The following is a 111,119-nucleotide window of genomic DNA, read 5'->3' as shown; positions in this document are numbered from 1 at the left end:
CACACCAATATCGAGGTGCGGCTGAAGGCGCTGATCGGCGATGCCGCCGGAAGGCTGCACACCGCCCGCTCCCGCAACGACCAGGTGGCGACCGACTTCCGCCTCTGGGTGCGGCGCGCCTGCGACGAGGTGACCCTCGATCTGAAGGATCTGCTCGGCGCCCTGATCGACCGCGCCGAGGAGCACGCGGCGACCCTGATGCCGGGCTTCACCCACCTGCAGCCGGCGCAGCCCACCACCTTCGGCCATCACCTCCTCGCCTATGTCGAGATGTTCGGCCGCGACGTCTCGCGCCTGGCCGATGCGAGGGCGCGCTTGAATGAATCGCCGCTCGGCGCCGCGGCGCTCTGCGGCACCTCCTTTCCGATCGACCGGCACCAGACCGCGAAGGCCTTGGGCTTCGACCGTCCGACCGCGAACTCGCTCGATTCCGTCTCCGACCGCGACTTCGCGCTGGAATATTTGTCGGCGCTGTCGCTGATCGCCATCCATCTCTCCCGCTTCGCCGAGGAGATGGTGCTCTGGACCAGCGACGGCTTCCGTTTCGTCTCGCTCTCGGATGCCTTCACCACCGGCTCCTCGATCATGCCGCAGAAGCGCAACCCGGATGCGGCCGAGCTGGTGCGTGCGAAAGCCGGCCATGTGATCGGCATGCTGACGCAACTGCTGATCGTGATGAAGGGCCTGCCCTTGACCTACGGCAAGGACATGCAGGACGACAAGGCGCCGACCTTCGCCGCGACCGACACCGTGCGCCTGGGGCTGGCCGCGACGGCCGGAATGGTGCGCGACATGAAGGCCAACCCGGAGCGGATGAAGGCCGCGACCGCCGGTGGCTTCATCACCGCGACCGATCTCGCCGACTGGCTGGTCCGGAAGCTCGGCGTGCCGTTCCGCAGCGCCCATCACACCACCGGCGAGCTGGTGCGCTTGGCCGAGAGCAAGAACCTGCCGCTGGAGCAGCTCACGTTGGCCGAGATGCGGGCCATCGAGCCGAAGATCACCGAGGACCTCTTCACCGTCCTCACCCCCGAACACTCCGCGGCCAGCCGCACCAGCTTCGGCGGCACCGCGCCCGACAACGTGCGCAAGGCCGCCGCCCAGGCGCGGGAGCGCTTTCTATGAACATAAGGGAGCGCTTCCTATGAGACTGCACAGCTTCGTGGCACTCCTGCTGGCACTGGCCGTGGCCACAACCTTGGCGGCCTGCGGCAAGAAGGGCGATCCGACCCTGCCCCAGGGCAAGAAGGACGACTACCCGCACACCTATCCGCAATCCTCCGACCCCCAGACCGGCGTCTTCAGCGGTTGAGATCCCAAAAATCAGAGAATCAATGAATCCGTTTCATCACAAGGACGGCGAGCTCTATGCCGAGGACGTTCCGCTGCGCCGGATCGCCGAGGAAGTGGGCACGCCCTGCTACGTCTATTCCTCCGCCGCGATCACCGAGCGCTATCAGCGTTACGCGAAGAGCCTCTCCGGCTTGAATGCCCGCATCTACTATTCGGTGAAGGCCAATTCCAACCAGGGCGTGATCGCGACCTTGGGGAAACTCGGCGCCGGCGCCGACGTGGTCTCCGTCGGCGAGATGTACCGTGCGCTCAAGGCCGGCATCGCCGCGCACGACATCGTCTTCGCCGGCGTCGGCAAGACCCGGGACGAGATGGTGGCGGCGCTTCAGGCCGGCATCCACCAGTTCAACGTCGAATCCCGCGGCGAATTGCTGACGCTCAACGAAACCGCGATCAGCCTGGGCAAGAAGGCGCCGACCGTCCTGCGCATCAATCCCGACGTCGACGCCAAGACCCATGCCAAGATCTCGACCGGCAAGGCGGAGAACAAATTCGGCATCGACATCGCCCATGCCGCCGAGATCTACGCCGAGGCGGCGAAGCTGCCGGGGATCGAGATCATCGGCCTGGCCTGCCATATCGGCTCGCAGCTCCTCGACATCGCGCCCTATCGCTCGGCCTTCGGCAAGCTCGCCGAGCTCACGCGCCAGCTGCGCGGCGCGGGCCTCAAGGTCAGCCGCATCGATCTCGGCGGCGGCATCGGCGTCTCCTATCGCGGCGAGCAGACAATCGCGGTCGACGACTACACCACGGCGGTCATGGAGACGGTCGGCAATCTCGGGGTCCAGCTCGAGATGGAGCCGGGGCGCAGCATCGTCGGCGATGCCGGGCTGCTGCTGGCGAAGGTGATCAACGTGAAGGCGGGGGTCAGTCGCAAATTCGTGATCGTCGATGGGGCGATGAACGACCTCATCCGCCCGGCGCTCTACGACGCCTATCACGAGATCCTGCCGGTCAGGGCGCCGGACAGAGACGCGCCGGTGGAGCGGGTCGATGTGGTCGGGCCGATCTGCGAAAGCGGCGATCTTTTCGCCGAACAGCGGCCGATGGCGCCGGTTTCCCCGGGCGACTTGGTCGCCTTCATGACCGCGGGAGCCTATGGCGCGGTCATGGCTTCTACCTACAACACCCGCCCGCTGGCCCCGGAAGTGATGGTTAAAGGCGGAGATTTCGCGGTGGTCCGGCCGCGCCTCAGTTATGACACTTTGATCGGCCAGGATGTTGTTCCGGCATGGGTTTAGGGTAAAGTCACCCCATATGAACGCGTAGGCGAACCGGGCAGGAGGATCGCCCCTTGGCTGAAGGGCAGCGGCGCTCAGTTCTCGAGCAGAATCGCAAGGCGGCCGCGGCGCCGCGCGGCGGCGATGGGTTGCCGCTGCGGATCCGCGCCTATGTCTCGGCCGCTTGGCTCTGGCTGTTCCTGGAGCGGCTGCTGCCGGCCCTGCTGCCGGCCTTCCTGGTGGCCGGCACTTGCGTTGCCCTCGCCCTGTTCGGGGTCCCGCGCCTGCTCCCGGCCTGGCCGCAGCTCATTCTCCTGATCCTCTGCGGCCTGGGGTTCCTGGCTTCGCTCTGGTACGGCTTTCGCGGCTTCCGGCTGCCGCAGGGCGGCGAAGCGGTCCGCCGGGTCGAGACCGACAGCGGCTTCACCCATCGCCCGATCACCCATCTGACCGATGCCCAGGCCTCGAACCTGATCGATGCCGATTCGATCAGCCTCTGGAAGAGCTATCGCCGCCGGCTGATCGCCTCGATCGGGGTCCCCTTCCTCGGGTTACCGCGTGGGACCGTCGCCGCCAAGGACCCCTACGGCCTGCGCGCGGTGGTGCTGCTGGCGCTGGTGATCAGCATCTTCGTCGCCGGCGACAGCTGGCAGAAGCGCCTCATTCAGGCCGTGCATCCGAACTTCTCCGCCTTCACCCAGTCCGAGACCAGCAAGGTCGAGGCTTGGCTGACGCCGCCCGAATTCACCCGGTTGGCGCCGATCAGCCTGTCCAGCGCCGTGCAGCTCGAAAGCGGCGAAGCGACACCGCTCACCGTGCCGGCGGGCAGCAAGCTGCTCGCGCAAGCCGAAGGCATCGGCGCCAAGGCGACCCTGCTCGCCAACGGCGAGAGCAAGGACTTCGAGATGCTGGACGCGATCACCCAGCGGATCGAAGGCAAGATCCAGTCCGGCGACGAGATCGCGATCGAGGCCGACGGCGACACCCTCGCCCGCTGGCCGATCAAGGTGGTGCCCGACCAGGCACCGAGCATCGCCTTCGCCACCGATCCCAGCGCCACGGATCGCGGCGTGCTCCGGCTCGACTACACCGCCAAGGATGATTACGGCATCAAGAGCGTGAAGGCCGTCGTCCAACTCGCCAAGGAAGGCACGAATAAGGAGAGCCTCGAGCTCAACCTGCCGATCCCGCAGCTCGATGCCAAGGAGCTGAAGGCCTATTCCTACCAGGACCTGACCGCGCATCCCTGGTCCGGCCTCGAGGTCGAGATCCGCCTGGTGGCGCGCGACGCCCAGGGCCAGATCGGCGCCTCGGCCCCGGTCGTCATCACCCTGCCCGAGCGCAAGTTCTATCACCCGGTCGCCCGCGCCATCATCGAACAGCGCAAGAAGCTGGCCCGCGATCCGGATTCAAAGGACGCGGTCGCCGAGGCGCTGCGCGGCTTGAACGCCCAGCCCGAGGCCTATGACGGCAATGTCGCGGTGTTCCTGTCGCTGAACCTGGCCTGGCGGCGGCTCTCCGGCGACGCGCTCTCCAAGGACGAGCTCGCCAACCTCGAGGAGCAGCTCTGGGATACCGCGCTGGCGCTGGAAGACGGCGGCGTCTCGCTGGCGATGCGCGAGCTCCGGGAGATGCAGCGCCGGCTCGAGGAGGCGCTCAACAACGGCGCCAGCCAGGAAGAGATCGAGCGCCTGATGAACCAGGTGCAGGAGGCGATGAACAAATACCTGGAGAACATGCGCCAGCAGCTCCAGGAGGCGATGAAGAACGGCATGCAGATGCAGCGCCTCTCGCCCAACGGCCTGAAGCTCTCGCAGCAGGACCTGAACAAGATGCTGAACGACGCGCGCCGCATGGCCCAGAGCGGCTCGCGCGAATCCGCCAAGCAGATGCTCGATCGCCTCCAACAAATGCTGGAGAACCTGCAGGCCGGCATCCCGATGCCGATGGACCAGCAGGGCAGCCAGGCCCAGAAGATGATGAACGACCTGATGCGCATGCAGCAGCAGCAGGACAAGCTGCTGCAGGACAGCTTCCGCATGCAGCGCGGCCAGCAGCAGGGCGAAGGTCAGCAGATGAACGGCCAGCCCCAGGCCGGCGAGCAGGAAGGCCTGCGCCAGGACTTCGGCAAGCTGATGCGCGACTTCGGCAACATGATGGGCGACATGCCGCAATCAATGGGCCAGGCCGAGCAGTCGATGCGCCGCGCGGTCGATGCCTTGAAGAAAGGCGACTTCGAGGGCGCCGGCGAAGCGCAGAACCAGGCCTTGAGCCAGATGCAGCAGTCGATGCAGCAGATGCAGCAGCAGATGCAGGCCGGCATGAACCGCGGCCCGGGCCAGCGCGACCCGATGGACCCGTTCGGCCGCACCACGCCCAAGGAGGATTCCGCCGGCGGCAACTCGGTCAACACCACCGGCGTCAAGGTCCCCGACCAGTCGGAGATGGAACGCGCCCGCCAAATCTTCGAAGAGCTGCGCCTGCGCCGCAACGACCCGCAACGCCCCCGCGACGAGCGCGACTATTTGGACCGGCTGCTGAAGCAGTTCTAGGTTTTTGCGCTGGCTCTTAGTGATGCGCACAAAGAAAAACGCCGCGGACTGATCCAGTCCGCGGCGTCTTTGTGTCTAGGATCGACCTTTCAGTGCACTTTGCCGCGACGCGCAGCGAGCGCTTCTTCCACCGCCGCGCAGATTTCCTTCAGCGAGAACGGCTTCGAGATGACGCGCTCGACCGGGCCGGCGGCGGTCTGGGCGCGCTGGCCTTCGCTGGCGAAGCCGGTCATCATCAGGACCGGCATCGCCGGGTCCTGCTTGGTGGCCTGGGCGGCCAGGGCGACGCCGTCGAGACCCGGCATCACGATATCGGTCAGCATGAGATCGAAGCGGCGCTCCGACAAAGCGGCGAGCGCCGCGCTGCCATCCGGCACCGAGGTCACGCTGTGGCCGTAGTAAGCCAGGGCCCGCGACACGAAATCGCGCACCGCCTGATCATCCTCGGCCACCAGGATAGAAGCCATCACGGACCGTCCACCGGTCAGGGTCTGACCACCACCGAATTTCATCACTGTGTCTTCACTCTCGTTGTCATTCCCGGGCATCGCCGCCTTCACTCCGAGTCGTTAAGGTAAACAAAGCCGTAACCACTTGAATTTGGCTTCGTTTGGCGCGACTCGCGTCGACTCCGATACACCCCGGAAGAGTAGTCTTCAGCCGTTAAAATTTGGTGAGCGCGACCGTAAACGCGCACAACCTCGTGTGGTTCCACGCTGAAGGTAATTGAAGCCTGCGTTCGCTTTGCGGGCCGCTCTACTTGGCGGCGTTCAGGCGACCAAATGTCACGCTGAAGCCTTTCATGCCCTTGGGCGGGTTCTCGAAAGGCATGCGAAAGGTAATCGTCTCACCCGGTGCGATGTCGGATTCCTGTGTGCGAAACATGAAGGCGGTGCCGAGCGGCGCGCCTTGCGCGTCCTGGGCCGTGAGCATGAGCGGCGGGACCTTGAGCGGATAGTCCGAGGGATTGAAGACGTCGCCACGCACCGAGAGGAATCCCGAGCGCTGCTCGGACTTCAGGTTGCCGATCTGCAGCACCCGCGCCGCATCGCTTTCGCCGGCGCCGAACAGGTCGAAGACCGACTGCGCGGCCGGGAACATGCGCGCGATCGGCGCCTGGTAGATATAGGCCGCGACCCCAAGGCCGCAGAGGATGCCGAGCAGCAGGATCCAGGGCCAGATCCCGACCTTGCGCTTGGGCTGCGCCGGCTTGAGCTTGGGCGGGACCACCACGGCCGCGGCCGACTTCTGCTGCTGCTCGCGTCCGCTCAAGAGGGCGGCGAGGCCGGGGGCCATCCCCGGCGGCGGCTCCTCGGCCGGCGCTTCCAGCTCAACCGGCGGCAGGGGCTCGATCGGCGCCGGTGCTTCCTGGCGCCAGCGATGCCCGCACTTCGCGCAGCGCACGTTGCGCCCGTTCGGTCCCAGCAGCGAGGCATCCAACGAGAAGCGGGTCGCGCAGGCGGGACAACTGACGATCACGACTCGACTCGCATGATTTTACGATGACAGGCCGTTATAGGACCTCGATCTGGCTCCTGCAAGGCAAGGACCGCCCTTAAAGCCGTCTGACTCGGCGCTCCGGTAGGCAAGACTGGACGAGCCGAAACGGCCTGTGTCATTTTGCCGGGGCACCTTAGGGTGGCTTCGTTTTCCACAGCCCCGCACGGGACGGACGACCGTGATTCTGTTCGATGGGGTCGCGGTGCAATACAGCGCCGGCCCGCCGATTCTACGCGACGTGACCTTCACGCTGGCGCCCGGCTCCTTCCACTTCCTGGTGGGTCGCAGCGGCGCGGGCAAGTCCTCCATGCTGAAGGTGATGTATCTGGGGCTGCGGCCGACCCGCGGCACGGTCAGCCTGTTCGGCCGCGACGTGGCGTCTCTCAACCGCGCCGAGATGCCGGCCTTGCGCCGGCGGATCGGCGTCGTGTTCCAGGACTTCCGGCTGATCGAGCATCTCTCCACCTTCGACAACGTGGCGCTGCCGTTGCGCATCGCCGGCGTGCGCGAGGCCGAGATCAAGAAGCATGTGACCGAACTCCTCTCCTGGGTCGGCCTCAAGGATCATCTCGAGGCTCTGCCCGCGACGCTCTCGGGCGGCCAGCAGCAGCGGGTCTCGATCGCGCGCGCGGTGATCGCGCGCCCCAGCCTGCTGCTCGCCGACGAGCCCACAGGCAACGTCGATGATGTGATCGGCCTCAGGCTCATGTATCTGTTCGAGGAATTGAACCGCCTCGGCACGACGGTCGTGATCGCCACCCATAACGATACCCTGGTCAGCCGCTTCAGCCACCGCCAGCTCCGGATCGAGGAGGGCTCGATCCGCGTCTTCGATCCACGGCCCATGACCGCCTTCCCGTCCGCGGGATCCGCCGCGGCCATTCCCGGCGCCGCGGCGAAGAGCCCGGCGCAACGTCCGGGTGCCGCCTGATGTTCGGCCGCAGCGACCTGCCGCTCAACCGTGACGCCTCGGCGCGCTTCCTGCCCTGGATCATCGGCTTCATGACCTATCTCTGCGTGATCGCGGTCGCGGCGGCGCTGACGGTCGACCGCGTCGCCGAACGCTGGCGCCAGGGTCTGGCCGGGAATCTCACCGTCGAGCTCCCCTTCCCGGCCGAGCTCGAGACCGAGAAACGCGCCGAGCAGCTCGACCAGGCCATGGAGCTGGTGACCGGCACGCCCGGCGTCACCGGCGCCACGGTGCTGGAGGACAGCCAGATCGCCGCGCTGCTCGAGCCCTGGCTCGGCCCCGACGCCGGCCAGCTCGACGTGCCCTTGCCGACGATGATCGCGGTGACCCGGCGCACCGATGCCACCATCGACCTCGCCGCCTTGCGCGAGCAGCTGCAGCAGATCGTGCCGGCGGCGCAGGTCGACGACCACGGTGACTGGGTCGCCGACGCGCTCGGTTTCCTGCGCTCGCTGCAGGCCCTGGCGGCGGCATTGAGCGCGCTCGCCCTCGCCGCCGCGGCGCTGACCGTGATCTTCGTGACCCGCACCGGTCTTGCGACCCATCGCGGCGTGATCGAGGTGGTGCATTTGATCGGCGCGCCCGACCAGTACATCGCGCGCCAGTTCCAGGCCCAGGCGCTGAAGCTCGGGATCCTCGGCGGCATCGTCGGCTTGGGCTTTGGCGCCGCGACCCTGCTCGGCATCGGCCGCGTGGTCGCCTACAGCCTCGATGCGGCCAACCCGGGCCTGAGCTTCGATTTCCGACTGCTGCCCTGGCAATGGGTCGTGCTCGGCGCATTGCCCGTCGTGGTGGCGCTGCTCGCCATGTTCACCGCGCGCCGCACCGTGATGCGGTCGCTGGCGAGAATGCCCTAAGCCATGGCGATGGCCCGCAGTTCCTCCCGCATCAATTTCCGCGACGCGCCCAACCAGCGCCGCCGCGGCTGGGGGTCGCGCCTCCTGCATCTGCTGCTGGGGGTGCTAACGCTCTGGCTGATCGGCCTGCTGGCCTTCATCGCGGTCATTCCGGGCCAGGCCTCGAAGATCGACGGCGAGAGCAAGACCGATGCGATCATCGTGCTGACCGGTGGTGGCGACCGGCTGGCCGAAGGCTTCCGCCTCATCGACCGCGGCCTCTCCAAGCGTCTGCTGATCTCCGGCGTCGCTCCCGGTGTTGCGCTGCCGCAGCTGATCGACCGGCTGGGCGACCAGCGGGATACGGTGCCGAGCGCCGAGGAGCTCGCCTGCTGCGTGACCCTCGGCTACGAGGCCGGCAACACGGTCGGCAACGCCGATGAGAGCGCCGAATGGCTGCGCAGCAACGGCGCCAAGTCGGTGCGCCTGGTGACCGCGAACTATCACATGCTCCGGAGCCTGCTCGAGTTCCGGCGCAAGGTGCCGGATATCGCCGTGGTGCCGAACCCGGTCTTCCCCTCGGAGGTGCGCGACCCGCACTGGTTCGTGAAGCCGCGCACCCTGCTGCTGCTGATCAACGAGTATCACAAATACCTGGTCGCCCTGGGCCGCTCCCTGCCGGAGATGGTGCAACGCGGGACTTCGGGATGGTCGCTCGCATGGCCCGGCAAGGGATGAACGACGCCGCCCCGGCCGGCGCGGGCCTGGTCCTGCGCTCCATCCTGTTCAACCTGCTCTACGGGCTCTGGAGCGCGGCGATGCATGTCGTCTGCCTGCCGCTGCTCTTCGCCTCACGCCGCGCGGTGCAGGCGGCGGGCGGGATCTGGATCGACGGCACGCTCTGGCTGCTGAAGCACGTCGTCGGCATCGACCACCGCGTCATCGGCGCGGAGCACCTGCCCCAGGCCGCGGCGATCTACGCTTCGAAGCACCAGTCGGCCTGGGAGACCCTGTTCCTCTCCCGTTACCTCGGCTTCCCGGCCTTCGTTCTGAAGAAGGAACTGCTCTCGATCCCGCTGTTCGGCTGGTTTATGAAGAAGTCCGGGATGATCGCGGTCGACCGCAAGGCCGGGGCCAGCGCGCTCCGCAGCATGGCCCGCCAGGCGACCGAGACCCTGGAAGGGGGTCGCTCGATCCTGATTTTCCCGGAAGGCACTCGGGTTGCCCCCGGTCAGTCCAAGCCCTACCAGCCCGGCGTCGCCGCGCTTTACACCCAGCAGAAGGTGCCGGTGGTGCCGGTCGCCCTGAACTCCGGCCTCTTCTGGGGCCGCCGCGCCTTCGTCAAACGTCCCGGCACGATCGTGGTCCAGATCCTGCCGCCGATCCCGCCCGGGCTTGACCGCAAGCTGTTCATGAAGGAGCTCGAGAACCGGATCGAGCCTGCCGTCACGGCCCTCCTGCAGGGCGACCGGCGATAGCCTCGGGACAACTCCGCCCACAGCCTGTGGACAGCAGTTGCTTTCATCAAAAGATAGCTTAGATTCAAAAGGCTATGCCGCTGAACTCTGTGGATGGTTCGCTATTATCCCCTTGAAACAAGTACGCTGACGCCCTATATCCCCTAGCATCTGCTAAGGGGTTGATCCGATGAAATATACCTTCAAAGAGTTCCAGGCCGAGTACCCGGACGACGGCGCTTGCCTGGATCGGATCTTCACCATCCAGTTCGGATCACATGAGATAATCTGCCCAACCTGCGGAGTTCATGGGAAATTTAACCGGATTGCCAAGCGCCGCGCCTATGCCTGCTCGCACTGTGGACATCATGTGTATCCTTGCGTCGGAACCATCTTCGAAAAGAGCCGGACCCCGTTAACGAACTGGTTCTTTGCCATGTACTTGATGACCAGCACGCGGCATGGCGTGGCGGCCAAGGAGCTGGAGCGTCAGATCGGCTGCACCTACAAGACGGCTTGGCGGATGGCGCACGAGCTGCGGAAGCTGATGGCCGCAGCCAGCGATCAGACCCTTCTCTCAGGCCACATCGAAGTGGACGAAACCTACGTTGGCGGAAAGCAGACCCAGGACGACCGCCGCATCGAGGGCAGCAATAAGACAATCGTGTTCGGCATGTACGAGCGGGACCGGGACATCATGCGCACCGGCACCGTCTACAGTGCCTCACAGGCCGATCTTGTGCCGATCATCCAGAACCATGTGAAGGTTGGCAGCACGATCAGCAGCGACGAGAACCAAGCCTACGCGAAGCTAGACACGTCCTATCGGCATGAGACCGTGACGCACTCCGCTGGCGAGTACGCGCGCGGCAAGCATCACGTCAACAATCTGGAGAGCCATTGGGGCCAGTTGAAGCGGTCGATCCGTGGGACCCATATCCACGTCTCCAGTCAGCACCTTTGGAAGTATGCCGCCGAGTTTGCCTATCGCTGGAACATGCGCAAGTCGCACGAAGCGATGTTTAACCGTCTGATCGCTTCGTTTTCGCTGCCGCGCCCAGCAGATTATTGAAGGCCTCTCGGTGTGCAGGGTTTGAGTCAGAGGGCTGTTCGGCGGCTGATTCTGCGACAGGTGACATATCGGGGCCGTGTTCGCGAGCGATCTCCGCGAGCCGCTTCTTTCTCCGCTCCTGAAACTTCGGCATCTCAAGCATCTCCCTTATCGCCCAAGCGGGGATAACCATAGTCATCCCGCTCATGCCCTTGATGTACCTAGCATCATCTGACGCGCTTACCACCTCGGGGAGGGGATTGCCTCCGGACTTGATTTCCCATTGCTCTGGAAACTGGCCCCAATGGATGCCCAGTAGGGCTATAAAGTTTATGTTCGACGTGCGGGCGAGGTACGGCGGGCGCATATCGTGGTCAAGCGTTCGATAAACATATACTGGAGAGCCGGAGTACCCCGTACGAGAGTGCATATCTAGAATGAAGCTGCCTAGGTCGCTCGCTCCGGTGACCTGTCTAATGGGCTGCGGCATCGTGCTGATGTTGCCAAATCGAACCGCCGGAACATTCGCGGTTGCTCCGTCATGATCTACAAATCTGCCAATCATAAACACGTCTTCGCCAGCCTTCATAAATCTGGCGCGAACTTCTTCCTCGGTCAGAAGCATGTCCAAGCGTACTACGGTAAATTCGTGAATGCCGCTCAATGAAACTTCAGCAACTGCGATGTCGTGCCACTGAGGGCGGAACTCCCATTCAGCGCAATCCAAGGGCAAAACATCTATGCCACCACCGTGCTTGTTAACTCGTATGACCGGGAATCCATCGCGCACCGCGACGTGCCAATTTGTGACGGCATAGATGAAATACTGAGGGGCGGGAGAAGCTAATCCGGTCGGATAACCGACGAAGAATCCGGTGCCGCCAAACGGCCTTCCGGCCAGCGCCGAAGCCTCATCCTCGTAAAGGTAAAAAACCGACTCCGCGAGACCGCTAGGAAGCTGTGGCATGCCAGCCGGAACCCACCTTGTGTACGGAGAACCCGCAAGGGAGTAAGCCTGGACGGCAACCTTCTCAAAGTCAAAATCCCACTTATTTATGGCTGTGATTTGTTCCACTTTTTCCATCCCGATTACTTGCTCTGATGGGATAGGCTCGGGATGGTTTAGCGCGGAACAGCGGGAACAGTTTGAGAACTTTAGCCTTAGCGTTGAGGCCGGCTCTGCGCTAAAATCCGCCCCCTTTTGAACACCGGAACTCGAGCATCCCATGCCGCAAGTGGCCGCCATCTCCCAGCAGATCTGGGACATGAAATACCGCCTGAAAGGGCCCGACGGCGCCCCGGTCGATAAGACGATCGAGGACACCTGGCGGCGCGTGGCGGAAGCGCTGGCGGAGGCCGAGCCGGAGTCGCGGCGCGCTGAGCTGGCCGACCGTTTCACCGCCGCGATGGCGGATTTCAAATTCCTCCCCGCCGGCCGGATCATCGCCGGCGCCGGGGCGAAGCGCAGCGTCACCCTGTTCAACTGCTTCGTCATGGGCACGGTCCCGGACGACATGAGCGGGATCTTCGAGCACCTGCGCGAGGCCGCCCTCACCATGCAGCAGGGCGGCGGCATCGGTTACGACTTCTCCACCCTCCGGCCCAAGGGCGCGCCGGTGAAAGGCGTCGGCGCGGATGCTTCCGGCCCGCTCTCCTTCATGGACGTCTGGGACGCGATGTGCCGGACCATCATGTCGGCCGGCCACCGGCGCGGCGCCATGATGGCGACGCTCCGCTGCGACCATCCGGACATCGAGGCCTTCATCGAGGCCAAGCACCAGCCCGGCCGCCTCAGGATGTTCAATCTCTCGGTCCTCGCGACCGACGACTTTATGCAGGCGATCAAGGAAGACCGCCCCTGGGAGCTGAAGTTCAAGGGCGTCACCTACAAGGTGGTCCAGGCCCGCGATCTCTGGGACAAGATCATGCGCTCGACCTACGCCTCGGCCGAGCCCGGCGTGATCTTCATCGACCGCATCAACAAGCGGAACAACCTCTATTACTGCGAATCCATCCAGGCCACGAACCCCTGCGGCGAACAACCCCTCCCCCCCTACGGCGCCTGCCTGCTCGGCTCGGTCAATCTGGCCGCCCTGGTGGCGCGGCCGTTCGAGGATGATGCCGAAGTCGACCTCGCCGCGCTGGACGAGCTGGTGCGCACCGCGATCCGCATGCTGGACGATGCGATCGATGTCTCCAACTTCCCGCTGGAGCAGCAGCTGGCCGAGGCCAAGGCGAAGCGACGCATCGGCCTCGGCGTCACCGGCCTCGCCGATGCGCTGATCATGTGCAACGCGCGCTATGGCAGCAAGGCGGCGGTGCAGTTGACCGGCCAATGGATGAAGGCGATCGAGCGCGCGGCCTATCTCGCTTCCACTGAGCTCGCCGCCGAGAAGGGCCCCTTCCCGCTCTTCGACCGGGAGAAGTTCCTGGCCGGCGAGAACGTGCTGGGCCTGGACGAGGATGTGCGCGCGGAGATCGCCCGGCACGGCATGCGCAACGGCTTGCTGACCTCGATCGCGCCCACCGGCACGATCTCGATCTTTGCCGACAACGTCTCCTCCGGCCTGGAGCCGGTGTTCAGCTTCTCCTACACGCGCAACATCCTGCTGCCCGACGGCACGCGCCAGGCCGAGGAGGTCAGCGACCATGCCTATCGCCTGTTCCGACGCCTGAAGGGCGAGACCACGCCGCTCCCCGAAGCCTTCGTCGATGCGCAATCGCTCACCCCCGCCGATCATGTGATCATGCAGGCAGCGGTGCAGAAGTTCGTCGACAGCGCCATCTCCAAGACCATCAACGTCCCGGTCGAGCTGCCGTTCGAGGATTTCAAGGACATCTACACGCTCGCCTACGAGAGCGGCTGCAAGGGCTGCACCACCTACCGCCCGAACGAGATCACCGGCGCGGTGCTGGAGACCAAGCCGAAGACCGAGCTTGTTCCCGCACAGGCCGAGCTGCCACTCCCCAAACGCGTCGAGCACAAGCCCGAGGACGTGTTCGAGGCGGGCGGCGTGGTCTACATGACCCAGCCGCTCGACCGGCCGGAAGCCTTGCCGGGCAGCACTTACAAGATCCGCTGGCCGGAAAGCGAGCACGCGATCTATGTGACCATCAACGACATCATCCAGGACGGTCGCCGTCGGCCCTTCGAGGTCTTCATCAACTCGAAGAACATGGATCATTTCGCCTGGACCGTCGGTCTCACGCGCATGATCAGCGCCGTGTTCCGCCGCGGCGGCGACGTCTCCTTCGTCGCCGAGGAATTAAAGGCCGTGTTCGACCCGCGCGGCGGATCGTGGATGGAAGGCCGCTACGTACCGTCCTTGCTGGCCGCGATCGGCAACGTGATCGAGCGCCACATGATCAACATCGGCTTCCTGCCGGATCCGGCGAAAGACCGCGCCGAGCTTGATCGCATGGTGGCACGCAAGGTCGCCAACCTGGCCGACGGCCAGGGCAACGGCGATGCCGGCGGCCGGAAGCTGCCGCACTGCCCGAAATGCGGCTCACCCTCGCTGATCCGCCAGGAAGGCTGCGATCTCTGCACCAGCTGCGGCTTCTCGAAGTGCGGGTAATGGGGACTGTCGAATGTTTGGATCGGCTCGGAGAAAGGCGACTAAGGCGGCGACTGAGGCGGTTCGACCTCTGATTAAACTCCTTGAGATAACCGACGGACTGCCCGCCGGATTCTGGGAAGATCCATACGTCCTTGGTTACATAAACGGCTGCATTGGCCTCTTTGCCAAGCTGGTCACCAGAGGCGCGGTCAAGGGCGCTGATATGGGCTACGTTATGATGGATGTGCTCTCTGACGTTTCGGGCAGAAACGGCCAGGAGATTGTTCGCAATGTGATCCGCCTTCAGCAGAGCAAAGATGCGGAATACATGCGAGGTATCGCTAACGCTGACAAATGTATCAGCGTTACCTATGGTCTAACTGATTACGATCAAGATCCAGACGTAGTTGAAGCACGTCGGCGCGCCCCCGTTATTCGTAAAGAGCTTTCCTCTATCACTGGGGAATCGTCAGAGAATGCAAACGCTGGAGCGGCGCTTCAGGAGATGCTGTTTTACGATGTAGTGCGCGCTCGTTTCGGACTCCAAGAATAACCACTAGACCCAGAAATCCTTCACCGCCGAATAATTGAAGTGTAATCCATCTTGGTATATACTATGGGTATATATCGGGAGAATGTCGACTATGGCTAAGGACAGCACGGCTAAACTCTTCACCAACGGTCGCAGCCAAGCGGTGCGCCTGCCGAAAGAGTTTCGCTTTTCGGGTGATCGGGTCCGAATCAAGCGGCACGGCAATGGCGTTCTGCTCGAGCCGTTGGTCACCAACACGGCCGAGTGGTTTGCAAGATTGGATAGCTTTGCGGACGAACCTTTCATGCCGGAAGGGCGGAACCAGCCGAAGATGCCTAAGCGGAAGATCTTCTGACGGCGATGCCGTTTCTCCTCGACACCAACGCCTGCATTGACTTGATCAACGGCAGAAACCATGTCGTTCGTGATCATCTCGATGGGGAGCTGGCAGCGGGCCACGCGATCCATGTTTCGTCGATCGCGGCGTTTGAACTTTGGTATGGCGTCGGGAAGAGCACCCATCGCGAACGCAATTCTGAACGGCTGCGGGCATTTTTCAAAGGTCCACTCACGGTCTTGGATTTCGACAGCGAAGACGCTGAAACCGCCGGCCTCATCCGCGCTGCCCTGGAATCAAAGGGCCGTCCGATCGGACCGTTTGATCTCCTGATTGCCGCCCAGGCGCTGCGCCGGCAGGCAACGCTCGTGACGGCAAATCACGCAGAGTTTTCTCGCATAAAGGAACTCGACTGGGTTGATTGGACGAAGGCGCGGCGGTAGCCGTCGCTACTCGATCCCGAGATCCTTCACCGCCTCGCCGAAGAAGGCCTGGGGCAGAGAGGGCGTGATGTGCATCTTCGCCTCCTTCCTCGCCACGCAAGTCCGCGTGCGGTCGAAGATCGCGGCCCAGGTCCCGGCATCCTCCAGCGCCTCCAGCAGGCATTCGTCGAAATAGGTGAAGAGATAGTCGGAGGAACAGCCGAATGAGGTGCGGTCGTGCCGGGCCGCGGTCAGGATGATGCGGTTCTCACGCTGCATCTGCGGCGACAGGAAGGTGCCGGTATGGCAGCCGGAGAGGATCGCGACGGTCGGCCGGTCGCCGCAATGGCGGGTCAGGATTCCGGCCAGGCGTTCGGGCCGGAGATAGGCGTATTCCTCCTCGTCCGCCTTCATCACCAGCCCATACTCGTTGCCGTGCGAAGTGACGAAGACCAGGCAGCCTTCGCCGGGCTTCATGTCCACCTGGTTGAGCAGCACGTCGATCCGATAGGCGGTGGCGAGGCCGCGCCAGTCGGCGACTTTCTTCTGGTCCGAGGTGAGCACCGTGGTGTCGGCGCCGCTCCGCTTCAGCCGGGTCGCAAGGGTCACCGCCGCGCGGTCGAAGTTGCCGATCGAGGCATCGCCCGCGGCCAGGATGGCGTGATAGCGCACCGTCCGCAGCGGTGCGGCTTGCGAAGCCCAGGTCAGTCCATCGAGATAGCCGTGGCGGTCGGCGACAGCGCCGGCGAGGAATGCCAACAATCCGACGACGAGTGCGACGGAGGTGATCCTTCTCATTCCCGCACTGTCGCAGAGGACGATTGCGAGTTCAACCGCGACAGGTTTCCAGGATCAGCCCGCGCAACCAGCGATGGCCGGGATCCGCCTCCATCCGCGGGTGCCACATCTGTGAAATGGTGATCGGCGTGGTCTCCACGGGGAGAGCAAAGGCGCGGAGATCGTCGCGGAACTCGGCGACCGCCTTGAGATAGGTTTCCGGCACCACCGAGAGCAGGTCCGAGCGGCAGACGATGGCGAGCGCGGCCGGGAAGCTCTGCACCACCGCCGCGACGCGCCGCGTGACACCCTGCGCCGCCAGTGCCGCATCGACCGGGCCGTCGCGATGGCCGCGCCGCGAGCTCACCACATGGCCGCAATCGGCGAAGCGCGCCGCGGTGATCTTGCCCGCGAGCAGGGGATGGCCCTTCCGCGCGACGCCGACGAAGCGGTCGCGGAACAGCGCCTGCACCCGCACCTCCGGTCCGGCCTCGTGGCCCATGACGCCGATGTCGAGGTCGATCACCCCTTCGCGCAACGGTGTCACGCTCTTGTCGGGCTTTGGCGTGAAGTTGAGGCGCACCCCGGGCGCGGCCGCCGCGGCCGCGGCGACCAGCCGCGCGCCGAAAGTCTCGGCGAAGCTCTCATTGGCCCGCAGGGTGAAGATGCGATCCAGCCCTTTGGGATCGAAGGCGGCGCCGTCCGGCTGCAGCACCGACCGCACCGCCTGGGCGAGCGTGCCGACCTCGCGGCGCATCGCCTCGGCGCGCGGCGTCGGGACCATGTCGCGGCCGGCCCGCACCAGGATCGGGTCGCCGGTTGCCGCCCGCAGCCGCGCCAGGGTCCGGCTCATCGCGGATTCGCTCAGGCCCAGCCGCCGCGCGGCGCCGGCCACCGAACCCTCCGCCAGCAAGGCTTCCAGGGCGGTCAGGAGGTTGAAATCGATTTCGGTCATGCCCGACGGTAACATGCGTCCGGCGCCGGGTGCCATGGGGGATACCTGGCGTCCCATGCAGGGATGAACTGCAGCCTGCGCGCCTTCCGGACCTGCCGGCGCTGGCTATTTTGCCAGGGAGAACAACGAAAGACGCCACCATGTCCCCCTCCGCCGACCAAGCCACCCTGCCCCGCATCCCCGCCGCTCAAGCCCCCGCCTCGCCCGCAGCCGAGGCCGATGGCCTGCCGACCCCGCGCCGCTATTGGGCGATGGTGGCGGTGCTGACCGCCTTCGTGCTGGTGGTGCTCGACATCGCCATCGCCAACCTGGCGCTGCCCACCATCGCCGAGACGCTCGGCATCGCGCCCAGCGCCTCGGTCTGGGTGGTGACCAGCTACCAGGCGGCGATCGTCATGTTCCTGCTGCCGGCCGGTGCCGCGGGCGAGAGCTTCGGCTATCGCCGCGTCTTTGTCGCCGGCGTCGCCCTCTTCGCCGCCGCCTCGGCCTTGTGCGCGCTGGCGCCTTCGCTCGCCTGGCTGGTCGCCGCCCGCTTCCTGCAGGGCGTCGGCAGCGCCGGCGTGATGGCGATCGGCGTCGCCTTGCTGCGCTTCATCTATCCGAAGCAGTTGCTGGGGGCGGCGATCGGCTGGAACGCGCTGACCATCGCCTTGACCGCCGCGGCCGGTCCTTCGATCGGCGCCGCCATCCTGGCGGTCGCAAGCTGGCAGTGGCTCTTCGCCATCAATATCCCGTTGGGCGCGGTGATCCTGCTGGCCGCCGGCGCGCTGCCTTCGACGTCGGGCTCGGGTCGGCGCGTCGACCGCATCAGCATCGCGCTGAATGCCATCGTGTTCGGCGCACTGATCCTCGGCATCGACCAGGTCGTGGCCGACATCGGGCGCGGCATCGCGCTGCTGGCGGTGGCCGCGATCGGCGCCGTCGTCCTGATCCGCCGCGAGCTGCCCCGCGCCCATCCGATGATCCCCTTCGACCTGCTGCGCGTGTCGTCGTTCCGGATCTCGGTCCTGGCCTCGGTCTGCTGCTTCACCGGGCAGATGGCGAGCCTGGTCGCCCTGCCCTTCTACCTGCAGCATGAATTGGGGCAGAGCGCGGTCATGGCGGGCCTGTACCTCACGCCCTGGCCGCTGACCGTCGCGATCGCCGGGCCGCTCTCGGGGCGGCTCTCCGATCGCTTCTCGACCGGTGCGCTCTGTGCCTTCGGCGGCACTTGCCTCGCCGCCGGCCTGGTGCTGACCGCATTCTGGCCGCTGGGTGACAGCCTGCTGCCGCTGATCCCCTTCATGATGCTGGGCGGTCTCGGCTTCGGTTTCTTCCAGACGCCGAACAACCGCAACATGCTGCTCTCGGCGCCGAAGGAACGCAGCGGTGCCGCCGGCGGCATGCAGGGCATGGCGCGCTTGAGCGGCCAGACCGCCGGCGGCGTGCTGATGCTGGTGCTGTTCAGCCTGCTGCCGATCGCGGACGCGCCGCGCATCGGCCTCGCGCTGGCAGCTGCGTTTGCGCTGGCCGGCGGCCTCATCAGCATCCTGCGCGCCGGCCGCTGACAGCGCAGCGCGCCGGGGAACTTCGCTTCCGTTGCCGCTTTGACATCAGGAGCGAAACGGCAGCAGGAGCGCCTCATGGCCCGCGGCAGCAAGGCGAAATACACGAATAAGCAGAAGCGCAAGGCCGAGCATATCGAGGAGGGCTACGAGAAACGCGGCAAGAGTCACAAGGAAGCCGAGCGGCGGGCCTGGGCCACCGTCAACGCGATGGATGGGGGCGGCAAGAAGGAAGGCGGCTCGGGCCGCGGGAAGAAGACCAACAAGAAGCCGGCCAAGAAGGGCGGCAAGCGCGGCGGCAAGGCCTCGGCCGCGCGCCCCAAGGCGGCCCGCAAGGCTTCGGCCAAGAAGGCCGCCAAGACCCGCAAGAAGCGCGGGCACTGAACCGGCGGGATCAGGCGCCGAGCACCGCCGCCATGCGCTGCAACGCCGGCTCCATCAACGCGTCCGGCACCGCGGCGTAACCGAGCAGCAGGCCGGATTGGCGTCGGCCGCCCGAGTAGTAGCTGCTCAAAGCGGGCGCGACGATGCCCGCCGCGTTGAGGCGCAGCGAGAGTTCCGTGTCCGGAATCCGCGCCAGCGCACGCAAGGGTCGCGCCACCAGATGCAAGCCGGCGGGATCAGCGGCGAGTTCCAGCTTCCCGGCAAGATGGCGCTCGGCCAGCGCCAGCAGCCGCGCCTGGCGTTCCGCATAGCGCTTGCGCTGGCGCCGCACATGAGCGGCGAGATGGCCTTCGGCGAAGAAGGCGGCCAGGGCCGGCTGCGGCGTCATCGGCGGCGTCTCGTCGATCGCCGCGCGAGCCTGGCGGAAGGCATCCACCAAAGCCGGCGGCGCCACCAGATAGGCGATCCGCAGCGACGGGAACAGCACCTTGGAAAGCGAGCCCACATAGATGACCCGGCCTTCGCTGTCGAGGCTCTGCAGGGTCGCCAGCGGCCGGCCTTCGTAGCGGAACTCGCTGTCGTAGTCGTCCTCCAGGATCCAGGCCTGGGCCTCGCGCGCCCAGGCCAGCAACTGCAAGCGGCGCTGCAGGCTGAGCACCACGCCGAGCGGATATTGATGCGACGGCGCCACGCAGGCGAGCCGGGCCTTCGGCGCCTTGGCGATGCCGCGCTCCACCATGATGCCGTCGTCGTCGACCGGCACGTCGGCGATCTTGACCGCCGCCGCGGCGATCGCCGCGCGCACGCCGGCATGGCAGGGATTCTCCATCCAGACCGCGTCGCCGGGATCGAGCAGCAGCCGGCACGTGAGATCGACCGCCTGGCGGATGCCGGAGAGGATCAGCACATGCTCGGCTTCGCAGCGCACGCCGCGCGCCTGCCGCAGATAATCGGCCACCGCCTTGCGCAAGTCCGGATGGCCGGCGGGATCGCCGCCTTGCACCAGGTCGCTCGCCGGATGCCGCCAGCTCCGCGCCAGCAGCCGCGCCCAGAGCGTGAAGGGGAAATCGCTGTTGTCCGGCACGCCCGGCGCGAAACAGGGATACCAGCGGCCGCGCACCGCCGAGGCCGAGCGCGGCGTCGCAGCCAGACCGCGCCCGCGCCGCGACAGCCGGAGGCCGGCGCCGGCCGCCGGCGCATGGCGGGTCGGCACCGGCGTCGGCCGTGCATCGGGCAGGTCGCGCGCGACATAGCTGCCGGAGCCGCGCCGGGTCTCGAGATAGCCTTCGCTCACCAGCTGGTCGACAGCGGCCAGCGCGGTGTTGCGCGAGACGCCGAGATCGGCGGCCAGCACCCGGCTCGCCGGCAGGCGGTCGCCGGCGCCGAGCCGCCCTTCGAGGATCGCCGCGCGCATCGCCAGGTAGAGCTGGCGCGAGAGCGAGCCTTCGCCGGCGCCTAAGCGGATCGCCAGGCTGACCAGGCTTCCCTTGCCGCGGCGGCGCGCCATGGTCTCTCCCAAGTGGTTCCATGATAGTGTCCATAGTGGCGCTTTCCATGGAACCACTCAAGGGCGATACTGGCCGCCGGAATCAAGGAGCCTGCCAACATGGATACCGGCGTCAACGCCTACAGCCCGACCGCGCGTTCGAAAGTGAAGCGCCTGCACGAGCGCGGCCATTACGACCGCGACACCGTGCATGCGATCCTCGACGCCGCGATGATGGCCCACATCGCCTATGTCATAGACGGCCAGCCCTATGTGACGCCGACCGCCTTCTGGCGCGACGGCGACGTGCTCTACTGGCACGGCTCCTCGGCCAGCCGCATGCTGAGGACGCAGTCGGCCGGCATTCCGGTCTGCGTCACCGTTACCCACTTGGACGGCCTGGTGCTGGCGCGCTCCGGCTTCCACCATTCGATCAACTACCGCTCGGTCATGGCCTTCGGCAAGGCGCGCAAGGTCGAGGACCTGGTCGAGAAGGAGCGCGAGCTCAACCGCTTCGTGGACCGCATCTATCCCGGCCGCAACGCCACCATGCGCGGCATCGAGGCGCAGGAGCTGAAAGCCACCACGCTCCTCGCCATGGAGATCGAGGAAGCCTCGGCCAAGATCCGCACCGGCCCGCCGAAGGACGACGAGCCGGACTATGCGCTCGATGTCTGGGCCGGGGTGATCCCGATCGCCCAGGTGATCGGCGAAGCGGTGCCGGACCCGCTGCTGAAGGCCGGCGTCCAATGGCCGGAGCATCTCAAGGTCTTCAGCGACGGCCGCCGCTTCGACGCGGTGATGACCGAGCACGCGGAGCGGTATTGATCCACCCTTCCACGGCCGACCGCTTGATTTTGCTCAAGATTGCCGATCACAGCGGCGTGATCGAGCGGTCGCCCCGATTGTGCGAATAATTCGCATTTGCTATCTCTGAGGGACTGACCCTCGGGAGCCTTTGCGTTGTTCTTCGCCGACCATCTCGGCCGTTTCGGCGATGCGCCGGCCTTGCTGTCCGACGCCGACGGCATGGTCACCTATGGCGAGCTCGCCGCGCGGGTGGATCGCGCGGCACACCAGATCGGCGGCCGGCAGCTCATCCTCGCCAGCGCGCGTCTCGACATTCCCTATATCGTCGCCTATCTCGCTGCGCTGAAGGCGCGCTGCCCGATCATCGCCGCCGGCCCCACCCCTTCCGACATCGAGGCGATCTTCCGCCCGAGCCTGCGCCTCACCGACCAGGGCTTCGCGGCGACCGAAGCGGTCGCACCCGATCTCCATCCCGACCTCGCGCTGCTGCTCTCGACCTCGGGCAGCATGGGCAGCCCGAAGCTGGTGCGCCTGAGCCGCGCCAACCTGCAGGCCAACGCGGAATCGATCGCGCAATTCCTGGAGTTTCGCGCCGATGACCGTGGCCTGCTCTCGCTGCCGCTGCATTACTCTTATGGTCTCTCGGTGCTGCATTCCCATCTCGCGGTCGGCGCCAGCCTCTACGTGGCCGCACAGCCGATCGTCGCACCCGGCTTCCTCGACGCCGTGGCCGAGGCCGGCTGCACCAACATCGCCGGCGTGCCGCATTCCTTCGCGCTGTTCGAGGAGATCGGCCTGCGTCGCCACGCCCTGCCGGCGCTGCGCTTCATGACGGTCGCGGGCGGCGCGCTGGCACCCGATCTGGTCCGCGACTATGCCCGCTTCATGCAGCGGCGCGGCGGCCGCTTCTTCGTCATGTACGGCCAGACCGAGGCGACGGCCCGCATGGCCTATCTGCCGCCGGACGCCGCCCTCACCCATCCCGACCATATCGGCATCGCCATCCCGGGTGGCCGGTTCGAGCTGGTCGACGAATCCGGCGCCGCGATCGACCGGCCCGGCGAGACCGGCGAGCTGGTCTATGCCGGCCCCAACGTGATGATGGGCTATGCGGAGACGCGGGCCGCCCTCGCCCTGGGCTCCACGCTCGACCGGCTGGAGACCGGCGATCTCGCCACCCGCAGCCCCGAGGGCTATTTCCGCATTGCCGGACGCAGCGCGCGTTTCTCCAAGATCGCCGGGTTGCGCATCAGCCACGACGAGCTCGAACGCCGGTTGCGCCGGCACGGCCACAGCACCGCGGTGACCGGCGACGACGCCCGGATCCTGGTGGCGCTCGAAGGCCGCGCCGCGCTCGCCGATCTCCGCGATGCGATCGCGCGCGAGGCCGCAATCCCCGCCGACCGCATCCGCATCGCGGCTTGCGACGCCCTGCCCCGCACCGCGACGGCCAAGATCGACTATCCGGCGGTCGCGCGGCTGGTGACCGAAGCCGCGGCCGTCCTGCCCATGGCGGCCAAGCCGATCCAGGAAGCCTATGCCGCGACCTTCTTCCCGCGCCGCGTCCGGCGCGAGGACAGTTTCAATTCACTGGGCGGTGATTCGCTCGCCCATGTGCAGATCGCCCTGGCGCTCGAGCAGAAGCTCGGCCGCCTGCCCGAGGATTGGGAGAGCACCAGCATCGCCGATCTCGCCGCCAAGCCCGCACCGAAGCCCGGCGCCTGGCGGCATCTCGACGCCGCGCATCTCCTGCGCGCCGGGGCCGTGCTGCTGGTGGCCCTGCACCACGCGACGCTCTGGCCGATCCCGGGTGGCGCCGCGACCCTGTTGGTCCTGGTCGGCTGGAGCCTCGCGCGATTCCAGGCGCCGCGGCTCTTCGCCGGCAAGCTCGGGCCGATGCTGCGCGCCATGGCCGCCAATCTCCTGCTCTATCTGCCGATCGTCGTCGTCTATTGCATCGCCACCGACCGCTTCCTCTGGCCTTCGCTGCTCCTGATCGGCAATACCGGCATCGCCGCTTACCAGATCGTCGGCGACTTCCTCTGGACCTACTGGTTCGTCGAGGCCTATGCGCAGACCCTGCTGCTCACCGCCGGCCTGTTCCTGATCGCGCCGCTCCGGCGCTGGATCGCCGCGCATCCGCTCGCCGCCGGTCTCATTGCGACCGCGCTCGCCCTGCCGCTTCGCCATTTCAGCCCGGCGGTCTGGGATGCGGGCGCGATGAAGAACCTGATGACGACCATGGTCCTCTACATGCCGGCGCTCGGCTGGGCGATCTGCTTCGCCGAGACTCGCCGTGCCAAGGCCGCGCTCAGCCTGGTGGCCGTCGCCGTCGCGGCTTTCATACTGTTCACCGGCGCCTGGCAGGCTCTGGCGCTCTGGATCCGCGCCGGCGTGCTGGCCGGCGCCTGCCTGCTGCTGATCTGGCGCGTGCGGCTGTTGCTGCCGGGCCTGCTGGCCGGCATGCTGCGTCGGGTCTCGGCGGCGAGCTATCACATCTACCTCGTCCACACGATCCCGATGGTCCTGCTGTTCGACGGCGGCGAACTCGACCCGACCACCCAGGCCTTGCGCTTCTCTTTTGGCGTCGCCGCTGGATTGCTTTTCTATCATCTCGACCGCGCGCTGCGACGGCAGATCCCGCGCAGCCTTCAAGCCTTCGCGACCACGCGCCGCCGGCGTCCGCAGGCAGCCGAATAGCCCTCAGGCGTTAGGGTTGAACGGTTCGTTGAGCGGCACCGGCGCCGGGGTGGCGAGCTGGCGGTCGATCTCGAAACCCTGCAGCAAGCCGAACTTCAGGTCGCGCCCGGTGGCGAGGCCTTCCGGGTCATCGACCCGGGCCAGGGCCAGCACGATGCCGTGGCTCCGCAAGCGCTCCAGGTGCCCCTGGCGCTTCACCAGCTCGGGCGCCAGGCCCGCCTGCCAGAACACCTTGGCCATATTGGCGCCGAGTTGGGTCAGGTCCAGGATCGCGATCATCTGCGGCGAAAGCCCGTCGATCGCGATGGTGCCGCCGCGGCTCTGGATGAGATCGCGGGCCGCGCTGAACTCGGTGAAATTCGCCATCACGTCGCTGGCGCGGAACTCGAAATTGAACGGCCGCAGCGAATTGAGCGAGCGCTTCTCGAAGCCCTCGAACTCGTTCGAGAACACGCTCTCGATGTTGATGTTCAAGGAGCAGCGCTGGTCCGGCCGCCGCACCCGGTCGATGCATTTCAGCAGGATGCGGTCGAGCGTCACCGTCAGCTGGTTGAAGACGTTCTTGTTATGCCGCATGTCGACGCCGACCAGCAGGTGCTGGCGGATCGCCGACATGCTGATGAAGAACTCGGTCATCACCGCCGAGAGGCCGCGGTTGGGATCGTTGATCGCGATCTGCTGGCTGCGCACGAACAGGTCGGCGAAACGCGCATCGCCCAGCTGGCGGTGGCTGGTCTCGACCTTGGTGATGTGCTCCATCATCAACAGGTCCATCATGCTGGACAAGTTGTTGACGTCGGCCGCGGTCTGCTCCATGCGCTCGACCACCTGGATCGCACGCTCTCTATCTCGACGCAGATCGTAGAGCTGGGCCAGCCGGTTGATGTCGATCGCACCGAAATAGTCCGGCAGCATGCGGCCGATCATCCGGAGCAGGATCAGCTTGATCTCGGAAACCACGCCCGCGACGATCATCTCCTGGTCGCTGACCGTCAGCACGCTGTTGCTGATCGAGATGCGGATGAAGTCGCAGCCGCGGCCCTTGGCGAACTGCTCGGTGCGATCGGCGAAAGCCTTCAGGAAGTCGAGCCCCTCGCGGTTGCGCGAGAATTCTTCCAGCGCGAAGGTGAGCACGAAGGGTGCGGCCCCCCGGCTGATCGGCGGATTGTTGATCCAATCCTTGAGATCGTTGATTTCATCCATCCGGCGCTCCCCCTGCCCTTGATGGGCAGTATGGGCTACCCCGGAACAGCGTCAAGCGAGGCCCTCCCCGGCCTCCGGCAATGCGTTCTTCACCGCCGCCACCACCGTGCCGATCGTGTAGGGCTTCTGCACCCAGCCGAGCGGCGCGGCCGCGGCGGCGCGCTGGCGATAGGGCGGCTCGACATGGGCGCTGGCGAAGATGCAGCGGATTCCGAGCTCGCGGTAGAGATCGAGCGCGGCGTCGATGCCGTCCTTCTCACCCGCCAGCCGGATATCCATCACCGCGAGGACCGGCCGTTCCGATCTGGCGAGGGCCAGCGCCTCTTCCGCGGTCGGCACCGGGCCGACCACGTCGAGCCCGGCATGCCGCAACCCATCCTCGAGATCGGCCGCGACGAAATAATCATCCTCGACGACGAGGATGCGCGGCGCGGGATGGTCTGTGGTTGGCATGCGAATCTCCCCGATTCGCCAACCCTAGGCCCGAAAAATGGTTCCGGAAATCGCAAAAGTCAGAGCAAAGAGCCTTGATCCGGCTTGGTTTTGCTTGGGGCAGACCCGCGTTTGGGAGCAGATACCGGCGTTCCGGCCGCGGTCGCGCCGACTTCGCCGTCGTGGAATTGCAGCCGCAACCGCTCCCCGGCCGGGACGCCGGCCGCCGCCAGCACCGGCTCGCCCGCCGCGTTCCGGACCAAAGCGAAGCCGCGTTTCAGCACCTGGTCATAGGAATAGGATTCCAGCAGCCGCCCCAGCGATTCCAGCGCCTGGGCCTGGCGTTCGATCAGGCCCTTCACCAGGCGCGGCGTGAATCCGGCAGCGACGCGCTCCAGCGCCCGGTCCTGCCGCTCGACCGCATGGCGGATCGCGGTCTTCAAATGCACCGCCTCGAGATTGAGCGCGGCACCGGCCGCGGCGATCTGCTCGGCCGGCGTCTTCAGCCGCGCGCCGAGATTGGCGATGAGGTCGCGGCGTCGGGCGAACAGGGTCTGCGGCAGGTGCAGCCAGCGCTCGGCGCATTGGTCGAGCTGCTGCGTGCGTTCCTGCAGCAGGCGCACCGGGTCCGGCAGGCCGCGGCCGAGACCCTCGACGGTCAGCCGCCATTCGTTCATCGAACGCGTGAGCGCCGCAAACAGCCGTTGTGCGCAATGTCCGGTTTCGTTCAGCAGATCGCCGCGCACCGGCACCGCCATCTCCGCGGCAGCGGTCGGCGTCGGTGCGCGGCGATCGGACGCGAAGTCGATCAGGGTGGTGTCGGTCTCGTGGCCGACCGCGGAGATCAGCGGGATGCCGCTCTCGGCCGCGGCGCGGACCACGATCTCCTCGTTGAACGGCATCAGGTCCTCGATGCTGCCGCCGCCGCGCGCGACGATCAGCAGGTCGGGCCGCGGCACCGCGCCGCCCGGCTCCAGCGCATTGAAGCCGCGGATGGCGGCGGCGACCTGGCGCGCCGCATCCTCTCCTTGCACCAGGACCGGCCAGACCAGCACCCGCCGCGGGAAGCGGTCGGCGATCCGGTGCAGGATGTCGCGGATGACCGCCCCGGTCGGCGAGGTCACGACGCCGATCACCGCCGGGAGAACAGGAAGCTTGCGCTTGCGGCTGGGCTCGAACAGGCCTTCGGCGGCGAGCTTCTTGCGCCGCTCCTCGATCATCTTCAAGAGCGCGCCGACACCGGCCAATTCGATCCGCTCGATCACCAGCTGGTATTCCGAGCGCTCGGCATAGGAGGTGATGCGGCCGGTGACGATGACCTCCATCCCGTCCTCGGGGGACATGCCGAGCCGGCCGGCGGTCATGCGCCAGCAGACCGCTTTGATTCCGGCGTTCTCGTCCTTCAGCATCATGTAGAGATGGCCGGAGGCCGCGCGCTTGAAGCCGGAAATCTCACCCCGGACGCGCACCCGGTCGAAGCTGCCCTCCAGGGTCCGCTTGATCGCCCCGGCCAGCTCGCTGACGGTGATTTCGCCGAGATTGTGCCCCGGCTGCTGCCGGGCCGAAGAATCGATGTCGCTCATCGGCTTATTTTGTCACTTCCGGCGGACATATGGTATCCCTCCGCCACCTGCTGAAAGCGGCGATTCTCTGGCGAGGCAAGATGCGGATTCTGGTGGTCGGATCGGGCGGTCGGGAACACGCGCTCTGCTGGAAGATCGCCGCCTCCCCGCTCTGCGACAAGCTCTATTGCGCGCCCGGCAATGCCGGCATCGCCGCCGACGCGGAATGCGTGGCGATCGGCGCCGAGGATATCGAGGGCCTGGTCGGGTTCGCCAAGCGAGAGAAGATCGACTTCGTGGTGGTGGGGCCCGAAGGCCCGCTGGTGAAGGGCCTCGCCGACCGCCTGGAAGCCGAGGGCATCGCCACGTTCGGGCCGAGCGCCCAGGCGGCGGCGCTCGAAGGCTCCAAGGGTTTCATGAAGGACATCGCCGCGAAATACCGGATCCCGACCGCGCGCTATGCCCGCTTCACCGATCCGGCCGCCGCGAAAGCCTTCGCCAAGAGTTTCACCCCGCCGATCGTGCTGAAGGCCGACGGTCTCGCCTCGGGCAAAGGAGTCATCATCTGCACCAGCCTTGCCGAGGCCGAGGCGGAGATCGACGCCATGCTGACGGAGAAGAAGTTCGGCGCGGCCTCCGCCGAGATCGTGGTCGAGGAGTTCCTCGACGGCGAGGAGCTGAGCTTCTTCGCCCTGACCGACGGCAAGCATGTCCTGCCGCTGGTCTCGGCCCAGGATCACAAGCGCGTCGGCGACGGCGATACCGGTCCCAACACCGGCGGCATGGGCGCCTATTCGCCGGCGCCGGTGGCGACGCAGGAGATCGAAGCCGCGATCCTCGATCGGATCATCCGCCCGACCGTGGCCGGCATGGCGGCGGAGGGAAAGCCGTTCAAGGGCGTGCTCTTCGCCGGCATCATGGTCACCAAAGAGGGACCGAAGCTGATCGAGTTCAATGTCCGCTTCGGCGATCCCGAGACCCAGCCGATCATGCTGCGGATGAAGTCCGACCTGCTGCCCGCACTGATGGCGGCGCGCGACGGCAATCTGCAGAATGTCGATCTGCGCTGGTCCGACGAGACGGCGCTGGTGGTGGTGCTGGCCGCGAAGGGCTATCCGGACAAGCCGCAGACCGGCACGGTGATCCGCAATCTCGATGCCGCCGCCAAGGTCGACGGCGTCACCATCTTTCACGCCGGCACCAAGGCCAATGCGAGGAGCGAGATCGAGGCCGCGGGCGGCCGCGTGCTCGGCGTCTCGGCGACGGCAAAGTCATTCGGGGAAGCGCAGGCCCGTGCCTATCGCGCGGTCGATCTCATCGACTGGCCGGGCGGCTTCTGCCGCCGCGATATCGGCTGGCGTGCGGTCAATCGCGCCTGATCAGGCGCGCGCGGGCAGCTGCTGGTCGCCGTAATCCGACGAGACCCAGACGAAGAAGACGGTGGCGCCCATCAGGGTGAAGAAAAGCTGTCCGCTGGCAAACAGGCCCGGCAGGACCCAGCCGATGCTGATCAGCGCGAGGCTGACCGTGAGCTCGACCAGGCCGTGCACACGCATCGGGATGGTCTTCTTGAGACCGAGCGGCATGTTGGTGAAGAGCGTCATGACCAGTTGGGTCGCGGCCAGGGCGTAGCACAGCGCGGCGCTCAGGCCGGTGATGCCGATCTGGCTCGGTGCGGCGGCGAAGATGGCGACCACGCCGTAATCCAGCACGCCGTGAATCTTGTCGCAGAAGAACTTTCGCTTTTCCATGGCCAGGCTCCGTTGTCCGGAACCATGGATAGTTGGAGATTGCTGATTTTTTGTAACCAGGGCCGCGCAACAGCCTTGATGCGGCACCCGGTCGCGGCCGCGTCTCACTCTCAGAGCCGCTTCCGCAGATAGACCTCGTAGCCCTCGAAGCCGGACTTCTCATAGGCGCGCCAGGCGGCTTGGTTAACCGCGAGTAAACCGATCGTCACGGTGGCGAGGCCGAGGCTGCGGCCATGCGCATCGGCCGCCGCCAGGAGCGCGCCCGCCACGTTGCGCCCGCGCCAGGATTCGACGACGAAGATGTCCCCGACATAGAGATGCGCCCGGTCCTCGGGCCGCACGGTGATGTCGGTCGCGTCTTCGGCGCGCCAGCAGCTCACCATGCCGATCGCCGAACCATCCGCCGACTCGGCCATGAAGATCGCACCCGAATGCATGGCAACCTCGTCGAGGACCCAGTCCGAATAGGCGCCGCCGTCATCTGTCCAGACGGCGCGATTGGATTCCATTCGGCACTCGGCCTGCTGCAGCCCGAGCGCCATGCGGCGAAAGGCCGGAAGATCGGCCGGCACATAGGCCCGGATGCGAAAATCGGATGGCATCAGCTGCGATTCCCCAATCCCCATTGGTCCACAGTGGACGCGCTCCCAAGCGCCCGGCATGATGGCCCGCCGATTCAAGGGGGGACAAGTCCATCGTGAGCGCAGAAGTTTTCGCCGCCAATTACCGCGATCAGCCCTATTGGTGGGACGACGCGCCCCGCCCCGCCCCATCCACCGATCCGCTGCCGGCCAAGGTTGATGTCCTGGTGATCGGCTCCGGCTATACCGGCCTGATGGCGGCGCGCGAGACCGCTAAGGCCGGGCGCGGCACATTGGTGATCGATGCCAAGGATGCCGGCTTCGGCTGCTCCAGCCGCAACGGCGGCCAGATCTCGACCAGCATCAAGCCGGATCTCGGCACGCTGTCCGGCCGCTACAACCAGGAAATCGGCTTCGGCATCCGCAAGGAGGGCATTACCGCGCTCGACTTCATCGCCGACCTGATCGCCAGCGAGAAGCTCGATTGTGACTGGCGCCAGGTCGGTCGCTTTCACGCCGCGCATAACCCGAAGCAATACGAGGCACTGGCCGAGGACGCGAAGTCCCAGCCCAAGGGACTGGAAGTCCCGATGGAGATGGTGCCGGCCTCCGAGCAGCGCCGCGAGATCGGCAGCGACTATTATTACGGCGGAAGGGTCTACCCGAAGCACCAGTCGCTGCATCCCGCCAAGTATCACCAGGAACTGCTGCGTCTCGCCAAGGCCGCCGGCGTCACCGTCATCGACCACTGCCCCGCCACCGGCCTCGAGCGCGACGGCGCCGGCTTCGTCGTGACCACCGCGAAGGGCAAGGTCGCCGCCCGCGATGTCGTGGTCGCGACCAACGGCTATACCAACCCGATCACGCCCTGGCAGCGACGCCGCGTGATCCCGATCGGCAGCTACATCATCGCGACCGAGAACCGGCCGAAGGAAGAGATGCTGAAGCTGATCCCGAAGGACCGGGTCTTGAGCGACAGCCGCAAGCTGGTCTTCTACTACCGGCTCTCGCCCGACCATCAGAGCATGCTGTTCGGTGGCCGCGTCGCCTATATGGAGAACGACCCGCGCGTGAGCGCGCCGCGGCTCCACGCCTGGATGCGCGCGATCTTCCCGCAGCTCGCCGATGTGAAGGTGACGCACAGCTGGATGGGCTATGTCGCCTATACCTTCGACACCCTGCCGCATATCGGCAAGCAGGACGGGCTCTACTACGCCATGGGCTATTGCGGCTCCGGCATCAGCCTTGCGACCTATTTCGGCATGCGGATCGGCCAGCAGCTGCTCGGCAAGGCGGAAGGCAAGACCCCGCTCGACAACATCCCCTTCCCGACAAGGCCGCTCTATTCCGGCAACCCGTGGTTCCTGGCGCCCTCGATCTTCTATTACCAGCTCCGGGACAAGCTGCCGATCTAGCGCCGAATTCGCCTGCATACTCCCGAATTCATGCGATACCGCGATGAAGACCGGCGGCGACGATTGTGGTATGATCGCCCCGCTGTTTGACATTGTGAATGCCCCATTGAGCGTCGCGGCACGAATGTCATGCACTGCCTTTGCTGCACTGCGTCGCAGACAGGACGCAGACAGAATTGAAGACTCGAGAATGGTTCACCTCGAGGCGGAACCTTTACAGGGCCTTTACGCCACGGAGAGTCGTTGTTCACCGCGTGAAGAGAACAAAGGCGTTCTTTGTCAGAAGCTTGATGCGGCTTTTTGCCCGCCCCAAAAGGCGGAGGCCGTAAAGGTTCGATCAGCGGCGCTCGCGGAAGAAGGCGCGCAGCAATTCCGCACTCCGCTCCGCGCCCGCGCCGCCGATCACCTCGGGCCGATGATGGCAGGTGGGCTGGGTGTAAACCTTGGCGCCGTGCTCGACGCCGCCGCCCTTGGGATCGCTGGCGGCGAAATGCAGGCGCCGCAACCGCGCGAAGGAGATCGCCGTCGCGCACATCGGGCAGGGCTCGAGGGTGACATAGAGATCGGCGAAGGGCAGGCGCTTTTCCTTGCGCCCGGTCGAGACCGCGCGGATCACCAGCATCTCGGCATGGGCGGTCGGGTCGTGCAGCTCCTCGACCCGGTTATGGTCGGCGGCCAGCACCTCGCCGGAGCCGGGATCGACCAGGACCGCCCCGATCGGCACCTCGCCGCGGTCGCGGGCCGCCTCCGCCTGGCGGAAGGCGAGGTCCATGTAGTCGATCGCATGTCGCCCGGGGTCGAAAATACTCATGGCTGGCACTTCAACCGCGCCGGCCCGCCCGGTCAAGCCGCCTTGTCCGAAAGGGGCCGTTGCTCTAGCTTGCCGCGCAGAGGAGCCATCATGAATCAACCGCTTATCGGCCTGACCCTGGATTCCGACGAGGGCGAAGGCATAGCCAAATCCGCGCGCTACGGCCTCCGGGCCAACTATGCCGACGCGATCGCCGAGGCCGGCGGCATGCCGGTCGGCCTGCCGCATGCGCTGGATGCTGTCGATTCCTATGCCGACCGGCTCGACGCGCTGGTGGTAACCGGCGGCGCCTTCGACGTCGATCCCGCCATGTTCGGCGCCAACGGCAAGCACGCGACGGTGACCCTGAAGCCGAACCGCACCAATTTCGAGCTCGGCGTCACCAAGGCGATGCTGGCGCGCAAGAAGCCGGTGCTCGGCATTTGCGGCGGCGAGCAGCTCCTGAACGTGATCCTGGGCGGCACCTTGATCCAGCATATCGAGGACGAGGTGACCGACTCTCTGCTGCATGAGCAGCCGAACCCGCGCCACACGCCGGGCCATGCGGTGAAGGTGACGCCGGGCTCGCTCCTCCACAAGATCAGCGGCGAGGCCGAGATCAAGGTCAACTCCGCGCATCACCAGGCGGTGAAGTCGGTCGGTCCCGGCGTGGTCGTGAACGCGGTCGCCGCCGATGGTGTGATCGAAGGCATCGAGGACCCGCGCCTGCCCTTCTGCATCGGCGTGCAATGGCATCCCGAGTTCCGGATCGGCGCCGCGGACAAGAAGCTGTTCCAGGCTCTGATCGCCGCCGCTTCACCGAAATGAGCACGACGCCTGAAGGCGATCGCATCGCCAAGGTGATGGCGCGCGCGGGTCTCTGCTCCCGCCGCGAGGCCGAAGCCTGGATCGCCGACGGCCGGGTCAAGGTCAACGGGCAGAAGATCACCTCGCCGGCACTCAACGTCACCGAACGGGACGACATCCGCGTCGATGGCAAGCCGCTGCCCGACAAGGAGAAGATCCGGCTCTGGCGCTATCACAAGCCGCGCGGGCTGCTCACGACAGCGAAGGACCCGCAGGGCCGCCCGACCGTGTTTGAGAGCCTGCCGAAGGAATTGCCGCGCGTCGTTTCGGTCGGCCGGCTCGATCTCAACTCGGAAGGCCTGCTGCTCTTGACCAACGACGGCGAGCTGGCGCGGCGGCTGGAATTGCCCGCCACCGGCTGGGTGCGGCGCTACCGCGTGCGCGTCAACGGCCAGGTCGAGGTCGCGCATTTGAACGAGCTGCGCAAGGGCATCACCGTCGAAGGCATCCGCTACGGCTCGGTGCAGGCCAGCCTCGACCGGCAGCAGGGCGACAATGCCTGGCTGACCATGGCGCTGACCGAAGGCAAGAACCGCGAGATCCGCAAGCTCTGCGGCCATTTCGGCTGGGCGGTCAGCCGCCTGATCCGCATCTCCTACGGTCCCTTCCAGCTCGGCAATCTCGAGAGCGGCGCCGTCGAGGAGGTCAAGGGCAAGGTGCTGAAAGACCAGCTCGGCATCGAGACCCCGAGGGACAAGCCGAAGCCCCAGGTCGCCCAGAGGCCCGTACCAACGCGAAAGCCCGATGCGGATCGACGCCGGAAGCCATAGAGGCGTCAAGCTCGTCTCGCAGGAAGGCTTGGAGACGCGCCCCACCGCCGACCGCGCGCGCCAGGCGGTGTTCAACATCCTGATGAACAGCTACGACGCCGTGCGCGACGCCAAGGTGCTCGACGTCTTCGCCGGTTCGGGTGCCATTGGGCTTGAAGCATTGTCGCGCGGCGCCGAACGCGCCAGCTTCATCGAGAGCGACCGCGGCGCCGCCGAGGCGATCAGGAAGAACATCGCCGCCTGCAAGGAACAGCCGCGGGCGCAGCTCTTCATCAACGATGCGCGCAAGCCGCCGCGCGTCGCGGCGAATTGGGGGCCGGCAACGCTGGTCTTCCTCGATCCGCCCTATGGCAAGGATCTGCTTCTGCCGGCGTTGGAGGCTTTGCGCGAGGCGGGCTGGTTCGCGGCGGATGCGCTGCTGGTCGCTGAGATGCATCGCAAGGATGCCTTCGCGCCGGAAGGCTTCGAGCTGCTGGACGACCGGGAATACGGCAAGGCACGCTTCGTGCTGCTGCGGCAGACCTAGCGCCGCCCGAACAGCCGTTCGATATCCGCCAGCTTCAGCTCGACATAGGTCGGGCGGCCGTGGTTGCACTGGCCGGAATGCGGGGTCGCTTCCATCTGGCGCAGCAGCGCGTCCATCTCGGCCTGGTTCAATTGCCGCCCGGCGCGCACCGAGCCGTGGCAGGCCATGGTGCCGCAGACATGCTCCAGCCGTTCCTTGAGACTCAATGCCGTGTCGAACTCCGCGAGCTCGTCGGCGAGATCGCGCAGCAGCCCGTGCACGTCGGTGGCGCCGAGCAAGGCCGGCACTTCCCGCACCACCACGGTGGCCGGACCGAAGCTCTCGATCACTAGGCCCAATTCTTCCAGCTCGGCCGCCCGGGACAGGAGGCGTTCGGCGGCCGGTTGGTCGAGATCGACCACTTCGGGAATGAGCAGCGCCTGGCGGGCGATGCCGGTCGCGGCCAGCGCGTCCTTCATCCGCTCATAGACCAGCCGTTCATGGGCGGCGTGCTGGTCGACGATGACGATGCCGTCGGCGGTCTGCGCGACGATATAGGTGCCGTGCAGCTGCGCCCGCGCCACGCCGAGGGGATAGTCGCGCAAGGCCGTCGTCTCCGGCGCGGCTTCGGCGCGCACCGAGGGCCGCGCCAGCTCCGGGTCCAAAGGCGCGAAAGCGGCGACGGCCTGCGCCGCGAGATGCGCGACCGAAGGTCCGCGCATCGGCATGGCCTGGTAGCTCGGCATCGACTGTGCGCTGAAGCCCTGCAGGGTCGCGGCGGCGACCGTGGTCGAGGCGCGGTGGCCGGCGCCGGTCAGCGCATGGCGGATGCCGCCGACGATCAAGCCGCGCACCAGGGCCGCGTCGCGGAAGCGCACCTCGGCTTTGGCGGGGTGGACGTTGACGTCGACATCCTCCGGCGGGCAATCGACGAACAGCACCGCCAGCGGATGGCGGTCGCGGGCCAGGAAGTCCTGATAGGCGCCGCGGATGGCACCGACCAGCAGCCGGTCCTTGACCGGCCGGCCGTTGACGAAGAGATACTGCATCGACGCGGTCGCGCGGTTCAAGGTCGGCAGGCCCGCAAAGCCGGTGATGCGATGGCCGTCGCGGATCGCCTCGACCGGCGCCGCGTTCTCGGCGAAGTCGCGGCCCATCACCGCCGAGAGCCGCTTCAGCCGCGCCCCTTCCGCCTCGGCGATGAGGTCGGTGGTCTCGGCATGGAAGCGCAGGATGTTGCGCTCGTCGTCGCTCAAGGAGAAGGCGACTTCGGGATGCGCCATGGCGAGGCGCTCGACGATCTCGGTGACCGCGTTCAATTCCGAGCGCGCCGATTTCAGGAATTTGAGCCGCGCCGGCACGGCGTAGAAGAGATCGCGCAGCTCGACCCGGGTCCCCGGGTTGGTCGGCGCCGGCTCGATCGGCGATTTCTCGCCGCCTTCGACGGTCAGCCGCCAGCCATGCTCCGCGCCGTGCTGCCGGGTGGTGATCGCCAGGCGCCCGACCGCGCCGATCGCCGGCAGGGCCTCGCCGCGGAAACCGAACTGGTTGATATGGACCAGGTCGTCGCCGGGCAGCTTCGAGGTCGCATGCCGCTCGACCGCCAGCGCCAGTTCCTCCCGGTCCATGCCATGGCCGTCGTCGGTGACGGAAATGAGCGCGCGGCCGCCGTCGCGCAAGGTGACGTCGATGCGCTGGGCACCGGCATCGAGCGCGTTTTCGACCAGTTCCTTCACGACCGAAGCAGGCCGCTCGACGACCTCGCCGGCGGCGATCTGGTTGACCAGGTTGGGCGGTAGCAGGCGAATCGACATGGGCGGTAGTGTAGCGCGCCACCGGGGAGGGTGCACATGGGGAATGCCGATCAAGAGTTCATGGGCGCCGATGAATATGGACGCTCGCTCAAAGGGTTAGGGATCAACCTGCTGGTCCGCGACGTCGCGCGTTCGGTGGCCTTCGCCAAGGACGTGCTGGGGGCCACGGTCGCCGTCGCCGACAAGGATTTCGCGGTGCTGCGCTACACCAAAGGCCGCAGCGCGGCCGAGTGGATGCTGCATGCCGACGGCACCTACCATTCCAATCCGCTGCTGCCGCTGCTGGAGGATTCCGCGGTGCGCGGCCTCGGCATGGAGATCCGGCTCTATGACTGCGATCCGGACGAAGCGGTTAAGCACGCGCTCGCCCATGGGCATCATGTGCTGCAGGAAGCCAGCGACAAGCCGCACGGCTTGCGGGAGGCCTACATTCTCGATCCCGACGGCTATTGCTGGGTGCCGGGGCGGCCGAAGGGCTAGACCTTCGCGAAGTCGCGATACCAGGCGACGAAGCGCGGGATCCCCTCTTCCAGCGGCGTCCGCGGCGTGAAGTCGAGATCGCGGCGGCTGGCGGAGATGTCGGCCCAGGTCGCCGGCACATCCGCCGGCTGCACCGGCTTCACGTCGCGCTGCATCTTCTTTCCGCAAGCCTGCTCGATCAACTCGATCATCCGGTTGAGCGTGTTCGGCTTGTCGTTGCCGAGATTGAACAGCCGGTGCGGCGGCGTGTTCGCGCCCTGTCCACCTTGGGGCGGCCGGTCCAGCGCCCCGATCACGCCGGCGACGATGTCGTCCACATAGGTGAAGTCGCGGCTCTGCGCGCCGTCGCCATAGACCGGTGCCGCCTTGCCCTCCAGCGTGTCGGAGACGAAGCGGTAATAGGCCATGTCCGGCCGGCCCCAGGGGCCGTAGACCGTGAAGAAGCGCAGGCCGGTCTGCGGGATCCGATAGAGGCTCGCATAGGAGATGCTGGCCAGCTCGTTGGCGCGCTTGCTGGCGGCATAGAGCGAGGTCGGCTGGTCGACGGGATTGTCGAGCGCGAAGGGGATCGCGGTCGAGCCGCCATAGACCGAGCTCGAGCTGGCATAGACCAGGTGCCTGAGTTGCGGAATGCGCCGCGCCAGCTCGAGGATGTTGAGGTGGCCGGCATAGTTGGACTGCAGGTAGTCCAGCGGATGATCGATCGAGTGCCGCACCCCGGCCTGTGCGGCCAGATGCACGATGCGGTCGATCTTCGGCAGATCGTTATGTGCCGCCGCCTCCACCGCCTGGAACCGGCCGATATCGGCGAAGACAAAGCGGAAGCCCTTGCGCTGCTCCAGCAGCGCCAGCCGCCCGGCCTTCAGCCTCGGGTCGTAGTATTTGTTGAGGTTGTCGAGCCCCAGCACCGCCTCGCCGCGGTCGAGCAGCGCATTGGCGACGTGAAATCCGATGAAGCCGGCGGCGCCGGTGACCAGGATCGTCATCTACGAAAACTTCCGGTTTCGAAGGGGAGCGCGCGAACCTAGCAAAGGCAGCCGGCTTCGGCAGCAGCTTTTTCAGCGGAGTCGATCCCCATAAGCCTTTGTAACGTCTATAAAATAAGAACGAAAACCGCTTCTTAACAGATGGTTTGCCAAAATCGGCGGATGACCGGTGGAGCACAGGCTCTCGCGGCCGACGCGGATTCCGCCGAGCCGCCCTTTCGCGATTCCCCGCGCTGCCTTCTCAGATTGGAGCGTGGCGGCTCTGCGCGCCTGCTGTCCGTCTCGAAGTCGCTGGCGACCCTGTTCCAGAGGCAACCGCAGGCCATCATCGGCCAGCTGGTCGGCGAAGTCCTCGGCGCCGATGCCCGCATCCTCGGTCAGGCGCTCCGCGCCTGCCTCGCCAGCGGCGAGGTGCTGGAGGTCGATCTCGCGGTCACCCTGCCGCAAGGCGCCATTCCGAGCCGCCTGGTGCTGATGCCGCAGTCGGATGGCGAGACGGTTCAGCTCCTGCTCATCGATCTCCGCCCGCAGTCCTTGACCGGCACGCCGGGCGCGGATGTCGGGGAGGACATGATGGTGCGCTATCGCGCCGACCTCACCATCCTCGAATGCTCGGCGAGCTACGCCGAGTTCCACGGCCGCAAGGTTTCCGAAATCATCGGCCGCAGCTTCGCCGACTGGCTGCCGCCGGCGGAACTGGAGATCGTGCGCCGCGCGGTCATCGAATCTAAGGGCCGCGCCATCGTCAACACCAACGAGATCGCCAAGACCCGGCCCGACGGATCGCAGCGCTGGTACCGCTGGGTCGATGTTGCGCTGCCGATCCGTGACGGCGAGCAGCCGGAGTTTCTCTCGATCGGGGTCAACGTCACGGCGATGAAGCGGGCGCGGGACGAGCTCATGCGCAAGAACACCGCGCTCACCGCCGTCGCCGAGGAGCTGCGCGAGGCGCAGATCGCGGCCGAGGACAGCAACCGCGCGAAGTCGCGCTTCCTCGCGCATATGAGCCACGAGCTCCGCACGCCCTTGAACGGCATCCTCGGCTTTGCCGACATCATGCGCGCCGGCCTGTTCGGACCGATCGAGCCGGCGCGCTACCAGGAATATGTCGAGCTGATCCACAACAGCGGCGAATTGCTGCTCTCGCTGATCAACGACGTGCTCGACATGTCGAAGATCGAGGCCGGCAAGATGGAGCTTTCCATCCAGCCGCTGGAGACCACGTCGCTCGCCGAAGCCTGCCGCACCATGGTGATCGGCATGGCCCGGGACAATTCGGTCGTGGTCAAGGTCGAGATCGCGCCGGACTGCGGCGAGGTCCATGCCGACCCGCGCGCCGCCAAGCAGATGATCATCAACCTGCTGTCCAATGCGGTGAAGTTCACGCCGGCGGGCGGGGTCGTGACCTTGAGCTTCCGCAACGCGGAGGACGGCGTCTCGATCTCGGTTGCGGATGACGGCATCGGCATGACGCCCGAAGAGCTGACCAAAGCCGTCCAGCCCTTCGGCCAGATCGACAGCGAGCTGGCGCGTCAGCGCAAGGGCACCGGCATCGGCCTCACCCTGGTCAAATCGCTGGTCGAGCTCCATGGCGGCACGCTCGACATCATGAGCACCAAGGGCCATGGCACCACCGCGACGCTGCTGCTGCCCTGGATGAAGCCGGCGGCCTGAGCGCACTCCGTCCTGATTAGTCGTCATGGTCCGCGTAGGCGGACGATCCACGAGTCCACTTCCGTCGCACAATAGAAACTCGTGGATCCTCCGCCTTCGCGGAGGATGACGAGTCAAAACAGCCGATCGCTTAGTGGTTCTGTTCTTTCGTCTTCAGGAACTTGATCGCCGGGTGATCCTGGCCCGCGCGGTCGAGGTGCCAGGCGTTGCGCGCCAGGAACACCGGGTCGCCGTTGTGGTCGTGGGCGATGCTGGCGCGGGTCTCGTCCAGGAAGGCCTTGAGCTTGGCGGGATCGTCGCATTCGACCCAGCGCGCGGCATAGAGGCCGACCGGCTCGAACTTCACCGGGAGCCCGTATTCGTTCTTTATGCGGTCGGCGAGAATCTCGAACTGCAGCGCGCCGACCACGCCGACGATCCATTCGGTGCCGATCTGCGGGCGCAGCACGCGGGCGGCCCCCTCCTCCGCCAGCTGCTCCAGCGCCTTGCCGAGATGTTTCGCCCGCAACGGATCGTCGGCGCGCACGCTCTGCAGATGCTCCGGGGCGAAGCTCGGGATGCCGGTGAATTGCAGCGCTTCGCCTTCGCTTAAGGAATCGCCGATCCTGAGGTTGCCGTGATTGGGCAGGCCTATGATGTCGCCGGCATAGGCCTCTTCGGCGATCTCGCGGTCCTGGGCCAGGAAGAGCACGGCGTTGTGCACGTTGATCTGCTTGCCCGAACGCACGTGATTGAGCTTCATGCCGCGCTCGAAATGGCCGGAGCAGAGCCGCACGAAGGCGATGCGGTCGCGGTGCTTCGGATCCATGTTGGCCTGGATCTTGAAGACGAAGCCGGAGACCTTGTCCTCCATCGGCTCGACCTTGCGCCCGGTGGTGGGCTGCGGCCGCGGCGACGGCGCCGCCTCGCCCAGGCCGCGCAGCAATTCGCCGACGCCGAAATTATTGACCGCCGAGCCGAAATAGACCGGCGAGAGATGGCCCTCGCGGTAGGATTCGAGGTCGAAGGCCGGCATCAGCCCGCGCGCCATCTCGACCTCGTCGCGCAGCCGCGCGACCTCGTCGGGCTTCAGCTTCTCATCGAGCCTGGGATCGTCGAGGCCCTTGATCTCGAGCCCGGTCTCTTCCTGCTTGGTGCCGCGATCGAACAGCACCAGGCGGTCCTTGATCAGGTCGTAGCAGCCGCGGAAGGTCTTGCCCATGCCGATCGGCCAGGAGGCCGGGGTCACGTCGAGCGCCAGCGTCTCCTGGATCTCGGAGAGGAGATCGAAGGGATCGCGGCTCTCGCGGTCCATCTTGTTGATGAAGGTGATGATCGGCACGTCGCGGAGCCGGCAGGCCTCGAACAGCTTGCGGGTCTGGCTCTCGATTCCCTTGGCGGCGTCGATCACCATGACCGCGGAATCCACCGCCGTGAGAGTGCGGTAGGTGTCCTCGCTGAAATCCTCATGCCCCGGCGTGTCGAGCAGGTTGAAGATCTCGCCGTCGTGCTCGAAGGTCATCACCGAGGCGGTCACGGAAATGCCGCGCTCGCGCTCGACCTTCATCCAGTCCGAGCGCGCGCGGCGCTGCTCGCCGCGCGCCTTCACCGCGCCGGCCAGCTGAATGGCGCCGCCGAACAGCAGCAGCTTTTCGGTCAGCGTGGTCTTGCCCGCGTCGGGGTGGGCGATGATCGCAAAAGTGCGACGCCGGGCCACTTCCCGGGCCAGCAGGGGTGCGAGGTTGTTCATCGGTCCGATCTCAAATTTCGGGCGGAATGTAGCCATTTTTCCCCGGTTTTCCAGGGGATTCGGCCCGAGCGGCTACTCCCCGGCCGGGGCGGCCTGGGCTGCCGGAACGGGCGCCGGCTTCGGGGCCGGCTTGCGGGCGACCAGGATCACCCCCGCCAACACCAGGGCGGCGCCGATCATCTGCTGGACCGAGACGTTCTCGCCCAAGAGCAGCCAGCCGAAGAAGATGGTGGCGACCGGGCCCACGGCGCCGATCAGCGAGACCTTGGCGGCGCCGATCATCTGGATCGCCTTCGCGGTCATGAAGATCGGCAGGATGGTCGAGACCAGGGCCATCAGGCCGGAATGGAGATAGACCGGCCAGGGCTGGGTGGCGATCTCGCCGATCGGGCTCTGGATCGCGAACTGGATCAGCACGCAGGCCGCGGCGACGGTGGTCGCCAAGGCGGCGAAGCGCGTCGCCCCGATGCGGCCGACCACCTCGCCCTGCCCGACCAGGTAGATCGCATAGGTGATGGTGCAGGCGAAGATCAGGCCGCCGCCGATCAGCACGGCATGCGCATTGCCGCTGGTCTCGACGTCATGCACGCTGGCCAGCGCGATGCCGATATAGGAGAGCACCAGCGCCACAATGCCGGTGCGACCGATCGGCTTCTTGAAGATGAAGAATGAGATGATCGCGACGACGGTCGGATAGAGGAACAGGATCAGCCGCTCGAGCCCGGCGGTGATGTATTGCAGCCCCATGAAGTCGAGCAGGCTCGAAAGGTAGTAGCCGACGCAGCCGAGGAAGAGCACCGCGAGCCAGTCCTTCCGGGTCAGCCGGTGCTTATGCCGGCGCGAGGACCAGAAGGCGGCGACGAGCAGAACCGGCAGCGAGAACAGCATGCGCAGCGCCAGCACCGTCACGGCATCGGTGGGAAGCCCGGCCTCGATCTGCCCGAGATAGGCGAGCTTCACGAAGATGGCTTTCATGGAGAAGAAAGCGGCGGCGGTGAAGGCCAAGATGGCCCCGGCGCTGAACGGCACGGTGCAGGGTCCTGAGGCGGTAATCCAGACCGCGAGTATGGCCTTCCGGGACCCGCCGAGGTCCCGACAATTCGGCAACCCTCCCATCAGCGCGCCGCATGCAGCGGCACACCTTTCAGATCCCTTGGATCACCCGTCGCTAGCCGACGGCGATCATGGGCTCCGGTTCCGGCATCTCGACGCCCCACATCTTTTCCAGATTGTAGAAGCGCCGGATCTCCGGCTTGAACAGATGGACGATCACGTCGCCGCCATCGAGCAGGACCCATTCGCCCTGCGTCAGCCCTTCGATGCTGACCTTCTTGATGCCGGATTTGGTGAGCTTCTCGTCCAGGTGCTGGGCCATGGAAGCCAGCTGCCGGTTGCTCCGGCCGGTGGCGATCACCATGAAATCCGCGATCGAGGATTTGCCCGCGAGGTCGATGGAGATGATGTCCTCGGCCTTGTCGGCATCCAAGGACTTCTCGACGATTTTCAGGAGATCGCCCGCTTTGCGATCTGCCGAACTCTTAGCGGTCGCGCGCTTGCGGACCGCCGGCTTCTTTTGGGTAATGTTTCGCTCTCCTCAGGCTGCGGCATCGGCTCCACAGCGTTGTTCAAACACCCGACTTGGCCGCCGCTTTCCGCTTCTTGCGGATCTCGGTGGCCGAGATCGGATTCAGCCGATGGTGGATGAACGTCCAGGCAGGTGGCGGCGTGATCGCCAGCCTTCCTGCCGCCTGTTCCGGGCGCCTGAAGGCCTGGAAACGCCGGGCCGCCTGGGCGGCCATCGCCCTATAAGTATAGGAAGGACGGTCGAAAACCGCAATTGGCAGCTGGTGAAATATCTGTGTCCAGTCCTTCCAGTGTGCGATCTGGGCCAGGTTGTCGGCCCCCATCAACCACACGAAACGACAGTCCCGATGCGTCTCGCAGAGCTTTCGGAGCGTGTCGGCGGTGTAGCGGGTGCCGAGCCGGGCCTCGATGTCGGTGACCCGGATTTTCGGGTGGTTGGCCACCTTGCGCGCCGCGGCGACTCGGGCGGCCAGGGGCGCCATGCCGTCCACGGGCTTGAGCGGGTTCTGCGGCGAGACCATCCACCAGACGTCGTCCAGGCCGAGAAGTTGCAGCGCGGCGAGGCTGATCTCGCGGTGACCCTGGTGCGCGGGATTGAAGGAGCCGCCGAGGATGCCGATGCGGCGGTGCGGAGTGGTGATGATGTTGGACACGATCAGTGAGCCGCGATGCTGACTACTCCCGCCCCCATTTTGGGGGCGGGTTGGGGTGGGGGTTGACAGTGCCGCTGAGAACTCCGACGGCACCGTCAACCCCCTCCCTCGCCCTCCCCCATCTTGGGGGAGGGGAATCTCGTGAAGAGCGCTCCTTCAGCAGGCGGTCTGATATCACGGCCGCACTTGGCCGTTGCCGCGGACGAGGTATTTGTAGCTGGTGAGTTGTTCCGCGCCCACCGGGCCGCGGGCGTGGAGCTTGCCGGTGGAGATTCCGATCTCGGCGCCCATGCCGAACTCGCCGCCGTCGGCGAACTGGGTGGACGCATTCACCAGCACGATTCCGGCATCGACTTCGCGCAGGAACTTCTCAGCCGCCGCCGCGTCCTCGGTAATGATCGCCTCGGTATGGTGCGAGCCGTGCTGGTTGATATGCTCGATGGCGCCGGCCATGTCGTCCACCACGCGGACCGAGATGATGGCGTCGAGATACTCGGTGTCCCAGTCTTTCGCCGTCGCCATCTTCACCTTTTCGTGCAGCTTCAAGGCTTCGTCGTCGCCGCGCACCTCGCAGGCGGCATTGACGAGGTCGGCGATGATCGGCTCGGCGAAAGACAGGGCACCCTTGTCGATCAGCAGGGTTTCGGTCGCGCCACAGACGCCGGTGCGCCGCATCTTGGCGTTGAGGACGATCTCGCGCGCCTTCTTGGGGTCGGCCTTGGCGTGGACATAGGTGTGGCAGAGGCCATCGAGATGCTTCAGCACCGGAATGCGGCTCTCGGCGGCGACGCGCTCGATCAGGCCGCGCCCGCCGCGCGGGATGATGAGGTCGATGCAGTCGTCCATCCGCAGCATGATGCCGACCGCCTCGCGGTCGGTGGTCGGCACAGACTGGATCGCAGCTTCCGGCAGGCCGGCGGCCTTGAGGCCGGATTGCAGCGCGGCCACGATCACGGCGGAGGACTTGGCGCTTTCCGAGCCGCCGCGCAGGATCGCGGCATTGCCGGACTTCAAGCAGAGCCCGCCGGCATCGGCGGCGACGTTGGGACGGCTCTCGTAGATGATGCCGATGACGCCGAGCGGCACCGAGACCCGGGAAATCTTCAACCCGTTGGGCCGGGTCCATTCGGCCAGGGTCCGGCCGACCGGGTCGGGCTGCGCGGCGATCTCTTCCAGGCCCTTGGCCATGGCTTCGACGCGCGCATCGTTCAGCTTCAGGCGGTCGAGCAGCGCGCCGGAGAGATCGCGCGCCTCGGCGGCCTTCATGTCCTCGGCATTGGCGGCGAGGATCGCGCCGGCCTGGTCGCGGATCGCCTTCGCCATCGCCTGGAGACCGGCGACTTTAAGCGCCGGGGCGGCGAGGGCCAGTTCGGCGGCCGCGGATTTCGCCGCCTCGCCGAGCAGGTGCATCGTCGATTCAAGACTGGAAGGCTTGGTCTGCGCGAGTGTCATGACAGTACCAGATCGTCGCGGTGAATCATCTCATCACGGCCGCGATAGCCGAGCAAGTCGGCGATTTCGCGGCTCTTGTGGCCCATGATGGCCTTGGCGTCCTTGGCATTGTAAGCCGAGAGGCCGCGTGCCACCTCGTTGCCTGCGAGGTCGACCACGATCACGGCGTCGCCGCGCTCGAACCGGCCTTCGACCTTCACGATCCCCGCGGGCAGCAGGCTGCGGCCGGTCTTCAGTGCATTCAACGCCCCGGCATCGACGGTGAGCGTGCCCGCAGGCTTCAGGCTGCCGCTGATCCAGCGCTTGCGCGCGGTCTTCGGCTCGGCCTGGGGCAGGAACCAGGAGCATTTGGCGCCGTCGACCACGGCTTGCAGCGGGTTCATCTGGCGGCCGTTGGCGATCAGCATGCGGCAGCCGGCGGACATCGCGATCCGCGCCGCGGCGAGCTTGGTCACCATGCCGCCGGAGCTGTAGCCCGGGGGTGCCTCGCCGGCCATGGATTCGATCTCGGCGCTCATCTCGGAGACTTCCGGAATGAACTCGGCGTCCTTGTCCTTGCGGGGATCGGCGGTGTAGAGGCCGTCGATATCCGAGAGCAGAACGAGCGTGTCGGCGCTGATCATCGCCGCCACCCGGGCCGCGAGGCGGTCGTTGTCGCCGAAGCGGATCTCGGAGGTGGCGACGGTGTCGTTCTCGTTGATCACCGGCACGGCGTCGAGCTTCAGCAAGGTGGCCAGGGTCGAGCGCGCGTTGAGGTGCCGGCGGCGCTCCTCGGTGTCGTCGAGGGTCAGCAGCACCTGGGCGCAGGTGATGCCGTGACGCGCCAGCGCCTCCTGATAGGCATGGGCCAGGCGGATCTGGCCGGTCGCGGCGGCGGCCTGCTTCTCCTCCAGCCGCAACACGCCGGTCTCAAGGCCGAGACGGCGGCGGCCGACGGCGATCGCGCCGGAGGAGACCAGCACGACTTCGCTGCCGCCCTTGCGGAGCGCGGCCACGTCGTCGCAAAGGGCTTCCAGCCACTTGCGGCGGATGTCACCGCTCTCGTCATCGACCAGCAGCGCGGAGCCGATCTTCACCACCACGCGCTTCGACGTGGCCAGGGATTTCGCGGAGGGGCGACGGGTGGTCATCAGTAGACGGCGCGGCCGCCGGTCAAATCGAACGTAAACCCGGTGGTGAAGCTGCAGGCCGGCGAGACGATCCAGGCGATCATCTCGGCCGCTTCCTTGAGCTCGCCGACACGCTTCATCGGGATCTTGGCGGTCATGTAGTCGACCTGCTGCTGCGGCATCGCAGCCACCATCGGTGTCTTGATCACCGCGGGGGCGAGGCCGTTCACGGTGATGCCGGTCTCGGCGTAGTCCTTGCCCATGACCTTGACGAGACCGATCAACCCTGCCTTGGTGGCCGAATAGGCCAGCATGCCGGCATTGCCTTCCTTGCCCGCGATGGACGCAATATGGAGGATGCGGCCGTATTTGCGCTTCAGCATATGCGGCACCACCGCCTTGGAAAGCAGGAAGGCGCCGCGCAGGTTGATCTGGTAGCACTCGTCGAAATTATCGATCTCGACTTCGTGGGTCTTGAGGTTGGTTTTGCCGACGATGGCGGCGCAGTTGACCAGGCCGTCGATCTTGCCGAACTGCTCGGCCACGGAATCGATCGCGGCCTTGGTCGCATCCCAGTCGGTGATGTCGACCGCGACACCGATGGCTTTACCGCCGAGTTCCTTGGCCGCGGCGTTGACGCCGTCCTGGTTGCGGTCGAGCACAGCGACGCGCACACCCTGGGCGTGGAGAAAGCGGGCGGCTTCAAGGCCGATACCGCTCGCCCCGCCGACGACGGCGACGCTGTAGTCATCCTGATCGATGTAACGCAACGCCATATCCCCCATCCCCCTTACGCAGTGCCGCTAGGCCGTGTGAATCTCTTCCATCGTCTCGGTCTCGATGCGGGCCTTGGCGGCCTCGTGCTCCTCGTCGATGATCGCGAGGGCCTTGCGCAGAAGCTCGGTGATGCCCTGCCCCGCCGCACCGGAGATCGCGAAGACCTGGTTGCCGCTTTTCTTGGTGATCTTGGCGGCGCGCGCGAGCTTCTTGGTCTTCTCGGCGATCTCTTCCTCGGAAAGCGCGTCGCACTTGTTGAGGGCGACAATCTCGCGCTTGGCGGCAAGGTTCCCACCATAGGCGATGAGTTCCTGGCGCACGGTCTTATAGGCACCGGCGACATCGTCCTGCGTGCCGTCGATCAGGTGGATGAGCACACCGCAGCGCTCGAGATGGCCGAGGAAGCGATCCCCGAGGCCGACCCCTTCATGGGCGCCCTCGATCAGGCCGGGAAGATCGGCGAGCACGAACTCGCGCTCGTTCACATGCACGACGCCGAGCTGCGGCTTCAAGGTGGTGAACGGATAATCGGCGATCTTCGGCTTGGCGCGGCTGGTCGCGGCCAGGAAGGTGGACTTGCCGGCATTGGGCAGGCCGACCAGGCCGGCATCGGCGATCAGCTTCAGCCGCAGCCAGATCCAGCGCTCCTCGCCCGGCCAACCCTCGCCGTGCTGGCGCGGCGCCTGGTTGGTCGAGGTCTTGAAATGCGCATTGCCGAAGCCGCCGTCGCCGCCCTTGCAGAGCACGATGGTCTCGCCGGCCTTGGTGAGGTCGAAGAGGATGGTCTCCTTGTCCTCGTCCAGGATCTGGGTCCCGACCGGCACTTTCAGCGTGATGGTGGGCCCGGAGGGACCGGTGCGGTTGGCGCCGCTGCCGTGATAGCCGCGGCGCGCCTTGAAATGCTGCTGGTAGCGGTAGTCGATCAGGGTGTTCAGGTTGGACACGACCTCGACGATGATGTCGCCGCCCCGCCCGCCATCGCCGCCGTCCGGCCCGCCGAACTCGATGAACTTCTCGCGCCGGAAGCTGACGCAGCCGGCGCCGCCGTCACCCGACTTCACGAAGATCTTGGCCTCGTCGAGGAATTTCATAGTTCAGGTATCCAGAAAACGAAAAAGGGGAACGGCGATTTCGCCATTCCCCTTCCTCAAACTTGCGGTCGTGAATGGCTGCGCCCCCTAGAGGCGCGGCGATTTCACTCCGCCGCCGGTCGTGCGGCAGCTTCGGGCTTCACCGAGACCGTGGTACGGCCGCCGGTGCCGGTGTGGAAGGCCACCCGGCCGTCCGCCTTGGCGAACAGGGTGTGGTCCTTGCCGATGCCGACATTGGCGCCGGGGTGGAACTTGGTGCCGCGCTGGCGGACCAGGACGTTGCCCGCGATCACGACCTGATCGCCGAACTTCTTCACGCCCAGGCGCTGGCCGGCGGAATCGCGGCCGTTACGAGAACTGCCGCCTGCTTTCTTATGTGCCATTGCGTCGTACTCCTGAAATCAGCTTAGGCGGCGTTGATGCCGGTGATCTTGAGCTCCGTCAGCTTCTGACGGTGGCCGTTCTTGCGGCGGTAGTTGTGGCGGCGGTTCTTCTTGAAGATGATGACCTTGTCGGCCTTCTCCTGGCCGACAATCTCGGCCGCCACGCTGGCGCCCTTCACGGTCGGCGCGCCGACGGTGATGTTGGCGCCGTCGCCGATCATGAGCACCTCGGCCAGGGTGATCGCCGCACCCGCCTCGCCCTCGATCTTCTCGACCAGGATCACGTCGCCGCTGGCGACCTTGTACTGCTTGCCGCCGGTCTTGATCACCGCATACATGACTTGTCGTCCTTTAGCCGCCGCAGCCACCACCCCTTAACTCTTGGGGAGGGCGCGGCCGATTGCGCAAAAAACATGGGCCGCCAACCCGCTCTTCCGGGGCGACCCAAATCGAAGCCGGGAATATACGGGCCAAAGCTCTGGTGTCAATGCGATTCCCGGGAGGATTCCCCGGCTTTTTCAGCGCGGCTTCCGGTGGTGGTTAACCATAGCCGGCGCCGGTCAGGCCTGACACGCCGCCGCATGAATTATCAGTATTCTCCTGAAACTAAAGCACAAAAACAATCAGCCCGCCCGCCAACCTGGAGCCATGGGCCGGATTGACCACTGCCCGCGCCACTGGGCATTCTTTCCGGTCAGACACCTTTCCGGGACGGGGGATCGAGATGGTGAAAGGCTTTGCATTCGGGGTGGCGGCGCTGGGCATCGGCGCCCTGGGGATCGGCCCTCAGGGGATCGGCCCTCTGGGGATCGGGACCGCGGAGGCCGCCGCGGTGCCCTATACGCTGAAAGGCACCTGGCTCTGCACTTTTCCCAACGGCGAGACGGCCACCATCATGGCGCGGGCAGGAAAATCCGGAGTCAGCTATCAGCGGAATGACGGCGAGGTCTTCAAGGTCTTCATCGCCAACACCAACGATGGCGGCATCAGCGCCCATGGCGACGGCTGGGCCTGGAGCCTGACCCCGAAGGGCGACGGCGCCGAGCTGGTGGTCGATGCCAAGGCCAAGGGCGAGGTCTACACGGCCGCCTGCGCCTCGAAGTAAGCCCGCAGATCAGTTCGCCAACACGTTGATCCTGAAGCATTCCGTGCTGGGCACGGCGTGATCGCCGCCGCGCTCCAGCCCCATCGCCGCGAGGTCGCCGGTCTTCAGGTCGGCGATCACCGCGAGCCGCCCGAACTTGTTCAGCATCGGGTATTGCAGCCAGCTGAAGTCATGCTCGAGATGCCGGAGCCCCGGCAGCAGCAGCCGGCATTGTGAGAGCCGGCCGGGGCTGTCGACCCCGCGCGGATGCCCCCGCCAATGCGGGTTGATCCAATGGTTGGGGATGGCCCCCGGACCCTCGTGGACGAAGGCCTGGTCCTCGGCCCGCTCGATGATCGCCGCCTGCCCGTCCGGGCCGGCCAGGGTGATCAGGCCGGTATAGGCGATCGGGGTTTCCTTCAGCAGCCGGAAGGCCTCGGCGAAGCTGCTGCAGGTCTCGAAGGCGCGGCGGATCAGGTGCGTCGCCGGGAGCGCCCGGCGCGGCCCGAGGTAGATCCGCTCCAGCAGCCAGTCGAGCGGCCAGATCCCGGTCCGGTTTCGGACCGGCGCCTGGTTGTAGCTGATGGCGAAGCGCCCGGGCGCCATCCCGGTCAGCACGCCCACGAAGCCCGGCCAGGTGACGTTGTACCAGGGGCCGGGCGCGCTCCGGTGCCGGGCCACCACGATGGCGCCGCCGAGACCATGGATCGGCCAGTCCAGGGTGCGCACCAGCCGTCCGTCGGCGGTCGCGCTGGTGCAGGCCCATTCCGGAGAGAGATTGAGACCATGAGCGCCGGCAACCCCGGGGATGGCGGCGACCCTGTCGATCTCGGCGCGATACGGCGTCTCGTTGCGCGCCAGCCAGGCCTTCGACCGGTGATCCATGAAGGCCAGCATCGGCGCAGAGAGGAGGCTGCGGCCGGCGGCGGAGAGCAGCCGCACCTTGTCCGGCATGTCGAGCGCCAGGCGATCGAGCCCCGCTGCGCCCAGATCCACCAGGGGAATGACGGGCAGCGGGCCGGACGGCAGCGTCACGACGCGGCGATCACAGCGTCGCGCCGGGCGGCCGCTTCACCGTGCCGGTGGCGATGCGGCGCTCGAGATCGAGCAGCGCGGCATGGAGCGGCGCGCCCAGCGGGCTGTGGCCGATACCCACCCGGCAGACGCGCTGCGGGAAATCGACGTCGGGATAGGAGTTGCCCTCGAGCAGCAGCGGCCCGTCCGGAGTCACCGCGACGTCCCAGCCGACCAGCAGCCGGCCTTGCGCCGCGTTATGCGCCTTCAGGGCGATCTCTTTGATCTCTTCCCAATGCGGCACGGTCCGGCCGGTGACTTGCGCGCCGGTCACCGGGTGCACATCCCACCATTCCAGCAGCCATTTCTCCTTGTCGCCGGTCGCCGGGCCGAGCTTGCCGGTCGCGAGATCAACTGCGATGCCGAGTTCATAGGTGACCGGCCAGGAAGGCTCGAGCCGGGTGATGATGCGGATGAAGGCATAGGTGACGATCGCCTGCTGATCGAGATCGCCCTTGCAGGTGATGACCCGGATCGCCATCAGCGACTGCTCGGCGAGATCGGCGATCGCAGGATGGTTGGAGAGCCGGCGCTGTACCATCAGGGCCTGGGTCTTCGAGCGTTCGGCCACCCGCTCCATCATGGTGGCGCGGTCGATCTCAGCGCCGGCCTTGTCGCGGTAGCGTCCGGGGCCGGTGTTCTGGAAGACGTCGATGCCGCGCGACCCCTTGGACTTCACCGGCTTGATGAACAGGTCCTGGTCGAGCTTGCCCTCCGCGCCCTCCTCCAGGGTCAACACGCCGTCGCGGGCGATGCCGAGCAGCGGCGGGGTCGGCACGCCGATCTGCTTGCAGAAGGCGGCGAACTTCAGCTTGTTGTCGAGGGTGGTGCGGTGCTCGTAGTCGGTCAGCTGCCAGGTCAGCAGCTTCATGATGCCGTTCTTGGTCTCGTAGCGCGTGAGATAGCCGCCGGCGGTCGGCCAGTATTCCGGCCGGTAGAGCTCGAACATGTAATAGGCCTGGGCATCCAGGCCGTGCCGGTAGAACAGCCGGAACAGCTCGACGAACTGGCGCCAGATCGACTTGCCGGTGCGGGCCTGCACCGGCCGCGCCATCAGCGTGAACCAGTAGACGAAGCGCGCGACGGTCAGCATCGGCCGGCCGCCGGGAAATCCCAGCCACCAGACCCGGGGATAGGTGTAACGGTGCACCAGGGTCTGACCGGAGAAGATGCGGCGCGCGAGATCGCCGGCATCGGTCGGCTTGTCCAGCTTGAAGACCTGCCAGCGCAGATAGCCGACAAAGGCCAGCGTGCCGATCAGATAGAGCTGCAGGCAGAGAAACTGCGAGAGCTTCACGATCGCGCCCAGATGCTCCGGGTTGATGGCGAGGAGTCCGCTGATGCGGCCATCGTCGAGGTCGAGCGCGGTGGTGACGAGATGCAGCACGAAACCCGACCAGAGCAAGGCGCGCGAATAATGCGGCATCTCGTCCAGGGTCGAGGTCAGCCAGAGCGCGACGAAGGCGGTGAGCAGCACCAGGCCGTCCATCAGGCGGTCGAGCCCGGAGCTCTCCTCCAAACCGGCGATGCCGGGGCCGCCGAACTCGCGGATCGCGACCAGCAGCAGCAGGACCAGCGTCACCTGCCAGGCGCGGCGCGCAGTGCGACTGACCGGCGCGTAGGCGAGGCGCACGCCGACCAGCCAGACGCCGGCCAGAGCGGCGATGCCGCAGAGCGCGTTCAGGAGCCAATAGGAGGTGGGCGCCGCCGCGAAGCTGAAGACAACCGCCAGCACGGTGCCGCCGATCAGGAAATGCGGCGCGTAGCTCTTTCTCAACAATCGATTCATCCGCGCCCCAGCCGCGGCCGCCAACCCGACGCCGCTGTCAGGTTTTTCATAGCACAGACCGCAGGGGCTGACGCTAGGACAGTCTCGCAACGCGGGTGGCCACCGCCATCCCGGTGCTGGCTTCACCCCGCCGCCGCGCTATAGTCGCGGCCGTCATCCGGGGGACAGGACACTGACGAATCAGGCAGAAACCAAAGATCCGCCGCCGAATCGGACCGAAGGCCTGGTGCAGAAGCGGCGAAAGCGCACAGGCCGTGCCGCCTGGGCGTTCTCGGATCTTGTCACCGCGCTCGGCCTCATCGTGCAGTTGCCCGTCGCCTGGGCCTTACCCGAAAGCGCGTGGTCGCCACTATGGCGGGCGGCCACCCGCCTGCCGCTGACCAGCCGGCGCGCGGTCGAGCGCAACGCCGCCAGCATGGTCGCCGCGCTGGGCGATATCGACATGACGCGGGGCGCCGCGATCGCCCGCGACCTCAAGGCCGCGATCCATGAGATCCGCTTCCAGGATCTGCGCGCCTGGAGGCCCAGCTCCAATCCAACGGGTGGGTGGATCCCGAAGCTTTCACTGGAAGGCGAGGCGCTCCTCGCCGAGGCGCTGAAGGGCGGCAAGGGCGCGGTGCTCTGGGTCTCGCCGACCGTCTTCAACAGCCTGCCCTTCAAGATCGCGCTCAAGGCCAAGGGCTACAAGGTCTCGCATCTGAGCAGCCCGGTGCACGGCTATTCCGAGACCCAGTTCGGCGTCGATCGGCTGAACAAGGTGCGCTGCGTTCCGGAGGATCGTCATCTCAGCCAGCGGATCGTGTTCGACAGCGAAGCGCCGACCACGGCGATGCGCAAGATGATGCGCGCGCTCAAAGCCGGCGAAGTGGTCTCGATCGTCGCCGCCAACACCGAAGGCTTCGAGATGGTCGAGGGCCCGATCTTCGGCGGGCTGCTGCCGGTCGCGGTCGGCGCACCGCGCCTTGCGGGCCTGACCGGCTCGCCCCTGCTCCCGACCTTCGTGCTGCGCGACCCGGCGCTCGGCTTCCGCATCGCGATCGAAGCGCCGATTGCGCTCGACCCGAACCAGCCGGCCGACGACCGCACGATCGCGGCCGTGAATGAGTATTTGCGACGCAGCGAGGCCTGGGTCCGGCGCTATCCCGAGCAATGGCGCGCCTGGAGCAAATGGCGCCCGCGCGCCTGAGCGGGAATAAGCGAGCCGATTAGAAAGCGGCGGCGCGGGTCTCGATCTGGGTCTCGAAGTCCGACGGCTCCCAGAAGGCGGAATCGTCCTCGACCCATTCGCCGGAAGCATCCAGCAGCCATTGCCGATCGTCGCGCATCAACGCGAGCCGGCGGGGTCGCCCGCCACAGGCCCGGCCATTGCGCCTTGCACCGCAGACCAGCCGGTCGAGCAGGCTGACCAGCTTGGTTCGGCCGTCGAAAGCGGCATGCCCGGGATAGAGCTGGAAATGCCGGCCGCAGCAATCGCAATCGGACGTGAGCATGCTGCCTTCGAGATCGGCGATGCGCGTCGGCAGCGCGCCATCCGACGCTTTCAAACGGGCGGACTTGCTGAACAGGGCCTTGCTGGGCATGGGAGCACCATAGGTCAAACCGGCGTCGAATCTGACGCTTAGCCAGAGAATCTCATCCCCGCCCGAGTCGGGTCCAGGGCCTCGTTCCCGAATCGTACCGGCGTTTGAGGGCGGTCCGCGTTCGCCTCGGCATGATCTAGATCAGGGGAATCCCTCACTATGAATAATGTCCGCTTCGCCCGAGAGTGGCGGCCAGCCCAACGATTACCCGTGAAAGCGCATATGTTGCACGCTCGTCGCAGCCGCCGCCTGGTCCTCGTGGTCGAGGATGACGCCGGCCTCCGGGATTCGATCCGGGCACTGCTGGAATCCCTGGGCTTTTTGGTCAGCACCGCCCGCAATGCCCGGGAGGCGATTTGCGAGGTCGGCGCCCAACGGCCCGACGTCATTCTGACCGACATCTATATGCCGGACGGCGACGGCTATGAGCTGATCTCAGCCATGCGCAGCTTCGGCGAGGCGATTCCGATCGTGGCGATGTCCGGCGGCGCGCTGCAATACGGCATCGAGGACCATCTCGGAATGGCCAAGCGCCTGGGCGCCGAGGCGACGCTGGCGAAACCCTTTCGCGCCGCCGCCCTGGTGGAGCTGGTCGATCGCGCGATCGCCCATCGTCTCCACGCCTGAAGCCCGGCTCGCCCATTGCGGCCGGGCCGAAGCCCGACCGCAGGGCGCCCCCACGTAGATCCGCCTGCTAGACGACGGGCATCTGCTCCTGGTGCGCATCGACCTTGGTGTAGGTGACGACCGTGCCGCTGCTGCCGTCGCCTGCGGCATGGAAACCTGCCGCATCGTACTGGCCGGTCAGCGTAACGGTCGCGGTGTTGATGCCGTCGGTCACCGTCAGCTGGCCGACGCTGCCGTCTTCGTTGGCGGTGTAGGTGATGCTCGCCTTGTCGGCGACGATGTCGCCGAAAGCGAGGCTGTCGTTGTCGTCGAGGCCGCTGATCGTGGCGGTGAACGCGGCGGCATGATCGGCCTTAACGGTGGCGACCGCGAGCTCGCCGATGGTCAGATGCTCGTCGAACAAGCCGCCGAACTCCAGCGTCGCGGTACCCTCGATCTTGGCATCGCCGTCGCCGAACACGTCGCCGTCGATGTCGATCCCGCCGCCATGGGCGAAGATCAGGCCGTCGTTCTGCAGATCGCCGTGGATGTGCAGCCCGCCGCTGCCGGTCGCCTCGAGAGTGCCGGTGTTGATGACCGCGTTCGCGCCGGTGTCGATCTCCAGCGCATGGCTGCCGGTGGCGACGATGCTGCCATGGTTGACCAGCACCAGGTTGTCGATCTGGCCGGCACCGGAGATCGTGTTGTCGACGTTGGTCAGCGTCACGCCGGCGCTGGTGCCGGTGATGTGGTTGCCGTCCGCATCCGACATCAACACCTGCCCGCCGCCCTGGAGGATGAGGCCGTGCTGCGCCACCTGCAGCTCGGTCGTATTGCCCGCGGATTCGAGCGAGATGGTGCCGGTGTTCTCCACCAGGCCGGAAAGCGGCAGGAGTGCGCCGTCGCTCACCACCATGGCGCCGTCGTTATGCGTGACCGGCAGTTGATCGAACACGAAGTCGTCTTCGCCGAGCGCCGCCGCCGCGACGGCCGTGAAGGTGATGGTCTGGCCGCCGCCAAGGTCGAGGACCGCATTGCCCGCGGCATCGGTGGAGAGCGCCGCCGCGACGTCGGCGAAGCTCTGGAAGCCGTAGCCGACCAGGTTCACCTTGTCATGTGCGGCGTCGAAGCCATAGATGAAGTCCGCGCCGATCGGCTGGGCGAAGACGAAGACGTCGTCGCCGCTCGATGCCGTCAGGTGGTCGTCCTTCGAGACCGCGAAGATCGGGTTGTCCGCCTGATAGGCCTCCACGTTGTCAGTGAGGAAGCTGACCTTGATGCCGCCGTCGGTATCGACCCAGGACTGCACGATCTGCAGCGCCACCGCGCCTGCGTAGTCCGCGGTCGTGATGATCGAGAGCGCCGTCAGATCGTTGCTCCGGATCGTCCAGCTGCCGTCGCCGTTGTTGACGCCCTGACTGAGCATCCAGCCGGCGGGAACGCCCCGGATCGAGAGCGTGACCGGACCGACCGCATCCTCGGGATTCTTCAGCGCGAGATTGATGGGCTCGCCGGCGACGCCGGCCGGGGCGAGGACGTAGTCGCTCGTGGCACCGGGTGTCCCGACGGCCGTCACGCTCGTGTAGTTGCTGAACACCGCGACGAGCGACGTGCCACCGGCGGTGTTCGCGTCGGAGTCATAGTAGAGGCCGACCTGGTTGTTGCTGACATCGTCGGCGTAAGCCAGCGCGAACACGCCGCCGTCGAAAGTACCCTTCTGGTTCAACAGCAGCGTGTCGACCTCTGTGGCCGTGTCCGCACTGTTGGAGCTGCTGACGTTGAGGATGACCAGGTCGGCGCCGGCGATGCTGGTCGCCGATGCGCCATTCCCGAGACCTGAGTTCGGAACGGTGATGACCGAGTCTATCGCGCCGGTTCCAGCCTGGTTCGCAAGACTGAAGTTGGTCAGCTTGAGGGTATCGTTGGCGCTGGCGAAATCGGTGATGTTGCTGAAGCCGGTGACGCTTCCATCCAGCAGGAAGGTGTCATTGCCGGTGCCGCCGGTCAGCTTATCCGTGCCGCCGCCGCCTGACAGCGTGTCGTCGCCGGTGCCGCCGTCCAGCGTATCGCCGCCGGCGCCGCCCAGCAGGACGTCGTTGCCGCCGCCGCCGCTCATCGTGTCCACGGCCGCATTGCCGATGAGGTAGTCGCTCCCGGCGCCGCCGTTCAACGTGGCGTTGGCGTTCTGGGAATTGACGATGATCGAGTCGCCGCTCGCCGCCGCGTTAAGGGTGACGGTGCTGGTTGCATTGTTGACAAATGCAACGGTCGACGCCGGCGAGCTGCTCGTGCTGCCGTCGGTCGCGGTGACGGTGAACTGGCCGCCGAGGGTGGCATCGTCATCGATCGTGATCGTGCCGACGGTTCCGACATTGGCGGCCCCGATATTCGTGGCACCCGTGCTCTGCAGCGTCGGCGGCCCAGGGCTGATTGTGGCGATGCCGATAGCCGGGCTATCGACATCCTTGAAGTACTGCGCGAGGGCGGCCTCGGTGAAGGTGACGGCGCCGCTGCCGGTGTTGCTGACCAGCGTAAGGCCGGTCGAATTGAAGGCCGGTGCGGTATTCTCCACGATGTTGTTGATCGCCAAGGTCACTGCCTGCTCGGTGGCGTTGCCGGCTGCGTCGGTCGCGATCACCGTGAAGCTGTAGCTGGACTTGGTCTCGAAGTCCGGGTTCCCGATCAGCGTCACCGCGCCGCTCGCGCCACTGATGCTGAATGCGGCGGCATCACCGACCGCCTTCAGGCTGTAGGTCAGCGGGTTGGAAGGACCGCCGTCGGTGGCCGGATCCGTCGCCGCCGCGGTGTAGATCACCTGGCCGGCGCCGCTCTCCTCGTTGATCGCCGTCGCGGTGGCCCCCGACGTGAAGGTCGGTGCAACCTCGTCGCGATTGTTGATGAACAAGGTCACGGGCTGCTCGGAGGCATTCCCGGCCGCATCGGTCGCGATCACCGTGAAGCTGTAGCTGAACTTCGCCTCGAAGTTCGGGTTGCCGGTCAGCGTAACGGCACCACTCGAGCCGTCGATCGTGAAGGCCCCGGCGTCGCCGCCTGCCTTCAGGGTATAGGTCAGCGGTCCGGATGGGCCGCCATCGGTCGCCGGATCGGTGGCCGAGGCGGTGTAGATAACCTGGCCGGCGCCGCTGTTCTCGTTGATGGTGGTCGCCGTGCCGCCGGAGCTGAAGATCGGCGCCACCTCGTCGCGGTTGTTCACCGCCAAGGTCACGGCTTGTTCCGTGGCATTGCCCGCGGTATCGGTCGCGATCACCGTGAAGCTGTAGCTCGACTTGGCCTCGAAGTTCGGGTTGCCGGTCAGCGTAACGGCACCGCTCGCGCCGCTGATGCTGAATGCTGCGACATCACCGCCGGCCTTCAGGCTGTAGGTCAGCGGTCCAGACGGGCCGCCATCTGTCGCCGGATCGGTGGCCGATGCGGTGTAGACCACCTGGCCCGCGCCGCTGTTCTCGTTGATGGCGGTCGCCGTGCCGCCGGAGTTGAAGATCGGCGCCACCTCGTCGCGGTTGTTGATCGCCAAGGTCACGGCCTGCTCGGTGGCGTTGCCCGCGGTGTCGGTCGCGATCACCGTGAAGCTGTAGCTCGACTTGCCTTCGAAGTCGGGGTTGCCAGTCAGCGTCACCGCGCCGGTCGAACCGTCGATGCTGAACGCAGCGGCGTCGCCGACCGCCTTCAGGCTGTAGGTCAACGGACCCGATGGACCGCCGTCGGTCGCAGGATCGGTCGCTGCCGCCGTGTAGACCACCTGGCCAGCACCGCTGTTCTCGTCGATCGCATCCGCGGTGGTGCCGGAATCGAACACCGGTGCAACCTCATCGAGGTTGTTCACCGCCAGGGTCACAACTTGCTCCGTCGCATTCCCTGCGGTGTCGGTCGCGATCACCGTGAAGCTGTAGCTCGACTTGCCCTCGAAGTCCGGGTTGCCGGTCAGCGTCACGGCGCCGGTCGAACCGTCGATCGTGAAGGCAGCGGCGTCGCCGACCGCCTTCAGGTTGTAGGTCAACGGACCCGATGGACCGCCGTCGGTCGCAGGATCGGTCGCTGCCGCCGTGTAGACGATTTGGCCGGCGCCGCTGTTCTCGTCGATCGCATCGGCCGTGGTACCGGAACCGAACACCGGCGCAACCTCGTCGAGGTTGTTCACCGCCAGGGTGACAGCTTGCTCTGTGGCATTGCCGGCCGTGTCAGTGGCGATCACGGTGAAGCTGTAGCTCGACTTCGCCTCGAAGTCCGGGTTACCGGTCAGCGTCACGGCGCCGGTCGAGCCATCGATGCTGAATGCAGCGGCGTCGCCGCCCGCCTTCAGGCTGTAGGTCAGCGGACCGGACGGGCCGCCGTCGGCGGCCGGATCGGTCGCCGCCGCCGTGTACACAACCTGGCCCGCACCGCTGTTCTCGTCGATCACATCGGCGGTGGTGCCGGAATCGAACACCGGAGCAACCTCGTCGAGATTGTTCACCGCTAGGGTGACCGCCTGCTCGGTGGCATTTCCCGCCGTGTCGGTCGCGATCACCGTGAAGCTGTAGCTCGACTTGGCCTCGAAGTCCGGGTTGCCGGTCAGCGTCACTGCCCCGCTGGTGCCATCGATGCTGAACGCAGCGGCATCGCCGCCCACTTTCAGGCTGTAGCTCAACGGACCCGATGGACCGCCGTCGGTCGAAGGATCGGTCGCCGCCGCCGTGTAGATGACCTGGCCCGCGCCGCTGTTCTCGTCGATCGCATCCGCGGTGGTGCCGGAATCGAACACCGGCGCAACCTCATCGAGGTTGTTCACCGCCAGGGTCACAACTTGCTCCGTCGCATTCCCGGCGGTGTCGGTGGCGATCACGGTGAAGCTGTAGCTCGACTTCGCCTCGAAGTCCGGATTGCCGGTCAGCGTCACCGCGCCGGTCGTGCCGTCGATGCTGAACGCAGCAGCATCGCCAACTGCCTTCAGGCTGTAGGTCACGGATCCCGCGTCGGTTGCGGCTGCCGTATAGACCACCTCGCCCGCGCCGCTGTTTTCCGTGACCGCGGCGGTGTTGGCCGAGGTGATCACCGGACCCGTCCCGTCCAGCACATAGGCCTGGATCGCCACCGGACCGTCGCCGCTGGAATTGTGCACCTTGAGCTCGATCGAGCTGCTGCCGCTCAGCGTCACGCCGTCCCAAGTGACGGCGGTGCCCGCGACCTTCCCGGTGATGTCGGTCCAGGTCGCGCCGCCGTCGATCGAGCCCAGCAATGTCTCGCCGCCGGCGAGGGCCTGGCTCAAGGTCGCGGTGATGGTCTGCGGCGCGACATTGGTGATGAAGTCGCTGTTGCTGGCGCCGGAATCCGCGGAGATGTCGATGCCGTGGACCGTGGTGCTGGGCGGCAGATCATCCGTGCCGCAGATCGTGACGGTGACCACTTTGCTGGCCGTGCCGTCCAGGCTGAAGACGGTGAAGGTGTCGGTCAGCGTCTGCCCGGCGTTGAGCGCCTGAACCTGCGGCAGGTTGTTGTTGAGCGCGTAACTCCAGTGGCCGTCCGCATCGACCGTGTAGGTTCCGTAGTTGTTGGTGGTCGCGCCGTTCGTGACCTGCTGGGTGTGCGCCTGGCCGTTGTCGACGTCGCTGACCGTGACGGTGCCCGTGGCGTTCAGGGTCACGTCTTCCTTGACCTTGCCCGTGGTCACGCCGGTCATCGTCGCAAGGTCGTTCTTGCCGGCGAACTCGACGGTCGCGGTCGCCCAGCTCAAGGTGCCGTTGCCGAGGCGAATGGCGTAGACGAAGGTGTCAGTGAGCTTCTCGCCTTCGCCGAGCGCATCGAGCTGCGCCTTGAACCCAGTGCTCAAGCAGGCGGCGTCGTAACCGATCTTGCCGTCGTTGGTGATCCAGATCTTCGCGCCGTTGAGGCTGCGGTCGGTGCTTAAGGCTTCGGTGCGCGCCGTGTCCTGGGTGAGCAGGTCGGTCGGGCTCTTGGCGCCCGCGCTGCTGTCGTCCAGCGACCAAAGCGTCTTGGCGTTGCCGCCGAGATCGTTGCCCATCACGTCCAGCGTGACGATGCCGAGCGTGTTCTCGGTCAGGCCCGTCTTCGAAGCGGAAAAGAAATCGTCGCCAGCTTGCGGCGTGTTGCCGAATGAAACGGTGTTACCCATAGCTCCCCCCAGTGCCTGCGGGACTCAGCAACCCCCCGGTCGCTGATCCTGCTTCGGCTAACCGGATAACGAGCACCGGCCTGGGGAAAATCCGAATTTAAGTTAAAATTATTTATAAATTCTCACACAATAATGTTTAAAATTTGCAATTAATCCTATTGTAGTCGACGGAGTTAAGAAGCTGCGAAATGCCGGATTGCCGCGCTGAATGCGGAACTCCGTGGATGGATCGCAAGGTCGAGCGGCTACTTGTTCTTCCCGTTGCCGTTGCCGCCACCATTTCCGCCGGCATTGCCGCCGCCATTCCCACCGGCATTGCCACTGCCATTGCCGCCGCCCGTCGCGTCGGCACCGCCGCCGCTATTTCCACCGGCGTTGCCGCTGCCATTCCCACCGGCGTTGCCGCCGCCATTCCCACCGGCGTTGCCGCCGCCATTCCCACCGGCGTTGCCGCCGCCATTCCCGCCGGCGTTGCCGCCGCCATTCCCGCCGGCGTTGCCGCCGCCATTCCCACCGGCGTTGCCGCCGCCTTTGCCTTTGCCGCCACCATTGTCGCGGTTGCCGCCGCCGGCGTTGCTGGCGTTCTGCCTGTGGCTGCCGGAACCGCTGCTGCTGCTGGTTCCACCCGACGCATCACGAAGGATGACGACATCGTCATCGACGGAATCCACGCCGCCGGTTTCTCCGGCGGAGACCGGAAAGGATGCACCGGTGCGGCGGTTATGTGCGACGACTTGGCCTTCGCTCACCTTGACGTTGCTTTGCGATGACGTCGATTCCACCGTGAAGGTGGTGCCTTTCACCACCGTGCTCATCACCCGCGTATCGACCTGGAAATGCGGCGTCGCCATCTTGGTGACCTGGTATTCGACATGGCCCAGCGGCTGCTCGATCAAGGTCTGGCCGGCGACGCCGGAATGTGCGAGCCGGATCTCGCTCTTGGGCGACATCGCGATCAGGTCCTCGCCGCGTTCCAGGACGAGGGCGCCACTGGCGCCGGTGGTCAGCCTATCGCCTTCCTTGACGGTGACACCTTTGGCAACCGGCTTCGGGGCCGCGGCGCCCTCCGGCGTGATGTAGGCGTCGGTGGACGCGACCACGGTCCAGGAAGTCTCATCCAGCTGGCCGGCCAGCGACGGCCCGAAACAGGCCATGCTCAGGACCAGTCCCAGGATCGCGGCAGCGATCGGTCTTGCGTCCAACCGGACCATGCTTACCCCCGCTTGGCGACCCGCCCCCGCGGATGCGCCGAAATTTTAAGTAAAATTTAACCTTCTAGGACTCAACACCCCTTTCTCGGAGATTCCTAGGGCGCGTTATGGTGAATCCGTTCCACGAGCCCCGCGAGACGCACACCGGAATGTTGCAATCTCAAAAAGACGTTCTCGGGATGGAATAAAACCGCGCCCGCAGCCCTTCAGGGCGAAGGGTGGCGGAGGGGGTGAGATTCGAACTCACGGTACGCTTGCACGTACAACGGTTTTCGAGACCGTCCCAATCGGCCACTCTGGCACCCCTCCGCAGGGATCCCTCATCGAGGGTCGGGCCGTAACGGGCGCGGACAATAGTGACCTGCCGTCACCGCTGCAAGCCCTCGTTAAGCCTTTGTGTCGCGACGACAAACGCCCGGATTCCCGGCCCTGGGCCCGGGCGTGGCGGGCCGCCGTCCGCATGCTCAACTTGATCCAAGTCAAATGCCGGCAAGACAGGTTCCGCTAGCCTGCCTTAGAATCGGAGCGGCGCCGCCGTCCGGTGGCGTGGGTGAAGGGGTCCCGCATGCCGGTCTGGACCAGGATCGAGCAGAACAAATCGCCGATGGTGCGCATGCTGCACGCCTGGTGGATGACGCATCGCGGGCCCAGCGGCATCCCCGATCGGCGCGACCTCGATCCGGCGGCCTTGCGCGCGGTGCTGCCCAATCTCTTCATCTCCGACGTCGAGCCGGCGCCGTTCCGCATCCGCTATCGGCTGGTCGGCACCAAAGCGGTGCGGACCATCGGCTTCGACATCACCGGCCGCTACCTCGATGAATTGCTGACCGGACAGCCGGAGGTGCCCTGGCTGGACCATTATCGGACTGTCTATGACAGCCGCGAACCGCTGCTGGGCTCGGTCGTGGTCCCGGCCAAGTCCGGTGGCACCTTTGCCTATGAGTTCGGGCTCTTCCCGTTGACCCAGGGCGGCACCGCGGTTGCGCAGATCGCCGCGGTCGAGGACTATTTCGACTTCGATCTGACCGCCGCGCAATTAATCGCCCAGCCGCCCGGAAGCCGGGGCACAGGGAGTTCCGGCGAGGACCGTTAGAGCCGGTATGAAAAGCATGCTGACACGCCGGACCCTGCTGGGTTCCGGACTCGCCGCGGCCGCGTTGGCGCCGCAGAAACGGGCCCGGGCGGAAGCCTGTATCCTGGCGCCGGAGCAAGCGCTCGGCCCCTACTACCTCGCCGAAGAGCTGATCCGCCGGGATATCCGCGAGGGCAAGGCGGGCGTGCCGCTGAACCTCCGCCTGCTGTTGCTGGATGCACGGAACTGCCGGCCGCTCAGCGACGCGGCGGTCGATGTCTGGCATTGCGACGCCGCGGGCGCCTATTCCGGCTTCGGCGCCGGCGGTGATTCACACAGCTTCCTGCGGGGTATCCAGCTCACCGACCGCGACGGCCTCGCGCAATTCCACACGGTCTTTCCCGGCTGCTATCCGGGGCGCACCAACCACATCCATTTCCAGGTGCGCAGCGCGGGCGCGGTCGCCGGCGAGACTTATCGCGGCGGCCATCTCGCCCATACCGGCCAGGTCTTCTTCCCGGAGGACACCACACTGCGGTTAATGGAAGAGCGCGACTACACGGCAGGCGCGGCATCGCGCATGCCCCAGGACCAGGACGGAATCTTCCTGCATCAGGGCGGCGCGGCCTCGACCGCGCGCCTGACGCCGGTTGACGCCGCGGATCCAAGCCGCGGCTTCGAGGCGCTGCTGGTCGCTGCGGTCGACACCTCGGCATGACGCACGCATAGAACCGACTTCTCACACCCCAATCGGGGCCGCGGGGCCACCACGCGCTTGGACCTTGCCGCGTCCGTCGCTAAAGTAGCGCGCAAATGCAACGCCGGGGGGCGTGGGAGACCAAATTTGCTCGGAGACGTGCTCTCCTTTTTGCGGACCCAGTACAAGCCGGGTCCGGGCCAGTTCCTGCAGATCGATCCGAAGATCATCGTCGAGAAGATGGACTTGCGGCAGCGGGCGGCCGATCGCGCGCGCGCCAACCAGCCAGCGCCGGACTCCGCCTCCTTGGACGAAGTCGAGCAGGAGATCGAGAGCACCATCCGCAGCATCGCCGCTGAGGACCAGGCACGGACCTACGACCAGATCGCGACCTATGAGCAGCGGCTGCGCGGCGCCGACGTCGCGGGTGCGGCGGTCGATATGCGGGTCATCGCCCGCCAGGCCGAGAGCGACATGGAATCCATGCTGCTGGCGGTCAAAGGCGATCTCCGGGTCGCGCGCAAGGAGGTGCTCGACCGCGAGCACACCCTGGAAGCCTTCAGGAAGGATCACGGCCTCAAGCGCCCGGCGCATCCGCCGCGCGGGCATTTCCTGTTCTCGGCGATCATCGTACTGCTGTTCGCGGCGGAGACCCTGCCCAACGCCATCATCCTCGGCGAGGGCGAGGAGCTCGGCATCGCCGGCGGCTACACGGTCGCGATCCTGTTCTCGCTGATCAACCTCTCGCTGGGATTCGCCGCCGGCCGCTGGGGCTGGACCAATGCGATCCACAAGAACTTCTTCCGCAAGCTCTCCGGCCTCGTCCTCGCCCTGGGCTGCCTGGGCGGCGTGCTGCTGATCAATCTCGCTCTCGCGCACTACCGCGCCGCGATCGAAAGCGGCATGGCGTCGAGCACCGCCGCCGCGGCGGTCATCCCGCAGATGCAGGCGCAGCCGCTGCTGCTGGGCGACATCAAGTCGGTGATCATGGTCGCGATGGGCGTCATCTCCGCGCTGATCGTGATGATGGAAGGCTGGTTCTGGGACGAGCCCTATCCCGGCTATGCCGAAGTCTCCGACCATCTGCGCCAGGCGCAGTCGCGCTATCACGACATGGTCGAGGAGAAGCTCGATCACCTGAAGAGCGTGCAGGAGGAATTCGTCCAGAAGATCCAGGTCGAGCGTTCGCGGCTGCGCGACCGCCGGCTGGAGATCCCCTATGTGATGCAGGAACGGCAGCGCCTGCTCGCACGCTTCAAGGACCACCTGACGCATCTGCAGGATGTCGGACGGCAGGCGCTGGTGGTCTACCGCGACACCAACCGCAAGGCGCGCCAGGTCCCGGCGCCGAAGCGTTTCGACGAGGTCTGGCACTTGAACGGCTTCGGCCCGATCGAGCTCGCCGAGCTGCCGCCGATCCCGGAAAGCGAATACGCCAAGGCCAACAAGGCGCTGGAAGACAGCATCAACAAGCTGCAGACGGCCTACGAGGAAGCGATCCGCTGGATCCGGTATCTGAGCGAGAACGATCCGGACGCGCCGAGGCCCAGAACGGAATCCAATGGCGCCGCGCCGCAGGTTTAGCCGCCGCCGGGGGGGCTCGGAGACGCTGGCGCTCAAGGCGATCGCCATAGCGATCGTGGTGGTCGTGCTGTTGGGCCTCGGTGGGGTCTTCTGGTTCGTGCAGGGCCGCGCCGCGCAGCTGGCGTCGCTCGATCCGGAGACACTCTGCCCGAAGAGCGGCCCGACCTCCCAATTCGCCGTGCTGATCGACCGCACCGATGCCCTGACCGAGATCCAGGGCGAGGCGCTGCGACGGCAGATCACCGCCTGGGCAACGGCGATCCCGAAGCATGGCAGCTTCAAGGTGTATGAAGTGGGGTACGGCGGCGCCCTGCTCCAGCCGGTGGTCGCGGTCTGCAATCCCGGCGACGGCTCGGACCAGTCGGCGATCGATTCCAATCCGAAGATGTGGCGCGCGCGTTACGAGGAGAAGTTCCAGGCACCGATCGCGGCTATGCTGGAGCGGATGCGGCTCGACGAGGAGGCAAAGACCAGCCCTATCCTCGAAGGCGTGCAAGCGATTGCGGTCAAGGATTTCGGCCCGGACGCGCCGCCAGGACCGAAGACGCTGATCATCGTCAGCGATCTGCTGCAGAACCAGCAGGGTTTCAGCCTTTATCAAGGCGTGCCGGCGGCCGATGCCTTCTGGGCGACGCCTTACGCCGCCTCGGTGCGAAGCAATTTGACCGGCGTGCACACTGAAATTCACCTGCTGCACCGGATGAAGGCCGCCGCGCGGCAGACCGACGCCCTCGGCAAGTTCTGGATCGACTGGCTGGAACGACAGGGCGCCGAGGTCGATGCGTTCAAGAGCGTGCCGGGATGAGACACCCCTACTACGCCTCGGACGAGCGGGCACGGCGGGAGAAGAACCGCTTCGTCTGGCTGTCGCGCGCGCCCTTCCTGATCGCGGCGCTGATCGGCGGCGGTTCGCTGGTGGCGATGAAGCTGCTGGGGCTCGACCAGTTCACCATCACGGCGACCGCCTGCGCGATCATCGTCGCTTATTGGGCGATCGTCGCCGCGGTGCCGCTGCTCAGGATCCGCGAGGATCAGCTTGGCGACAACTGCTACTACCTCGGCTTCCTGTTCACCTTGGCGAGCCTCGCCTATGCGCTCTACCAGTTCGGTGGTACCGGCGACGTCGACCAGATCGTCGCCAATTTCGGCCTCGCTTTGGGCTCGACCATCACCGGCATCCTCCTGCGCGTGCTGATCAACCAGGCGCGCCGCGATGTGCTCGAGACCGAGCAGGATGCCCGCATGGCCCTGGCCGAGGCGGTGGTGCGACTCAGAACCAACATCGACGACGCCGTGCTCGCCCTGGGTTCGTTCTGCCGTTCGGTGCAGCAGGTGACGGCGGAGCAGATCGGCGTCACCGCGAAAGAGACCCACGCGGTCCTCGAGCAGAGCGTCGCCCGGGTCGGCGATACCTCGCAGGCGGCGATGGCACAGATCGACCAGGCCTTCGCCGAGTTCCACGAGCATGCGAGCAAGATCAACGCCACGACCGCGCAGACCGCGGTAGCGATGGGCCATATGCTGGCCGCGATCGATTCCGCGACCTCGGCCCTGCGTGACCTCGACGACAGCCTGCGCGGCACCATAGAACGGGACCGGAAGCGATGATCGGCTCGGCGCGCGACGACAAGCAGTTCCGCCGTGGCGTGGTGCTCGGCCTCACCATGGCCGAGGCCCTGCTGCTGCTGATCTTCCTGCTGATGCTGATCCTCGGGATCCGCCTCAAGACCCAGACCACACAGATCACCGAATTGGAGAAGCAGCGCGACGAGGCCCAAAGCACCCTGGTCGCGATGCAGCCGGTCTTCGAGAAGCTTTCGGGACCGCAGAAATTCGACATCACCAAGGACTACGTGCGGATGCAGCAGCAGCTGGCCGATGCCGATGCGCGGCTCAAGGATGCCGAGCTTTCGGTCGGCCTGGTGCAACAGGCGGCCTCCCTGGCGCCGGCCGAGGCGACGCCGGAACAGGCGGTCCGCGCCTTGCTCAACGAAGCGGCGATCGGCCGGCAGGCCCTCGACGCCGCGCAGCGCCTGTCGCCCAACCTGCCGCCGGAACAGGCGGTCGAAGCCCTGGTGAATGCTGCGATCATCGGCCAGTCACTGAAGGACGGCGACAGTCCGGATGCGCTGCTGGCATCGGCCGGCGCCTGCAAGACCGACCTGCAAAGCTGCAAGAACCAGACGACCTATCTCAACTCCAAGCTCAACGCCAAGACCGGCGGCTTCGACCTGCCGCCCTGCTGGGTCGATAACAAAGGCAAGATCCAATACATCTTCGATGCGAGCCTGACAGATGCCGGCATCTATATCGAGGACAAGGCGGTCTCCGGCCGCGAAGGCGACCAGGAGAAGCTGCCGCTCTCCCGCGCGCGCTACGGCGAGCCGCTCGGTCCCGGCGAGTTCTCCACCGCCTTCTCGCCGCTCCTGAAATGGAGCAATGACCACGGCTGCCGCTTCTATGTCCGGCTGTACGACGACATGCGCGACGGCGATCGCGCCGAGTACAAGGAGCTGCGCGGCACGGTCGAGGGCTATTTCCGGATTCTGCTGAGCTACTGATCGGCGCTCGTGCGGCCCGGTCGCGCCGGATCAACGTCCGCGCGATGATTCTTCCATGACATCCGCCTATGCCATGACGCCGCGCACAATCGCGCATGCGTGCGGGGAAGCCTGGCCGGCTGTTGATGAGGGTGGTGATAACCGGAAGGCATCACAACATCGTGTCGCGCGGAATGTGCTCGGTATGCTTCGGCGTGTTGAGACGCATTCATTTTCAAGATGAACGAAATGAAAATGGAGTGATGCAGTGAAGACCATTCAGAACATCTACAACACTTCCCTCGCCGCCGCCGCCGCCGCGGTCATGATTGCGGGCGCGGCCGGCATCGCCTCGGCAGACAGCACCAGCAGCGCACCTTCGACCGGCCAGGCGACGACCCAGCAACAGACCGGGACTTCCGCGGCGCCGGCCCCCAACGCCGCTGCGCCGGCGGAACAGCCGACAAAAAAGCGCGAGCGTATCCGTCGCGCCGAGCGCGGCACCAAGCAGACGAAGTGATGGAGAGTCCGACCCGCCGAATCGACGGCGGGTCGGACGGCTTCGAGGCCGAAGAAGCTAGTGGGTGGTGGACTTGGCCGAACCGGCGATGAAGAAGGCGGTAAAGGGATCGACGCGGCCATAGAGGTCGAGCGTTTCCGCCATGCGGAGCCAGTGCTGCTCCAGTTCCAGCCATGCCGCCTTGTGCTGCGGCGAAGCCGTGCCCGCCGCCAGCAACGCGCATTCCTGGGCCCGCTTTCGATAGTTCTTCGAGTCACCCATGGCACCACACAACATCGGGTTGCCACGGGAGAATGGCGGCACCGAAGATTAGTTCCGGATTTCCCGGTGCTTAGCGGGTGCGATCGAGGCTTTCCGAAGATTTCGGCGCTTGGCCATCGGCACCGTCCGCCGCGGCCTGGGGCTGTGCCGCCTTCATTCGCTTGGCGGTCTTGTAGCGGTGCAAGCTGAGGTCGCCCGCCTCGAGATCCCGCTCCAGATTCTTCAGGAAGCGCGTCATGGCGATCAGACTCTGCTCCATGATGAGCAATTGGGCCTGGGCTTCGTCGGCCGGATGCCGCTCCACCAGCATCTTTTCCACCCGGCGCCGCTGGCGCACGATGCGCTGCTCGGTCTGGACGATGTTATTCCTGGGTTGCTCAATGGCTTCAGTGGTGTACTTCATGCCCTATCTCCCCGGCCTCATCTATCGTCATTGGCTGGCAGGCGGAGGTCGAGGCCTTCGGCCGCCTTACGACTAAGTCACACCTTCGGCCTGTCGTTCCATCGGACAACGATTAATTTTCGGATATCAGGTCCCGGCGAGCTGGAACCGAGGCGAAGCGCAGGCCTTGACCGACTGGGATCCGTCGCCGGGAGGGAAGGATATGCTGGTGCCGTTGGACGATATCGACCGCTACGCTCTCGACATTGAAAAAGTCGTCACCGGCGCCGGCAGCGCCTCCGAGCGCAGCAGCGCGGTCGACATGGTGATCGACGACCTGATGACCGATCTCGCCTTGGCCGACGGCCATGTCCGCCTGCACGGCGCCCCGGCCACCCGCAACGAATATCTGATGGCCCTGCGCAAGAGGCTGGACCGGCTGCGGGGGATTGTCGATGTGCAAGCCCGGCCGGCCATCGACCAGGCGGTGGCGCGGCTGAACTAGATCTTATTCTGCGGAGGCCGTGCGCTCAGCCGGGTGCTGCGGCTCGGTGATCACGCCGAGCGCGTGCTGCATCAGCTCGGTGCGCAAGGCTCCCGCGTCGCCCGACGCGGTCCAAGCTTCCACCGACAGCTCGACCAATGCGTCGGTGATGTTCGAGACGACCACGCTGCTCTTCTGCACCCGGGCGTCCGACTTCAGGAAGCTCTTGATGCGGCTTGCGATCGCGTCCGGATTCTTGGTGAAGGGCACCGGGAGCTTCAGCGCGACGCGGCGCGTGCCGTATACCGAATTGTTGATCATCGCCTGGCCCCAGACTTGGCCGTTCGGGATCAGGATCTGGACGTGATCGCCGCCGGCGAGCTCGGTGAAGAAGAGATTGAGGTTCTGCACCGTCCCGCTCTTGCCCGCGATCTCGATGCTGTCGCCGAGCTTGAAGGGGCGGAAGATCAACAGCATGACTCCCGCCGCCATGTTGGAGAGCGTGCCTTGCAGCGCGAGGCCGATGGCAAGGGAGCTCGCGCCGATCACCGCGACCAGGCTGGTCGCCTGGATCCCGACCACCTGCAAAATCAGCACCAAGGTCACCGCCAGGAGCGCATAGCGTACCAGGCTCGACAGGAAGGCCGCGACCGTCCGGTCCATGTGCGAGGATCTGAGCAGGCCCCGGAGCACCATGCGCTCGGCGATACCGGCGACCCACCAGCCCGCCAGCGCGATCAGGAGGGCGCCGACGAAGTTCACGCCGTAGACAACGACCATGCCGCTTACGGTGTCGAGGTCGAGATTGAAGGGCAGCTCCATGGCGCGCTTCCCGCTCATTGATCCCGTCACATCAACCGGGGCCGAAACCTGCGGTTCCGGGATTGAGCATGCGCGTCATCGATGCCACTCTTCATCGCGATTCGCGGGGAAGCGTCGGACCATGGGGAACGGAACCAAGTATCTGATCGGCGGTGCGCCGGCCGTCGGCAAGTCCACCGTCGCGGCGGCTTTGGCCGCGCATCTCGGCCTGCCCTGGATCTCCACCGACCAGATCCGCGACATCATGCGCACGGTCGCCGATCGCCGCACGCACCCGAAGCTGTTCAATCCGGAAGGCTACGGCGCCGAGGCTCTCTTCGACGCCTTCTCCGCCGAACAGCTGGTCGCTATCGAGGTCGATCAGGGGGAAGCGGCATGGACGGGGATCCGGGCGCTGATCGAGCGCGACTATACCTGGCCGCAGGGCTTCGTGGTCGAAGGCGTGAACCTGCTGCCGCATCTGATCCGGCGTGATTTCGGCGGCGGATCCGACGTCCTTGGCATCTTCGTGACCGATGCCGAGCCGGCGCGCATCCGCGACGTGATCTTCTCCCGCGGCATCTGGGACGACGCCGGCCGCTATCCCGATTCCGCGAAGGAAAAGGAGTTCGCCTGGGTTCTGCAATACGACGCCTGGCTGAAGGCCCAGGCCGGGATCCACGGATTCCCGGTCGTGGCCCTCGACAAGGACGGCAAGGACCTCAACCGCATCCTGGGGGCCCTGAAATGCGCGTGAAACACCGACCGATCCTGGGCGCGGGCCTGATGCTCTGCGCGCTTGCAATGCTGCCGGGCATGGATGCGATTGCCAAGCACCTGTCGGCGACGCTGCCGACGGTCGAGGTGACCTGGGGGCGGTTCCTGTTCTATGCGCTGGTGATCGGGCCGATCGCCGTCGCGAAATTCGGCCGGCGTGCGGTGCAGCCGGCGCGGCCCGGACTGCAGGTCCTGCGCGGCCTGCTGTTTGCCGGCTCGGCCTATGCGTTCTTCCTCTCGATCGCGGAAATGCCGCTGGCTGACACGATGGCGGTGTTCTTCATCTATCCGATGGTCGTGCTGCTCGCCTCCGCCCTGATCCTGCGCGAGCGGATCGGCGCCTTGCGCTGGGTCATGGTGGTGCTTGGCTTCGTCGGGGTTCTGCTGGTGATGCAGCCTTCGTTCGATGGATTCTCGCGCGGCGATCTCTTCGCGCTTGTGTCCGGGGTAGGCTATGCGCTCGGCTCCATGGTAACCCGCCACCTCGCGCCGCATGACCCAAGCCTGATCACCGGCATCTGCTCGGCGTTGACCGGTGTACTGCTCTACAGCTTCGCGATGCCCGTTGTCTGGCAGGCACCGACGGCCTGGGAATGGGTGTTGCTGGCGGGGGTGGGCTTGATCGCAGCGGCGGGGCATTACCTGCTGATCACTGCGCATCACATGGCGACGGCGGCGCAGCTTGCCCCTTATGGTTATGCGGAGATCGTCTCGGCGATCTTCTTCGGCTTGATCGTGTTCAATGAATGGCCGGAGCCGATCGTCTGGCTCGGCATCGTCGTCATCGTCGCGAGCGGCATCGTCGTCACCTGGTCGAATGCCAGATTGGAAACCGCCCGCACCGACACGCCTTAGAGAACCGAAACCGCGAAGGCGGCGATAGCGAGCAGCAGCACCACCACCGCAGAACTGCCGACCACGTGGCGCGGGGCAGCGTTCTCACTCAGGACGTCGTAGTAGTTTTCATAATTCGGCATGACCCGTCTCCTTTGCGTTTGGAGATGGCGGGTCCGGCCATGCCTTCAAGAGAGTTAACGCCTTCTTCCGGTGCGACTGTGCGCCGGGTCACAGACAGAATTTGAACCCTTTGCGCAGTCGGCGCGGGACCTCCGAAAACAACACATCCCACTGTGTCTCTCCCGGAGAAATGCTGCTGTTCCTTCAAAGGCTTATGCCCTTGAGGGGTATTATTCCGCCGGCTAGAAGAACGTCCGGATCGCGCCGGTCACGTTATACGCATCATCGACCAGGTAGATGAGCTGCCAGCGGTCGAAGGTGGTGCAGGGATGCGAGACCCCGAACGCCACCCGGTCGCCGACCTTCCAGGGCGCATCCGCCGGGCCCTTCAGATAGCCGTGCTGGTCATTGAGCTTGATGACGGCATTGCCCTTGGGCATCGGCTCCGCGCTGGCGGCGCCGGCCGGAGACCAGGCGATCGGCACCGGCAGGCTGACGTCGAAGGAGACGTCGCGCTTGCCCATGGTGACGAAGGCAAGGCCCGGCTCCGGAATCGACTGCACCAGGGTCCAGACTTCCAGCGCCGCCTTCGGCCCGTTGTTGGCGAGTGCGGTGGAGGCGATGCCGCGCTTCTGGATGTCGTGGAAGCGGTTCTCATAGAGTCCGGAATCGTGCGTCAGATAGCAGCCGCTCCTGAGCACGACCTTGACCGGCGCGCCGAAGTCGCCATTGCGCCAGGCATCGGCGACGATGTCGAACTCCGCCGAGCCGCCGGCGGTGGCGATGATCTCGCCGGCACCGAACCAGTTTTCGGCGATGCCCCGCTTGGCGATCGAGCCCAGGAAATCGACGAAGGCGCGCACCTTGGCCGCGCGATCCTCCGGCGAGGCTCCGTCGATGATGCCTTCGAAGCCTTCGACCCCGCGCAGGATCACATGGGGCGCGCCGGCGAGGACCGCTTTCGCCACGGCGGCGGCCTGTTCCATCGTGCGGCAGCCGGTCCGGCCGCCGGCGATGCCGCCTTCGAGCAGCAGGCGCAACGGACGCCCGACATTCGCCGTCTTCGCGATCTCGGCCAGGCGCTGCACCGCGGCGGGGGAATCGACCAGGCAATAGAACTCGAAATTGGGATCCCGCTTCATCTCGGCCAGCACGTAGCGGATGCCCTGCGGATCGATGAGCTGGTTCGCCATGATCACCCGGCTGACACCATAGACGCGCGAGATGCGGAGCTGCTGCGTGGTCGCGACCGTGATGCCCCAGGCGCCGTCGGCCAATTGCCGCTGGAACAGCTGCGGGCTCATCGTGGTCTTGCCATGCGGGCAGAGCTCGACGCCCTGCTCCTTGCGGAAACGGTCCATCCAGCGGCTGTTGTGATCGATCGCCGAAGTCTTCAGCACCGCGACCGGAAACGGCAGATCGCCTTTGAGCAGGTTCCAGCCTTGCTTCCCGATCTCGCCGAGCTTCACCGGCTGGGCGGCAGTCGGAAATCCCTTGAACGTGTCGTCGATCAGGCTGGCGTCGAGTGAAGCCAGGGCGGTTGAAGCAGTCCGGTCCATTGGAAATCCATTCGTCACAAGGCGGGAATCGGCGGCGAGTGTCCGGGGGCATGACCGCGAAGTCAAGAAAGCGCTCGGGCTTTCCGGAAGCGCGGGATTCGGTTACCGTTGTTCCGCGTTCCGATTGTTTCTAGGGAGGGGACCTTGGGTATTCTTGCATGGATCGTCTTCGGTCTGGCTGCCGGCTTCATCGCCAAGTTCATCATGCCGGGTCGCGATGGCGGTGGATTGATCCTCACCATGGTTCTCGGGATCGTCGGCGCCGTGGTCGGCGGCTTCATTGCCAACGCGCTCAACTTCGGCGCCGGCCCGGCCGAGTTCGACCTGCGCAGCCTGGTCGTCGCGGTGATCGGCGCGCTGGTCGTGCTCTTCGTCTTCCGACTGATCAGGTCCCGGGCCGGATAGATCAGCCCGACTTGTACTGCTGGACGTTGTCGCCGAGATAGGCGTTGTTGGCCTCGCGGATCTTGGCGGCCGCGTCGTCGTAGAGGAAGGGCAGGAAGGCGTAGCGCTTGCCCTTGGTCACCGGCAGCGCCCGGTGCAGCAGGCTGCAGGAGAACACCACCGCACCGCCGACCGGCGGCTTGAAGATGGTGCGGCCGTATTCCGGGAAGGTGAGCTCGCCGCCTTCGTATTCGTCGCTGTTCAGGTTGACGGTGACGGCGAAGCGGCGATGCGCCGTGCCCTTGGTGGTGTTGTCGCGGTGCGCCTGGAAATAGCCGCCGACCGCGGCATCGTAGCAGGCCACGATATAGCGCTCCATCCGCGTGATCCTGAACTGGAACGCCTTCTGGATCTCGGGGATGACGCGTCGCAGGATCCGGGCCCTTGCCGCCTCCTTCAGCGCCTCGTCGTTGATGGTCCAGTCGGAGCGGCGCTTATGCTTGTGGTCGATCACCATGACGGTCTTGCCGTCGCGCTCGCGCATGAAGCCGGATTCCTCGGCGCCGCCGATCTCGTAGCCTTCGATCAGGCGGCGGCAGAACGACGGCTCGAACACGCTGGGCAACATCAGCACCGGCGCCAGGGGGATACCGGGACGATGCGGCCCGATCTGCGGCAGGCGCTTCAGGATGTCGTAGAGCGCCGCGGCGTGCTGGACCGGATCGGGCTCGGCCACGACCGCGAGAACCCGCAGATCCAAGCCGATCAGGAAGCTCACCGGCGCGACGGCGCCGTATTTATGCGCCACCGTTCCGTCATCCCAGAACATGTCCATGCCGGGCCGCTGCTGCCGGAGCGCGGGCTCGCCATCATCGGCCTTGCCGGCGACCAGGCCGAAGAAATAGCAATCCGGATTGGTGAAGATCGCCGCGCCGCCGAGAAAGGCGTCGAACCGGGTCTTGGCCGCGCCGCCTTCCAACGGCCCCAGGAAGCTCAGCACGAGGTAGCGGCCCGCGGCGGTGCTGAAGTCGAAATCCGGGTTGATGTTGCTCGGCGCCCGGAAGACCGGCGCCGGATCGCCCGGCAGCAATTGGTTGCGCGCTTCAGTCACGTCCCGTCCCGCGGCTTGACCCCGACGGTCAATTCTCCAGGTTCTGCTGGAAGAAGGCCAGCGTCACCTTGAGTGCCTGTTCGTGGCTCTGCGGTTCAAACGAGGCGCGCTCGTCACAGGAGAAGCCGTGACCGGCCGGCCAGGTGTAGACCTTCACATCCGGTCGCGCCGCCTTGACCTTCTCGACGTCGCTCATGGGAATGCCCTGATCCTGCTCGCCGAAATGCAGGATCGTGGGCACCTTGGGCTTCTCGTCCTTGTGGGCGGCGATCATGCCGCCGTAATAGCCGACGGTGCAGGCGAGGCCGCTCAGCCTTGCCGCCGCCAGGAAGGCCAAGGACCCGCCCCAGCAATAGCCGACCACGCCGACCTTGCCGGAAGTCTTCGCCGCATCGATCGCCGCCTGCAGGTCCTTCAGCGAATCCTCGAGCTTGATCGCGGCGCGCAGCTTTACACCCTCATCCATCGCCGCCTTGTCGTAGGCGTCGAGCTCGACATCGGCCTTGGCGCGATCGAACATCGCCGGTGCCATCGCCGCATAGCCCAGGGCCGCGAAGCGGTCGCAGACATTGCGGATGTGATGGTTGACGCCGAAGATCTCCTGGATGACGACCAGGCCGCCTTTCGGCTTACCTGCAGGATCGGCGCGATAGCCGCCCAGCAGGAAGCCGTCGCTCGCTTTCAAACCGATAGTCTGGCCCATGGGATCTCCTGCTCCGGTGATCCGGAAGATCTAGGCCGAGCGTCCGAAGATTTCCAGCGTGATCGCCTCCGACAAACGGCCGAGATCGGGGCCGAGCGCGCGCAAGGCGGTGATCGGCGGCGCGTGGCGGCGGATGAAGGCGAGCCGCGCCCGCAACGCCGGCGGCGCCTCGCGCCCCGTCACATCGAGTGCCTCCGCGGCGACCAGGCCCAGCACGGCGAGGCAGCCGTCGAAGGCCTTGCCCGCCGTCGCCTCTTTCTGCCAGGCCAGGAAGCTTGCAACACCGACGTCGTTCTGGCCGAAGCCGCCGCTCTCCGCCCCCGGCAGGAAGCTTCGCTGCGCGGCGTGGCGCGCGCGTTCGCCCAGGCCGACCGCGACCATCGGAACCGGGATCAGTTCGCGCGGATCGTCGGGATCGGTGCGCAGCGATTCCGGCAACAGCGAGACCTTGCCGTCGAGCAGCTTCGCGGACTGGCGCTCGGCGAGGGTGCAAAGATCGGCCCAGCCCGCGGCCAGATCGTCCAGCACCGGCGCCGCCATGCCGTTGTGATAGCCGCCGTTGCTCAGCACCCTGCCGTTCGGAAAGCGTGAGTCTTCGGCCGGCGGAATATAAACCGGGTTGTCGGTGATCGAGGCCAGCGAGACTTGCGCCGCATGGATCGCGGCATCGCGGGCGCGGATCGCCCGGCCGAGGATCCTGGGCACAATGCGGAAACTGACCGGCGCCTGGTAGGGCCGCCGTTCGGTTGCGCCGCCGGCGATCAGGTCGCGGATTGCGGCCAACGCCTCGGCCTCGGCCGGGTCCTGCCAGAGCGTCTCCAGCACCGCGTCATAGGCTTCGAGCGGCGCCTTGAAAGCCTCGGCGGCGAGCGCCAGGATCTCCTTGGCGATCGCGATGCGCTTCCGGCTGGCCAGCGCCGCGTCGGCGATCAAGGCCGCGGCACAAGGACTGCCGTTGATCAGCGCCAGGTGCTCTTTCTCCTCGAGGCCGACGCTCTCGCCCAAAGCCGCGAAGAGATGACCCAGCGCCAGGATCTCGCCGGCGCCGCTGTTGCCGATCGACGGCACGTCGGGCAGCGAGCCCTGGTCCAGCATCGCCGCCACGGCTTCCGCCAGCTTCGGCCGCACCGCGGCATGGCCTTCGATCAGATTGGCCAGCCGCGCCAGGACGAAGCCGCGGGTGACCCGCTTCGGGAAAGGCTCGCCGAAGGTGGCGGCGGTGCCGTGGTTCGGCTGGGCCGCATGGCGCTTGCGATCCTCCGGCCTGAGGCGCTGGCCGGCGCGGCTGCCATAACCCGAGGTGACGCCATAGATGTTGATCGCCGGGTCTTCGATCAGCCGCATGAAGGCCACGCGTGCCGCGGCGATCCGCGCCAAGGCTTCCGGCGCCAGCCGAACGCCCTCGCCTTGCCAAGCGACGGCCTCGAATTGCTTCAATGTGATGTCGCTGCGCCGGGTAAGCGTGACCATCGCCGGTCCGGGGAAGCTGAAGGAGTTGGTTACTTCTCGGTGCCGGGATCGGTGGCGGAGAAGATGATCCAGAACCCGAAGGCGCCCATCAGAATCACCGCGGGATAGATTACCAGGTTCGACCAGAGCCCGCCGGTGGGATCCGCAGCCAGAGTCAGGCCGGTCTCACCGATGCCAGCGAAAGTCACCGCCCCAAAGACGGCGGCGACCAAGGCACAGATAAGAAAACGAAGTCCCCCCATGCGGGCGATGATAAGCGGTTGCGCGATTCGCCGCAAGCGTCGCGCTCAGTAGCGCTGCACTTTATACCCGCGCTGCGCGAGCTGGTCAGGCAGGCTGCCCTTGCCGACCAGATGGCCGGCGCCGACCGCGATAAATTGGGTGCCGGAGCCCTGCATCATGTCCTCGATCTGGTTCACCCAGTTGTTGTTGCGTTGCAGGATCAGGGCATCGAAGAATTCCGGCGCCTCATGACGCGCGCGGTCGAGGCTGATCTGATCCAGCTGCTTCACATCGCCGGCGAGCCAGGCGGCCTGCAGTTCGTCGATGATCTTCTCGCCTTCGCCGACCTCGTTCATAGTTTGGACCAGCATCTCGGCCGCCACCTTGTCCGGCAGCTCCGCCAGATAGCCGAGCTGCTGGGATGCGGTCTCGAACTGCTTGATCGTCTTGCCGGCCGCGACCGCCTCGTTCTGCAGGGTCTGGTCGACGCCGAGCTCCGGGTCGTAGCCGATGCTGTCCATCTGCGCGCCGGTCAGCACGATGCTCGCGAGCCAGGGCCGCAGCTGATGCAAATCGCGGGTCGGGATGTCGTAGCGTTTCGCCAACTCGACGAACTTCTCAAAATTCGCCGCGCCGACCGAGCTCGCCAGGGGCTTCTGGGAATCCGTGCCGAAGTTCATCGCGTAGGTCTGGACGACCGCCGGATCGTCGTTGGTCTCCAACCACAACTCGCTGCTGCTCTTCAAGGCGGCGTCGAGCTTCTCCGACCGCCAGTCCACCCCCGGCTTCATCACATGGATGGTGCCCAGCAGATAGACCGTGCTGTCGCCATCCTTCACCACCCACATCGCCGGCTCGGCGGTGGCGGCCCCCGCTCCCCAGGCAAGCCCCAAGGCAACGGAGAGGAAGCGGAAGGCGGATCGGCCGAACCGTGAGAATTGCATGAATCTCGTCCTCGGGTTATGCGCGGGTGGCGGCCTCTACCGAGAGCCGCCGGATCTCGGGCCGCACTGCTGCCTTCTGCTTGGCGCGGAAGCTGGCCCGGAAAGCGCGCGGCGTCTGCTTGAACTGGGCGCGGAAGGCGCGGCTGAACACCGCCGGATAGGAGAAGCCGCAAGCGACCGCCACGTCCTTGATGCTGAATTCCTCGTAGAAGAGGATGTTGCGCGCCGCCTGCAGGCGGATGCGGAGATAGAGCCGCATCGGCGTCTCGCCGAAGCTGCGGCGGCATTCGCGCACCACGGTGCGACTGGAGACGCCGAGCTTCGCCGCGATGCCGTCGAGATCCAGCGGGAAGTCGAGATTGCTCTCCATCACCGCCACGATCCGGTCCGACAGCGCCTTCTTCGGCCCCGCCGCATCGCCCTGCCGCTGCAAGGTCTGCGCGCTGCGCGGCGTGTGCACCAGCGCATCCGCGACCTCGTTGGCGAGCGCCGGGTCGTAGAGCCGGCCGATCAGCTCCAGCATCATGTCCAATGTGGCCACGCCGCCGGCGCAGGCGATGCGCTTGCCGTCGACCAAGTAGATCTGGTTCCTGGTCTTCGCCTCGGGAAAGCGTTCGTGGAAGGTCGGCGTCGCCTCCCAATGCAGCACCGTCTCCCGCTCGCCGATCAGGCCCGCCTGGGCCAGCGCGAAGCTGCCGGTATCGACGCCACCGACGCTGCCGCCGAACCGCGCCGCCGCGCGCAGCTGGTTGAGCAGTTTCGGCGAGTTGCGCTGGGTCGGGAGATTGCCCTCGAACACCAGCGTGAACAGAGCGCGCGGCATCGACGGCAGGTCGCAATCGGCCTGGATCCACATTCCGTTCGAGCCGCGGACCGCCGCGCCGTCTTCCGAGACGATGCGCCAGCGGAACAGCTCGCGCCCGCTGTTCTGGTTGGCGATGCGCAAGGCCTCGGTCGCGAGGATCAGCGCATTCACCGGAAACTCCGGCTGCAGGATGAAATTGAAGGACGGCAATTCGTCCGCGGTTTTGGTCGCCAATCTCGCCTCCTACTCCTTGTCCGCCATCGTCAAGTATTGGTCTCTTAAAATCAATATGCATGACAGGGAGCGGCACAGGATGGCGTGGTGATGGCGCGCGCCTGAAGCCGGAAAGACACGGGCGCGCTGACGACATCGAATGAAACACCGCGAGCCGGAACCGCCGCAAAACACTATGTTTCTGCGAACGGAGAGGGGCGTCCGCGCCGCGGAAAAACGCGACAGACAGGGAGTGCGGAAAATGAAGAGAATGCGGGATGTGATCCTCGGCGCCGGCGTGATCGCGGCAGGGCTCGGCTTTGCGGCCAGCATCGCTTCGGCGGAAGATGCCGTGCGGCTGCGCCTGAACTGGATGTACTACGGCTCCCATGCCGGCTTCGCCTACGGCAAGGACAAGGGTTATTACAAGGAGCAGGGCATCGACCTCGACATCCGGTCGGGCAACGGCTCGGGCTCCGCGCATCGCTTGGTCGCCAACGGCGACAGCACCTTCTCCTACGGCTCCTGCGCCTCGATGACCAACCTCGCGGCGCAAGGCGCACCGCTGGTCTCGGTCGGCGTCATCGACGCCATGGGCACCGAGGCGATCATCGTGCAGCCCGATGCCGGCGTGAAGGACATCAAGGACCTCAAGGGCAAGGCGCTGCTCACCACGGCGAACGCCGGCGTAAATACTTTCTTCCCGCTGGTCCTGAAGAATGCGGGCTTGGCCGAAGGCGACGTGAAGATCACCAACGTGCCGGACGGCGCGCTGGTCTCCTCCTATCTGCAGAAGGCCGGCGGTGCGGTCGGCATCCTCGGCGGCCTCGACGACAAGCCGGCGGAGATCAAGGCCAACGGCGGCGCGGCGCCCGTGACCTTCCCCTATTCCGACTACGGCGTGAATCAGGTCGGCTATTGCATCGTGACCACCAAGGACACGATCGCCAAGAACCCGGACCTGGTGAAGCGCTTCATGGCCGCGACCGTGAAGGCCTACAAGGAGACCGCGGCAAATCCCGATGCCGCGATTGCTTCCATGGCCGACATAGTCGGCGGCACCATGGCGGAGGACGCCGGCAAGGCCCAGGCCCGCGAGGTGCTCGACGTCACCATCGGCGTGCTCTATTCCAAGGGCAACAAGGACAAGGTGCTCGGCCTCAACGTCGCCTCCGACTGGGACGACATGCTGAACCTGATGAAGAAGTACAACGACCTGAAGACCGACCAGCCGGCCACGGCCTTCTACACCAACGACTTCCTGCCGAAATAAGCCTCACGTTGAAGGAAGCCCCGGGGGACCCGTGCCCCCGGGGCATTTTTATGCTCTGCTCATGACATGACTGCCGCCGTCCAGCTCAGCTCCGTCTCCAAGACCTTCGGCCTCGGCGCCGATGCGGTCCATGCCTTCGGGCCGGTCGACCTCGCGATCGAGAGCGGCGAGTTCATCTCCCTGCTCGGGCCTTCGGGCTGCGGCAAGTCCACCCTGATGCTGATGATCGCCGGACTGCTCGACGCCACCGAGGGCGACATCCGGGTCAATGGCGAGGTCGTCGACGCGCCACGCACCGATATCGGCATCATGTTCCAGGACAACACCCTGGTTCCCTGGCGTGCCGTGGAAGGTAATATCGCGCTGCAGCTGGAGCTGCGCGGTCTCGATCCACGCGCGCACACGGCGCGCATCGACGAGCTGCTGAAATCCGTCCGCCTGGAAGGCTTCGCGCACCGCATGCCGCACGAGCTCTCCGGCGGCATGCAGCAGCGCGCCGCCTTCTGCCAGGCGCTGGTGCATGACCCGAAGACCGTGCTGCTCGACGAGCCGCTCGGCAAGCTCGACGCCATGACCCGCGAAAGCATCCGCAGCGACCTCCAGGCGCTCTGGATGCAGAAACAGCCGACCGTGGTCTTCGTCACCCATTCGATCGAGGAGGCGGTGCAGCTCTCATCCCGGGTCTGCGTGGTGACGCCGCGGCCGGGCCGGATCGACCGGGTGATCGAGATCGATCTGCCCTGGCCGCGCGACCTCGAGGTCAAGCGCTCGGCCAAATTCGCCAACTATGTCGCCGACATCCAGGGGATCTTCCATGGCTTCGGCATCCTCTGAACCGACCGCCCTTGGGCCGAAGTGGTTCGCCCCGCTCTCGCGCTGGGCGGCGAAGTCCTGGATGTTCGTGCTGTTCTTCATCGGCTTCTTCCTGGTCTGGGAAGTGTCGATCGATCTCTTCCAGGTCCCCCGCTACATCCTGAACAAGCCCTCCGAGATCATCATGGCGAGCCGCGCCGATCTCCCGAGGCTCCTGGAATACACCTATGTCACCGGCCTGGAGGCGATCCTCGGCTATGTGATCGCGATCTCGATCGCGGTGCCGCTCGGCCTCGCCATCGCCTTCTCCAGCATCCTGCGGCGGACCATCTATCCTTTCTTCGTCTCGATCGAGATGACTCCGAAGATCGCCTTCGCGCCGCTGTTCATCTCCTGGCTCGGCTTCGGCCTGTTGCCGAAGGTGATCATCGTCTTCCTGGTCTGCTTCTTCCCGATCGTGTTGAACGCGATCCTCGCCTTCAGCTCCTTGTCCGAGGAACTGGAGCGCTTCAGCCGCGCGACCGGCGCCAACTGGGCGCGGGTGTTCTGGAAGGTGCGGCTGCCGGCGGCGATGCCGCAATGTTTCGTCGGCTTCAAATACGCCGCCTTGAACGCCACGGTCGGCGCCACCATCGCCGAGTTCATCGGCTCGGACCAGGGCCTCGGCTTCTACATCCAGATTTCCACCGGCAACATGCGCCCCGACCTCGCCTTCGCCGGCATCTTCCTGCTAACCTTGCTCGGACTCCTCATGTTCGGCCTGGTGACAGCGGCCGAGCGCCTCCTCATCCCCTGGCACATTTCGGTCCGACGCAATGCCTGACGTTCGCTACAGCCCCGCCGCCCTGCGCGCCTACGCCACCGCGCTCCTGATCAAAGCCGGTATGCCGGAAGAGCCTGCCGCATCAACGGCGCGCGGGCTGGTCGAAGGCGATCTCTACGATCACACCACCCATGGCCTGGCGCAGCTTCCCGGCTATGTCGAGGAGATCGAGAGCGGCTCCATGGCGGTTACGGGCCGGCCCGACGTGATCGCCGACCACGGCGCCGCGATTTGCTGGGACGCAAGGCGCCTGCCCGGCCTCTGGACCACCGATCTTGCCGTCACGGAAGCGATGGCGCGCGCCGATAAGTTCGGCCTCGCCGCCGTGGTGCTTCGGCGCAGCCACCACATCGCCTGCCTCGCCGCTTTCCTGGAAGAGCCGGCCCGCAAGGGCTATTTGATCCTGGTGCTCTCCTCCGATCCCGGCGAATCCAAGGTGGCACCCCATGGCGGCTTGACCCCGGTGCTGATGCCAGACCCGATCGCCGCCGGCATCCCGCGCCGCCCGGACCCGATCCTGATCGACGTCTCGACCTCGATCACCACGCTCGGCATGGTCGGCCGCTCGAAGAACGAAGGCCGCAAGCTCGGCGGCCTCTGGGCGCAGGATGCCGAGGGCAACCTCACCGACGACCCGAACGTGGTCGGCAATGGCGGCACGCTGCTGCATGTCGGCGGGCAGGACCACGGCCACAAGGGTTTCGGCCTGGGGTTGCTGGTCGAGGCGCTGACCCAGGGCCTCGGCGGCTATGGCCGGGCCGACAAGCCGACCGATTGGGGTGCTGCCGTCACGGTGCTGGCGATTTCACCCTCACGCTTTGCCGGCGAGGATGCCTTCCTGCGGCAGATGGATTTCACCGCCGATCTCTGCCTCGGCTCGAAGCCGCGCGATCCCAAGAATCCCGTTCGCCTGCCTGGCCAGCTCGCGGTGGCGAAGAAGCGTCAGGCCGAGCGCGAGGGCGTCACCCTCCATCCCGGCATTCCCGAAAAGCTCGCTGCGCTGGCGGAGAAATACGGAATCGCTCCGCTGAAGCCCGCCTGAGCAGGCAGCAAGCGCGATCAAGACAGCGGCGCGGGAATGCGCCAAGCTTCCCGCCATGAAGCTGAAGCCGCTCCCCGCCGAACCCTGCGCGCCGCCGCCAAGCGCCGGCGATCCGCTGGAGCAGGTGCTCGCGTATATCGAGCGGCGGCTGTTCGAACCCTTGAGCGTCGCCTTGCTGGCCGATGTCGCGGGCCTCTCGCCGTTCCATTTCTCGCGCCACTTCACCGCGCGGATCGGCGAGAGCGTGATGGCTTATGTGCGCCGTCGCCGCATGCTGCGCGCTGCGGCCCGGCTCGGCTGCAACCCCGGCGTCGACGACGACTTCGAGGCGCCGGCGCTGATCGACCTCGCGCTCGATTGCGGTTTCGAATCCCAGGAAGCCTTCACCCGCGCCTTCGCGCAGGTCTTCGGCGTGACGCCCGGCCGCTACAAGCGCGACCCCGTCCGCTACCAGGCCGCAGCCATGGAGAAAGCCATGAACCAGATCCCCGCCGTGAAACCCAACGTCACCCGGCTCGAGGGCGTCACCCGCAAGGCTGCTTTTGTGGTCGCGGGATTTTCCGAGCGGATCGCCAAGGACAACATGGCGGCGATCCCGGCGATCTGGCCCAAGCTCCGGGCGCTGATGCCCTTCGACGGCCAGACTTCCCCGGTCTGCTACGGCCTCTGCTACGGGTCCAATGAGGAGGAAGGCAGCTTCAGCTACATGGCCGCCGCCGAGATCGCGCCGGGGAAGAAACCGCCCGCCGCGCTCACCTTGATGCAGGTCCCGGCCCAGACCTATGTGGTCTTCCGCATCACGCTCGCCGCGGGCGAGATCCACCCGCAGATGCGGGCGGCGATGAAATACATCTTCACCGAGGGCCTGCCGAACTGCGGTCGCAAGCCCAGCGGCGGCATCGACCTCGAGGTCTACGGCGAACAGTTCAACCCGGAAAAGGCCGGCTCGGTGCTGGATTTCTACATTCCGGTGGAGCCCTAAGTCGTCATGCCCGAGCTTGACCCGGGCATCTCCATCCAGGCCTCACCAGTGCAGGTACTTGTCGATGGTCCAGAGCCAGGTGCCGTCGCTCTGGCGGCGGGCCACCTCGGCGGTCATTTTGCCGTCCGCCATCCGGGTCCCGGTCAGCGCCAGGTCGCCGTTGACCACCGCCGGCGCCTGCTGGCCCATCCGGAACTTCCGGCCGGAGGCGCAGAGCTCGGCGAAGAAGGCGCGGATCTCGCCATGGCCGCGGATCAGGCGGACCTCGGTCTTGTCCCCCTCGGCGACGTCGATGAGGGCCTCGGGCTCGAACAGGGCGACCATGCCCTCGACGTCGCCCTGGTTCTGACGGACGACCAGCAGGCGCTCCAGATCCTGCGGATCGCGCGCCGGCTCGCGGCTTTGAATGCCCATGACTTTGCTCCCTGAACGCCAATCCCGGCAGTCTAGAGCGGGCGGGCGCCCCTGACCACACGCCCCGAACGCGCGGGTGCCTTGCCACCCGCCCCGCCCCATGACACGATCCGCCCCAAGCAAAATTCACCCTCCGGAAACCGCCGGGAAACTCCATGTCACGTCGTTTCGCCTGGGCCAAGCTGCCCGACGAAAAGCTTCTAAAACTCAAGGTCAAGGACCTGAAGCTCACGCTCGAGGGGACGTGGCTCGAGGAGTGCCTGGACGACCTCCACGGCGAGTTGGAGAAGCGCGGCATCCGCGTTCGGCCGCATGCCTGGCTCAGCGACGAGTGGTTCAGCTCCGAAGCCTCGCCCGGCATCGCCGTCCCCTTCTACCTCGCGCACCCGCGCCTCACCCGCCTCGAGCGCAAGAAGATCATTGACGTCGAGGGCGGCTCCCGGGCCGAATGCATGGCGATCCTCCGGCACGAGACCGGGCATGTGATGCAGCATGCCTATCAGCTGCAGCGCCGCCGCCAGTGGCAGAAGCTGTTCGGCAAGTCCTCGGAGACCTATCCGGATTATTACCGGCCCAACCCGGGCAGCCGCTCTTACGTGCAGCATCTGCGCCTCTGGTATGCCCAGAGCCACCCCGACGAGGACTTCGCCGAGACCTTCGCGGTCTGGATGGGTCCCAAGCACAAATGGCGCAAGCGCTATGCCGGCTGGCCGGCGCTGAAGAAGCTGGAATACGTGGACGAGCTGATGGCGGAGATCGGCGACGCCAAGCCGGGCCTCACCACCCGCGCCTTCGTCGACCCGGTGAGCAGCTTGAAGTTCACCCTCGGCGAATACTACGAGCAGAAGCAGGCGCGCTACATGACCCGGCCGCCGACCGTGCATGACCGCGACCTGAAGCGGATCTTCTCCGACCAGCCGCGCCATCGCAACGCTAAGAAAGCGTCAACTTTCCTGCGCGAGAATGGGCCGGAGATCCGCCGCATGGTCGCGAAATGGACCGGTCAATACCAGCTGACCCTCGATGCGCTCCTGGACGAGATGATCGCCCGCTGCCGGGCGCTCAAATTGCGCGCGCCGGGCTCGCAGCGCCGCATGATGGTGGACTTCACCGTCCTACTGACCGCGAAGACCGTGCAATCCCTCTATAGCCCGTCACGCCGATGGTTCGCTCTCTAAGGCCGCTCAACATCCTGGTCCTGGTGCACCCCGAGCTGGTGCCGCCCGACTCATTGAAGGGCTACAGCGACAAGGAAGTGCACGTCTTCAAGACCGAGTATGACGTGATCTCGACCCTGAAATGGCGCGGCCATGATGTCCGCCCGCTGGGCCTCAAGGACGAGCTGAAGCCGATCCGCGACGCGATCGACGGCTGGACCCCGCATGTGGTGTTCAACCTCCTGGAAGAGTTCCACGGCCAGGCGACCTACGACCAGAACGTCGCCAGCTTCCTCGAGCTGCTGCGCTTGCCCTACACCGGCTGCAACCCGCGCGGCCTGATGCTGGCCCGCGGCAAGGCGCTCTCCAAGAAGCTCACCTCCTACCACCGCGTGCCGACGCCGGCCTTCACCGTCATCCCGATCGGCCGCAAGATCCAGCGCCCGGCGCGCCTTACCTTCCCGCTGATCGTGAAGAGCGCCACCGAGGATGCCTCTTACGGCATCGCCAAGGCCTCGCTGGTGAACGACGAAGAGAAGCTCAAGGAACGCGTCACCTTCATCCACGAGAAGATCGGCACCGACGCGCTGATCGAGCAGTATATCGACGGTCGCGAGATCTATGTCGGCGTCATCGGCAATGAGCGCCTGCGGGTGCTGCCGGTCTGGGAATTGAACTTCGGCGACGCCCAGGAAGACGGCAAGAGGATCGCCACCGCCGCGGTGAAGCACGATCTCGAATATCAGCAGCGCCACAACGTGACCGAGGGCCCGGCCAAGGGTCTGGCGCCGGAAACCGTCGCCCGCATCCAGCGCCTCGCCAAGCGCATCTGCCGCACGCTCGAGCTGGACGGCTATTCCCGCATCGACTTCCGCTTGGCCGAGGACGGCACGCCCTATTTCATCGAAGCGAACCCCAACCCCGAGATCGCCAAGATCGAGGAATTCGCGCGCGCGGCGGCGCATGACGGGATCAAGTATTGGCAGCTGCTGGAACGCATCTGCCAGCTTGGCATCAGCCGCACCCGCGCGATCACCGAAGAAGCCCCGATCGCGCCCTAGCCGCAGTCGTTGCCGGAATAGGTGATAGCTTCGATCACGCCGGCATCATTTGCGACGAAGTCGATATCGCAATAAGCATCCGCAGACGGCGTTACAAACTGGACGCGGGATTGCATGCGCCGGTCGTCGACCAGAAGCCCGAGAAACGTGCCTGGATAGGTTTTGCCTTTCAACCCGCGCCAACCGCCGAGACGATAGCGATAGATATTTCCCGCTGCGCCATCCGGACGCTCCACAACCAGCCGCCGATCATCTTGCGCCCCGAGCAGTTCAGATACCGGGGCATGCATCCAGGTCTCTGCATAGGGCCGGTTCGCTGTCGGTTCGGTGAACGCCGCGTAGAAATGCAGACCGATCCATAGGACAAAAAGGAGCAGAGCGACTTTGCAGATCGTTGCAATCCGGTCAATCCAACGGATCATCACCGATCCCGCTCTATCGCCCGTGTCGATTCCCGAACATGCAAGGTGCAATGCAAGCGGATCCGGGCCGACTTGGCGTTTCCGCCGGCGAGGCGCTGGAGCAGTAGGCGCCAGGCTTCGGTCGCCATCTCCTCGACCGGCTGGGCAACCGCGCTGATATAGGGATGCAGCACCGCCATCCAGTCGGAATCGTCGATGCCGATCAGCGAAATGTCCTGCGGCAGTTCGAGGCCGACGGCGCGCATCGCGCGGATCGCACCCAGGGTCGCGGCATAGCTCGCCGCGAAGATCGCAGTCGGGCGGTTGGGGCGCCGGAGCTCGCGTTCGACCGCGGCGCGGCAGGATTCGACGTCGAGCCCGCCGGTCACCACCCGCGCCCGCTTGGCCGCGCCCGCTTCCTCCAGCGCCCGGCGATAGCCGGCGATGCGGTCGGCGAAATTGGCGAGCTTCGCGTCCATCACGATCATCGCGATGTCGCGATGCCCCAGCTCCAGCAGATGCTTGCAGCCGCGATAGGCGCCGTCGATGTTATCGGCGGCGATCGTGTCGAAGCCGGCGAGGCCGAAGCCGCGGTCGACCAGCACGGTCGGCGGCAGCGCGCCGATCGGGTGGCTGACCGCCTCGACCTCGTCGCGCGAGGGCGCCACGATCAGGCCGTCGATCCGGCGGTCGAGCAAGGTGCGGATCCGCGCCGCCTCCAGCTTCGGGTCCTCGTTGGAGCTGGCGAGCAGGATCTGGTAGTCGCTCTCGCCCGCCAGCTCCTCGATGCGATGCACCAGGGCCGCGAAAAACGGGTTGGTGATCTCGGGCACGACCACGCCGATGGTGCGGGTCTCCTTGCGCCGCAGACTGGCCGCCAGCGCATTCGGCCGATAGCCGAGCGACTTCACCGCGGCCAGCACCCGCTCCCTGCGGATCTCCGCCACCGGCCGCGTGCCGTTGAGCACATTGGAGACCGTCGCCGGCGCGACCTTGGCCAGCCGCGCGACGTCCTGGATCGTCGGCACGCGAGTCTTCCTTGGTTCGCCGCGCTTCGGCTTACTCATCTCAGGTTCTCGCAACCGGCATGCTGCGCAGCCGCGCGGCGATGGCGGGATCGGCGCGCCGGCACATGACCGGCGGCAGGCCTTTGAGGATCAGCTCGGCATCGGCCACGGTCATGCGGCCGATCTGGTGCAGCGCCTCTTTCATCCCGCCGGTGCGGTGCGCCGAGAGCAGCAGCCCCTCGATCTTCCGCACCGGATCGTCCGCGGCGACGGGCTCGACCGGAAACACGTCGGTCGCGGCGCGGATATGCCCGGAGCGCACCGCGTCGAGGAAGGCCGGGAAATCCACCACCGCGGCGCGGCTCATCAGCAGGAAGCAGGCGCCCTTCTGCATCCGCGCGAACTCTTGGCTGCCGATGAAGCCCTGGTTCTCGGTGGTGACGCTGGCAAAGCAGAAGACCACGCGCGAGGTCGCGAGCACTTCGTCGAGGCCGGCAGGTTCCGCATCGGCGTTGCGGATCACATCCGCCGGCAACCAGGGATCATAGACCTTGACCGGGTTGCGGAACGGCACGAGCAGTGCTCGCAAGTGACGCCCGAGATCGCCGAAGCCGATGATCCCGACCGAAGCGCCGGCAAACATGAAGCTCGCTTCATTGGCGGCGAGGCCATACTTCTCGGTCCCGGCGCGGAAATCGCGGTCGGCCGCGGTGATGCCGCGGGCTAGATCGATCGCCATCGCCAGCGAGGATTCCGCCACCGCGGCAGCAAAGGACGAGGTCGGGCTCAACACCCAGATGCCGCGGGCCTGGGCCTCGCGGTAGTCGATGTTGGGCAGGAAGTTGGTCTCGACGTTGAAGATGGCTTTCAGCTTCGGCGCGCGGTCGAGCCGCGCCTTCGGCATGTCGGTCTGGCCGATCAGGATCTCGGTCTCGGGCAAGAGGCGGTCGACCTCGGCCTCCGACATCGGCTTCGCCTCGGAGATGACCAGCCGCCCGAGCGCGTCGAGCCGCCGGCGCACGTCCGGCTCGCAGATGACGTCGATCGTCCGCGGCAGTGGATCAATCAGAATCAATGGACGGTCGGGCATGCCGCCGGCGTCCTCCCCCCGGAATCTTTATAGGTGCACCCTCGTCGGCCCTCGGGCGGGACCGTTCGATCAGACGCTAACCGGGAAATTCGCCGTTGGAAATCGATTTAATTTGCTGCGGCGCAAGAAGACTAGAGGAAGCGCAGCGCCAGCTTGACCAGGCTCGGCACCAGCACCGGGCGCAGCAGCCGGCTGTCATACTTCGCCATCCGCCGGTCGTTCTCGGCGAGGCAGAGCCGCATCAGGTCGGGCACCTTCATATCGACCGCCAGCGACTTGCTGGTGGTCATAGTGAAGTTCTGGTCCTTCTTCTTGTCGCCCTGGCTGCCCTTGACTTCGCGCGCGGTGTCGAGCCGACCCTTGATGCGGCCGAGGAAGCAGGCGACGCAGCGCAAGTTGAACCAGAGCCGCGCCGGCCAGGAGAGCTGCCGGCGATGCCAGGCCAGCCAGTTCACGAAGAACAGGATGTGCCGCGCCTCTTCCTGGATCACCGGCTCGAAGGTCTCGACCAGCGCCTCCGGAAAGAAGCCGGACCGGCGGGCGACGTCGAACAGCCCGAAGGCGAAGAAGCTGTCGATGCATTCCGCATAGCCGGTCCGCATGAACGCCCATTCGGCATCGCGTGGCGCCGGATAGGGCGGCTCGGGATCCAAGGTGATGCCGTAGAAGGCGACCATCTTGGAGAGCACTTCCTTGTGCCGCGCCTCCTCGCCGCCATCCATTAGAATGGCTTCCTTCAGCAGCGGATCGCTGACCGCCTCGCCATAGGTCCGGACCGCAATCGAGGCGCGGCCCTCGATCTGCACCGCGATGTTCCAGATCGGCAGGCCGGTCAGGCGCTTGAAGGCCTCCTCCTCCAGCTTCGGCCAAGGAATGACCGCGGGCCGATAGGGGTCATGGGTGTCGAGCAGCATGCGGCAGAACAGCCGCTTGTGCTCTTCCGAGCCGAGTTTCAGGGCCGGCCGGCCTTCACCGGTCGATAGAATCGGTTGTGCGGAACTCTGGTCGGCCATGCTCTTTGATCCGGGCGGGAATGGCGGGAAAGATCGCCACCGGCCGCTGCCCTGTCAAGCCGCGCACCGGCGATTCGATCTGGCAAAACCCCGGGATTCCACGAGACTTCCGGCACTGGCAAGGCCGGATCGAAGCCCTATATCCTGTTCGCACCCCATGGAGGAGCCCCGATGAGCGCAGCCGCCAAGAAGATCCCCGGCCCCGACCATCCGATCGCCATCCAGCCGACCCTCGACAGGGTCGCGGTCAGCTTCTCCGGCAAGACCGTCGCCGATTCCGCCAACGCACTCACCCTGCGCGAAGCCAAATACGCGCCGGTGCAATACATCCCCAAGCGCGACGTCCGGATGGAATTGCTGACGCCGACCGCGCACAAGACCTACTGCCCCTACAAGGGCGATGCCTCCTATTTCAGCATCAAGGTCGGCGACCGGACGGTGGAGAACGCGGTCTGGTGCTACGAGACCCCCTATGACGCCGTCGCCGAAATCGCCGGCCACCTCGCCTTCTACCCGGACCGCGTCGACAGCATCGAGATCAAGAAGGCCGAAGACTAAGTTCTTGCGGGCCTCTGCACCGTCATCCAGCAGCGAAGTGCCGGGATGACGGCGGCGATTTCACCCGCTACACTCGCCCCAACAATCCTAAAGACAGGGGCAATCCCATGGCGAAGCGAGCGAGCACGCGGCCGGCCGGGCGCGTGATGTTCACCGGCGGCAGCGGCAAGGCCGGCAAGCATGTCGTGCAGTATCTGGTGGACAGCGGCTATCAGGTCCTGAACCTTGATTCGAAGCCGCTGGACAATCCCAAGGTTCGCACCCTCATCACCGACATCACCGATTCCGGCCAGGTGTTCAACGCGCTCTCCAGCTACATGGGCCTGCACGAGTTCGATCCCTCGCTCAGGCCGCAGCAGGTCGATGCCGTGGTGCATTTCGCGGCGATCCCGCGGATCATGATCACCCCGGACAACGAGGTATTCCGCGTCAACGCGCTCGGCACCTACAACGTGGTCGAGGCCGCTGTGAAGCTCGGCATCCGCAAGATCATCGTCGCCTCCTCCGAGACCACCTACGGCCTGGTCTTCGCCAACGAGCCGAAGGACCCGGACTACCTGCCGCTCGACGAGGAATACGACGTCAACCCGATGGACTCCTACGCGCTCTCGAAGATCGTCAACGAGCAGACCGCGCGCGCCTTCGCGACCCGCAGCGGCTACGACATCTACGCGCTCCGCATCGGCAATGTGATCGAGCCACATGAATACCAGCAGAACTTCCCGAAGTTCTTCAAGGATCCGGGCGGCCGCAAGCGCATCATGTGGTCCTACATCGACGCCCGCGACTTGGGTGAGATGACCCGGCTCTGCCTGGAGAAAGACGGCCTCGGCTACCAGGCCTTCAACGTCGGCAACGACGACTGCTCCTCCGACCTGCCGACCGCCGAGCTCTTGAAGCGCTTCTACCCCAAGGTCAAGGTGAAGCAGAAGCTCGGCAAGTATGAATGCCTGTTCTCCAACCGCAAGGCGCGCGACCTGCTCGGCTTCCGGCCGCAGCATTCCTGGCGGAAATACGTGAAGGTGTGACGCCAGACACCCTCCCCGGTTGCGTTGCCGCTTGATCCCGGAAGGGAGCGGCGTAGAACAGTCCCCGAGACTTGCGGGGGAAACATGCGGAAAGCTGCGTCCGGGACCATGCGTGGATACCGGGCCGCTGTTGCGGCCGGCGCGGGGCTGGCTGCAGCCGTGCTGTTCTGCAGCCCCGCGGCGGCAGGCCCTTGCGCTCCGCCGCCGCCGGACGTCGTCACCGTCACCTATTCGACGCAATCCAGCAGTGCACTGGAGGATGGTTTCGAGGACGGCAAGCTCGACCGCCACTGGTCGCTGAAGCATATCGACGCGAAGAGCCATGCCTATACGACGGCGATCGTGCGCGAGGGCCGGCAGGCGCTATTGCTCACCGTGCGCCACGGCGACAAGCAGGCGACCGGCGCCGAAGCCGATCGCTGCTCCGAGCGCGCCGAGATCATGGAGCCTCCCTATGCGATGCTGGGGATCGGCCCGGACGTCTGGTACGGGTTCGCGCTCTATCTGCCGGCCGACCTGCCGCCGATCGACCGCCGCCTGATCCTCGCCCAGATCAAGCAGCCGAGCGCCGGCATCATCCCGACGGACCACCCGGCCGCGACTCCCGGCTATCGCAGCGGCAATCCCGTCGTGGCGCTCCGCCTGCGCGAAACCAAGAGCGCCGCGGGCGAAGACCTGCTCTGCTTCAGCGTGACGCCCGGCAATGACGGAGAGACCCATAAGCAGCATATCGCGATCGTCGAATTGAAGCGCAGCGACGCGGTCGGCCGCTGGCACAACATCGTGCTCCACGCCAAGATTGTGCCGATGGATGCGGTGAAGAGCCGCCTCGACTTCTGGTTCGACGACCAGGCGGTGCCGCGCCAGCCCGACATGCAGAAGCCGATCGCCATCGGCTATGCCCAGGCGGAACCGACCAGCTATTTCAAGATCGGTCCCTATCGTGACCAGGCCAAGCCCGGCAGCGCGGAAGTGGATAAGCCCTGGACCTTCGGCCTCGACGCCTTCAAGCGCGCCATCGGCGCCGAATCCTACGCCGAAGTCGCGCCGCCGGCGATCCGGGACGCGCAGCCCTTGGGCCCGACCTCGGCTTGCGAGAAGGCGCTCCGGCGCGCCGGCTAACCCAACGCCGATAGCGCGGTCGCCTCGGCGTCGGAAACGACGATGCCGAACCTCTCCTGCAATGCGGCCGCGAGCGCCTTGGCATCACCCAGCACCTGCGTCTCCACCGTGCCATCCGGGCGGCGCGTGCGCAGCTCCTTGTTGAACAAGGTGTAGCGGCAGCTTTCGCCGGGAATTGCGGCGATCACGTTGTTGGCGAAGAACGATTCCGGATGGGTCGCGGTGTACCAGTTGGCGTGCAGGAAATCGATCGGTTGCTGCGGGTGCAGGGTGAAGCGGTAGAGCACGCCCCACTGCCCGGCCATCAAGGCTTCGAGCTCCAGCTCGCCCTCCGCGGTGCGGCGCAGGCGATAGGGCTCGTGGGTGGTCGGCTGCTCCAGGTTGACGGCGAAGCTCAGCGGCTGGGGCGGCGTCTGGCCGCCGAAGGCGACGTCGGCCAGGAATAGGCCTTCCTCGAGATCGACCATCAGCAGCATATGGCTGCGCGGCGGCAGGCTGGAATCCTTGCGCTCCCAGAGCACCCGCGCCGCCAGCGGCGTCGCCGTGAAGCCGAGTGTCAGCAGCGCATACATGAAGAGCGCGTTGCTCTCGAAGCAATAGCCGCCGCGCCGCCCGGCGACGATCTTCTGCATCAGCGCGGCGGGATCGAGCTGGATCGGGCGCTTCAGCACCACATCCAGGTTCTCGAACGGCACCGCATAGAGATGCGCGCGGTGCAGGCCACGTAGGGTCTCCAGGTTCGGCTCTCGCGGCCCGGCATAGCCGATGCGCGCGAGGTAGGCGTCGAGGTCGATCACGGTCAGGCCTTCACCGCCTCCGCCTCGATCTCGCAGAGCAGCTCCGGCATGGCGAGGCCGGCGACCACCAGGAAGGTCGAGGCCGGACGATGGCCCTGCATGGCTTCATCGCGGATCTGCCGCACCAACCCGACCGACGTGCGATCGGTGACGAAGGTCGTGACCTTCACCAGGTCGGTATGGGTCATGCCGCCGGCCTTCAGCACCTCGATGAGGTTCTTCCAGGTCTGACGGAGCTGGGCCTCCATGCCTTCCACGACCTTGCCCTCCCTGGTCATACCGATCTGGCCGGAAATGACCAGCCGCCGCCCGCCGGCCGGAACCAACACTCCCTGGCTGTAGTTCGAGGCGGGGGCGGTGATGCTGCTCGGGTTGATGAAGTCCATGATTCAGCTCCCATTTGTCGTCTCGCGAGACATTAGCCCAGGATTTCATTGAGCGGAATGGCGTCAGGGGAACCCTGACGCAATGGCCCCTTTGCATATCAGGATAGGTAATCGGGTGTTAACGCCTCGCTGACTATGCTGCGTCAACCCATCCGCCACAGCTTTCAAAGAAGGTCTTCTCGAAATGCTTCGTCGCCTTTCGCCCGGTCGCCTGTCGATCGCAAGTCGCATGACCGCCGCCAACCTGGCCGGGCTCATCCTCATGAGCATCATCCTGGTCGCAGTCATCTATCGCCTGGTCGCGGCCGAGATGGAGCGCCAGACCGAGGACAAGCAGGAGACCAGCATGAAGGTAGCCTGGCAGGTCCTGAAGACCGCCGGCACCGACTACCGGATCGACGGCGACAAGATGTATGCCGGCGACGTGGTCCTGAACGGCAACGACGCGCTGGTCGATGAGATCAAGGCGATTGCCGGCGGTACCGCCACCATCTTCATGGGCGACACCCGCATCGCCACCAACGTGATGAAGCCCGACGGATCGGGCCGCGCGGTCGGCACCAAGCTCGCCAAGAACGCCGCCAACGAATCCGTGCTGGGGAACGGCAAGCCGTTCCGCGGCCAGGTGCCGATTCTCGGCGAGATCTATTTCACCGGCTATGACCCGATCAAGGACAAGGACGGCAAGACCATCGGCATCCTCTATGTCGGCGTGAAGAAGTCCGAGTTCTTCGCGGTCGTCGATCGCATGCTGTGGAGCGCCGGCATCGCCGCGGCGATCCTGCTGGTTGTGCTCGGGCTCGCCGCCTTCTTCACCACGCGCTGGCTGCTCGGGCCCCTCGCCCGCATCCGTTCGGCGCTGGAGGCTCTCGGCGCCGGCCGCGCCGACACCGAGGTGCCCTATCGCGCGCGCCAGGACGAGATCGGCGCCATGGCGAAATCGGTCCAGGTCTTCAAGGACAGCATGATCGAGACCGAGCGGCTCCGCGCCGAGCAAGAGACGTCCAAGCTGCAGGCCGATGCCCAGCGCCGCGAGCAAATGCTGGCCCTGGCGCAGCGCTTCGAGGCGACCGTAGGCGGCATCGTTGGCGAGGTTGGGAGTTCCGCGGCCGAATTGCAGAAGACCGCCCGCGCCATGGCCAACAACGCCGAGGAGGCCTCGCGCCAGTCGGCTTCGGTCGCGACGGCATCCGACCACACTACCGCCAGCGTGCAGACCGTCGCCGCGGCAACCGAGGAGCTCTCCTCCTCGATCCGCGAGATCGGCGGCCAGGTCCAGGAATCGACACGCATCGTCGGCACCGCGGTCAGCCAGGCCGACCAGACAACCACGCAGGTCCAGGGCCTCTCCGACGCCGCGCAGAAGATCGGCGACGTGGTGCGCCTCATCAATGACATCGCCAGCCAGACCAATCTCCTGGCGCTCAACGCGACGATCGAGGCGGCCCGCGCCGGCGAGGCCGGCAAGGGTTTCGCCGTGGTCGCCTCCGAGGTGAAGACGCTGGCCACCCAGACCGCCAAGGCGACCGAGGAGATCGCCACCCAGATCCGTGCCATCCAGGATGCGACTGCGGGCTCCGCCGCCGCGATCCAGGAGATCAGCGCCACCATCAACCGGGTGAACGAGATCTCGACCACCATCGCCTCCGCGGTCGAGGAACAGGGTGCGGCAACCCAGGAAATCTCCCGCAGCATCCAGCAGGCCGCCGACAGCACCGTCACGGTCAGCTCGAACATCGCCAGCGTGACCCAGGTCGCTGCCCAGACCGGCGACGCCGCCGGCCTGGTGCTGACCTCTGCGGAAAAGCTCTCGCAGAACGGCGCCGTGCTGAGGACCCAGGTGGAAGGGTTCTTGAGGGAGCTGCGGGCTTAAGTCTCGGTCGTCATGCCCGGGCTTGGCCCGGGCACCCCTGAGTTTCCTTTGTCGATATTGGGGTAACTCAGGGGATCCCCGGGCCAAGCCCGGGGATGACGACTCAACGAATCAGAACACCGAACAAAGCCGCAGCGAATCATAGATCGCCGCGTGGATATTCCGGCTAGCGACCGCGTCGCCGACCCGGAACAGCTGATACGTCCCTGCAGCATTGCTGGCGATCTCCTGCGGCCGGCATTCGATCAGCGCGGTCTGGTCGATCTCGCCGCGGTTGCGCGACCCGTCCTTCAGCCCGAAATAGAGTTCGTCCGCCGGCAGCGAGCCGTGGCAGGCGATGACCTGATCGACCCGGCGCTCCACGGTCGATTTGTCATAAGCGTTGTGGAAGCTGGCCACTATCTGGTTGCCGTCGCGGCGTAAGCCCGTCAGGCGCAGGTTCAGGGTCTGCGTCACCTTGGCCTGATAGAAGGCTTTATAGAAAGCCGGGTAATTTAACCCGCCGACATCGACGCCGAGCACGCGTTCCGGCGTCACGATCTCGAGATTCTTGGCCTTGCCGGCGATGAAATCCGCCGAGGACAAGGCCTCGGTGCCGCCCTCGTCGTCGTAGAACAGCACGTTGTCGCCGACCGCCACCTGGCCGCTCAGCACATCCCAGGTCGTCGTCGCGAGATCGTCGGAGCCGGGGAAGAAGCCGGGATTGGGCAGGCCGCCGGTCGCGATCACCACGACATCCGGATTGAGCGCCTGCACGTCACCGGACTCGGCGAAGACGCCGGTCTGCAGATCGACCCCGAGATGCTCCACTTCGGCGACCAGCCAGTCGATGATGCCTACGATCTCTTTCCGGCGCGGCGCCTTGGCGGCGATCAACACCTGCCCGCCCGGCTTCTGCGCCGCCTCGAACAACGTCACCTGATGCCCGCGCGCCGCCGAGACGCGCGCCGCTTCCAGTCCCGCCGGCCCTGCCCCCACGACGACGACGCGCTTCTTCGCCGCCGCCGGCGCAACAACATGCGGCATGGTTTGCTCGCGCCCGGTGGCGGCGTTGTGCAGGCACAAGGCCTCGCCGCCCTGATAGAGCCGATCGATGCAATAGCCGGCACCGACGCAGGGGCGGATGCGCGTCTCCTCGCCCCGCATCACCTTGGCCACGATATGCGGGTCTGCCATATGCGCGCGGGTCATGCCGATCAGATCGACCGAGCCGCTGGAAATCGCATGCCGCGCCGTCGCCACGTCGGCGATCCGCGCCGCATGCAGGATCGGCACCTTGAGCTGGTCCTTTACCCGCTTCACCATCTCGAGATGGGGTGCGGCCGGCGTGCCCATCACCGGGATCACGTGGCTGATCGCCTCGTCGCTCTCGATATGGCCCTTGATCACGTTGACGTAGTCTATCAGCCCGGCATCCTGGAAGCGCCGCGCGATCTCAAGGCCTTCCTCGAACTTCAGCCCGTCCTCGAGATCGGTCTCGTCGATCACCATCCGGATGCCGAGGATGAAATCGGATCCGGCCTGGCGCCGGATTTCCTGCAGCACCGCCAGCGGGAAGCGCATGCGGTTCTCGAGGCTGCCGCCGTAGTTGTCGTCGCGCTTGTTGGTCGCGGGAGAGAGGAAGGCATCGAACAGATGGCCGTAGGATTCGATCTCGACCCCGTCCAGGCCGCCCTCGCGGCAGCGCCGCGCGCCCGCGCCGTAGGCCTTCACGATCCGCTCGATCTCGAAATCCTCCATCACCTTCGGAAAGGCGCGATGCGCCGGTTCGCGCACCGCCGAAGCCGAGACCACAGGGAGCCAGTTCTCCTTGTTCCAGTTGGTGCGTCGGCCGAGATGGGTGATCTGGCACATGACATGGCAGTCATATTCATGCACCGCGTCGGCCAGCTGCTTGAACCAGGGGATGATCGCATCGCTGCCGGCGCGCAGGTTGCCGAAGGCCTGCGGTGAATCCACATCGACCGTGGCCGAGCCGCCGATCATGGTCATGGCGCAGCCACCCTTGGCCTTCTCGACGTGATAGAGCCGGTAGCGCTCCTTCGGCAGCCCATCCTCGGAATAGGCCGGCTCGTGGCAGGTCGAGATCACCCGGTTCTTCAAATGGAGATGCCGCAGCTTGAAGGGCTGCAGGAGCGGATCCTTGGACGCCGATGCAGCGGCCTTCGGAGGGTTCGTGGCAGGCTGGCTCATGGCCCAAAGAATGCACAGCCACCGGAACGAAATCCAGTCCGAACCACTTGGAAAAGCGCGGAAAATCCGCTTGCCGGTTGCGCTTGACTTGGATCAGGGGGAGACGCAAGGTCCCCGCCTTGAGGAGATGCTCATGAATCTCGCCACCGATCCGAAACGCAAAGCGGCGCCCGCCGAACCTGGCCACAACCACCCGCGCAACAGCGGCATCGCCTTCAACGAGGAAGCGGTGCTGGGGCCGACCGTCAACCTCTCCGCCGTCGAGCGCCGCACCGCCTCGCTGCCCGCGCGCCGCAGCGTGAAGAAGGAATACCAGGCCGCCTGGCTGGTGAAGGCGATCCAGTGCATCGACCTCACCACCCTCGCCGGCGATGACACGCCCGCGCGCGTGCATCGGCTCTGCGCCAAGGCGAAGTCGCCGTTGCGCGCGGATATCGTCGATGCGCTCGGTCTTGCCGACGACGCGCCGAAGGTCGGCGCAGTCTGCGTCTACCCGACCATGGTGAAGCCCGCCGTCGAAGCGCTGACCGGCTCCGGCATCCCGGTCGCCTCGGTCGCGACTGGCTTCCCGGCCGGCCTGATGCCGCTCGACCTGCGGCTCGAAGAAATCCGCCGCGCCGTCGCCGATGGTGCGGGCGAGATCGACATCGTGATCACCCGTGCCCATGTGCTCGGCCAGGACTGGACCGCGCTCTATGACGAGATCGCTGCGATGCGCGCCGCCTGCGGCCCGGCGCATCTGAAAGCCATCCTCGCCACCGGCGATCTGAAGACTCTGCGCAACGTCTATCGCGCCAGCATGACCGCGATGATGGCCGGCGCCGACTTCATCAAGACCTCGACTGGCAAGGAAGACGTCAACGCCACCCTGCCCGTCTCCCTGGTGATGGTCCGCGCCATCCGCGACTATCTCGAAGCCACCGGTTTCAAGGTCGGCTTCAAGCCCGCCGGCGGATTGCGCACCGCCAAGGACGCGATGAACTGGCAGATCCTGATGAAGGAGGAACTCGGCCGCGCCTGGCTGGAGCCCGACCTCTTCCGGATCGGCGCCAGCTCCATGCTCGCCGACATCGAGCGCCAGCTCGAACACTACGTCACCGGGCGTTACGCCGCCCTCAACCGTCACGCCATGGCCTGATCAAGATGAGCACCGTCAAAGAAATCCTGCAGACCATGGACTACGGCCCGGCGCCGGAAGCCAAGGACGCCGTCACCGCCTGGCTCGGCAAGCATCAATCCGGTTTCCGCCATTACATCGGCGGCGAATGGAAGAGCGGCGGCAAGCTGTTCGACGTCCATAACCCGGCTGACGGCACGGTGATCGCCAGGGTCGCGCAAGGTTCCAGCGCGGATGTCGATGCCGCGGTCGCCGCGGCCCGCGCCGCCTATCCGGCCTGGTCCAAGACTTCCGGCGAGAAACGCGCGCGCTATCTCTACGCCATCGCCCGCCATGTGCAGAAGCGCGAGCGCTTCCTGGCCGTGCTGGAAAGCCTCGACAACGGCAAGCCGATCCGCGAATCTCGCGACATCGACGTGCCCCTGGTCGCGCGCCATTTCTATCACCATGCCGGCTGGGCCGCCTTGCTGGAGAGCGAATTCCCCGGCATGGGCGCGGTCGGCGTCTGCGGCCAGATCATCCCCTGGAATTTCCCGCTGCTGATGCTGGCCTGGAAAGTGGCCCCGGCCCTCGCCGCCGGCAACACGGTGGTGCTGAAGCCCGCCGAATACACGCCGCTCACGGCGCTGGCACTGGCGGAGATTTGCGACGAGGTCGGCCTGCCGAAGGGCGTCTTCAACATCGTGACCGGCGACGGCGCGACAGGCGCGGCGATCGTCAACCACGCGTACGTGGACAAGATCGCCTTCACCGGCTCGACCGAGGTCGGCCGCGAAATCCGCAAGGCCACCGCCGGATCGGGCAAGAAGCTCACCCTCGAGCTCGGCGGCAAGTCGCCCTTCATCGTCTTCGACGATGCCGATCTCGACAGCGCGGTCGAGGGCGTGGTCGATGCCATCTGGTTCAACCAGGGCCAGGTCTGCTGCGCTGGCTCGCGGCTTCTCGTGCAGGAAGGCGGCGCCGAACGCTTCTACGACAAGCTGAAGCGCCGCATGGAAACGCTGCGGGTCGGCGACCCGCTCGACAAGTCGATCGACATCGGCGCGATCGTCGCCAAGGTCCAGCTCGACCGCATCGCGTCGCTGGTCGAGAAGGGCCGCCAGGAAGGCGCCGCCTGCTTCCAGCCTTCCGCAAAGCTGCCCGGCAAGGGCTGGTTCTTCCCGCCCACCCTCTTCACCAATGTCGAGCCCGCCTCGACCATCGCCCAGGTCGAGATCTTCGGGCCGGTGCTGGCCGGCACCACCTTCCGCACGCCCGATGAAGCGGCGGCGCTCGCCAACAACTCGGCCTATGGCCTTTCCGCCTCGGTCTGGTCGGAGAATATCGACCGCTGCCTCGACCTCGCCGCGCGGATCAAGGCCGGCGTGGTCTGGATCAACGGCACCAACATGTTCGACGCTGCCGCCGGCTTCGGTGGCTATCGCGAATCCGGGTTCGGCCGCGAGGGCGGCCGCGAAGGCATGGTCGAATACCTCGCGCCCGTGAAGAAGAAGGGCAGCAAGGAAGCGGCCAAGGCGAAGCTCAGCGCCGAGCCGACCGCCTCTGCCTTCACCGGCGAGCCGGCACTCGACCGCACCGCCAAGCTGTTCATCGGCGGCAAGCAGGCGCGCCCGGACAGCGGCTATTCCTATTCCGTGCTGGACGCGAAAGGCCATTCGATCGGCCAGGCGGGCTTGGGCAACCGCAAGGACATCCGCAACGCGGTCGAGGCTGCGTCGAAGGCGACCGGCTGGACCGCGCTCTCCGGCCATTCCCGCGCCCAGGTGCTCTATTTCCTGGCCGAGAACCTCTCCGCCCGCGCCGACGAGTTCGCCGGGCGTTTGACTGCGATGACCGGTGCGGCGAAGAAAGCCGCCCGCACCGAGGTCGATGCTGCGGTCTCGCGCATCATCCACTACGCCGCCTGGGCCGATAAGTATGACGGCCGCGTCCACTACACCAAGGCGCGGCATGTGACCCTGGCGATGCCGGAAGCCTGGGGCACGATGGCGATCTCCTGCCCCGATGAGGCGCCGCTGCTCGGCTTCATCTCACTGGTGATCCCGGCGATCGCCATGGGCAACCGCGTGGTCGCCTCACCGGCGCCGCTCCATCCCCTGAGCGCCACCGACTTCTACCAGGTGCTGGAAACCAGCGACGTGCCCGACGGCGTCGTCAACATCGTGACCGGCGAGCGCGACTTGCTCGCCAAGACCCTGGCCGAGCATGACGAGGTCGCCTGCCATTGGTATTTCGGCGGCGCCGACGGCGTTGCCCTGGTCGAGCGTGGCTCCGCCGGCAATCTCAAGGCCACGTGGTGCGAATCCGGCCCCCGCGACTGGACGGCCACCGACAACCAGGGGGAGTCCTTCCTCCGTCACGCCACCCAGATCAAGAACATCTGGGTGCCCTACGGGGAATAGGACCGGGGCTCCGCGCCGCCATTTGCCTAGCTTTCCCGAAGCTCTATGATTGGCGCCAGGAACACCGGGGGAGAGTAACGCCATGGCGATCAGCCCGAGCATCGAGAAGGCGCGGACCGAGGTCACGTCGCTGATGCTGATGGAAGCGCATGACATCGGTGAGCAGTTCGTGCCCTTCGCCCGCGAGCGCGGCATCAACGACGTCGATGCCGCCTATCGGGTGCAGGATTCCTACGCGCGCCGCATCATGGCAGCCGGCAACACCCAGGTCGGCGGCTTCAAGATCGGCCTCACCACCAAGAAGATGCAGGAGATGTGCGGCATCGATTCGCCGGTGTCCGGCTATGTCGCCGCCAACCGGATCTACCGCGCGCCCGCCACGGTCGACGCGATGGAATACACCCATCTCGGCCTGGAGTTCGAGGTTGCGGTGAAGCTCGCCCATGACTTCCCGTTCCGCCCGGTACCCTATTCCCAGGAAGAGTTGATCCGCGACGCGCAGGTGGCGCCGGGCGTCGAGCTGGTCGATGACCGCAACGCCGACTATGCGACGCTCGAAGCCCTGTCGCTGATCGCCGACAATTCCTGGAACGCCGGCATCGTGGTCGGCCAATGGCAGGATCCGCCCGCCGATCTCGCCGGCATCGAGGCGACGATCCTGTGCAACGGCCAGCTGGTCGATCGCGGCCATGGCCGCGACGCGCTGGGCCACCCTTTCATCCCCTTGGCCTGGCTCGCCAACTTCCGCATGCGCACCGATCGTCCGCTGAAGAAGGGCGACATCGTCCTGACCGGCAGCCTGATCCGCACCCAGTTCCCCAGCGAAGCCTGCAAGTTCCACTACGAGCTCGCCGGCCTGGGGGCGGTCGAAATCGACGTGCAGTTTTAGGGAACCCGAATGGACCTCCATATCAAAGGCAAGCGCGCCCTGGTCACCGGCTCGTCGAAGGGGCTCGGCCGCGCCATCGCGGCGGGGCTTGCCGCGGAAGGTGTCAAAGTCGCCATCGCCTCGCGCAACAAGGATTCGGTCGCCAAGACCGCGGCCGAGATCAAGGCCGAGGGCTTTATCGCCGACCTCTCGCAGGCCGGCGCCGCCGAGAAGCTGATCTCGGAAGTCAATGCCAGGCTCGGCGGCATCGACATCCTGGTCGCCAACACCGGCGGCCCGCCGCCGACCGTGTTCGACGGCACCAGCGATGCGCAATGGCGCGCCGCCTTCGAGAACCTGTTCATGAGCACGGTGCAGATGATCCGGCTGGCGCTGCCGGGCATGAAGCAGCGCAAATGGGGCCGGATCATGGTGGTGACCTCGGTCGCCGCCGAAGAGCCGCTCGACGGCCTCACCATCTCCAACGCCTTGCGGCCGAGTCTGCACGGCCTCTTCAACTCGCTCTCCCGCGAGGTCGGCAAGGACGGGATCACGGTCAATTGCCTGATGCCGGGCTCGACCCTGACCGACCGGCTGAAGGACTTCCCCTACGACCAGGAAGAGATCGACCGCACCATCCCCGCCGGCCGCCTCGGCAAGCCGGAGGATTTCGGCGCGGTCGCGACCTTCCTGGCCTCGGAGCAGGCCGGCTATATCAACGGCCAGGCGATCGCAGTCGACGGCGGAATGCTGCGCTCGATCTAGGGAACGCGCTGCCTGAGGCGGGGTTCAGCTTTCATGGCCCCGAAAGCACCCCGCGTCATCCGCCCCGAAGAGGAAGACCGCCGCACCGATAGTCCGGCGTCGACCGACGGCCAGGTCAACGGCCCGCCGCCCAAGCGCCGCGACCAGCGCGCCGCCAAGGAAGCCGGCGTCGAATCCCTCCCTGATGGCGAGGAAGAAGCCGCTCGCGAGGCGGCCTTGTCTCGGGACGACTAGCGCGAGGACGCTAGGCGGCGAAGCGCGCCACCGCTTTCTCGTCCCACGCGATGCCGAGGCCCGGGCCGCGCGCGGTGACCGTGCCATCCTGTGCGACGGTCAGCGGTTCCTGGAGCAGCGGCCCGGCCTTGTCCATCCATTCCAGCCAATGGGCGGTCGGCGTGACAGCCAGCAGATGCGCGCTCGCCTCGGCGAAGACATGGCTGGAAACCGGCAGCTGCGCCGCCTCCGCCAGGGCCGCCGCCTTGATCCAGCCGGTGACGCCGCCGATCTTCTGCACATCCGGCATGGCGTAGTCCGAAGCGCCGGCGCGGATCGCCTTCTCCATCTGCTCCGGAAAGGTCCAGTTCTCGCCGGTCTGGATCCGCATGCCGGTCGTGGCGCGGACATGGTGATGCCCGACCAGATCCTCGGCCGGGACCGGCTCCTCGACCCAGGTGAGATCGAATGCGCGGATCTGTTCGATGCGGCGGCAGGCCTCCGCCGGATCGAGCGACTGGTTATAGTCCACCATCAGCGCGACTGAACTGCCGATGATCTCGCGCACCGCCCTCACCCGCGCGACGTCGTCCTCAACGGCACCGCCGCCGATCTTGATCTTGATGCCGCGAAAGCCGCGCCGGATCGAGCGCTCGATCTCGGCGCGATCTGCCTCGATGTCGATGATGCCGAAGCTGTCATAGGCCTGGATCGGGAGCGTGACACCGCCGAGCAGGCGCGCCAGCGGCAACTCCTGGGCAAGAGCGGCAATGTCCCAGAGCGCCATGTCGATCCCCGACATCGCCAGCGCCACCAGCCCCTGCCGCCCCAGCAGGCGGAAGCTCAATTCCAGGCGTTGGCTGACGGGAAAGGGATCGGCGCCGTGGCCGATGATCTCGCTGGCCACCGCTTCGACCGTCGCCACCAGCGGCTTTAGCATGCTGGCCTTGTAGGCGAAGAGATAGGCGCTGCCCAGGATGCCGTCCGAGCTGCGGATATCGATCAGCACCAGCGCCGCCGCCGGCAGATGACCGACCGCGGTGCGGATCGGCCGCGCCAGCGGCACGTTCACCGGCCGGACGGAAATGGTTTCGATCTTGCGCATGGCGAGAGCTTGCGCCGCTTCGGCCAAGGCGTAAATTCACTATACGGTATACTTTGGAGCAGACCATGCCGCGGCAATCGGACAACCGGGATCGGATCCTCGGCACCGCCTATCAGCTGTTCTACGAGCGCGGCTTCAGCCGGATCAGCATGGATGCGGTGGCCGCGCGCGCCGGCATCACCAAGCGCACGCTCTACAATCACTTCGACAGCAAGGACCGGCTGTTCGGCGAGATGCTGAAACGCCAGAGCACCCTCGCGGTCGCGCGCATCAAGACCTGGGCGACGCAGCAGGGCGGCTCCGCCGAAGACTTCGTCGCCACCATCTTTGAGCGCCTCGCCGCATGGTCGGCAAAAAAGCGCTGGGAAGGATCCGGCTTCACCCGGCTGGCGCTCGAGCTGGCGGACCTACCCGGCCATCCTGGCCGCACCGCCGCGCGCAGGCACAAGGCGATGATCGAGCGGGTCTTCGCCGACGAACTGCGCCGACGCGGCCTGAAGCGGCCGGAAGAAGCGGCGCGCGCCCTGCAGATCCTGACCGAGGGCGCCACCATCCTCACGCTGATCCACGGTGACAGCGCCTATGTCGGCACGGCGGCCGAAGCCGCACGCGCCGTCTTGAAAGGGAACTAGGCCGCGACCTGGAAGCCCGCCTGCGTGGCGAGCTTCTTCAGGTTCTCGTAGCCCATCTTGGCGTAGGTCAGCGGATGCGCCTTGGCCGGATCCTGCTCGGCCTCGACCACCAGCCAGCCGGCATAGCCCGCGTCGTGGAAGACTTTGAGGATGGTCAGGAAATCCACCTGCCCGTCGCCCGGCACGGTGAAGATGCCTTCCAGGACCGAACGCAGGAAGCTCGCATCGGTGACCCGCGCCTTGTCGAGGATGGGCTTGCGCGAATCCTTGCAATGCACATGCACCACCCGCTTGGCATGCCGCTTGGCCAGCGCAATCGGATCGCCGCCCGAGAAGGCCGAGTGGCCGCTGTCGAAGAGCAGCCCCACCGCCGGACCCGTGTTCGCCATCATCTTGTCCACCTCGGCATCGGTCTCGACCACCGTGCCCATGTGATGATGGAAGGCCATCCGCACGCCGAAATCCGCCATCTTCTCGGCGAGCTCGGTGAGCTTCTTGCCGTAATCCTTCCAGTCGGCGTCCGGCATCTTCGGCCGCTTCGAGATCGGCGTGTCGATGCCGCCATGATCGCCGCCGCTGGTATCGGCATAGACCACGTACTGGCAGCCGTTGGCCTTCAGCAGCTCGAGATGCGGCAAGGCCTCCTCGAACTCCTTCTTGGCGTCGGCATTCTTGTAGGCGCGGCCGGAATACCAGCCGGAGATCAGCGCCAAGTGGTGCTTCGCCAGCACCGCTTTCAGGGCATTCGCCTCGCGCGGAAACTTGCCGCCCATCTCGATCCCGGCATAGCCCGCCTGATGCGCCTCGGAGAGGCAGGTCTCGAGCGGCGTGTCTCCCCCCAGGGACGGCAGATCGTCATTGGTCCAAGTGATGGGATTGATGCCGATTCTGACGCTCATGACCTCTCCTCCGGGCTCCGCAGGCGTGATAAATTGGAACGCTCCAAGTGGCGTTCTACCTGTTCTTTATCACAGCCACGGCGGGTTGCTATAGAATTATTTTTCCATTATCGTAAACTTTAGAAAACAGCCCCTTCGGCGGCAGCACCCGGCCCAGGTTTCGGGCTAAGGTGTCGCCGACCACAACCGCAAGAATCGCACGGAAATTCACGATGACCCTGCACTTGGCCAACAATCGCAACGGCTTCCCCGCCGGCATGACCTGGGTGACCTCGGTCGACGACCGAGAGGACAACACCGGCATCGCCTTCGGCGTCTGCCGGATGAAGGCCGGCGAGACCGCCGAACAGGTGGCCGAGGGCGAGACCGCCTGGCTGCTGATGACCGGCGCCGCTTCGCTCTCGGTCGGCAATGTCACCAAGGAATGGACCCGCGGCTCGATCTTCGACGAGAGCCCGAAATGCATCCACGTGCCGGGCGGCACCACGGTGCGGCTGCGCGCCGAGAAGGACACCGAGTTCACCGTCTATCGCACCGCCAACACCAAGAAGTTCGAGCCGAAATTCTACGAGACCGTCGCCAACGAGCATCGCGGCAAGGGCCAGGTCGGCGATACCTGTCTGCGCTTCGTGCGCACCATCTTCGACCGCAGCAATTCCGATCCCAATGCCGAGCTGGTGCTGGGCGAGGTGATCACCATGCCCGGCCGCTGGTCCTCGTATCCGCCCCACCACCATGCGCAGCCGGAGATCTATCACTATCGCTTCACCGCGCCGCAGGGTTATGGCCTCGCCGAGAACGGCCCGCAGGTCTTCCGCGTCAAGCAATACGACACGGTGAAGATCTTCGACGGCAACGACCACGCGCAGACCGCCGCCCCCGGCTACGGCATGTATTACGCCTGGGTGATCCGCCATCTCCCCGACAACCCCTATGGCATCCCCGACTTCACCGAAGAGCATAAATGGGTGATGGAGAAGAACGCCGTCTTCTGGTTCCCCGAAGAGCTGAAGGACGGGAAATAGGTTCATGGCGGAGCGGTCGCTGGATCTGATCTGCCTCGGGCGCGCCGCGGTCGATCTCTACGCCGAGCAGCTCGGCGCGCGACTGGAGGATGTCGCGAGCTTCGCCAAGTATATCGGCGGCTGCGCCGCCAATATCGCCGTCGGCACCGCGCGGCAGGGCTTGAAGTCGTCGATGCTGGTCCGGGTCGGCGATGACCATATGGGCCGCTTCGTGCGCGAAACGCTCGCCCGCGAAGGCGTCGATACCGGCCATGTCTCGACCGACCCCTCGCGCCTCACCGCGCTGGTACTCCTCGGCATCAAGGACCGCGACACCTTCCCGCTGATCTTCTACCGCGAGAACTGCGCGGACATGAACCTGCAGGTTGAGGACTTCGACGCCGCCTACATCGGCGCGGCGAAGGCGCTGCTGGTGACCGGCACGCATTTCTCGACCGAGAGCATCAATAAGGTCAGCCATCAGGCGATCGCGCTGGCAAAGAAGGCCGGCACCAAGGTCATCCTCGACATCGACTACCGCCCCGTGCTCTGGGGCCTGACGAGCCGCGGCATGGGCGAGATCCGCTACATCGCCTCGGAAGGCGTGTCGCAGCATCTGCAGAAGATCGTGCCGCATTGCGACCTTATCGTCGGCACCGAGGAGGAGCACTGCATCGCCGGCGGCTCCGACGACATCATGGTGGCGCTCCGCAACACGCGTGCGAAGAGCCAGGCCGAGATCGTGGTGAAGCGCGGCCCGCTGGGCTGCAGCGTCTTCCCCGCCGAGATCGGCAACACGCTGGACGACGGCATCACGGTCAAGGGCGTCACCGTCGAGGTGCTGAACGTGCTCGGCGCCGGCGACGCCTTCATGTCGGGTTACCTGCGCGGCTGGATCAACGGCGAGGGCATCGAGAAATCCTGCATCTATGCCAATGCCTGCGGTGCGCTGGTGGTCTCACGCCACGGCTGCGCGCCCGCCATGCCGAGCAAGATCGAGCTCGACGACTACCTCTCCCGTGCCAAGGACGTGAAGCGCCCCGATCTCGACCCGCGCCTCAACCACCTGCACCGCGTCACCAACCGCGCCACGCAATGGCCGCAGGTGATGGCGCTCGCCTTCGACCACCGCTCGCAATGCGAGGCGCTGGTGAAGGAGGTCGGCCAGCCGTTGAGCAAGATCGGCGAGCTGAAGGAGATTATCGGCCAGGCCGTGCTTTCCGTGGCCAAGGATTTCCCCGGCCGCGCCGGCGTCCTCTGCGACGGCCGTTTCGGCCAGGCGGTGCTGGAGCATTTGACCGGGCGTGGCCTCTGGATCGCGCGCCCGGTGGAGCTCCCCGGCTCGCGACCCTTACGCTTCGAGACCGGCCCCAACATTGCGCAGGAGATGCGCGCCTGGCCCGCCGATCACACCGCGAAATGCCTGGTCTTCTACCACCCGAACGATGGCGAGATGCTGAAGCAGGAGCAGCTCGGCTACCTCGCTCAACTGCAGGAGGCCTGCATCGGCACCGGCCATGACCTGCTGGTCGAGGTCATTCCGCCGAAAGCCATGCCGAGCGACGAAAGCACCCTGCCCCGCGCGCTGGCCGAGATCTACGCCCATGGCATCAAGCCCGACTGGTGGAAGCTTCCCGCGATGAGCGACGCGAGTTGGCGCCGCGTCGCCGCCGAGATCGAGAGGAGCGACCCGCATTGCCGCGGCGTCGTGCTGCTCGGCCTGGAGGCGCCCGAGGACGAGCTGGCGGCCGCCTTCAAGACCGCCCGCCACCACCCGATCTGCAAAGGCTTCGCCATCGGCCGCTCGATCTTCATGGCGCCGGCCCGCGACTGGCTGCTCGGCAAGTGCGACGCCGAGGCCTTTGCCGCCAACGTCGCCGACAACTATCGTCGCTTGATCGAAATCTGGCTCGCGCCGCAATCGGCGGCGGCGTGACGCGCTGAACGTGCCCCTTCTCGTCGTCATCCTCCGCGAAGGCGGAGGATCCACGAGTTAGGGGCGACCGGAAAGAAACGCGTGGATGGTCCGCCTGCGCGGACCATGACGAAGAAGAGATGGGATGGAACGAACATGAAGACCATCAGACTGACCATGGCGCAGGCGGTGGTGCGTTACCTCGCCGCGCAGCGCAGCGAGATCGATGGAAAGGAAGTGCCGCTGGTCGCCGGCACCTTCGCGATCTTCGGCCACGGCAATGTCGCCGGCATGGGCGAGGCGCTGGCCGCCGCGACCGACGTGCTGCCGACCTATCGCGCGCATAACGAACAGTCGATGGCCTTGGCCGCGATCGCCTATGCCAAGGCCAAGAACCGCAAGCAGTTCATGGCCGCCACCACCTCGATCGGCCCCGGCGCCACTAACATGGTGACCGCCGCCGCGCTCGCCCATGTCGATCGCCTGCCGGTGCTGCTGCTCCCCGGCGACATCTTCGCCAGCCGCCTGCCCGATCCGGTGCTGCAACAGATCGAGGTCTATGGCGACCCGACGCTCTCGGTCAACGACACCTTCAAGCCGGTCTCGCGTTTCTGGGACCGCATCATGCGCCCGGAGCAGATCCTCCAGAGCCTGCCGCAGGCGATCCGGGTGCTGACCGACCCGGCCGATTGCGGTCCGGTGACGCTCTGCCTGCCGCAGGACATTCAGGCCGAGGCCTATGACTACCCCGTGGAATTCTTCGAGAAGCGCAAGCATCGCCTACGCCGCCCGGCGCCGGATGCGCGCGAGGTCGCCGACGCTGCCGAGGCGCTGCGCAACGCCAAGCGGCCGATGGTGATCCTCGGCGGCGGCGTGCACTACTCGGAAGCCGTCGCGGAAGCCCGCGCTTTCTTGAGCAAGCATGGGCTGATGGCCGGCGAGAGCCAGGCCGGCAAGGGCGCGCTCAACTGGGACGACCCGCATAATCTCGGTTCAGTCGGCGTCACCGGCTCGAGCGCCGCCAACACGCTGGCCAGCGATGCCGACGTGGTGCTGGCGATCGGCACCCGATTGCAGGATTTCACCACTGGCTCCTGGGCGCTGTTCAAGTCGAAGCCGAAGCTGATCCAGTTGAACGTCGCCGCCTACGATGCCTGGAAGCACAATGCGCTGCCGCTGGTTGGCGACGCGCGCGTGACCCTGCCCTTGCTGAGTGCTGCACTCGGCGATTGGAAAGTGCCGGCCGACCGCGCGGCCCGCGGCACGGCGGAGATCGCGCGCTGGCGCGGCGCCGTCGACGCCGTGACCGCCGCGCCGAAGGGCAATGCCCTGCCCTCCGACGCCCAGGTGCTCGGCGCGGTCAACCGCAAGTCGGCCCCGACCGACGTGGTGGTCAACGCCTCCGGCGGGTTGCCGGGCGAGATGCACAAGCTGTGGAAGACCCGCGACCCCAAGGGCTACCACATGGAATACGGCTTCTCCTGCATGGGCTATGAGATCGCCGGTGCCTTGGGCGTGAAGCTGGCCCAGCCGGAGCGCCGCGTCCTCGCCCTCATCGGCGACGGCGGCTACATGATGATGAATTCCGAGATCGCCACCTCGGTGATGATGGGCGCCAAGATCGACATCGTCGTGCTCGACAACGGCGGCTTCGGCTGCATCAACCGCCTGCAGCAGGCCTGCGGCGGGCGGCCGTTCAACAACCTGCTGGTCGATGCCCACCGCAAGATGGATGTGCCGATCGACTTCGCGGCGCACGCCGCGGCGATGGGCGCCATCGCCGAGAAGGTCGGCAGCATTGCCGAGCTCGAAGCCGCGATGGACAAGGCCAAGACCAGCGACCGCACCCATGTGATCGTGATAGACACCGACCCGATGATCTCGACCCAGGAGGGCGGCGCCTGGTGGGAAGTCGCGGTGCCGGAAGTCTCGACCCGCAAGGAAGTCGAGGCCGCGCGCAAGAGTTATGAGAAGCAGATGGCTGCACGGGCTGGTGAATGAATCTCTTTCCCTCGTCATGGTCCGCGAAGGCGGACCATCCATATGTGGACGGCCCCCGATCTTGCAAGCGAATGCGAGCGTTGTGGTGAGCCGGTTCGATAGCGTCCATATGTCCGGCCTTTACGGTGCAGTCGCTGTTGACTGCTGGCCG

At 66.1% G+C, this 111,119-nt stretch carries 108 protein-coding genes and 1 tRNA gene (1 of these 109 running past the window's edge); 58 read left to right on the top strand and 51 right to left on the bottom strand.

What is annotated here, in order from left to right:
• The 4 genes in view from argH to ACH2CY_RS03810 are tightly spaced (at most 53 nt apart) and all read left to right on the top strand, a layout consistent with a single transcriptional unit that may run on beyond the window.
• Positions 1–1,125 carry the 3' portion of an argininosuccinate lyase gene (gene argH / locus ACH2CY_RS03825; RefSeq protein ID WP_395016109.1) on the top strand. The gene continues 318 nt to the left of window position 1, outside the view, so only the last 1,125 of its 1,443 coding nucleotides appear in the window; the start codon falls outside the window, past its left edge; the stop codon is at positions 1,123–1,125.
• Positions 1,126–1,144: 19 nt separating this feature from the next.
• Positions 1,145–1,312: a lipoprotein gene (locus ACH2CY_RS03820; protein WP_395016107.1), complete on the top strand. Its 168-nt coding sequence runs from the start codon at positions 1,145–1,147 to the stop codon at positions 1,310–1,312.
• A gap of 22 nt (positions 1,313–1,334) precedes the next feature.
• Positions 1,335–2,594 carry a diaminopimelate decarboxylase gene (gene lysA / locus ACH2CY_RS03815; RefSeq protein WP_395016104.1) on the top strand — a complete coding sequence of 420 codons (1,260 nt, stop codon included), beginning with the start codon at positions 1,335–1,337 and terminating at the stop codon, positions 2,592–2,594.
• A gap of 53 nt (positions 2,595–2,647) precedes the next feature.
• The gene (locus tag ACH2CY_RS03810) at positions 2,648–5,125 is read left to right on the top strand and encodes a TIGR02302 family protein (RefSeq protein WP_395016101.1); all 2,478 of its coding nucleotides are present in this window, start codon (positions 2,648–2,650) and stop codon (positions 5,123–5,125) included.
• A gap of 89 nt (positions 5,126–5,214) precedes the next feature.
• Here ACH2CY_RS03810 and ACH2CY_RS03805 read toward each other — a convergent pair whose 3' ends face one another.
• Both ACH2CY_RS03805 and ACH2CY_RS03800 read right to left on the bottom strand, forming a co-directional pair.
• Positions 5,215–5,592, bottom strand: a complete 378-nt coding sequence (locus ACH2CY_RS03805; RefSeq protein ID WP_395016100.1) for a response regulator — start codon at positions 5,590–5,592, stop codon at positions 5,215–5,217.
• Between the two features lie 289 nt (positions 5,593–5,881).
• On the bottom strand, positions 5,882–6,604 hold the full coding sequence (locus ACH2CY_RS03800) for a DUF3426 domain-containing protein (protein WP_395016098.1): 723 nt from the start codon (positions 6,602–6,604) through the stop codon (positions 5,882–5,884).
• Between the two features lie 199 nt (positions 6,605–6,803).
• Between ACH2CY_RS03800 and ftsE the strand changes: the two genes are divergently transcribed.
• The 5 genes from ftsE to ACH2CY_RS03775 all read left to right on the top strand — a co-directional run bounded on the left by ftsE (position 6,804) and on the right by ACH2CY_RS03775 (position 10,960).
• On the top strand, positions 6,804–7,556 hold the full coding sequence (gene ftsE, locus ACH2CY_RS03795; protein ID WP_395016095.1) for a cell division ATP-binding protein FtsE: 753 nt from the start codon (positions 6,804–6,806) through the stop codon (positions 7,554–7,556).
• On the top strand, positions 7,556–8,452 hold the full coding sequence (locus ACH2CY_RS03790; RefSeq protein ID WP_395016093.1) for a cell division protein FtsX: 897 nt from the start codon (positions 7,556–7,558) through the stop codon (positions 8,450–8,452). Before ftsE ends, ACH2CY_RS03790 begins: the two co-directional genes overlap by 1 nt.
• Positions 8,453–8,455: 3 nt before the next feature.
• The gene (locus tag ACH2CY_RS03785) at positions 8,456–9,169 is read left to right on the top strand and encodes a YdcF family protein (RefSeq protein WP_395016091.1); all 714 of its coding nucleotides are present in this window, start codon (positions 8,456–8,458) and stop codon (positions 9,167–9,169) included.
• Positions 9,151–9,909 carry a lysophospholipid acyltransferase family protein gene (locus tag ACH2CY_RS03780; protein ID WP_395016089.1) on the top strand — a complete coding sequence of 253 codons (759 nt, stop codon included), beginning with the start codon at positions 9,151–9,153 and terminating at the stop codon, positions 9,907–9,909. Before ACH2CY_RS03785 ends, ACH2CY_RS03780 begins: the two co-directional genes overlap by 19 nt.
• A gap of 169 nt (positions 9,910–10,078) precedes the next feature.
• Positions 10,079–10,960: an IS1595 family transposase gene (locus tag ACH2CY_RS03775; protein WP_395016088.1), complete on the top strand. Its 882-nt coding sequence runs from the start codon at positions 10,079–10,081 to the stop codon at positions 10,958–10,960.
• Here the strand turns inward: ACH2CY_RS03775 and ACH2CY_RS03770 are convergent.
• Positions 10,911–12,023 (bottom strand): serine protease, encoded by a 1,113-nt coding sequence (locus ACH2CY_RS03770; RefSeq protein ID WP_395016086.1) that lies wholly within the window; start codon positions 12,021–12,023, stop codon positions 10,911–10,913. The genes ACH2CY_RS03775 and ACH2CY_RS03770 overlap by 50 nt on opposite strands.
• 142 nt (positions 12,024–12,165) lie before the next feature.
• On the opposite strand from ACH2CY_RS03770, the gene ACH2CY_RS03765 reads away from it, so the two are divergent.
• From ACH2CY_RS03765 to ACH2CY_RS03750, 4 genes are all read left to right on the top strand, one after another.
• Positions 12,166–14,517, top strand: coding sequence for an adenosylcobalamin-dependent ribonucleoside-diphosphate reductase (locus tag ACH2CY_RS03765; RefSeq protein ID WP_395016083.1), 2,352 nt, complete (start codon positions 12,166–12,168; stop codon positions 14,515–14,517).
• Between the two features lie 13 nt (positions 14,518–14,530).
• On the top strand, positions 14,531–15,052 hold the full coding sequence (locus ACH2CY_RS03760) for a hypothetical protein (protein ID WP_395016082.1): 522 nt from the start codon (positions 14,531–14,533) through the stop codon (positions 15,050–15,052).
• Between the two features lie 91 nt (positions 15,053–15,143).
• Entirely contained in the window at positions 15,144–15,386 is a 243-nt protein-coding gene (locus ACH2CY_RS03755; RefSeq protein ID WP_395016079.1) for an antitoxin, read from the top strand.
• Between the two features lie 5 nt (positions 15,387–15,391).
• Entirely contained in the window at positions 15,392–15,811 is a 420-nt protein-coding gene (locus ACH2CY_RS03750) for a type II toxin-antitoxin system VapC family toxin (protein ID WP_395016077.1), read from the top strand.
• A gap of 6 nt (positions 15,812–15,817) precedes the next feature.
• Here the strand turns inward: ACH2CY_RS03750 and ACH2CY_RS03745 are convergent, their stop codons facing one another.
• Positions 15,818–16,588 carry a C13 family peptidase gene (locus tag ACH2CY_RS03745; RefSeq protein ID WP_395016076.1) on the bottom strand — a complete coding sequence of 257 codons (771 nt, stop codon included), beginning with the start codon at positions 16,586–16,588 and terminating at the stop codon, positions 15,818–15,820.
• 31 nt (positions 16,589–16,619) lie between these two features.
• A complete protein-coding gene (locus tag ACH2CY_RS03740) occupies positions 16,620–17,522 on the bottom strand; it encodes a LysR family transcriptional regulator (RefSeq protein WP_395016074.1) in 903 nt (300 codons plus the stop codon).
• Positions 17,523–17,662: 140 nt separating this feature from the next.
• On the opposite strand from ACH2CY_RS03740, the gene ACH2CY_RS03735 reads away from it, so the two are divergent.
• Together ACH2CY_RS03735 and ACH2CY_RS03730 are read left to right on the top strand one after the other, a co-directional pair.
• Positions 17,663–19,069 (top strand): MFS transporter, encoded by a 1,407-nt coding sequence (locus ACH2CY_RS03735; protein WP_395016073.1) that lies wholly within the window; start codon positions 17,663–17,665, stop codon positions 19,067–19,069.
• A 75-nt stretch (positions 19,070–19,144) separates the two neighbouring features.
• Positions 19,145–19,450, top strand: a complete 306-nt coding sequence (locus ACH2CY_RS03730) for a plasmid stabilization protein (RefSeq protein WP_395016071.1) — start codon at positions 19,145–19,147, stop codon at positions 19,448–19,450.
• Positions 19,451–19,460: 10 nt separating this feature from the next.
• Here ACH2CY_RS03730 and ACH2CY_RS03725 read toward each other — a convergent pair whose 3' ends face one another.
• On the bottom strand, positions 19,461–20,957 hold the full coding sequence (locus tag ACH2CY_RS03725) for a PLP-dependent aminotransferase family protein (RefSeq protein WP_395016070.1): 1,497 nt from the start codon (positions 20,955–20,957) through the stop codon (positions 19,461–19,463).
• Between the two features lie 99 nt (positions 20,958–21,056).
• Here ACH2CY_RS03725 and ACH2CY_RS03720 point away from each other — a divergent pair, with 99 nt between their 5' ends.
• On the top strand, positions 21,057–21,764 hold the full coding sequence (locus ACH2CY_RS03720; RefSeq protein WP_395016068.1) for a pyridoxamine 5'-phosphate oxidase family protein: 708 nt from the start codon (positions 21,057–21,059) through the stop codon (positions 21,762–21,764).
• Positions 21,765–21,899: 135 nt separating this feature from the next.
• Positions 21,900–24,446, top strand: a complete 2,547-nt coding sequence (locus ACH2CY_RS03715) for an AMP-binding protein (RefSeq protein WP_395016066.1) — start codon at positions 21,900–21,902, stop codon at positions 24,444–24,446.
• A gap of 3 nt (positions 24,447–24,449) precedes the next feature.
• Here ACH2CY_RS03715 and ACH2CY_RS03710 read toward each other — a convergent pair whose 3' ends face one another.
• The 3 genes from ACH2CY_RS03710 to xseA are packed head-to-tail and all read right to left on the bottom strand — an operon-like array spanning position 24,450 to position 27,664.
• Positions 24,450–25,649: a hypothetical protein gene (locus ACH2CY_RS03710; protein ID WP_395016065.1), complete on the bottom strand. Its 1,200-nt coding sequence runs from the start codon at positions 25,647–25,649 to the stop codon at positions 24,450–24,452.
• Positions 25,650–25,700: 51 nt separating this feature from the next.
• Positions 25,701–26,102 (bottom strand): response regulator, encoded by a 402-nt coding sequence (locus ACH2CY_RS03705; RefSeq protein WP_395016063.1) that lies wholly within the window; start codon positions 26,100–26,102, stop codon positions 25,701–25,703.
• Between the two features lie 59 nt (positions 26,103–26,161).
• The gene (gene xseA / locus ACH2CY_RS03700; RefSeq protein WP_395016061.1) at positions 26,162–27,664 is read right to left on the bottom strand and encodes an exodeoxyribonuclease VII large subunit; all 1,503 of its coding nucleotides are present in this window, start codon (positions 27,662–27,664) and stop codon (positions 26,162–26,164) included.
• An 80-nt stretch (positions 27,665–27,744) separates the two neighbouring features.
• On the opposite strand from xseA, the gene purD reads away from it, so the two are divergent.
• On the top strand, positions 27,745–29,022 hold the full coding sequence (gene purD, locus ACH2CY_RS03695) for a phosphoribosylamine--glycine ligase (protein ID WP_395016552.1): 1,278 nt from the start codon (positions 27,745–27,747) through the stop codon (positions 29,020–29,022).
• Here the strand turns inward: purD and ACH2CY_RS03690 are convergent, their stop codons facing one another.
• Together ACH2CY_RS03690 and ACH2CY_RS03685 are read right to left on the bottom strand one after the other, a co-directional pair.
• Positions 29,023–29,394, bottom strand: coding sequence for a hypothetical protein (locus ACH2CY_RS03690; protein ID WP_395016059.1), 372 nt, complete (start codon positions 29,392–29,394; stop codon positions 29,023–29,025). It lies immediately after the preceding gene.
• 110 nt (positions 29,395–29,504) lie between these two features.
• The gene (locus ACH2CY_RS03685) at positions 29,505–29,996 is read right to left on the bottom strand and encodes a GNAT family N-acetyltransferase (RefSeq protein ID WP_395016056.1); all 492 of its coding nucleotides are present in this window, start codon (positions 29,994–29,996) and stop codon (positions 29,505–29,507) included.
• A 95-nt stretch (positions 29,997–30,091) separates the two neighbouring features.
• On the opposite strand from ACH2CY_RS03685, the gene ACH2CY_RS03680 reads away from it, so the two are divergent.
• On the top strand, positions 30,092–31,390 hold the full coding sequence (locus tag ACH2CY_RS03680) for an NAD(P)/FAD-dependent oxidoreductase (protein ID WP_395016054.1): 1,299 nt from the start codon (positions 30,092–30,094) through the stop codon (positions 31,388–31,390).
• Between the two features lie 337 nt (positions 31,391–31,727).
• Here ACH2CY_RS03680 and ACH2CY_RS03675 read toward each other — a convergent pair whose 3' ends face one another.
• The gene (locus ACH2CY_RS03675; RefSeq protein ID WP_395016053.1) at positions 31,728–32,201 is read right to left on the bottom strand and encodes a nucleoside deaminase; all 474 of its coding nucleotides are present in this window, start codon (positions 32,199–32,201) and stop codon (positions 31,728–31,730) included.
• Between the two features lie 90 nt (positions 32,202–32,291).
• Here ACH2CY_RS03675 and ACH2CY_RS03670 point away from each other — a divergent pair, with 90 nt between their 5' ends.
• Genes ACH2CY_RS03670 through rsmD form a run of 3 tightly spaced genes read left to right on the top strand, consistent with a single transcriptional unit; the run spans position 32,292 to position 34,343 of the window.
• Positions 32,292–33,008, top strand: a complete 717-nt coding sequence (locus tag ACH2CY_RS03670; protein ID WP_395016051.1) for a gamma-glutamyl-gamma-aminobutyrate hydrolase family protein — start codon at positions 32,292–32,294, stop codon at positions 33,006–33,008.
• Positions 33,005–33,817, top strand: coding sequence for a pseudouridine synthase (locus ACH2CY_RS03665; protein WP_395016049.1), 813 nt, complete (start codon positions 33,005–33,007; stop codon positions 33,815–33,817). The genes ACH2CY_RS03670 and ACH2CY_RS03665 overlap by 4 nt, the downstream gene beginning before the upstream one ends.
• Entirely contained in the window at positions 33,792–34,343 is a 552-nt protein-coding gene (rsmD, locus tag ACH2CY_RS03660; protein ID WP_395016047.1) for a 16S rRNA (guanine(966)-N(2))-methyltransferase RsmD, read from the top strand. Before ACH2CY_RS03665 ends, rsmD begins: the two co-directional genes overlap by 26 nt.
• Here the strand turns inward: rsmD and mutL are convergent.
• Positions 34,340–36,136: a DNA mismatch repair endonuclease MutL gene (gene mutL / locus ACH2CY_RS03655; RefSeq protein WP_395016046.1), complete on the bottom strand. Its 1,797-nt coding sequence runs from the start codon at positions 36,134–36,136 to the stop codon at positions 34,340–34,342. The genes rsmD and mutL overlap by 4 nt on opposite strands.
• A gap of 36 nt (positions 36,137–36,172) precedes the next feature.
• On the opposite strand from mutL, the gene ACH2CY_RS03650 reads away from it, so the two are divergent.
• Positions 36,173–36,616: a VOC family protein gene (locus ACH2CY_RS03650; protein ID WP_395016044.1), complete on the top strand. Its 444-nt coding sequence runs from the start codon at positions 36,173–36,175 to the stop codon at positions 36,614–36,616.
• Here ACH2CY_RS03650 and ACH2CY_RS03645 read toward each other — a convergent pair.
• Positions 36,613–37,602, bottom strand: coding sequence for an NAD-dependent epimerase/dehydratase family protein (locus tag ACH2CY_RS03645; RefSeq protein WP_395016042.1), 990 nt, complete (start codon positions 37,600–37,602; stop codon positions 36,613–36,615). The two genes, ACH2CY_RS03650 and ACH2CY_RS03645, sit on opposite strands and share 4 nt — an antisense overlap.
• Before the next feature lie 162 nt (positions 37,603–37,764).
• Here ACH2CY_RS03645 and ACH2CY_RS03640 point away from each other — a divergent pair, with 162 nt between their 5' ends.
• Positions 37,765–39,276 (top strand): PAS domain-containing sensor histidine kinase, encoded by a 1,512-nt coding sequence (locus ACH2CY_RS03640; protein WP_395016041.1) that lies wholly within the window; start codon positions 37,765–37,767, stop codon positions 39,274–39,276.
• A gap of 130 nt (positions 39,277–39,406) precedes the next feature.
• Here ACH2CY_RS03640 and ACH2CY_RS03635 read toward each other — a convergent pair whose 3' ends face one another.
• The 10 genes from ACH2CY_RS03635 to rplU all read right to left on the bottom strand — a co-directional run bounded on the left by ACH2CY_RS03635 (position 39,407) and on the right by rplU (position 48,392).
• The gene (locus ACH2CY_RS03635; RefSeq protein ID WP_395016040.1) at positions 39,407–41,005 is read right to left on the bottom strand and encodes a peptide chain release factor 3; all 1,599 of its coding nucleotides are present in this window, start codon (positions 41,003–41,005) and stop codon (positions 39,407–39,409) included.
• Between the two features lie 72 nt (positions 41,006–41,077).
• Positions 41,078–42,010 (bottom strand): DMT family transporter, encoded by a 933-nt coding sequence (locus ACH2CY_RS03630; protein ID WP_395016039.1) that lies wholly within the window; start codon positions 42,008–42,010, stop codon positions 41,078–41,080.
• A gap of 163 nt (positions 42,011–42,173) precedes the next feature.
• Positions 42,174–42,491 (bottom strand): ribosome silencing factor, encoded by a 318-nt coding sequence (gene rsfS / locus ACH2CY_RS03625; RefSeq protein WP_395016036.1) that lies wholly within the window; start codon positions 42,489–42,491, stop codon positions 42,174–42,176.
• A gap of 139 nt (positions 42,492–42,630) precedes the next feature.
• Positions 42,631–43,242: a nicotinate-nucleotide adenylyltransferase gene (locus ACH2CY_RS03620; protein ID WP_395016034.1), complete on the bottom strand. Its 612-nt coding sequence runs from the start codon at positions 43,240–43,242 to the stop codon at positions 42,631–42,633.
• A 174-nt stretch (positions 43,243–43,416) separates the two neighbouring features.
• Positions 43,417–44,694: a glutamate-5-semialdehyde dehydrogenase gene (locus tag ACH2CY_RS03615; RefSeq protein WP_395016032.1), complete on the bottom strand. Its 1,278-nt coding sequence runs from the start codon at positions 44,692–44,694 to the stop codon at positions 43,417–43,419.
• Positions 44,691–45,824: a glutamate 5-kinase gene (gene proB, locus ACH2CY_RS03610; protein WP_395016030.1), complete on the bottom strand. Its 1,134-nt coding sequence runs from the start codon at positions 45,822–45,824 to the stop codon at positions 44,691–44,693. The genes ACH2CY_RS03615 and proB overlap by 4 nt, the downstream gene beginning before the upstream one ends.
• Positions 45,824–46,573 (bottom strand): SDR family NAD(P)-dependent oxidoreductase, encoded by a 750-nt coding sequence (locus ACH2CY_RS03605; protein ID WP_395016028.1) that lies wholly within the window; start codon positions 46,571–46,573, stop codon positions 45,824–45,826. The genes proB and ACH2CY_RS03605 overlap by 1 nt, the downstream gene beginning before the upstream one ends.
• Before the next feature lie 33 nt (positions 46,574–46,606).
• Positions 46,607–47,671 (bottom strand): GTPase ObgE, encoded by a 1,065-nt coding sequence (gene obgE, locus ACH2CY_RS03600; protein ID WP_395016026.1) that lies wholly within the window; start codon positions 47,669–47,671, stop codon positions 46,607–46,609.
• Between the two features lie 104 nt (positions 47,672–47,775).
• On the bottom strand, positions 47,776–48,054 hold the full coding sequence (rpmA, locus tag ACH2CY_RS03595) for a 50S ribosomal protein L27 (protein ID WP_395016025.1): 279 nt from the start codon (positions 48,052–48,054) through the stop codon (positions 47,776–47,778).
• A 23-nt stretch (positions 48,055–48,077) separates the two neighbouring features.
• Positions 48,078–48,392: a 50S ribosomal protein L21 gene (rplU, locus tag ACH2CY_RS03590; RefSeq protein WP_395016022.1), complete on the bottom strand. Its 315-nt coding sequence runs from the start codon at positions 48,390–48,392 to the stop codon at positions 48,078–48,080.
• A 386-nt stretch (positions 48,393–48,778) separates the two neighbouring features.
• Between rplU and ACH2CY_RS03585 the strand changes: the two genes are divergently transcribed.
• Positions 48,779–49,159, top strand: a complete 381-nt coding sequence (locus ACH2CY_RS03585; protein ID WP_395016021.1) for a hypothetical protein — start codon at positions 48,779–48,781, stop codon at positions 49,157–49,159.
• A gap of 9 nt (positions 49,160–49,168) precedes the next feature.
• On the opposite strand, the gene ACH2CY_RS03580 is transcribed toward ACH2CY_RS03585, so the two are convergent.
• Together ACH2CY_RS03580 and ACH2CY_RS03575 are read right to left on the bottom strand one after the other, a co-directional pair.
• Positions 49,169–50,173, bottom strand: a complete 1,005-nt coding sequence (locus tag ACH2CY_RS03580) for a hypothetical protein (RefSeq protein WP_395016020.1) — start codon at positions 50,171–50,173, stop codon at positions 49,169–49,171.
• 10 nt (positions 50,174–50,183) lie between these two features.
• Positions 50,184–51,989, bottom strand: a complete 1,806-nt coding sequence (locus ACH2CY_RS03575; protein ID WP_395016019.1) for a sugar-transfer associated ATP-grasp domain-containing protein — start codon at positions 51,987–51,989, stop codon at positions 50,184–50,186.
• Positions 51,990–52,227: 238 nt separating this feature from the next.
• Between ACH2CY_RS03575 and ACH2CY_RS03570 the strand changes: the two genes are divergently transcribed.
• Positions 52,228–53,187, top strand: coding sequence for a hypothetical protein (locus ACH2CY_RS03570; protein WP_395016017.1), 960 nt, complete (start codon positions 52,228–52,230; stop codon positions 53,185–53,187).
• A gap of 19 nt (positions 53,188–53,206) precedes the next feature.
• Here ACH2CY_RS03570 and ACH2CY_RS03565 read toward each other — a convergent pair whose 3' ends face one another.
• On the bottom strand, positions 53,207–53,581 hold the full coding sequence (locus tag ACH2CY_RS03565) for a hypothetical protein (protein WP_395016016.1): 375 nt from the start codon (positions 53,579–53,581) through the stop codon (positions 53,207–53,209).
• A 222-nt stretch (positions 53,582–53,803) separates the two neighbouring features.
• On the opposite strand from ACH2CY_RS03565, the gene ACH2CY_RS03560 reads away from it, so the two are divergent.
• The gene (locus tag ACH2CY_RS03560; protein WP_395016015.1) at positions 53,804–54,208 is read left to right on the top strand and encodes a response regulator; all 405 of its coding nucleotides are present in this window, start codon (positions 53,804–53,806) and stop codon (positions 54,206–54,208) included.
• A 67-nt stretch (positions 54,209–54,275) separates the two neighbouring features.
• Here the strand turns inward: ACH2CY_RS03560 and ACH2CY_RS03555 are convergent, their stop codons facing one another.
• The 3 genes from ACH2CY_RS03555 to ACH2CY_RS03545 all read right to left on the bottom strand — a co-directional run bounded on the left by ACH2CY_RS03555 (position 54,276) and on the right by ACH2CY_RS03545 (position 61,837).
• Complete coding sequence (locus ACH2CY_RS03555; RefSeq protein WP_395016013.1) at positions 54,276–60,317, bottom strand: beta strand repeat-containing protein; 6,042 nt, start codon at positions 60,315–60,317, stop codon at positions 54,276–54,278.
• Positions 60,318–60,562: 245 nt separating this feature from the next.
• A complete protein-coding gene (locus ACH2CY_RS03550) occupies positions 60,563–61,528 on the bottom strand; it encodes a FecR domain-containing protein (protein WP_395016012.1) in 966 nt (321 codons plus the stop codon).
• Positions 61,529–61,747: 219 nt separating this feature from the next.
• Positions 61,748–61,837 (bottom strand) — tRNA-Ser (locus ACH2CY_RS03545).
• A gap of 256 nt (positions 61,838–62,093) precedes the next feature.
• Here ACH2CY_RS03545 and ACH2CY_RS03540 point away from each other — a divergent pair.
• From ACH2CY_RS03540 to ACH2CY_RS03510, 7 genes are all read left to right on the top strand, one after another.
• Positions 62,094–62,621 carry a PAS domain-containing protein gene (locus ACH2CY_RS03540; RefSeq protein WP_395016011.1) on the top strand — a complete coding sequence of 176 codons (528 nt, stop codon included), beginning with the start codon at positions 62,094–62,096 and terminating at the stop codon, positions 62,619–62,621.
• A 16-nt stretch (positions 62,622–62,637) separates the two neighbouring features.
• Entirely contained in the window at positions 62,638–63,318 is a 681-nt protein-coding gene (locus tag ACH2CY_RS03535; protein WP_395016009.1) for an intradiol ring-cleavage dioxygenase, read from the top strand.
• Positions 63,319–63,444: 126 nt separating this feature from the next.
• Positions 63,445–64,881, top strand: coding sequence for a hypothetical protein (locus ACH2CY_RS03530; protein WP_395016007.1), 1,437 nt, complete (start codon positions 63,445–63,447; stop codon positions 64,879–64,881).
• Positions 64,859–65,686 (top strand): hypothetical protein, encoded by an 828-nt coding sequence (locus tag ACH2CY_RS03525; RefSeq protein ID WP_395016005.1) that lies wholly within the window; start codon positions 64,859–64,861, stop codon positions 65,684–65,686. The genes ACH2CY_RS03530 and ACH2CY_RS03525 overlap by 23 nt, the downstream gene beginning before the upstream one ends.
• Positions 65,683–66,489 (top strand): hypothetical protein, encoded by an 807-nt coding sequence (locus tag ACH2CY_RS03520; RefSeq protein WP_395016002.1) that lies wholly within the window; start codon positions 65,683–65,685, stop codon positions 66,487–66,489. Before ACH2CY_RS03525 ends, ACH2CY_RS03520 begins: the two co-directional genes overlap by 4 nt.
• Positions 66,486–67,442 carry a hypothetical protein gene (locus tag ACH2CY_RS03515; protein WP_395015999.1) on the top strand — a complete coding sequence of 319 codons (957 nt, stop codon included), beginning with the start codon at positions 66,486–66,488 and terminating at the stop codon, positions 67,440–67,442. Before ACH2CY_RS03520 ends, ACH2CY_RS03515 begins: the two co-directional genes overlap by 4 nt.
• Positions 67,443–67,689: 247 nt before the next feature.
• On the top strand, positions 67,690–67,941 hold the full coding sequence (locus ACH2CY_RS03510; RefSeq protein ID WP_395015997.1) for a hypothetical protein: 252 nt from the start codon (positions 67,690–67,692) through the stop codon (positions 67,939–67,941).
• A 57-nt stretch (positions 67,942–67,998) separates the two neighbouring features.
• Here ACH2CY_RS03510 and ACH2CY_RS03505 read toward each other — a convergent pair whose 3' ends face one another.
• Both ACH2CY_RS03505 and ACH2CY_RS03500 read right to left on the bottom strand, forming a co-directional pair.
• Complete coding sequence (locus tag ACH2CY_RS03505; protein ID WP_395015994.1) at positions 67,999–68,202, bottom strand: hypothetical protein; 204 nt, start codon at positions 68,200–68,202, stop codon at positions 67,999–68,001.
• A gap of 70 nt (positions 68,203–68,272) precedes the next feature.
• Positions 68,273–68,605, bottom strand: a complete 333-nt coding sequence (locus ACH2CY_RS03500) for a hypothetical protein (RefSeq protein WP_395015993.1) — start codon at positions 68,603–68,605, stop codon at positions 68,273–68,275.
• Positions 68,606–68,813: 208 nt separating this feature from the next.
• Here ACH2CY_RS03500 and ACH2CY_RS03495 point away from each other — a divergent pair, with 208 nt between their 5' ends.
• Positions 68,814–69,089 carry a hypothetical protein gene (locus ACH2CY_RS03495; protein ID WP_395015991.1) on the top strand — a complete coding sequence of 92 codons (276 nt, stop codon included), beginning with the start codon at positions 68,814–68,816 and terminating at the stop codon, positions 69,087–69,089.
• A 3-nt stretch (positions 69,090–69,092) separates the two neighbouring features.
• On the opposite strand, the gene ACH2CY_RS03490 is transcribed toward ACH2CY_RS03495, so the two are convergent.
• The gene (locus ACH2CY_RS03490; RefSeq protein WP_395015989.1) at positions 69,093–69,908 is read right to left on the bottom strand and encodes a mechanosensitive ion channel family protein; all 816 of its coding nucleotides are present in this window, start codon (positions 69,906–69,908) and stop codon (positions 69,093–69,095) included.
• 103 nt (positions 69,909–70,011) lie between these two features.
• On the opposite strand from ACH2CY_RS03490, the gene ACH2CY_RS03485 reads away from it, so the two are divergent.
• Entirely contained in the window at positions 70,012–70,626 is a 615-nt protein-coding gene (locus ACH2CY_RS03485; RefSeq protein WP_395015988.1) for a hypothetical protein, read from the top strand.
• Positions 70,617–71,501, top strand: coding sequence for a DMT family transporter (locus ACH2CY_RS03480; RefSeq protein ID WP_395015986.1), 885 nt, complete (start codon positions 70,617–70,619; stop codon positions 71,499–71,501). The genes ACH2CY_RS03485 and ACH2CY_RS03480 overlap by 10 nt, the downstream gene beginning before the upstream one ends.
• Here ACH2CY_RS03480 and ACH2CY_RS03475 read toward each other — a convergent pair.
• Complete coding sequence (locus tag ACH2CY_RS03475) at positions 71,498–71,623, bottom strand: hypothetical protein (RefSeq protein ID WP_395015984.1); 126 nt, start codon at positions 71,621–71,623, stop codon at positions 71,498–71,500. The genes ACH2CY_RS03480 and ACH2CY_RS03475 overlap by 4 nt on opposite strands.
• 222 nt (positions 71,624–71,845) lie before the next feature.
• Entirely contained in the window at positions 71,846–73,162 is a 1,317-nt protein-coding gene (locus ACH2CY_RS03470) for an amino acid deaminase (protein ID WP_395015982.1), read from the bottom strand.
• A gap of 144 nt (positions 73,163–73,306) precedes the next feature.
• Here ACH2CY_RS03470 and ACH2CY_RS03465 point away from each other — a divergent pair, with 144 nt between their 5' ends.
• Positions 73,307–73,567 (top strand): GlsB/YeaQ/YmgE family stress response membrane protein, encoded by a 261-nt coding sequence (locus tag ACH2CY_RS03465; protein WP_395015979.1) that lies wholly within the window; start codon positions 73,307–73,309, stop codon positions 73,565–73,567.
• 1 nt (position 73,568) lies between these two features.
• On the opposite strand, the gene ACH2CY_RS03460 is transcribed toward ACH2CY_RS03465, so the two are convergent.
• The 6 genes from ACH2CY_RS03460 to ACH2CY_RS03435 form a co-directional block, all read right to left on the bottom strand.
• Positions 73,569–74,657: a 2OG-Fe(II) oxygenase gene (locus tag ACH2CY_RS03460; protein ID WP_395015978.1), complete on the bottom strand. Its 1,089-nt coding sequence runs from the start codon at positions 74,655–74,657 to the stop codon at positions 73,569–73,571.
• Positions 74,658–74,685: 28 nt separating this feature from the next.
• Positions 74,686–75,360 (bottom strand): dienelactone hydrolase family protein, encoded by a 675-nt coding sequence (locus tag ACH2CY_RS03455; protein ID WP_395015975.1) that lies wholly within the window; start codon positions 75,358–75,360, stop codon positions 74,686–74,688.
• Between the two features lie 30 nt (positions 75,361–75,390).
• A complete protein-coding gene (locus ACH2CY_RS03450; RefSeq protein ID WP_395015973.1) occupies positions 75,391–76,830 on the bottom strand; it encodes an aromatic amino acid lyase in 1,440 nt (479 codons plus the stop codon).
• Positions 76,831–76,859: 29 nt separating this feature from the next.
• Complete coding sequence (locus tag ACH2CY_RS03445; protein WP_395015970.1) at positions 76,860–77,018, bottom strand: hypothetical protein; 159 nt, start codon at positions 77,016–77,018, stop codon at positions 76,860–76,862.
• A 99-nt stretch (positions 77,019–77,117) separates the two neighbouring features.
• Positions 77,118–77,996 (bottom strand): TraB/GumN family protein, encoded by an 879-nt coding sequence (locus tag ACH2CY_RS03440; RefSeq protein WP_395015969.1) that lies wholly within the window; start codon positions 77,994–77,996, stop codon positions 77,118–77,120.
• Between the two features lie 16 nt (positions 77,997–78,012).
• On the bottom strand, positions 78,013–79,035 hold the full coding sequence (locus ACH2CY_RS03435; RefSeq protein ID WP_395015967.1) for a GlxA family transcriptional regulator: 1,023 nt from the start codon (positions 79,033–79,035) through the stop codon (positions 78,013–78,015).
• A gap of 241 nt (positions 79,036–79,276) precedes the next feature.
• Between ACH2CY_RS03435 and ACH2CY_RS03430 the strand changes: the two genes are divergently transcribed.
• The 5 genes from ACH2CY_RS03430 to ACH2CY_RS03410 all read left to right on the top strand — a co-directional run bounded on the left by ACH2CY_RS03430 (position 79,277) and on the right by ACH2CY_RS03410 (position 83,947).
• Positions 79,277–80,287, top strand: a complete 1,011-nt coding sequence (locus tag ACH2CY_RS03430) for an ABC transporter substrate-binding protein (RefSeq protein ID WP_395015965.1) — start codon at positions 79,277–79,279, stop codon at positions 80,285–80,287.
• 66 nt (positions 80,288–80,353) lie between these two features.
• Positions 80,354–81,121: an ABC transporter ATP-binding protein gene (locus tag ACH2CY_RS03425; protein WP_395015964.1), complete on the top strand. Its 768-nt coding sequence runs from the start codon at positions 80,354–80,356 to the stop codon at positions 81,119–81,121.
• On the top strand, positions 81,102–81,923 hold the full coding sequence (locus ACH2CY_RS03420) for an ABC transporter permease (protein ID WP_395015962.1): 822 nt from the start codon (positions 81,102–81,104) through the stop codon (positions 81,921–81,923). The genes ACH2CY_RS03425 and ACH2CY_RS03420 overlap by 20 nt, the downstream gene beginning before the upstream one ends.
• A complete protein-coding gene (locus tag ACH2CY_RS03415) occupies positions 81,916–82,965 on the top strand; it encodes an Ldh family oxidoreductase (RefSeq protein ID WP_395015959.1) in 1,050 nt (349 codons plus the stop codon). The genes ACH2CY_RS03420 and ACH2CY_RS03415 overlap by 8 nt, the downstream gene beginning before the upstream one ends.
• A gap of 55 nt (positions 82,966–83,020) precedes the next feature.
• Positions 83,021–83,947, top strand: coding sequence for a helix-turn-helix domain-containing protein (locus tag ACH2CY_RS03410; protein WP_395015956.1), 927 nt, complete (start codon positions 83,021–83,023; stop codon positions 83,945–83,947).
• A 42-nt stretch (positions 83,948–83,989) separates the two neighbouring features.
• Here ACH2CY_RS03410 and ACH2CY_RS03405 read toward each other — a convergent pair whose 3' ends face one another.
• On the bottom strand, positions 83,990–84,361 hold the full coding sequence (locus ACH2CY_RS03405) for a YybH family protein (protein ID WP_395015954.1): 372 nt from the start codon (positions 84,359–84,361) through the stop codon (positions 83,990–83,992).
• Positions 84,362–84,516: 155 nt separating this feature from the next.
• On the opposite strand from ACH2CY_RS03405, the gene ACH2CY_RS03400 reads away from it, so the two are divergent.
• Both ACH2CY_RS03400 and ACH2CY_RS03395 read left to right on the top strand, forming a co-directional pair.
• The gene (locus ACH2CY_RS03400) at positions 84,517–85,539 is read left to right on the top strand and encodes a putative zinc-binding metallopeptidase (protein WP_395015953.1); all 1,023 of its coding nucleotides are present in this window, start codon (positions 84,517–84,519) and stop codon (positions 85,537–85,539) included.
• Positions 85,524–86,579 carry an ATP-grasp domain-containing protein gene (locus ACH2CY_RS03395; RefSeq protein ID WP_395015951.1) on the top strand — a complete coding sequence of 352 codons (1,056 nt, stop codon included), beginning with the start codon at positions 85,524–85,526 and terminating at the stop codon, positions 86,577–86,579. Before ACH2CY_RS03400 ends, ACH2CY_RS03395 begins: the two co-directional genes overlap by 16 nt.
• Here the strand turns inward: ACH2CY_RS03395 and ACH2CY_RS03390 are convergent.
• The 4 genes from ACH2CY_RS03390 to ACH2CY_RS03375 form a co-directional block, all read right to left on the bottom strand.
• Positions 86,576–87,001 carry a hypothetical protein gene (locus tag ACH2CY_RS03390; protein ID WP_395015948.1) on the bottom strand — a complete coding sequence of 142 codons (426 nt, stop codon included), beginning with the start codon at positions 86,999–87,001 and terminating at the stop codon, positions 86,576–86,578. The two genes, ACH2CY_RS03395 and ACH2CY_RS03390, sit on opposite strands and share 4 nt — an antisense overlap.
• On the bottom strand, positions 87,001–88,047 hold the full coding sequence (locus tag ACH2CY_RS03385; protein ID WP_395015947.1) for a LacI family DNA-binding transcriptional regulator: 1,047 nt from the start codon (positions 88,045–88,047) through the stop codon (positions 87,001–87,003). Before ACH2CY_RS03385 ends, ACH2CY_RS03390 begins: the two co-directional genes overlap by 1 nt.
• A gap of 1 nt (position 88,048) precedes the next feature.
• Complete coding sequence (locus ACH2CY_RS03380) at positions 88,049–89,077, bottom strand: hydroxyacid dehydrogenase (protein WP_395015945.1); 1,029 nt, start codon at positions 89,075–89,077, stop codon at positions 88,049–88,051.
• Positions 89,078–89,208: 131 nt separating this feature from the next.
• Positions 89,209–90,090 (bottom strand): ferritin-like domain-containing protein, encoded by an 882-nt coding sequence (locus tag ACH2CY_RS03375; protein WP_395015944.1) that lies wholly within the window; start codon positions 90,088–90,090, stop codon positions 89,209–89,211.
• 171 nt (positions 90,091–90,261) lie between these two features.
• On the opposite strand from ACH2CY_RS03375, the gene ACH2CY_RS03370 reads away from it, so the two are divergent.
• The 3 genes from ACH2CY_RS03370 to ACH2CY_RS03360 all read left to right on the top strand — a co-directional run bounded on the left by ACH2CY_RS03370 (position 90,262) and on the right by ACH2CY_RS03360 (position 92,798).
• A complete protein-coding gene (locus ACH2CY_RS03370; protein ID WP_395015941.1) occupies positions 90,262–90,648 on the top strand; it encodes a DUF427 domain-containing protein in 387 nt (128 codons plus the stop codon).
• Between the two features lie 107 nt (positions 90,649–90,755).
• Positions 90,756–91,676 carry an NAD-dependent epimerase/dehydratase family protein gene (locus tag ACH2CY_RS03365; protein ID WP_395015940.1) on the top strand — a complete coding sequence of 307 codons (921 nt, stop codon included), beginning with the start codon at positions 90,756–90,758 and terminating at the stop codon, positions 91,674–91,676.
• Positions 91,677–91,784: 108 nt separating this feature from the next.
• The gene (locus ACH2CY_RS03360; protein ID WP_395015938.1) at positions 91,785–92,798 is read left to right on the top strand and encodes a heparin lyase I family protein; all 1,014 of its coding nucleotides are present in this window, start codon (positions 91,785–91,787) and stop codon (positions 92,796–92,798) included.
• On the opposite strand, the gene ACH2CY_RS03355 is transcribed toward ACH2CY_RS03360, so the two are convergent.
• Together ACH2CY_RS03355 and ACH2CY_RS03350 are read right to left on the bottom strand one after the other, a co-directional pair.
• Entirely contained in the window at positions 92,795–93,595 is an 801-nt protein-coding gene (locus ACH2CY_RS03355; protein WP_395015936.1) for an arylamine N-acetyltransferase, read from the bottom strand. The genes ACH2CY_RS03360 and ACH2CY_RS03355 overlap by 4 nt on opposite strands.
• 2 nt (positions 93,596–93,597) lie before the next feature.
• Positions 93,598–93,981: a RidA family protein gene (locus ACH2CY_RS03350; protein ID WP_395015934.1), complete on the bottom strand. Its 384-nt coding sequence runs from the start codon at positions 93,979–93,981 to the stop codon at positions 93,598–93,600.
• A gap of 229 nt (positions 93,982–94,210) precedes the next feature.
• Between ACH2CY_RS03350 and ACH2CY_RS03345 the strand changes: the two genes are divergently transcribed.
• Positions 94,211–95,854: a methyl-accepting chemotaxis protein gene (locus ACH2CY_RS03345; protein WP_395015931.1), complete on the top strand. Its 1,644-nt coding sequence runs from the start codon at positions 94,211–94,213 to the stop codon at positions 95,852–95,854.
• Between the two features lie 111 nt (positions 95,855–95,965).
• Here the strand turns inward: ACH2CY_RS03345 and ACH2CY_RS03340 are convergent, their stop codons facing one another.
• Positions 95,966–98,047, bottom strand: a complete 2,082-nt coding sequence (locus ACH2CY_RS03340) for an FAD-dependent oxidoreductase (protein WP_395015929.1) — start codon at positions 98,045–98,047, stop codon at positions 95,966–95,968.
• Positions 98,048–98,180: 133 nt separating this feature from the next.
• Here ACH2CY_RS03340 and deoC point away from each other — a divergent pair, with 133 nt between their 5' ends.
• From deoC to ACH2CY_RS03315, 5 genes are all read left to right on the top strand, one after another.
• Positions 98,181–99,185, top strand: coding sequence for a deoxyribose-phosphate aldolase (gene deoC / locus ACH2CY_RS03335; protein ID WP_395015927.1), 1,005 nt, complete (start codon positions 98,181–98,183; stop codon positions 99,183–99,185).
• 5 nt (positions 99,186–99,190) lie between these two features.
• Positions 99,191–101,566, top strand: coding sequence for an aldehyde dehydrogenase family protein (locus ACH2CY_RS03330; RefSeq protein ID WP_395015925.1), 2,376 nt, complete (start codon positions 99,191–99,193; stop codon positions 101,564–101,566).
• 82 nt (positions 101,567–101,648) lie between these two features.
• Positions 101,649–102,455, top strand: a complete 807-nt coding sequence (locus tag ACH2CY_RS03325) for a 2-keto-4-pentenoate hydratase (protein ID WP_395015924.1) — start codon at positions 101,649–101,651, stop codon at positions 102,453–102,455.
• Between the two features lie 9 nt (positions 102,456–102,464).
• Entirely contained in the window at positions 102,465–103,199 is a 735-nt protein-coding gene (locus tag ACH2CY_RS03320) for an SDR family oxidoreductase (protein WP_395015921.1), read from the top strand.
• Positions 103,200–103,232: 33 nt separating this feature from the next.
• On the top strand, positions 103,233–103,433 hold the full coding sequence (locus ACH2CY_RS03315; RefSeq protein WP_395015918.1) for a hypothetical protein: 201 nt from the start codon (positions 103,233–103,235) through the stop codon (positions 103,431–103,433).
• Between the two features lie 10 nt (positions 103,434–103,443).
• Here the strand turns inward: ACH2CY_RS03315 and ACH2CY_RS03310 are convergent, their stop codons facing one another.
• A complete protein-coding gene (locus tag ACH2CY_RS03310) occupies positions 103,444–104,517 on the bottom strand; it encodes an enolase C-terminal domain-like protein (protein WP_395015915.1) in 1,074 nt (357 codons plus the stop codon).
• Between the two features lie 65 nt (positions 104,518–104,582).
• On the opposite strand from ACH2CY_RS03310, the gene ACH2CY_RS03305 reads away from it, so the two are divergent.
• Positions 104,583–105,149: a TetR/AcrR family transcriptional regulator gene (locus tag ACH2CY_RS03305; RefSeq protein WP_395015913.1), complete on the top strand. Its 567-nt coding sequence runs from the start codon at positions 104,583–104,585 to the stop codon at positions 105,147–105,149.
• Here ACH2CY_RS03305 and iolE read toward each other — a convergent pair.
• Positions 105,146–106,048 carry a myo-inosose-2 dehydratase gene (iolE, locus tag ACH2CY_RS03300; protein ID WP_395015910.1) on the bottom strand — a complete coding sequence of 301 codons (903 nt, stop codon included), beginning with the start codon at positions 106,046–106,048 and terminating at the stop codon, positions 105,146–105,148. The genes ACH2CY_RS03305 and iolE overlap by 4 nt on opposite strands.
• Before the next feature lie 212 nt (positions 106,049–106,260).
• Here iolE and ACH2CY_RS03295 point away from each other — a divergent pair, with 212 nt between their 5' ends.
• The 3 genes from ACH2CY_RS03295 (at position 106,261) to iolD (ending at position 110,968) form a co-directional block, all read left to right on the top strand.
• Positions 106,261–107,073 carry a 5-deoxy-glucuronate isomerase gene (locus ACH2CY_RS03295; protein ID WP_395015907.1) on the top strand — a complete coding sequence of 271 codons (813 nt, stop codon included), beginning with the start codon at positions 106,261–106,263 and terminating at the stop codon, positions 107,071–107,073.
• 4 nt (positions 107,074–107,077) lie between these two features.
• Positions 107,078–108,988 carry a 5-dehydro-2-deoxygluconokinase gene (iolC, locus tag ACH2CY_RS03290; RefSeq protein ID WP_395015906.1) on the top strand — a complete coding sequence of 637 codons (1,911 nt, stop codon included), beginning with the start codon at positions 107,078–107,080 and terminating at the stop codon, positions 108,986–108,988.
• Between the two features lie 135 nt (positions 108,989–109,123).
• Positions 109,124–110,968, top strand: a complete 1,845-nt coding sequence (iolD, locus tag ACH2CY_RS03285) for a 3D-(3,5/4)-trihydroxycyclohexane-1,2-dione acylhydrolase (decyclizing) (protein WP_395015903.1) — start codon at positions 109,124–109,126, stop codon at positions 110,966–110,968.
• Positions 110,969–111,119 lie beyond the last annotated feature (151 nt).

The organism is Dongia sp. (genome assembly GCF_041905885.1).
Lineage (GTDB): Bacteria > Pseudomonadota > Alphaproteobacteria > Dongiales > Dongiaceae > Dongia.
This window is presented reverse-complemented; position numbering and strand designations above follow the sequence as displayed.

Coding starts and splice junctions, on each gene's coding strand:
- ACH2CY_RS03820 (WP_395016107.1), top strand. CDS start 1,145: ATGAGACTGCACAGCTTCGTGGCACTCCTGCTGGCACTGGCCGTGGCC.
- lysA (WP_395016104.1), top strand. CDS start 1,335: ATGAATCCGTTTCATCACAAGGACGGCGAGCTCTATGCCGAGGACGTT.
- ACH2CY_RS03805 (WP_395016100.1), bottom strand. CDS start 5,592: ATGGCTTCTATCCTGGTGGCCGAGGATGATCAGGCGGTGCGCGATTTC.
- ACH2CY_RS03790 (WP_395016093.1), top strand. CDS start 7,556: ATGTTCGGCCGCAGCGACCTGCCGCTCAACCGTGACGCCTCGGCGCGC.
- ACH2CY_RS03785 (WP_395016091.1), top strand. CDS start 8,456: ATGGCGATGGCCCGCAGTTCCTCCCGCATCAATTTCCGCGACGCGCCC.
- ACH2CY_RS03780 (WP_395016089.1), top strand. CDS start 9,151: ATGGCCCGGCAAGGGATGAACGACGCCGCCCCGGCCGGCGCGGGCCTG.
- ACH2CY_RS03775 (WP_395016088.1), top strand. CDS start 10,079: ATGAAATATACCTTCAAAGAGTTCCAGGCCGAGTACCCGGACGACGGC.
- ACH2CY_RS03770 (WP_395016086.1), bottom strand. CDS start 12,023: ATGGAAAAAGTGGAACAAATCACAGCCATAAATAAGTGGGATTTTGAC.
- ACH2CY_RS03765 (WP_395016083.1), top strand. CDS start 12,166: ATGCCGCAAGTGGCCGCCATCTCCCAGCAGATCTGGGACATGAAATAC.
- ACH2CY_RS03760 (WP_395016082.1), top strand. CDS start 14,531: ATGTTTGGATCGGCTCGGAGAAAGGCGACTAAGGCGGCGACTGAGGCG.
- ACH2CY_RS03755 (WP_395016079.1), top strand. CDS start 15,144: ATGGCTAAGGACAGCACGGCTAAACTCTTCACCAACGGTCGCAGCCAA.
- ACH2CY_RS03750 (WP_395016077.1), top strand. CDS start 15,392: ATGCCGTTTCTCCTCGACACCAACGCCTGCATTGACTTGATCAACGGC.
- ACH2CY_RS03745 (WP_395016076.1), bottom strand. CDS start 16,588: ATGAGAAGGATCACCTCCGTCGCACTCGTCGTCGGATTGTTGGCATTC.
- ACH2CY_RS03740 (WP_395016074.1), bottom strand. CDS start 17,522: ATGACCGAAATCGATTTCAACCTCCTGACCGCCCTGGAAGCCTTGCTG.
- ACH2CY_RS03735 (WP_395016073.1), top strand. CDS start 17,663: ATGTCCCCCTCCGCCGACCAAGCCACCCTGCCCCGCATCCCCGCCGCT.
- ACH2CY_RS03730 (WP_395016071.1), top strand. CDS start 19,145: ATGGCCCGCGGCAGCAAGGCGAAATACACGAATAAGCAGAAGCGCAAG.
- ACH2CY_RS03725 (WP_395016070.1), bottom strand. CDS start 20,957: ATGGCGCGCCGCCGCGGCAAGGGAAGCCTGGTCAGCCTGGCGATCCGC.
- ACH2CY_RS03720 (WP_395016068.1), top strand. CDS start 21,057: ATGGATACCGGCGTCAACGCCTACAGCCCGACCGCGCGTTCGAAAGTG.
- ACH2CY_RS03710 (WP_395016065.1), bottom strand. CDS start 25,649: ATGGATGAAATCAACGATCTCAAGGATTGGATCAACAATCCGCCGATC.
- ACH2CY_RS03705 (WP_395016063.1), bottom strand. CDS start 26,102: ATGCCAACCACAGACCATCCCGCGCCGCGCATCCTCGTCGTCGAGGAT.
- xseA (WP_395016061.1), bottom strand. CDS start 27,664: ATGAGCGACATCGATTCTTCGGCCCGGCAGCAGCCGGGGCACAATCTC.
- purD (WP_395016552.1), top strand. CDS start 27,745: ATGCGGATTCTGGTGGTCGGATCGGGCGGTCGGGAACACGCGCTCTGC.
- ACH2CY_RS03690 (WP_395016059.1), bottom strand. CDS start 29,394: ATGGAAAAGCGAAAGTTCTTCTGCGACAAGATTCACGGCGTGCTGGAT.
- ACH2CY_RS03685 (WP_395016056.1), bottom strand. CDS start 29,996: ATGCCATCCGATTTTCGCATCCGGGCCTATGTGCCGGCCGATCTTCCG.
- ACH2CY_RS03675 (WP_395016053.1), bottom strand. CDS start 32,201: ATGAGTATTTTCGACCCCGGGCGACATGCGATCGACTACATGGACCTC.
- ACH2CY_RS03670 (WP_395016051.1), top strand. CDS start 32,292: ATGAATCAACCGCTTATCGGCCTGACCCTGGATTCCGACGAGGGCGAA.
- ACH2CY_RS03665 (WP_395016049.1), top strand. CDS start 33,005: ATGAGCACGACGCCTGAAGGCGATCGCATCGCCAAGGTGATGGCGCGC.
- rsmD (WP_395016047.1), top strand. CDS start 33,792: ATGCGGATCGACGCCGGAAGCCATAGAGGCGTCAAGCTCGTCTCGCAG.
- mutL (WP_395016046.1), bottom strand. CDS start 36,136: ATGTCGATTCGCCTGCTACCGCCCAACCTGGTCAACCAGATCGCCGCC.
- ACH2CY_RS03650 (WP_395016044.1), top strand. CDS start 36,173: ATGGGGAATGCCGATCAAGAGTTCATGGGCGCCGATGAATATGGACGC.
- ACH2CY_RS03645 (WP_395016042.1), bottom strand. CDS start 37,602: ATGACGATCCTGGTCACCGGCGCCGCCGGCTTCATCGGATTTCACGTC.
- ACH2CY_RS03640 (WP_395016041.1), top strand. CDS start 37,765: ATGACCGGTGGAGCACAGGCTCTCGCGGCCGACGCGGATTCCGCCGAG.
- ACH2CY_RS03635 (WP_395016040.1), bottom strand. CDS start 41,005: ATGAACAACCTCGCACCCCTGCTGGCCCGGGAAGTGGCCCGGCGTCGC.
- ACH2CY_RS03615 (WP_395016032.1), bottom strand. CDS start 44,694: ATGACACTCGCGCAGACCAAGCCTTCCAGTCTTGAATCGACGATGCAC.
- proB (WP_395016030.1), bottom strand. CDS start 45,824: ATGACCACCCGTCGCCCCTCCGCGAAATCCCTGGCCACGTCGAAGCGC.
- obgE (WP_395016026.1), bottom strand. CDS start 47,671: ATGAAATTCCTCGACGAGGCCAAGATCTTCGTGAAGTCGGGTGACGGC.
- rpmA (WP_395016025.1), bottom strand. CDS start 48,054: ATGGCACATAAGAAAGCAGGCGGCAGTTCTCGTAACGGCCGCGATTCC.
- rplU (WP_395016022.1), bottom strand. CDS start 48,392: ATGTATGCGGTGATCAAGACCGGCGGCAAGCAGTACAAGGTCGCCAGC.
- ACH2CY_RS03585 (WP_395016021.1), top strand. CDS start 48,779: ATGGTGAAAGGCTTTGCATTCGGGGTGGCGGCGCTGGGCATCGGCGCC.
- ACH2CY_RS03565 (WP_395016016.1), bottom strand. CDS start 53,581: ATGCCCAGCAAGGCCCTGTTCAGCAAGTCCGCCCGTTTGAAAGCGTCG.
- ACH2CY_RS03560 (WP_395016015.1), top strand. CDS start 53,804: ATGTTGCACGCTCGTCGCAGCCGCCGCCTGGTCCTCGTGGTCGAGGAT.
- ACH2CY_RS03555 (WP_395016013.1), bottom strand. CDS start 60,317: ATGGGTAACACCGTTTCATTCGGCAACACGCCGCAAGCTGGCGACGAT.
- ACH2CY_RS03550 (WP_395016012.1), bottom strand. CDS start 61,528: ATGGTCCGGTTGGACGCAAGACCGATCGCTGCCGCGATCCTGGGACTG.
- ACH2CY_RS03540 (WP_395016011.1), top strand. CDS start 62,094: ATGCCGGTCTGGACCAGGATCGAGCAGAACAAATCGCCGATGGTGCGC.
- ACH2CY_RS03535 (WP_395016009.1), top strand. CDS start 62,638: ATGCTGACACGCCGGACCCTGCTGGGTTCCGGACTCGCCGCGGCCGCG.
- ACH2CY_RS03525 (WP_395016005.1), top strand. CDS start 64,859: ATGGCGCCGCGCCGCAGGTTTAGCCGCCGCCGGGGGGGCTCGGAGACG.
- ACH2CY_RS03520 (WP_395016002.1), top strand. CDS start 65,683: ATGAGACACCCCTACTACGCCTCGGACGAGCGGGCACGGCGGGAGAAG.
- ACH2CY_RS03515 (WP_395015999.1), top strand. CDS start 66,486: ATGATCGGCTCGGCGCGCGACGACAAGCAGTTCCGCCGTGGCGTGGTG.
- ACH2CY_RS03505 (WP_395015994.1), bottom strand. CDS start 68,202: ATGGGTGACTCGAAGAACTATCGAAAGCGGGCCCAGGAATGCGCGTTG.
- ACH2CY_RS03500 (WP_395015993.1), bottom strand. CDS start 68,605: ATGAAGTACACCACTGAAGCCATTGAGCAACCCAGGAATAACATCGTC.
- ACH2CY_RS03490 (WP_395015989.1), bottom strand. CDS start 69,908: ATGAGCGGGAAGCGCGCCATGGAGCTGCCCTTCAATCTCGACCTCGAC.
- ACH2CY_RS03485 (WP_395015988.1), top strand. CDS start 70,012: ATGGGGAACGGAACCAAGTATCTGATCGGCGGTGCGCCGGCCGTCGGC.
- ACH2CY_RS03480 (WP_395015986.1), top strand. CDS start 70,617: ATGCGCGTGAAACACCGACCGATCCTGGGCGCGGGCCTGATGCTCTGC.
- ACH2CY_RS03475 (WP_395015984.1), bottom strand. CDS start 71,623: ATGCCGAATTATGAAAACTACTACGACGTCCTGAGTGAGAACGCTGCC.
- ACH2CY_RS03470 (WP_395015982.1), bottom strand. CDS start 73,162: ATGGACCGGACTGCTTCAACCGCCCTGGCTTCACTCGACGCCAGCCTG.
- ACH2CY_RS03455 (WP_395015975.1), bottom strand. CDS start 75,360: ATGGGCCAGACTATCGGTTTGAAAGCGAGCGACGGCTTCCTGCTGGGC.
- ACH2CY_RS03450 (WP_395015973.1), bottom strand. CDS start 76,830: ATGGTCACGCTTACCCGGCGCAGCGACATCACATTGAAGCAATTCGAG.
- ACH2CY_RS03440 (WP_395015969.1), bottom strand. CDS start 77,996: ATGCAATTCTCACGGTTCGGCCGATCCGCCTTCCGCTTCCTCTCCGTT.
- ACH2CY_RS03430 (WP_395015965.1), top strand. CDS start 79,277: ATGAAGAGAATGCGGGATGTGATCCTCGGCGCCGGCGTGATCGCGGCA.
- ACH2CY_RS03425 (WP_395015964.1), top strand. CDS start 80,354: ATGACTGCCGCCGTCCAGCTCAGCTCCGTCTCCAAGACCTTCGGCCTC.
- ACH2CY_RS03420 (WP_395015962.1), top strand. CDS start 81,102: ATGGCTTCGGCATCCTCTGAACCGACCGCCCTTGGGCCGAAGTGGTTC.
- ACH2CY_RS03415 (WP_395015959.1), top strand. CDS start 81,916: ATGCCTGACGTTCGCTACAGCCCCGCCGCCCTGCGCGCCTACGCCACC.
- ACH2CY_RS03410 (WP_395015956.1), top strand. CDS start 83,021: ATGAAGCTGAAGCCGCTCCCCGCCGAACCCTGCGCGCCGCCGCCAAGC.
- ACH2CY_RS03405 (WP_395015954.1), bottom strand. CDS start 84,361: ATGGGCATTCAAAGCCGCGAGCCGGCGCGCGATCCGCAGGATCTGGAG.
- ACH2CY_RS03400 (WP_395015953.1), top strand. CDS start 84,517: ATGTCACGTCGTTTCGCCTGGGCCAAGCTGCCCGACGAAAAGCTTCTA.
- ACH2CY_RS03395 (WP_395015951.1), top strand. CDS start 85,524: ATGGTTCGCTCTCTAAGGCCGCTCAACATCCTGGTCCTGGTGCACCCC.
- ACH2CY_RS03390 (WP_395015948.1), bottom strand. CDS start 87,001: ATGATCCGTTGGATTGACCGGATTGCAACGATCTGCAAAGTCGCTCTG.
- ACH2CY_RS03385 (WP_395015947.1), bottom strand. CDS start 88,047: ATGAGTAAGCCGAAGCGCGGCGAACCAAGGAAGACTCGCGTGCCGACG.
- ACH2CY_RS03380 (WP_395015945.1), bottom strand. CDS start 89,077: ATGCCCGACCGTCCATTGATTCTGATTGATCCACTGCCGCGGACGATC.
- ACH2CY_RS03375 (WP_395015944.1), bottom strand. CDS start 90,090: ATGGCCGACCAGAGTTCCGCACAACCGATTCTATCGACCGGTGAAGGC.
- ACH2CY_RS03370 (WP_395015941.1), top strand. CDS start 90,262: ATGAGCGCAGCCGCCAAGAAGATCCCCGGCCCCGACCATCCGATCGCC.
- ACH2CY_RS03365 (WP_395015940.1), top strand. CDS start 90,756: ATGGCGAAGCGAGCGAGCACGCGGCCGGCCGGGCGCGTGATGTTCACC.
- ACH2CY_RS03360 (WP_395015938.1), top strand. CDS start 91,785: ATGCGTGGATACCGGGCCGCTGTTGCGGCCGGCGCGGGGCTGGCTGCA.
- ACH2CY_RS03350 (WP_395015934.1), bottom strand. CDS start 93,981: ATGGACTTCATCAACCCGAGCAGCATCACCGCCCCCGCCTCGAACTAC.
- ACH2CY_RS03345 (WP_395015931.1), top strand. CDS start 94,211: ATGACCGCCGCCAACCTGGCCGGGCTCATCCTCATGAGCATCATCCTG.
- ACH2CY_RS03340 (WP_395015929.1), bottom strand. CDS start 98,047: ATGAGCCAGCCTGCCACGAACCCTCCGAAGGCCGCTGCATCGGCGTCC.
- deoC (WP_395015927.1), top strand. CDS start 98,181: ATGAATCTCGCCACCGATCCGAAACGCAAAGCGGCGCCCGCCGAACCT.
- ACH2CY_RS03330 (WP_395015925.1), top strand. CDS start 99,191: ATGAGCACCGTCAAAGAAATCCTGCAGACCATGGACTACGGCCCGGCG.
- ACH2CY_RS03325 (WP_395015924.1), top strand. CDS start 101,649: ATGGCGATCAGCCCGAGCATCGAGAAGGCGCGGACCGAGGTCACGTCG.
- ACH2CY_RS03320 (WP_395015921.1), top strand. CDS start 102,465: ATGGACCTCCATATCAAAGGCAAGCGCGCCCTGGTCACCGGCTCGTCG.
- ACH2CY_RS03315 (WP_395015918.1), top strand. CDS start 103,233: ATGGCCCCGAAAGCACCCCGCGTCATCCGCCCCGAAGAGGAAGACCGC.
- ACH2CY_RS03310 (WP_395015915.1), bottom strand. CDS start 104,517: ATGCGCAAGATCGAAACCATTTCCGTCCGGCCGGTGAACGTGCCGCTG.
- ACH2CY_RS03305 (WP_395015913.1), top strand. CDS start 104,583: ATGCCGCGGCAATCGGACAACCGGGATCGGATCCTCGGCACCGCCTAT.
- iolE (WP_395015910.1), bottom strand. CDS start 106,048: ATGAGCGTCAGAATCGGCATCAATCCCATCACTTGGACCAATGACGAT.
- ACH2CY_RS03295 (WP_395015907.1), top strand. CDS start 106,261: ATGACCCTGCACTTGGCCAACAATCGCAACGGCTTCCCCGCCGGCATG.
- iolC (WP_395015906.1), top strand. CDS start 107,078: ATGGCGGAGCGGTCGCTGGATCTGATCTGCCTCGGGCGCGCCGCGGTC.
- iolD (WP_395015903.1), top strand. CDS start 109,124: ATGAAGACCATCAGACTGACCATGGCGCAGGCGGTGGTGCGTTACCTC.